Annotated in this window: 85 protein-coding genes and 3 pseudogenes; 40 read left to right on the top strand and 48 right to left on the bottom strand. The window is 43.9% G+C overall.

The features are described from left to right. Positions 1 to 296 precede the first annotated feature (296 nt). Positions 297 to 1,391: a hypothetical protein gene (locus tag PY364_RS12040; protein ID WP_275522782.1), complete on the bottom strand. Its 1,095-nt coding sequence runs from the start codon at positions 1,389 to 1,391 to the stop codon at positions 297 to 299. A 675-nt stretch (positions 1,392 to 2,066) separates the two neighbouring features. Here PY364_RS12040 and PY364_RS12035 point away from each other — a divergent pair. Then, positions 2,067 to 3,506: a phosphoglucomutase/phosphomannomutase family protein gene (locus tag PY364_RS12035; RefSeq protein WP_275522781.1), complete on the top strand. Its 1,440-nt coding sequence runs from the start codon at positions 2,067 to 2,069 to the stop codon at positions 3,504 to 3,506. A 37-nt stretch (positions 3,507 to 3,543) separates the two neighbouring features. Beyond that, positions 3,544 to 3,804, top strand: coding sequence for a LapA family protein (locus PY364_RS12030; RefSeq protein WP_275522780.1), 261 nt, complete (start codon positions 3,544 to 3,546; stop codon positions 3,802 to 3,804). A 59-nt stretch (positions 3,805 to 3,863) separates the two neighbouring features. Here the strand turns inward: PY364_RS12030 and PY364_RS12025 are convergent, their stop codons facing one another. The 3 genes from PY364_RS12025 to PY364_RS12015 all read right to left on the bottom strand — a co-directional run bounded on the left by PY364_RS12025 (position 3,864) and on the right by PY364_RS12015 (position 6,009). After that, a complete protein-coding gene (locus tag PY364_RS12025) occupies positions 3,864 to 4,178 on the bottom strand; it encodes a hypothetical protein (protein ID WP_007358007.1) in 315 nt (104 codons plus the stop codon). A gap of 232 nt (positions 4,179 to 4,410) precedes the next feature. After that, the gene (locus PY364_RS12020; RefSeq protein WP_275522778.1) at positions 4,411 to 5,007 is read right to left on the bottom strand and encodes a carbonic anhydrase; all 597 of its coding nucleotides are present in this window, start codon (positions 5,005 to 5,007) and stop codon (positions 4,411 to 4,413) included. Positions 5,008 to 5,121: 114 nt separating this feature from the next. Next, entirely contained in the window at positions 5,122 to 6,009 is an 888-nt protein-coding gene (locus PY364_RS12015) for a sugar ABC transporter permease (protein WP_275522776.1), read from the bottom strand. A gap of 235 nt (positions 6,010 to 6,244) precedes the next feature. Between PY364_RS12015 and PY364_RS12010 the strand changes: the two genes are divergently transcribed. Beyond that, positions 6,245 to 9,826, top strand: a complete 3,582-nt coding sequence (locus tag PY364_RS12010; protein ID WP_275522775.1) for an EAL domain-containing protein — start codon at positions 6,245 to 6,247, stop codon at positions 9,824 to 9,826. On the opposite strand, the gene PY364_RS12005 is transcribed toward PY364_RS12010, so the two are convergent. The 3 genes from PY364_RS12005 to typA all read right to left on the bottom strand — a co-directional run bounded on the left by PY364_RS12005 (position 9,827) and on the right by typA (position 13,169). Next, positions 9,827 to 10,279 (bottom strand): hypothetical protein, encoded by a 453-nt coding sequence (locus tag PY364_RS12005; RefSeq protein ID WP_275522774.1) that lies wholly within the window; start codon positions 10,277 to 10,279, stop codon positions 9,827 to 9,829. Further along, entirely contained in the window at positions 10,276 to 11,148 is an 873-nt protein-coding gene (locus PY364_RS12000; RefSeq protein ID WP_275522773.1) for a ParA family protein, read from the bottom strand. Before PY364_RS12000 ends, PY364_RS12005 begins: the two co-directional genes overlap by 4 nt. Positions 11,149 to 11,378: 230 nt before the next feature. Further along, positions 11,379 to 13,169: a translational GTPase TypA gene (gene typA, locus PY364_RS11995; protein WP_275522772.1), complete on the bottom strand. Its 1,791-nt coding sequence runs from the start codon at positions 13,167 to 13,169 to the stop codon at positions 11,379 to 11,381. Positions 13,170 to 13,301: 132 nt separating this feature from the next. On the opposite strand from typA, the gene PY364_RS11990 reads away from it, so the two are divergent. The 3 genes from PY364_RS11990 (at position 13,302) to chlP (ending at position 15,294) form a co-directional block, all read left to right on the top strand. Beyond that, positions 13,302 to 13,451 (top strand): hypothetical protein, encoded by a 150-nt coding sequence (locus PY364_RS11990; protein ID WP_275522771.1) that lies wholly within the window; start codon positions 13,302 to 13,304, stop codon positions 13,449 to 13,451. Positions 13,452 to 13,455: 4 nt separating this feature from the next. Then, the gene (locus tag PY364_RS11985) at positions 13,456 to 13,884 is read left to right on the top strand and encodes a nuclear transport factor 2 family protein (protein WP_275522769.1); all 429 of its coding nucleotides are present in this window, start codon (positions 13,456 to 13,458) and stop codon (positions 13,882 to 13,884) included. A gap of 189 nt (positions 13,885 to 14,073) precedes the next feature. Beyond that, positions 14,074 to 15,294: a geranylgeranyl reductase gene (gene chlP, locus PY364_RS11980; RefSeq protein WP_275522767.1), complete on the top strand. Its 1,221-nt coding sequence runs from the start codon at positions 14,074 to 14,076 to the stop codon at positions 15,292 to 15,294. Between the two features lie 204 nt (positions 15,295 to 15,498). Here chlP and PY364_RS11975 read toward each other — a convergent pair whose 3' ends face one another. Both PY364_RS11975 and PY364_RS11970 read right to left on the bottom strand, forming a co-directional pair. Further along, positions 15,499 to 17,151, bottom strand: a complete 1,653-nt coding sequence (locus tag PY364_RS11975; RefSeq protein ID WP_275522765.1) for a trypsin-like peptidase domain-containing protein — start codon at positions 17,149 to 17,151, stop codon at positions 15,499 to 15,501. Between the two features lie 265 nt (positions 17,152 to 17,416). Further along, the gene (locus tag PY364_RS11970) at positions 17,417 to 19,483 is read right to left on the bottom strand and encodes a cation:proton antiporter (protein ID WP_275522764.1); all 2,067 of its coding nucleotides are present in this window, start codon (positions 19,481 to 19,483) and stop codon (positions 17,417 to 17,419) included. A 212-nt stretch (positions 19,484 to 19,695) separates the two neighbouring features. Between PY364_RS11970 and PY364_RS11965 the strand changes: the two genes are divergently transcribed. Then, on the top strand, positions 19,696 to 20,820 hold the full coding sequence (locus PY364_RS11965) for a THUMP domain-containing protein (protein ID WP_275522763.1): 1,125 nt from the start codon (positions 19,696 to 19,698) through the stop codon (positions 20,818 to 20,820). Positions 20,821 to 20,858: 38 nt separating this feature from the next. Continuing rightward, positions 20,859 to 21,416, top strand: coding sequence for a Uma2 family endonuclease (locus PY364_RS11960; RefSeq protein WP_275522761.1), 558 nt, complete (start codon positions 20,859 to 20,861; stop codon positions 21,414 to 21,416). Positions 21,417 to 21,425: 9 nt separating this feature from the next. Here PY364_RS11960 and hpxZ read toward each other — a convergent pair whose 3' ends face one another. The 3 genes from hpxZ to PY364_RS11945 all read right to left on the bottom strand — a co-directional run bounded on the left by hpxZ (position 21,426) and on the right by PY364_RS11945 (position 23,011). After that, complete coding sequence (gene hpxZ, locus PY364_RS11955) at positions 21,426 to 21,812, bottom strand: oxalurate catabolism protein HpxZ (RefSeq protein WP_275522759.1); 387 nt, start codon at positions 21,810 to 21,812, stop codon at positions 21,426 to 21,428. Positions 21,813 to 21,998: 186 nt separating this feature from the next. Next, the gene (locus PY364_RS11950) at positions 21,999 to 22,418 is read right to left on the bottom strand and encodes a peptidylprolyl isomerase (RefSeq protein ID WP_007353635.1); all 420 of its coding nucleotides are present in this window, start codon (positions 22,416 to 22,418) and stop codon (positions 21,999 to 22,001) included. Between the two features lie 383 nt (positions 22,419 to 22,801). Further along, positions 22,802 to 23,011, bottom strand: coding sequence for an acetyltransferase (locus tag PY364_RS11945; RefSeq protein ID WP_275522757.1), 210 nt, complete (start codon positions 23,009 to 23,011; stop codon positions 22,802 to 22,804). A gap of 388 nt (positions 23,012 to 23,399) precedes the next feature. On the opposite strand from PY364_RS11945, the gene PY364_RS11940 reads away from it, so the two are divergent. From PY364_RS11940 to PY364_RS11930, 3 genes are all read left to right on the top strand, one after another. Further along, entirely contained in the window at positions 23,400 to 24,278 is an 879-nt protein-coding gene (locus PY364_RS11940; RefSeq protein WP_275522756.1) for a substrate-binding domain-containing protein, read from the top strand. A 233-nt stretch (positions 24,279 to 24,511) separates the two neighbouring features. Continuing rightward, positions 24,512 to 26,632, top strand: a complete 2,121-nt coding sequence (locus PY364_RS11935) for an ATP-binding protein (RefSeq protein ID WP_275522754.1) — start codon at positions 24,512 to 24,514, stop codon at positions 26,630 to 26,632. 307 nt (positions 26,633 to 26,939) lie between these two features. Then, positions 26,940 to 28,130, top strand: coding sequence for a DUF3747 domain-containing protein (locus tag PY364_RS11930; RefSeq protein ID WP_275522753.1), 1,191 nt, complete (start codon positions 26,940 to 26,942; stop codon positions 28,128 to 28,130). A gap of 230 nt (positions 28,131 to 28,360) precedes the next feature. Here the strand turns inward: PY364_RS11930 and PY364_RS11925 are convergent, their stop codons facing one another. Beyond that, a complete protein-coding gene (locus tag PY364_RS11925; RefSeq protein WP_275522752.1) occupies positions 28,361 to 28,609 on the bottom strand; it encodes a hypothetical protein in 249 nt (82 codons plus the stop codon). A 350-nt stretch (positions 28,610 to 28,959) separates the two neighbouring features. On the opposite strand from PY364_RS11925, the gene PY364_RS11920 reads away from it, so the two are divergent. The 3 genes from PY364_RS11920 to PY364_RS11910 all read left to right on the top strand — a co-directional run bounded on the left by PY364_RS11920 (position 28,960) and on the right by PY364_RS11910 (position 30,972). Next, positions 28,960 to 29,589 (top strand): PEP-CTERM sorting domain-containing protein, encoded by a 630-nt coding sequence (locus tag PY364_RS11920; RefSeq protein WP_275522751.1) that lies wholly within the window; start codon positions 28,960 to 28,962, stop codon positions 29,587 to 29,589. 121 nt (positions 29,590 to 29,710) lie between these two features. Beyond that, entirely contained in the window at positions 29,711 to 30,133 is a 423-nt protein-coding gene (locus PY364_RS11915; protein ID WP_275522750.1) for a BlaI/MecI/CopY family transcriptional regulator, read from the top strand. After that, the gene (locus PY364_RS11910; RefSeq protein ID WP_275522748.1) at positions 30,133 to 30,972 is read left to right on the top strand and encodes a M56 family metallopeptidase; all 840 of its coding nucleotides are present in this window, start codon (positions 30,133 to 30,135) and stop codon (positions 30,970 to 30,972) included. The genes PY364_RS11915 and PY364_RS11910 overlap by 1 nt, the downstream gene beginning before the upstream one ends. 52 nt (positions 30,973 to 31,024) lie before the next feature. On the opposite strand, the gene PY364_RS11905 is transcribed toward PY364_RS11910, so the two are convergent. The 4 genes from PY364_RS11905 to PY364_RS11890 all read right to left on the bottom strand — a co-directional run bounded on the left by PY364_RS11905 (position 31,025) and on the right by PY364_RS11890 (position 36,342). Beyond that, positions 31,025 to 32,242, bottom strand: a complete 1,218-nt coding sequence (locus PY364_RS11905; protein WP_275522746.1) for an ABC transporter permease — start codon at positions 32,240 to 32,242, stop codon at positions 31,025 to 31,027. Between the two features lie 215 nt (positions 32,243 to 32,457). After that, entirely contained in the window at positions 32,458 to 34,128 is a 1,671-nt protein-coding gene (locus PY364_RS11900; RefSeq protein ID WP_275522745.1) for an efflux RND transporter periplasmic adaptor subunit, read from the bottom strand. 320 nt (positions 34,129 to 34,448) lie between these two features. After that, a complete protein-coding gene (locus PY364_RS11895) occupies positions 34,449 to 36,023 on the bottom strand; it encodes an NAD(P)H-quinone oxidoreductase subunit N (protein WP_275522743.1) in 1,575 nt (524 codons plus the stop codon). Positions 36,024 to 36,132: 109 nt separating this feature from the next. After that, on the bottom strand, positions 36,133 to 36,342 hold the full coding sequence (locus PY364_RS11890; RefSeq protein ID WP_272031814.1) for a CsbD family protein: 210 nt from the start codon (positions 36,340 to 36,342) through the stop codon (positions 36,133 to 36,135). Between the two features lie 151 nt (positions 36,343 to 36,493). Here PY364_RS11890 and PY364_RS11885 point away from each other — a divergent pair, with 151 nt between their 5' ends. After that, positions 36,494 to 36,757 carry a DUF4926 domain-containing protein gene (locus PY364_RS11885; RefSeq protein ID WP_275522741.1) on the top strand — a complete coding sequence of 88 codons (264 nt, stop codon included), beginning with the start codon at positions 36,494 to 36,496 and terminating at the stop codon, positions 36,755 to 36,757. Between the two features lie 152 nt (positions 36,758 to 36,909). Here the strand turns inward: PY364_RS11885 and PY364_RS11880 are convergent. The 5 genes and pseudogenes from PY364_RS11880 to PY364_RS11860 all read right to left on the bottom strand — a co-directional run. Beyond that, positions 36,910 to 37,422, bottom strand: a pseudogene (locus PY364_RS11880) (DUF6745 domain-containing protein); the annotation flags it as partial. A 40-nt stretch (positions 37,423 to 37,462) separates the two neighbouring features. After that, complete coding sequence (locus PY364_RS11875; protein WP_275522739.1) at positions 37,463 to 37,798, bottom strand: XisI protein; 336 nt, start codon at positions 37,796 to 37,798, stop codon at positions 37,463 to 37,465. Next, positions 37,786 to 38,205, bottom strand: a pseudogene (locus PY364_RS11870) (element excision factor XisH family protein). The gene PY364_RS11875 and the pseudogene PY364_RS11870 overlap by 13 nt, the downstream one beginning before the upstream one ends. Before the next feature lie 387 nt (positions 38,206 to 38,592). Then, positions 38,593 to 38,961 (bottom strand): DUF5615 family PIN-like protein, encoded by a 369-nt coding sequence (locus tag PY364_RS11865; protein ID WP_275522738.1) that lies wholly within the window; start codon positions 38,959 to 38,961, stop codon positions 38,593 to 38,595. Continuing rightward, positions 38,961 to 39,185, bottom strand: a complete 225-nt coding sequence (locus PY364_RS11860) for a DUF433 domain-containing protein (protein ID WP_272031824.1) — start codon at positions 39,183 to 39,185, stop codon at positions 38,961 to 38,963. The genes PY364_RS11865 and PY364_RS11860 overlap by 1 nt, the downstream gene beginning before the upstream one ends. Positions 39,186 to 39,408: 223 nt before the next feature. Here PY364_RS11860 and PY364_RS11855 point away from each other — a divergent pair, with 223 nt between their 5' ends. Both PY364_RS11855 and PY364_RS11850 read left to right on the top strand, forming a co-directional pair. Next, positions 39,409 to 39,699, top strand: a complete 291-nt coding sequence (locus tag PY364_RS11855; RefSeq protein WP_275522737.1) for a hypothetical protein — start codon at positions 39,409 to 39,411, stop codon at positions 39,697 to 39,699. After that, on the top strand, positions 39,689 to 39,916 hold the full coding sequence (locus PY364_RS11850; RefSeq protein ID WP_275522736.1) for a hypothetical protein: 228 nt from the start codon (positions 39,689 to 39,691) through the stop codon (positions 39,914 to 39,916). Before PY364_RS11855 ends, PY364_RS11850 begins: the two co-directional genes overlap by 11 nt. Before the next feature lie 138 nt (positions 39,917 to 40,054). Here the strand turns inward: PY364_RS11850 and PY364_RS11845 are convergent, their stop codons facing one another. Next, positions 40,055 to 41,524 carry a lecithin retinol acyltransferase family protein gene (locus PY364_RS11845; RefSeq protein ID WP_275522734.1) on the bottom strand — a complete coding sequence of 490 codons (1,470 nt, stop codon included), beginning with the start codon at positions 41,522 to 41,524 and terminating at the stop codon, positions 40,055 to 40,057. 309 nt (positions 41,525 to 41,833) lie between these two features. Between PY364_RS11845 and topA the strand changes: the two genes are divergently transcribed. Then, positions 41,834 to 44,542, top strand: coding sequence for a type I DNA topoisomerase (gene topA / locus PY364_RS11840; RefSeq protein ID WP_275522732.1), 2,709 nt, complete (start codon positions 41,834 to 41,836; stop codon positions 44,540 to 44,542). Between the two features lie 199 nt (positions 44,543 to 44,741). Here topA and PY364_RS11835 read toward each other — a convergent pair whose 3' ends face one another. Both PY364_RS11835 and PY364_RS11830 read right to left on the bottom strand, forming a co-directional pair. Next, positions 44,742 to 45,182, bottom strand: a complete 441-nt coding sequence (locus tag PY364_RS11835) for a DUF29 family protein (protein WP_275522730.1) — start codon at positions 45,180 to 45,182, stop codon at positions 44,742 to 44,744. Positions 45,183 to 45,328: 146 nt separating this feature from the next. Further along, complete coding sequence (locus PY364_RS11830) at positions 45,329 to 45,760, bottom strand: hypothetical protein (RefSeq protein ID WP_275522728.1); 432 nt, start codon at positions 45,758 to 45,760, stop codon at positions 45,329 to 45,331. Between the two features lie 625 nt (positions 45,761 to 46,385). Here PY364_RS11830 and PY364_RS11825 point away from each other — a divergent pair. Continuing rightward, positions 46,386 to 46,802 carry a hypothetical protein gene (locus PY364_RS11825; protein WP_275522726.1) on the top strand — a complete coding sequence of 139 codons (417 nt, stop codon included), beginning with the start codon at positions 46,386 to 46,388 and terminating at the stop codon, positions 46,800 to 46,802. A gap of 70 nt (positions 46,803 to 46,872) precedes the next feature. Here PY364_RS11825 and PY364_RS11820 read toward each other — a convergent pair whose 3' ends face one another. Next, entirely contained in the window at positions 46,873 to 48,219 is a 1,347-nt protein-coding gene (locus tag PY364_RS11820) for an N-acetylmuramoyl-L-alanine amidase (RefSeq protein WP_275522725.1), read from the bottom strand. A 204-nt stretch (positions 48,220 to 48,423) separates the two neighbouring features. Here PY364_RS11820 and PY364_RS11815 point away from each other — a divergent pair, with 204 nt between their 5' ends. Beyond that, positions 48,424 to 48,795, top strand: coding sequence for a VOC family protein (locus PY364_RS11815; RefSeq protein WP_275522723.1), 372 nt, complete (start codon positions 48,424 to 48,426; stop codon positions 48,793 to 48,795). 25 nt (positions 48,796 to 48,820) lie between these two features. On the opposite strand, the gene PY364_RS11810 is transcribed toward PY364_RS11815, so the two are convergent. Together PY364_RS11810 and PY364_RS11805 are read right to left on the bottom strand one after the other, a co-directional pair. Continuing rightward, positions 48,821 to 49,111 carry a hypothetical protein gene (locus PY364_RS11810; RefSeq protein ID WP_275522722.1) on the bottom strand — a complete coding sequence of 97 codons (291 nt, stop codon included), beginning with the start codon at positions 49,109 to 49,111 and terminating at the stop codon, positions 48,821 to 48,823. A 38-nt stretch (positions 49,112 to 49,149) separates the two neighbouring features. After that, positions 49,150 to 49,827, bottom strand: coding sequence for a phosphoribosyltransferase family protein (locus PY364_RS11805; protein WP_275522721.1), 678 nt, complete (start codon positions 49,825 to 49,827; stop codon positions 49,150 to 49,152). Between the two features lie 130 nt (positions 49,828 to 49,957). Between PY364_RS11805 and PY364_RS11800 the strand changes: the two genes are divergently transcribed. Next, entirely contained in the window at positions 49,958 to 50,653 is a 696-nt protein-coding gene (locus tag PY364_RS11800) for a uracil-DNA glycosylase (protein WP_275522720.1), read from the top strand. Positions 50,654 to 50,846: 193 nt separating this feature from the next. After that, complete coding sequence (locus tag PY364_RS11795; RefSeq protein ID WP_275522719.1) at positions 50,847 to 52,664, top strand: bifunctional serine/threonine-protein kinase/formylglycine-generating enzyme family protein; 1,818 nt, start codon at positions 50,847 to 50,849, stop codon at positions 52,662 to 52,664. A gap of 185 nt (positions 52,665 to 52,849) precedes the next feature. Here the strand turns inward: PY364_RS11795 and pyrF are convergent, their stop codons facing one another. Beyond that, positions 52,850 to 53,569: an orotidine-5'-phosphate decarboxylase gene (pyrF, locus tag PY364_RS11790; protein ID WP_275522718.1), complete on the bottom strand. Its 720-nt coding sequence runs from the start codon at positions 53,567 to 53,569 to the stop codon at positions 52,850 to 52,852. 182 nt (positions 53,570 to 53,751) lie between these two features. Next, on the bottom strand, positions 53,752 to 54,984 hold the full coding sequence (tyrS, locus tag PY364_RS11785; protein ID WP_275522717.1) for a tyrosine--tRNA ligase: 1,233 nt from the start codon (positions 54,982 to 54,984) through the stop codon (positions 53,752 to 53,754). A 143-nt stretch (positions 54,985 to 55,127) separates the two neighbouring features. On the opposite strand from tyrS, the gene PY364_RS11780 reads away from it, so the two are divergent. Further along, positions 55,128 to 57,053 (top strand): penicillin-binding protein 1A, encoded by a 1,926-nt coding sequence (locus PY364_RS11780; protein WP_275522716.1) that lies wholly within the window; start codon positions 55,128 to 55,130, stop codon positions 57,051 to 57,053. Here PY364_RS11780 and PY364_RS11775 read toward each other — a convergent pair. Continuing rightward, positions 57,050 to 57,373 (bottom strand): DUF1825 family protein, encoded by a 324-nt coding sequence (locus PY364_RS11775; protein ID WP_275522715.1) that lies wholly within the window; start codon positions 57,371 to 57,373, stop codon positions 57,050 to 57,052. The genes PY364_RS11780 and PY364_RS11775 overlap by 4 nt on opposite strands. 314 nt (positions 57,374 to 57,687) lie before the next feature. Beyond that, positions 57,688 to 58,281, bottom strand: coding sequence for a signal peptidase I (gene lepB / locus PY364_RS11770; RefSeq protein ID WP_275522714.1), 594 nt, complete (start codon positions 58,279 to 58,281; stop codon positions 57,688 to 57,690). Positions 58,282 to 58,471: 190 nt separating this feature from the next. Between lepB and PY364_RS11765 the strand changes: the two genes are divergently transcribed. Then, a complete protein-coding gene (locus PY364_RS11765) occupies positions 58,472 to 59,452 on the top strand; it encodes an XDD3 family exosortase-dependent surface protein (protein WP_275522713.1) in 981 nt (326 codons plus the stop codon). 172 nt (positions 59,453 to 59,624) lie between these two features. On the opposite strand, the gene PY364_RS11760 is transcribed toward PY364_RS11765, so the two are convergent. The 4 genes from PY364_RS11760 to lysA form a co-directional block, all read right to left on the bottom strand. Continuing rightward, positions 59,625 to 59,804, bottom strand: coding sequence for a hypothetical protein (locus tag PY364_RS11760; protein WP_275522712.1), 180 nt, complete (start codon positions 59,802 to 59,804; stop codon positions 59,625 to 59,627). Further along, complete coding sequence (locus PY364_RS11755; RefSeq protein WP_275522710.1) at positions 59,791 to 60,537, bottom strand: isoprenyl transferase; 747 nt, start codon at positions 60,535 to 60,537, stop codon at positions 59,791 to 59,793. Before PY364_RS11755 ends, PY364_RS11760 begins: the two co-directional genes overlap by 14 nt. Before the next feature lie 67 nt (positions 60,538 to 60,604). Beyond that, positions 60,605 to 61,546 (bottom strand): diadenylate cyclase CdaA, encoded by a 942-nt coding sequence (gene cdaA / locus PY364_RS11750; protein ID WP_275522709.1) that lies wholly within the window; start codon positions 61,544 to 61,546, stop codon positions 60,605 to 60,607. A 69-nt stretch (positions 61,547 to 61,615) separates the two neighbouring features. Further along, a complete protein-coding gene (gene lysA / locus PY364_RS11745) occupies positions 61,616 to 63,028 on the bottom strand; it encodes a diaminopimelate decarboxylase (protein WP_275522708.1) in 1,413 nt (470 codons plus the stop codon). Between the two features lie 132 nt (positions 63,029 to 63,160). Between lysA and rimI the strand changes: the two genes are divergently transcribed. Next, the gene (gene rimI, locus PY364_RS11740; protein WP_275522707.1) at positions 63,161 to 63,790 is read left to right on the top strand and encodes a ribosomal protein S18-alanine N-acetyltransferase; all 630 of its coding nucleotides are present in this window, start codon (positions 63,161 to 63,163) and stop codon (positions 63,788 to 63,790) included. 352 nt (positions 63,791 to 64,142) lie between these two features. Next, positions 64,143 to 66,614, top strand: coding sequence for an ATP-dependent Clp protease ATP-binding subunit (locus tag PY364_RS11735; protein ID WP_275522706.1), 2,472 nt, complete (start codon positions 64,143 to 64,145; stop codon positions 66,612 to 66,614). Positions 66,615 to 66,913: 299 nt separating this feature from the next. Here PY364_RS11735 and PY364_RS11730 read toward each other — a convergent pair whose 3' ends face one another. The 4 genes from PY364_RS11730 to PY364_RS11715 all read right to left on the bottom strand — a co-directional run bounded on the left by PY364_RS11730 (position 66,914) and on the right by PY364_RS11715 (position 76,848). Then, positions 66,914 to 70,462 (bottom strand): PAS domain S-box protein, encoded by a 3,549-nt coding sequence (locus tag PY364_RS11730; RefSeq protein WP_275522705.1) that lies wholly within the window; start codon positions 70,460 to 70,462, stop codon positions 66,914 to 66,916. A gap of 354 nt (positions 70,463 to 70,816) precedes the next feature. Beyond that, a complete protein-coding gene (rimM, locus tag PY364_RS11725) occupies positions 70,817 to 71,449 on the bottom strand; it encodes a ribosome maturation factor RimM (RefSeq protein ID WP_275522704.1) in 633 nt (210 codons plus the stop codon). A gap of 315 nt (positions 71,450 to 71,764) precedes the next feature. Beyond that, positions 71,765 to 71,953, bottom strand: coding sequence for a hypothetical protein (locus PY364_RS11720; RefSeq protein WP_275522703.1), 189 nt, complete (start codon positions 71,951 to 71,953; stop codon positions 71,765 to 71,767). A 416-nt stretch (positions 71,954 to 72,369) separates the two neighbouring features. Then, positions 72,370 to 76,848 (bottom strand): PAS domain S-box protein, encoded by a 4,479-nt coding sequence (locus tag PY364_RS11715; protein WP_275522702.1) that lies wholly within the window; start codon positions 76,846 to 76,848, stop codon positions 72,370 to 72,372. A gap of 460 nt (positions 76,849 to 77,308) precedes the next feature. Here PY364_RS11715 and acnB point away from each other — a divergent pair, with 460 nt between their 5' ends. The 6 genes from acnB (at position 77,309) to mutT (ending at position 84,294) form a co-directional block, all read left to right on the top strand. Then, positions 77,309 to 79,915: a bifunctional aconitate hydratase 2/2-methylisocitrate dehydratase gene (gene acnB / locus PY364_RS11710; RefSeq protein WP_275522701.1), complete on the top strand. Its 2,607-nt coding sequence runs from the start codon at positions 77,309 to 77,311 to the stop codon at positions 79,913 to 79,915. Between the two features lie 381 nt (positions 79,916 to 80,296). Further along, a complete protein-coding gene (locus PY364_RS11705; protein ID WP_275522700.1) occupies positions 80,297 to 80,752 on the top strand; it encodes a DUF29 domain-containing protein in 456 nt (151 codons plus the stop codon). A gap of 209 nt (positions 80,753 to 80,961) precedes the next feature. Beyond that, entirely contained in the window at positions 80,962 to 81,897 is a 936-nt protein-coding gene (locus tag PY364_RS11700) for a polysaccharide deacetylase family protein (RefSeq protein ID WP_275522699.1), read from the top strand. A gap of 418 nt (positions 81,898 to 82,315) precedes the next feature. Next, positions 82,316 to 83,275: an RNA polymerase sigma factor, RpoD/SigA family gene (locus PY364_RS11695; RefSeq protein WP_275522697.1), complete on the top strand. Its 960-nt coding sequence runs from the start codon at positions 82,316 to 82,318 to the stop codon at positions 83,273 to 83,275. 188 nt (positions 83,276 to 83,463) lie between these two features. Next, entirely contained in the window at positions 83,464 to 83,808 is a 345-nt protein-coding gene (locus PY364_RS11690) for a DUF760 domain-containing protein (protein ID WP_275522695.1), read from the top strand. Positions 83,809 to 83,880: 72 nt separating this feature from the next. Continuing rightward, the gene (gene mutT / locus PY364_RS11685) at positions 83,881 to 84,294 is read left to right on the top strand and encodes an 8-oxo-dGTP diphosphatase MutT (RefSeq protein ID WP_275522694.1); all 414 of its coding nucleotides are present in this window, start codon (positions 83,881 to 83,883) and stop codon (positions 84,292 to 84,294) included. 89 nt (positions 84,295 to 84,383) lie between these two features. On the opposite strand, the gene PY364_RS11680 is transcribed toward mutT, so the two are convergent. Next, positions 84,384 to 85,622, bottom strand: a complete 1,239-nt coding sequence (locus PY364_RS11680; protein WP_275522785.1) for a histidine kinase — start codon at positions 85,620 to 85,622, stop codon at positions 84,384 to 84,386. Between the two features lie 91 nt (positions 85,623 to 85,713). Between PY364_RS11680 and PY364_RS11675 the strand changes: the two genes are divergently transcribed. The 4 genes from PY364_RS11675 (at position 85,714) to PY364_RS11660 (ending at position 92,240) form a co-directional block, all read left to right on the top strand. After that, positions 85,714 to 87,468 carry a DUF2079 domain-containing protein gene (locus PY364_RS11675; RefSeq protein ID WP_275522693.1) on the top strand — a complete coding sequence of 585 codons (1,755 nt, stop codon included), beginning with the start codon at positions 85,714 to 85,716 and terminating at the stop codon, positions 87,466 to 87,468. Positions 87,469 to 87,934: 466 nt separating this feature from the next. Further along, on the top strand, positions 87,935 to 88,801 hold the full coding sequence (locus tag PY364_RS11670) for a hypothetical protein (protein WP_275522692.1): 867 nt from the start codon (positions 87,935 to 87,937) through the stop codon (positions 88,799 to 88,801). Positions 88,802 to 88,907: 106 nt separating this feature from the next. After that, positions 88,908 to 89,879 carry a glutaminase A gene (gene glsA, locus PY364_RS11665; RefSeq protein ID WP_275522690.1) on the top strand — a complete coding sequence of 324 codons (972 nt, stop codon included), beginning with the start codon at positions 88,908 to 88,910 and terminating at the stop codon, positions 89,877 to 89,879. A gap of 258 nt (positions 89,880 to 90,137) precedes the next feature. Then, the gene (locus PY364_RS11660) at positions 90,138 to 92,240 is read left to right on the top strand and encodes a M3 family metallopeptidase (protein ID WP_275522688.1); all 2,103 of its coding nucleotides are present in this window, start codon (positions 90,138 to 90,140) and stop codon (positions 92,238 to 92,240) included. A 148-nt stretch (positions 92,241 to 92,388) separates the two neighbouring features. On the opposite strand, the gene PY364_RS11655 is transcribed toward PY364_RS11660, so the two are convergent. Further along, complete coding sequence (locus tag PY364_RS11655; protein WP_275522686.1) at positions 92,389 to 93,426, bottom strand: S-layer homology domain-containing protein; 1,038 nt, start codon at positions 93,424 to 93,426, stop codon at positions 92,389 to 92,391. Between the two features lie 59 nt (positions 93,427 to 93,485). Further along, positions 93,486 to 94,922: a DUF3370 domain-containing protein gene (locus PY364_RS11650; protein WP_275522684.1), complete on the bottom strand. Its 1,437-nt coding sequence runs from the start codon at positions 94,920 to 94,922 to the stop codon at positions 93,486 to 93,488. Positions 94,923 to 95,164: 242 nt separating this feature from the next. Between PY364_RS11650 and PY364_RS11645 the strand changes: the two genes are divergently transcribed. After that, positions 95,165 to 96,487 carry a hypothetical protein gene (locus tag PY364_RS11645; RefSeq protein ID WP_275522682.1) on the top strand — a complete coding sequence of 441 codons (1,323 nt, stop codon included), beginning with the start codon at positions 95,165 to 95,167 and terminating at the stop codon, positions 96,485 to 96,487. A gap of 123 nt (positions 96,488 to 96,610) precedes the next feature. Here the strand turns inward: PY364_RS11645 and PY364_RS11640 are convergent. Together PY364_RS11640 and PY364_RS11635 are read right to left on the bottom strand one after the other, a co-directional pair. Beyond that, a pseudogene (locus PY364_RS11640) lies at positions 96,611 to 97,150 on the bottom strand (phytanoyl-CoA dioxygenase family protein); the annotation flags it as partial. Positions 97,151 to 97,811: 661 nt separating this feature from the next. Continuing rightward, positions 97,812 to 100,061: a cation:proton antiporter gene (locus PY364_RS11635; RefSeq protein WP_275522680.1), complete on the bottom strand. Its 2,250-nt coding sequence runs from the start codon at positions 100,059 to 100,061 to the stop codon at positions 97,812 to 97,814. 336 nt (positions 100,062 to 100,397) lie between these two features. Here PY364_RS11635 and PY364_RS11630 point away from each other — a divergent pair, with 336 nt between their 5' ends. Further along, complete coding sequence (locus PY364_RS11630) at positions 100,398 to 101,864, top strand: AMIN domain-containing protein (RefSeq protein WP_275522678.1); 1,467 nt, start codon at positions 100,398 to 100,400, stop codon at positions 101,862 to 101,864. Between the two features lie 7 nt (positions 101,865 to 101,871). Here PY364_RS11630 and PY364_RS11625 read toward each other — a convergent pair whose 3' ends face one another. After that, positions 101,872 to 102,294 (bottom strand): DUF202 domain-containing protein, encoded by a 423-nt coding sequence (locus tag PY364_RS11625; protein WP_275522677.1) that lies wholly within the window; start codon positions 102,292 to 102,294, stop codon positions 101,872 to 101,874. A 167-nt stretch (positions 102,295 to 102,461) separates the two neighbouring features. Between PY364_RS11625 and PY364_RS11620 the strand changes: the two genes are divergently transcribed. Further along, entirely contained in the window at positions 102,462 to 102,683 is a 222-nt protein-coding gene (locus PY364_RS11620; RefSeq protein WP_275522676.1) for a hypothetical protein, read from the top strand. A 42-nt stretch (positions 102,684 to 102,725) separates the two neighbouring features. Here the strand turns inward: PY364_RS11620 and PY364_RS11615 are convergent, their stop codons facing one another. After that, the gene (locus PY364_RS11615) at positions 102,726 to 102,896 is read right to left on the bottom strand and encodes a hypothetical protein (protein ID WP_275522675.1); all 171 of its coding nucleotides are present in this window, start codon (positions 102,894 to 102,896) and stop codon (positions 102,726 to 102,728) included. Between the two features lie 2 nt (positions 102,897 to 102,898). Continuing rightward, complete coding sequence (locus PY364_RS11610; RefSeq protein ID WP_275522674.1) at positions 102,899 to 103,627, bottom strand: DUF4079 domain-containing protein; 729 nt, start codon at positions 103,625 to 103,627, stop codon at positions 102,899 to 102,901. 90 nt (positions 103,628 to 103,717) lie between these two features. Between PY364_RS11610 and PY364_RS11605 the strand changes: the two genes are divergently transcribed. Continuing rightward, the gene (locus PY364_RS11605; RefSeq protein ID WP_275522673.1) at positions 103,718 to 105,094 is read left to right on the top strand and encodes an FAD-binding oxidoreductase; all 1,377 of its coding nucleotides are present in this window, start codon (positions 103,718 to 103,720) and stop codon (positions 105,092 to 105,094) included. Positions 105,095 to 105,189: the final 95 nt, after the last annotated feature.

The raw sequence follows: 105,189 nt of genomic DNA, 5'->3' as shown, positions 1-105,189 counted from the left end.
AGGAATGATAATTAAATAATTTATATGACTTACGTACATTGTTTGTAACGCCGCCCTCTGGGCGGTTTATTTACCGCCCAGAGGGCGGCGTTACGTAAAATGTGCGTAAGTCTTATAATTAGTAAAATAGCTTTTATAGCAACTGTTAAGGTAATTATATAGCTAAAATATTTGTGAATTTGTAAGGAAGGTTTAGGAAATAAATCTCACCCTAAACCAACCCTTACATAGTATCGACTCATATTCACAACACCCAAAACACCCAGAGTCATAACACCGAAAATTGTAACTTCCATTTAATTTTGAAACACCTCATCGGAAAACATTTCAGTCAGCGTTCGTAGATATGGTAAAAATACCATCACATCTTCAGGAGCTAGACGGTCATGGATTTCCCATAACAAAACTAACAGCATATCTTGCACTAATTTCCAACTTACGTGCAGTCTGGGATATAACATCACGCAGAGGGGAAATAGTTCCTGTTGTACTGGCCGAATACTGCCTTCTAGGGCGCACAAGCATAAGTAGCTTTGAAAAATCTCTACATCCCGGATGCTGGAAAGTTTTACCATTGTATCGGTCAGATAGCCGCTACTGCTGCGGTAGCCCTGATGTTGAGAACTGACGCGATCGTAGACTATACTAGCAATTTGAGTAGTATTCTGCAACAAATGCTGCACTGCTATTAGAGCTTTTGAGTTGCGATCGTGATTGCCTGCGACGGCTTGGATTTCTCCAAAAGGTATGTGCAAGTAATCATCTATAATTTTGAAGTAAGGTACTAACTGCAATTGCTCGGTCTGGGAAAGACTCTCTAATAAAAATTGACTGAGATAATGAAACTCCATTGTCACAAATCCCAGAACTAGGGGATCTGCTTGGGAGTATTTGCTTCGCAGTTCAATGATATCTCTACCCACTACTACCGATAAGCGAGAAGGAGATTCTTCCTCTGCATAGGCATCAATTGCTTTTGCGTATAATTTACGAGCATCGGCAGTAATTTGCGACGGATTAATTAAGTCGGGACTGATGGCGTGACGTTCTATATCTTGCCCTAAAAGAGTTTGCACTTTGCCCCAAGCTATGTCGCTGGCTACTTTGAGGGTATCCGTCAGTTTATCAACGGTTCTAGCCCGATTTCCCTCAAATTCCTGTAATTGCTGATTTCCACGAGTTTTAAGCTGCCGCTGCTCGTGAGCCCCAACTGTAGTGTAATACTTCTTCGCCCAGTTAACTGCCATAGAAGAAACGTTCGACTCGGAAAATTTACCGTTCGTAGTTAATTCTGGACTGTTGAGGAGTTGAGAATGTGGCACTAGACTTGCTACTAGCTCCCTATTTACCTCTTTAGGCAGAGGTACTTTAGATTGTGAGATGTTGCTCATTAAAACCCTCGATTTTGTGTGTAAAGAAAACCATCGTTCGATCGACTAGCTCACCCTTTAAGCTTCTTAACTTCAATAGTTTCACATTTCTTTAAGAATCTTCACCCGCCATTATGCTACAAGTCATCAGCCATTTGGCTTAACTGCGAATGTGTTTTAAAATACAAAAGTTTCTTGTCTGTGCACCCTTGTGAATGTATTTACGAATCAGAACTTTAATCAAGAAACTTTATCTCACTTACTTTAAGTGACAATCTCTGTTTCCAGCAATATCTTAAGCAAGATATCAGGATCGCTATTTTTTTGGGTATTTTTACCTTGTTGGCTGAATATTGAAAGCCAAATTAGCAGGATTTGCTGGAGTTTTTCGTAGGTGATTAACTTTATCGCTGCGTTTACTTAATAAAAGTTAACACATCTACGGCTAAATTGTAAATAAAAAATTAAATATTAGCATTCAAGCAAATCTTATATAAAAGATACCTCTTAAGATAGATGCAATCTTTAAGTAAATAATAGCTAGAGTTAAGAACGCATTACTCAAGCTAATGTCCTCAAGGTCTCCTCGCTACAACGGTAATTTGCTCTGATTGAGGATAAAAATCTCGGCGGTCACGTCTCTAATTGCTAAGCTGCTTGTACCATTAACAAAGTGAGGGAAAGGGAGTGGTAAAGATGAGTGCTAGTAATACTAAAATTAAGATCGGATTCGGGACTGACGGGTGGCGGGGGATTATTGCGGATGATTTTACTTTTGCCAACGTGCGGAAGGTAACGCGGGCGATCGCCAGCTATCTAGAAACTGCTTATACTAAAGATCGTCCAGTTTTAATCGGCTACGATACCCGCTTTCTGGCTGACCAGTTTGCTTGCAGTGCCGCTGAAGTTCTAGCAGATTTAGGATGGAATGTCAAGATGGCGGAGCGAGATTGTCCTACGCCAGTCATTGCTTACAGTGCCAAGTGTTTAAACTCGGCTGGTGCCTTAATGTTCACGGCAAGTCATAACCCTGCACCCTACTGTGGTATTAAGTATATTCCTGACTACGCAGGCCCCGCCACCCCAGAAATTACAGATCCGATTTCGGTGCATATTGCGGAGGCTGCTGATGGAGAGCCGTTAGGCAAAATTAGGGATAAAATCTCTACATTTGACCCGAAACCAGATTATCTAAAATTTCTTTACACGCTGATAGATGTAGAGCAAATTCGTGCTGCTAAATTGAAGGTAAAGTATGACGCTCTCTACTCGACTTCTCGCGGTTATTTGGATACAGTTTTGGAACACTGCGGGTGTGAAATCGAGACTTTCCATTGCTGGCGGGATGTGCTGTTTGGCGGTGGGATGCCAGAAGCAAAGGGAGAGCAATTAGAATGCTTAGTAGAGGCTGTAAAGAAAGATGCAGCGGATTTGGGTTTGGCGACGGATGGAGATAGCGATCGCTTTGGTATAGTTGATGAGAAGGGAAATGTCCTAGCTCCGAATTCAGTATTATTGCTACTAGCACGGCATTTAATTAAGAATAAGGGCAAAACGGGTGCGATCGTTCGCACAGTAGCGACTACACACCTGTTAGACAATTTTGCCGCTAAGTACGGTTTAGAAATTTACGAAACGCCAGTAGGTTTTAAATATATCGGTGCCAAAATGCGGGAAACGGCGGTACTCATTGGCGGTGAGGAATCTGGAGGTTTGAGCGTATTGGGTCACATTCCTGAAAAAGACGGTATCTTAGCTGGTATGCTGGTAGCAGAAGCGATCGCGCTCGAAGGCAAACCCTTATCTCAGTTAGTAGAAGAAGCCGTAACAGAAGCAGGTGGCCCTTTATATGAAAAGCGGATCGATTTTCACCTAAATGACACTTACAAGGCAGCAATTATAGAATATTTCACGCGCACCCCCCCGACAGACATCGCTGGAGTTAAAGTTAAAAAAGTAGGATATAAAGACGGGATTAAACTATATTTGGAAGATGGCGGCTGGGTGCTGATGCGGCCTTCCGGGACTGAACCTCTCTGGCGGGTTTATCTAGAAACTAACTCTGTGGAAAAACAATCCCAAATTCTGCAAGAGATGGAAAATATTATCAACCAGTTGAAACCCACAGGAGTTTAATCTCAACCTTAATTCCCACCCCCAATTCTCTTTTTTTATGAAAACTATTCCCCATCTCTTTATTAGTTTAATTGTAGCTGCCTGGGTAAGCGCGATCGCAATTTTCTCAGTACAAAATGCCACCCCAGTATCCTTAAACTTTCTCTTTTTTCAATCAATTAAAATTCCCGTAGGATTAGTATTAGCTTTGAGCGCTACAGCAGGAATAATCGGCGGTGCAATCATCAAATCCTTGTGGAGTGTCCCCCATACTACAGTTGTGAGTCCCTTATCTGAAGCAAGCAGAGAAAACCGTTAATTGTTAATGGTTAACGGTTAACGGTTAACGGTATACTCCATCCCAAATCTAAAATTCGATCAGCCAATTGCTTCGGCTGGCTTATGATTGGGCATAGTTCCCGTAATAGTGGCCTGGGGTTCGGTGGCCGGGTCTATAGCCGTTACTTCAATGTGATTGAGGAGGGTGGTGACAAAGGCAAACAGCAAAAAGGGCAGAGACAGCACTAAAACTATACCTACAGTGGCTAGGGCGTAGATTTGGCGGGCGCTGCTCCACAAAGCTAGTGAGGATGCTAGGCTCAGGAAGATGACAATTAGCCAAGCAATGATTTGACCGTAGATGTCACCGAAAGTGAGCGTGCATTTGAGGCGATAGTTATGGAGGTTATTCATAAATTCGGGGGTGTTAGTTACTATAAATCTCTAGGTTAAGGGTCTATTTGAGTTTTGGTTTGATTTTACACATTTTGTTAAAACTCTTAACGAGACTTTACAAGCTGAGAATTTCTATACTGATAGGAAATATCCTGACTGCATTTGCGATCGTCATATATAGCCTTTATCAAAAAGGTGAGGTACAAATTTTTACCTGGAAAGCTTGACAATACAGGGTTTCTGTCTACCTTTAGGTCTCGCTAGTAGTTGTTGAAGTCTGAGCGATCGGCAAAATAGGTTTAACTTCAGCATTAGAATTAACAAAATAAAGCTCTATATTTAAGTCAGGATAGCGCTCCCGAATTGCCCAAAAAGCTTGATTCAAGTAATCCGTGTGCATTTGTAACTCTCGTTCAGGATCTTTGCTCAACTCCGGGTCAATTTTAACGGCATAAGCTCCACAGTCTTGATGGTCTATAATGATTACTTTTTTAATGTGGTGGTGTGTGTAGGAAAATTTTAACTGATCCCAAAAGGCTTGATTATCTGCACCACTAGGAAAACCAGCCAAAGCAAGAGATGCTCCAGCTAAAGCAGTCCAGTCATAATTATTACCTAAATTTTGCAAAGATAAAAAATATTTTTCCGCTGCTAGAAAGCGAAAATCTATGCAACTGAGAACTAGCGCTTTAGCTTCCAGTTCTTGAGCTCTAGCAGGTTGAGCTGCTTGAAGTACAGTAAATGCGATCGCACCTGACAATAGAGATTTCAGAAAATAGCGCCGCCCTTTACCACAACATGGACATTCCTTAATACTAGACCTTGATAAATTTAACAATTGTTTCATCTGCCAAACCTTACAAATACATTTTATACTATTTTTTGCTGAAAGAAGAAGATTATTATCCGTTACCGAGAAATTAGTCGTCTAATTCAAGTTGTTTAATTAGCATATCGTAGCTTAATTATCTACTTTTCCTAGCGCTGATTTCTGAATAGTAAATTGCAGAATTGACAGCCCTAAAATTATCAAAAATAACACCAGACCAATTGTGCAAGCATAGCTAATTTCTAAATCCTGAAAAGCCCTTTCATAAAGATAATAAACAATAGTCTTAGAACTATTACGTGGCCCTCCTTGGGTCATAATATATACCTCTTCAAAGACTTTTGTAGCAGAGATAGCAGAAATTACTGCTACTAGCACCAGATAGGGTTTCATCAATGGTAAAGTAATATCCCAGTGCTTGCGGAAGCCATCTGAACCGTCAATAGCAGCGGCCTCGTAGAGTTCCAGTGGAATTGCTTGCAGGCCTGCCAAATAAATTACCATGTAATAGCCCAAGCCCTTCCAGATGGTAACAGCCATAACGCTAAAAAGCGCTAAATTAGGACTGGAGAGCCAAGGAATAGGAGGAAAGGAAAATAATTGCCCCAATTGATTGAGCAATCCATTTTCCGCATACAGCCACTTCCAGGCAAGTCCAGCCACAACCATTGAAATTACCACAGGAGTATAAAATGCGGCTCGAAACCAGTGCATTCCGCGCAGTTTTTGGTTGACTAAAATTGCCAGTCCTAAAGGAGCGATCGCCATGACAGGAACTACGGAGATCAGGTATAGTAGCGTGTTTCGCAAAGTCTGCCAAAAAACCGGATCGGCGTAGAGCTTTCGGAAGTTTTTTAACCCAACCCACTGTGGCGACTGGGTTAAGTCATATTCATAGCCGGTGAAACTGAGGTAAAAAGCTTGCATAGCTGGCCATAAGACAGTTAAACCCAAGGCAAGTAGAGCTGGGATCAAGAATAGGTAAGGGATTAAGTACCTTCTGAATAAAGCAAAAGACATTTTAGTTATGCTAAGTGACATTCGATGTTAGGCGAAACTGGGCAAATATTACTTTTTTTTAAGATTTCCTGCTACAAGTCGCAGCAATCTCACGATTTCTCGGCCACAATGTGATTAGTGTACCTGTGTCAAGCTAGAAACCACAGTTTTATAGTAGGAGGCAGGAGGTAGGAGGCAGAGGTAATCCAAGATAGCTAATGGTGGCGGGCGTATTTATAGGATTGACAACAGGGTTATGAATTTTAGAGCTTTGCCTTACTTAGCAGCGGTATCGGCAATGGTAACGATTCTTGCTGGGGTTTGGGTATTGGATCGCTCAGAACAGCAGCGTTTCCGCGAACAAAGACGTATTGATGCTCTCAATCAAGTCAGTACGGCACGTGCTCGGCTTGAAGGTGCTCTGAACTCGCGGTTGTTTCTCACAGAAGGATTGGTGGCTCATGTCTCAACTCATCCTGATATTGGCTCGAAGGAATTTGAATCTCTGGCTAGGGTGCTGGCGGCAAAACAAACAGGCATCCGTATTATCGAATTGGCTAAAGATACGGCGATCAGTCATATCTATCCGCCAGAGAAGAAAATGGCACTGGGGATCAACCTTTTAGAGAAATCGCAGGAACGAGAGGCGATCGCGCGGGCTATTAATACTAGAAGCACTGTAGTTGCTGGGCCAGTTCACTGGAGCGATGGTACTGGGGTATTCATCAGCCACACTCCGATTTTTATCACGCCAAAGGAGGGTATACCTAAAGGCGGCCCCTACTGGGGTTTGGCAACGATCATTATTAACAAGCATACTCTCCTGGCAGAGGCAGGTTTGGATCTTTTGAGCGGGGGAGCTCTTGAGCGGGGGAGCAGGGGAGCGCGGGGAGATAAATCTTCACCATCCTCCCTACATTATGCTCTCCGAGGCCAGGACGGCCTAGGGGCTAGTGGGGCAGTATTTTACGGGGATGCGTCGGTTTTCGAGCAAAATCCAGTTGCCTTAGAGGTATCGTTACCCAATGGTTCTTGGCAATTGGCAGCAATTCCGGTAGGGGGATGGCCGAGGGAATCTCCTACCTCTCGATGGCTGAGGCTGGGCGGGGGATCTTTGGCGATACTGACTGGGATTTTGGTGTTCGTGCTGGTACAAGCTCCCGCGCGATCGCGGGAAGCAGTGGAACGGGCAACAGCAGCTCTGCTATTGGCAAACGAGCAACTACAAGCGATTTTGGAAGCGGTGCCAGGAATGGTTTCTTGGATTAGCTCAGATTTAAACTATCTGGGGGTAAACCGACATTTGGCTGCTGCGTGCAAATTATCCCCAGAGGATTTTCAGGGTAAAGAAATCGGCTTTCTCAATGGCAACAATGAGTTTACTGAGTTAGTGCGCCAGTTTTTTGCTAGGAGCGATCGCGAAGCTGTTTCCGAAGTCAGGTTAGAAGCTAATGGTATCACTCGCACTTACTTAGTTGTTGCTCAAAAGTACGACCGAGATCGAGCAGCGTTTACCGTTGGGATTGATATCACTGAGCGCAAAATGGCTGAAGAACATTTGCGTGCTTCTGAAGCCGAACTCAAGGCCTTGTTCGCCGCGATGACTGACATAATTACTGTGCGCGATCGCTTAGGTCGTTGCCTCAAAATTGCCTCGACAAATCCCTCTCTACTCGATCGACCAGCTTCCGAACTTCTCGGCAAAACTCTACATGAAGTCTTAGACAAAAAAACAGCGGACACATTTCTTGGCTACATCCATCATGCCCTAGAAGTTCAGCAAACTGTCCAATTTGAATATACTTTGCTGGTTGACAATACGGATATATGGTTTGCAGTCACAGTTTCGCCAATATTAAACGATTCGGTACTCTTAGTAGCGCGAGATGTAACTAAGTACAAGCGAACAGAGGAAGCTTTACGCCAAGCAGAAGAGAAATATCGAAGCATCTTTGAAAATGCTGTTGAGGGCATTTTCCAAACTCTCCCTAACGGGCGCTACCTCAGTGCTAATCCTGCTTTAGCAAGGATCTACGGCTACAGTAACGCTGCTGAATTGATCGAAAAACTCACCGCCAACGCTAAACTTTACCTCGATCCGTATCGGCGTGCTGAGTTTACGAGTCAGATGCAATTGGATGACCAAGTTTCTAAGTTTGAGTCTCAAGTTTACCGCTCTGATGGTCAACCGATTTGGGTTTCTGAAAGTGTCCGTGCTGTGCGGGGGAACAACGGCGAACTACTCTATTACGAAGGCATTATCGAAGATATCACCGAACGCAAGCGAGTAGAAGACGAACTCCTGCACAATGCGTTTCACGATGCTTTAACTGGTTTGCCCAATCGGTTGATGTTTATGGAGCGCCTAAATCTTGCGATTAAACGATCTAAAGAAAATTCAGACTATTGGTTTGCAGTGCTGTTTTTAGATCTCGATCGCTTTAAGGTGATCAATGATAGTCTGGGTCACATGATGGGCGACCAATTACTAATAGCTTTCGCTCAGCGATTGCAGAGTGTGCTGGGGGAAAGTCAACAACCGGAAAATGACGAGCAAGTAGCAGAAATTAATGCTTCTAGTGCGATCGATGCAGCCTCTTTCACTATTGCGCGGCTGGGAGGAGACGAGTTTACCATCTTGCTTGAAGGTATTCAAGATGCTAATAGTGCGATCGAGGTAGCCGATCGCATTCACAAACAATTGACTTTGCCTTTTAATATTGATGGACTAGAAATCTTTACCACCACTAGCATTGGTATTGTGCTGAATTGGGATTTGGGGGATACCAAGGCGGGGACGCAGACTCTACAACTCTGGACGGGTGGAGGGAAGCAGACTCTAAAATTTAAAACAGATCGAAATTGCGACGATCTTTGTAATTTCTCCTCAATTCGCCATTCTCAATTGCCAATCCGCGATTCTGCTGAGGATTTGCTGCGGGATGCTGATATTGCTATGTACCAGGCTAAAGCCAGGGGTAAGGCTCGTTCTGCTGTGTTCGATGGGGCTATGTATGCTGGTGCTGTGGCGCGGTTGCAGTTGGAAAATGATTTGCGGCGGGCAATTTCGGCTCAAGAATTTCAAGTTTATTACCAGCCGATTGTGTGCTTGGCAAACGGTAGGATTAGCGGTTTTGAAGCACTGCTGCGTTGGCAACACCCCTATCGGGGGCTGGTTTCGCCTTCGTCGTTTATACCGCTTGCGGAAGAAACGGGTTTAATTCTTCCTTTGGGAACTTGGGTTCTATGGGAAGCGACGCGCCAAATGCGGGATTGGCAGTTACAGTTCCAGTGTAATCCGCCAATGGCTATTAGTGTGAATTTGTCTGGTCAACAGTTTTCGCAGCCTGATTTGATTGATAAATTTAAGCAAATTTTGCAGGAAACTGGTTTGGATGGAAGTAGTTTGAAGTTGGAGATTACTGAAACTGTGATTACGGAGGGGGCGGGCAATGCTAGAACAATCCTCAAGCGGTTGAGGGATTTGAATATTCAGTTGTGCATTGATGATTTTGGTACTGGTTATTCGTCTTTGAGCCGCTTGCATCATTTTCCGATTAATACTTTGAAGATCGATCGCTCTTTTGTCAGTAGGATGGGGAAGAATGGGCGTGCTCGCCCTAGCAGTGGTATTGGGGAGATTGTGCAGACGATTGTGATGCTGGCTCACAATTTGGGGATGGATGCGATCGCCGAAGGTGTCGAAACTGCTGAACAATTAGCTCAGTTAAAATTACATAATTGCGAATACGGTCAAGGATACTTTTTCTCTAAGCCATTGACAAGTGTGGCGGCAACGGCACTGCTGGCTGCCCAGGAAACTATAGCTAGGGACTAGCTACAGCATCTTACGGTCAATATGTCGTGAAAGCATCAAACTCTGCTTAATTCTGCCAAGAATAGCATCAAGCATTTTTTTTCGTGAGTGGGTTTTCCCTCTGACAGATGCACCTAATTCCCAGCAGAGAAGGTTAAGATCGTTTAAGTTCATATCAGACAATTTTTGCTTAACTTCTTCCTCATTTCCGTCTTTAGCTTTTAAACGGAGTTCTTCATAAATCTCTAGCACTTTTTGAGGAGATAAATTTTCAGATTCGTTAGCATCTACAGAGAGTTGAGATACTTTTGATTCCGAGTTTTTGGGGGCAGAATTTAATCCGCGCTTCACCTTAGTTTCAATACGAGTCAATTTCCTAGAAACTTCCCGCATTATTAGTTTAAGTTCAGTAATTTCGTCAGTTAGCTCTACAATCTCTTCGTCATCATGCTGAAACAGTTCTTCTTTCTTCATTTGAGGTACTCCGCACATTCGCGCCACAATTCGTCAAAGTCTGTTACTATGTCTGCTGGCAATTCTCCTTCATTTATTGCCCGTTTAATTCCCACAGTTTCTCGAATAGTAGATTCTAAAAACTTAATTTGTATGTTATTCTCTACGGCTGCTTCCGCGCAAATTCTCTTATCTTCTCTCATATAAAATTGTACTTCATTTGTCAGCAGACCTCCGTAGGTTTTTGCTTTATTCATAAATACAGCAATTTTTGGAAAAGGAAAAGGTTCAATTCTCCTCTTGAGAGAATTGAGAAGTAAGCTCAATCCTCTAGAACCAAAATAATCAGGATTGACAGGAATTAATACCAAGTCACAGCAGGAAAGCACGCTGTAGGAAAGTAGATTAAATGAAGGAGAACAGTCAAAAAGTATAAAGTCATAATTTGGTAAATGGGAAGAATTTGTAATTTTGCCAACAAACCTACGGATGAAGTCTTTAACATTTTTTGCCTCAAATCCTTCAAGTTCTAACCAGTACAATTCTTCAACTGAAGGGATAAAATGTAACTGCTCATCAATTTCGTAGATCGTTTCAATGCCTATAGGAAATTTAAAATTTTGTCCAGCTTTTTTAAAGACTTCTAGAGCATCGTAAATTGTTTGGCGATACTTAATAGATCGTTCGTACCACTTACCAAATTTGTCATCTAAATGACCTGTATTTTCATTGAGTCCGATGGCTTCAGTTAATGACATTTGCGGGTCTAGGTCAAACATTAGAGTTTGCCAGTTTGTTTCTTCGGAAAGCACTTTTCCTAGACACCAACTGACTGTTGTTTTTCCTACACCACCTTTAAAATTGATGACTGCTATTGTTTTAGGGCTCATGGATGCTCTGGTTTAAGTTTTCTGTAATTATTTATTAAAACATATTGTTGGGATTAGGAGAGAGAGCAATCGCGCCTAGTCGTTAAGATTTACAAACTCAGCTAATTAGGTCACGTTTTAGTGTGATTATAATGCTATACTTAAAAAGTGTATTTATCTTTAAACTTTATAACTTCTGCCAGACTTTCCTACTAATAAAACCAAGGGTGGGAATTACCCACCCTTAAATTTTAACGCTTCACCAACTTTCTACTCACCTTCCGCAAGCGAATTGACTGAGGCGTTACCTCCACCAATTCATCGGGTCCAATATACTCCAAAGCACGCTCCAAACTCATATCTACAGGTGCTTGCAATTGTACTAATTCCTCACCGCCAGAGGCCCGGTGATTAGTTAACTGCTTCGACTTGCAAATATTGAGTTCCAAATCTTCACCGCGATTATTTTCACCAATAATCATCCCCCGATAAACCTTGGTTCCGGGAGTAATGAAAAAGACACCGCGATCTTCAGCATTTTGCAATGAATAATAAGTGGCAATTCCCTCTTCAAAAGAAATCAAAACCCCATTGCGACGAGCGGCAATTTCACCACCAAGGGGACGATAATCAAGGAAACTATGATTCATAATTCCAGCGCCGCGAGTTAAGCGCATAAACTCGCCTCGGAACCCAATCAAACCGCGTGCGGGAATTGAAAATTCTATTTGAGTGCGGCCATTTCCACCAACGTGCATATCCTGCATTTCTCCCTTGCGTTGGCCGAGACGTTCGATACAACCACCGACAGCTTCTTCGGGTACGTCTAAGACCAAACACTCAAAAGGTTCGCAGATTTTGCCAGCAACTTCACGATAGATAACTTGTGGTTGAGAAACTTGAAATTCGTAACCTTCCCGGCGCATATTTTCAATTAAAATACCCAGGTGCAATTCCCCGCGTCCCGATACTAAAAACTTATCAGGAGAGTCGGTTTCTTCTACGCGCAAAGCCACGTTAGTTTCTAATTCCCGTAACAAGCGATCGCGTACTTGTCGCGATGTCACCAACTTCCCTTCTTGACCCGCAAATGGTGAATCATTCACCGAAAACGTCATCTGTAAAGTTGGTTCGTCAACCTTAATCAAGGGTAAAGCTTGCGGATCGTTTGGACAAGTAATTGTCTCGCCAATATTCGCTTCAGCAAAACCGGCAACTGCAACAAGATTACCAGCAGAAGATTCCGGGATATCAATCCGCTTTAAACCATCAAATCCCATTAATTTTGTAATCTTGGATTTGATAATTGCGCCACTTTCTGTGATTAAAGCAGCTTGCTGACCCATTTTAATCGTACCATTATGAATGCGGCCGATCACAATTCGTCCTACATATTCGGAATAATCCAAAGTCGTAACTTGCAATTGTAGCGGCTTTTCTGGATCGCCAACCGGTGGCGGAACGTGGTCTAAGATTTCTTCAAATAGAGGTTTCATGTCCACCCCTTCATCTTCGAGGTGTTTTTTGGAATAACCCGCTAAACCCGAACCAAATAAGTAGGGAAATTCACACTGATCGTCATCAGCACCCAGTTCAAGAAACAAATCTAAAACTTTATCAACTGCTTTGTGAGGATCGGCACGTTCGCGGTCAATCTTGTTGACGAAAACAATCGGTCGCAGTCCTTTTTCTAAGGCTTTTTTGAGCACAAATCGAGTTTGTGGCATCGGCCCTTCGTTGGCATCGACAATCAATAAACAACCGTCAACCATACCGAGCACTCGCTCAACTTCGCCACCGAAGTCAGCGTGTCCGGGGGTATCAACGATATTGATCAGAGTTTCTTTGTAGGTAACGGCCGTATTTTTGGAAAGGATGGTGATACCACGCTCGCGCTCGATGTCATTGGAGTCCATGACGCAATCTGGAATTTCTTCCCCTTCACGGAAGATGCCGGATTGTCGGAGTAGAGCGTCTACAAGGGTAGTTTTGCCGTGATCTACGTGGGCGATGATAGCTATGTTGCGAATGGGAAGACTCATAAATTGCGTCTGGGACGTTCAGAGCGTTAACTAAAGATTTCTTAACAATTATAGCTTATGTGGTCAAGGGGTGTGTAGGGCGGCTGTATTATTTGGAGCGATCGGCGGCTACAATCAAGATGGAATCGACCATTGAGCGAGATCGAGCGCGATACCACCCCAAAGGGCAGAATTCCTTTCTTGAAGTGGTTGGACTCCCTCCGCGACTTTAACGGCAAAGCTAAGAAAGCTAAGATTGTCAAAAAGCTCGAACGGGTTAACAGCAGCAATCTGGGACATTAATTTTATGGAAACAAAACCACCTATACCACCCTTTACCTTAGAAACTGCTAAAGTAAAAGTCCAAGCCGCTGAAGATGCCTGGAATACTCGCGATCCTGAACGAGTAGCTTTAGCTTATACAGAAGATTCTCAGTGGCGAAATCGCGCCGAATTTTTCAGCGGACGGGAAGAAATTAAGGCTTTCTTAAGACGAAAATGGGCGAAAGAATTAGACTATCGTTTGCAAAAGGAACTGTGGAGTTTTACCGATAATCGTATTTCTGTGCGCTTTGAATATGAGTGGCATGATGATTCTGGTTATTGGTATCGCGCTTATGGTAATGAACAGTGGGAATTTGCAGAAAATGGATTGATGCAAAGACGTGAAGCAAGTATTAATGATGTGCAGATTCAAGAGTCTGAACGGAAGTTTCGATGGGAGCGTGCAATGTAGGGGCAATTCCCCCGCGATCGCCCTAATTGATTGTCCTAATTGATTGCCCTAATTAGGGGTAACTGTTACCAGATGTTAAGTTCTGTTTTATTTCATATACAAATAGCCGACTTCGTATCGAGCAAACCCTAAGTCTGTGATACCATACTCACCTTAGAAACCATATCAAAAGAGATTGGGAGAACAGCTTTGACACTACGGGTTGCTGTTGTTGGATCGGGCCCGGCCGGCTCCTGTGCCGCCGAGACGCTGGTGAAAGCGGGCATTGAAACTTATTTGATTGAGCGCAAGCTTGACAATGCTAAGCCCTGCGGCGGCGCAATTCCGCTGTGCATGGTGAGCGAGTTTGACTTGCCCCAAGAGATTATTGACCGTCAGGTAAGAAAGATGAAGATGATCTCTCCCTCAAATGTAGAGGTAGACATCAACATCGAAAAACCAGACGAATATATTGGGATGTGTCGTCGGGAAGTGCTCGACAGTTTCCTACGAAACCGGGCAGCTTCTCTGGGGGCTAAGCTGATTAATGGTACTGTTCACAAACTGGACATCCCCACTAACGGTACTGATGCCTACACTATCCACTATGCCGACCACTCTGATGGTAATGCGGTGGGAACGATGAAAAGTCTGAAGGTGGATTTGGTAATTGGGGCTGATGGTGCTAATTCTCGCGTAGCTAAGGCGATTGATGCTGGGGATTATAATTATGCGATCGCATTCCAAGAACGCATCCGCCTCCCAGAAGATAAGATGGGCTACTACGAAGACTTAGCCGAAATGTACGTCGGCGATGATGTTTCCACTGACTTCTACGCTTGGGTATTCCCGAAATACGACCACGTTGCCGTCGGCACGGGTACGATGAAGGTCAATCAAGCAGATATCAAAAAGCTACAAGCTGGGATCAGAGCCCGCGCCGCTAAAAAATTAGCAGGCGGTAAAATTATCAAGGTGGAAGCACACCCGATCCCCGAACATCCCCGCCCTCGTCGTGTAGTTGGTAGAGTTGCCCTCGTAGGCGATGCTGCTGGTTATGTGACTAAATCTTCTGGAGAAGGGATTTATTTCGCCGCTAAGTCTGGTCGGATGTGTGCGGAAACAATAGTTGAGGTTTCTGCTAATGGTACTCGCATTCCCACAGAAGAAGAACTCAAGCTCTATCTGAAGCGGTGGGATAAGAAATATGGCATTACTTACAAAGTGCTTGACATTTTGCAAAGAGTGTTCTACCGTTCCGATGCCACCCGCGAAGCTTTTGTGGAGATGTGTGCCGATCGCGACGTGCAGCGCCTCACTTTCGATAGCTATTTGTATAAAACAGTAGTGCCGGCAAATCCGTTTGTGCAAATGAAGATTACGGCCAAAACGATCGGTAGTCTGCTTAGGGGCAATGCTCTAGCACCTTAAATATCTCTTAGCAAATGCCTAAAGTATTGATGTAGGAGTAGTTATCAAACTACTTCTACATTAGTAATTAAAGTATAGCAACCGCCAAGGCGGTTAGGACGTTCTGAGTTCCACCAAACTCGCTGATTCTATTCCCTTCTTTCCCTTCTTTCCCTTCTTTCCCTAGCCCCTAGCCCCTAGCCCCTAGCCCCTTATATCATACCCTCACCCTCCCCTTTTCCAAATCTTAATTTGCCCATCCCAACCCCCACTAACAATCATCTGCCCATCCCCACTAATTGCAATAGAGTTAACATATCCAGAATGCCCGCTCAAAGTCCCTTTTAACTCCCCAGAACGCAGATCCCAAAGCTTGACAGTTTTATCCCAACTACCGCTAACCAAAGTATTCCCATCCCTAGTAATTGCGACAGACCAAACCCCATCCGTATGACCGCTCAAACGCCGAATTAATTGCCCAGTTCCTACGTTCCAAAGCCCTATTGTTCCATCACCGCTACCACTAGCTAAAGTCTTCATATCAGGACTAAAAGCTACGGATAAAACCGACAAAGCGTTACCTTTTAAAGTGCGGATTAATTCACCAGTTTGTAGATTCCATAACTTAATAGAACCGTCCTTACTACCACTAGCTAAAGTCTTCCCATCTGCTGCGATCGCCACTGAATTTACTAGCGCAGAATGTCCTAATAAAGTATAAAGTAATGCCCCAGTTTTTACGTTCCAAATTTTAACAGTTTTATCCCAACTACCACTCGCTAAAAATAGACCATCAGCACTAAGCGCAACTGCAACCACCACGTCAGAATGCCCGCTCAAAGTGCGAATATTCTCACCTGTCTCTAGATTCCAAATCTTAATAGTTTTGTCATCGCTACCGCTGGCTAAAATCTTGCCATCAGAGGCGATCGCCACTGCATTTACTGCGTCCCCGTGCCCCCGCAAGGTACTTTTCAACTCGCCACTGGGCAAATTCCACACAGAAATACTACCGTCAGTATTTCCAGATACAAAGTGAGAGCCAGCGGTAGCCACCGAACTCACTACCCCCGCAGGCACTTTGAGCGCACTGGCGAGAGTAAAAGCAGCGTTAGCAGGTAGACGCGGCGAGTTATTAACAGGAGTAGCTGTTGGCGGTTTTCCTGCCCTTGGGGAATCTTGGGGGACTGTTGGCAGCGCCACTGTTGTCCGCCACTTCAAAAAAGTATCGATCTCAATCCCCGCCGCCACAATTTTATCGGATTTGTCCTCTAATTGTATAATGCCATTAATGGCTACAACTCTCCCCCCATCGTCCAAAACTGGGCCGCCGCTCATACCTCCTCTCACTAAATTACTATAAACCAAAGTATAACCATTCCAGGGAGCTTGACGGCGTGTCATCAGTCCCTCAGTAACAATCAAAATCGGCTGTTGCAGAGTTCCACCTGATCGCGGCCAACCAGCCACATAAAGCTTTTTGCCCTCACTTGGGTCATTATTCGCCAACACAGCGAGGCGGTAGTTTTCGGCACTGCTGAAGGGAACCACAGCCAAATCTGCCCCAGGCATTCGTTTAATCAGGCTGTAATAGACTGGATGACGCTTGCCATCGGGGGTAACAATGTGATAATCCCCGGTTTGGCTCACTACGTGCCAATTGGTGACTATATAGTAAGTGCTACCTTTTTTTTCAAAGATGACCCCAGAACCGTGACCGGTCGGCCCATCAACGCGAACTGTAATCTCCTTCGCGATCGCATTCACTTCAGTGGGTGCTAATGCTGCGGCGAGTTGAGGCGTGACAAGTGGAAGAATCGGCGCGATCGCGCTCATTCCGATACTCAAAATAGCTGAAATACTTTTGTTACAATTCATCTTCGAGCCAAAATGCCAATATGTCAACAGTTAAACAGACGGAAAACATTTCTCCTTTGTGTCATATTTTTACACAAATTTAAGATTAATAAAAAGATTCAGACTCATCTTCGGGATCGATTGCACCCCACTTCGCTTACCTACTTACAAAGGATTACAATACTTAAGCAGTTAACAGTTAACAGTTAACAGTTAGCAGTTAGCAGTTAACAGTTAACAGTTAACAGTTAACAGTTAACTGCTATATTATTACCGTTCGCTACAACTATATATTAGTCTGTCGGTGCGGCTCTCCCAACATCACGATCGAACAGGTCAACTGTCCTAGCAACTGAGTTGTCACATCGCTGACAGCTAATCCCGCAGCCGTGCGGTTTCTAGTCGATCGCAAAACTACTAAATCAGCATCACCCGACGCACTGACAATTTGCTTTACCACATCTACACCTCGCCTCACCTGAACCTGAACTTCAGCCTTACCTTCAACCCCAGATTTAGCAACCAAAAGCAATAATTGGGAGTGAATCCAAGCAATTCCAGAATCCTTAATTCCTCTGTTGCACAAATGCAGCACAGTGATTTGCAGTTGAGAATCTCCTAGAGCTTGTGCAAATTGTATGAGCCGCACTGCTTCAGAGCTCAAGTTTTCCACTGGTACTAAAACACGCTGAATTTTATTTGGCTCAAGCAGCAAGCGCGTCACCGCAACTGGACAGTGAGCGGCCCATAACACGCCATCAATTACATTGCCAAACAAGCGAGCTCTAAGTCCCGTTCGTTTCCCCCATCCCATAACAATTAAATGCGCTTTTTGTTCGCGAGCAACCCTAGCTATTGCTTGGGAAATATCGTTATCAATTCTGAGAGTTGGCTGAGATTTTACGCCCAGTTTTCCTGCCATTTGTTGAGCTTTTTCGAGCAATGTTTCGCTCCGCTGCAAAGCCATTTCTAACTGTGGTGCATCCATATTTTGAGCATGAGGTGCGGTAATTGCTAGCGGTACAATTTGACCGCTATTGCCATGAGCTAACAGCGCTGCCATCTCAATTAAATACCTTTCTGTCTCGGGATTGTAAACTGGCACAACTACCGTTAATGGAGAGTTATTTGCCGTCGTTTCCAAATTTTTCGGGAAAGTTTCGGTTTCCAAATTTTTCGATGTAGTTGTTAGTCCCACAGCAACTCTACTGGTAACTATCGGCCCCAATGTTGCCGTTACCAGCATCAGAACAATTACACTATTTAAAATGTCCTCAGTGAGCATTCCAGCTCGATAGCCCACCAGCGTCGCTGCCAAAGTTGCACCAACTTGAGGCAAGGATAGCGACCACATTGTTAGAAATTCTTGGGTGTTGTAGCGATAAATGAGTTTGGCTAAGTATGCTGCCATAGCTTTGCTACTAATTAAAGCCACAACAATTGTTATAGAAATTGTCACGGAAGCAAGACTTTTGATGAAATTTTGCACATCAATTAACAGCCCCAAATCTACAAAAAATATCGGGACAAATAAGACGCTACCTACGAAAACTACCTTATCTTTGACAGCACCTTCTCCTACAGCCTCGTTAACAGCTAAGCCAGCCAGAAATGCACCAATAATTTTTTCTACACCAATAAGTTGAGCGCCTAATGATGCTAGAAAAACAGCTAGCAATACAAATAAAAATTGGTTGCCTTCTTGATCTCCCGTGCGGCGAAAAAATTCTCTACCGGCCCAGTCAAATCCAAATATAACTACGGCTGTATAAATAGCTAAACTTCCTAAGAGAGTAACAAAACTAATTGCCGAAAATTCTCCTGCATGAATAGCAACACAAACTGCTAATACCAACAATGCACCAATGTCAGTAAAAATCGTAGCGCCGATCGTTACCATAACGGCTTCATTGCTAGCAACTCCCAAGCGACTGACAAGAGGATAGGCAAGTAAAGTGTGAGAAGCTAACAGCGAACCTATTAAAATTGAAGCATTCCAATCAAAGCCAAAAATTCGACCGACAAAGGTTCCAGCAATCAGCGGTACGGCGAAAGTTAAACTGCCAAAACCCATAGAACGATTTTTCTTTTTGCGGAATTGCTCAATGTCTACTTCTAAACCTGCTACAAACATCAGGTAAAGTAAGCCAATATCTGATAGCAGCTTCATTGTGGGCATTTCTTTGTCAAGTAATTGTAGCCCGTTGGGGCCCAGAAGCACCCCCGCAGCTAGCAAACCTACTAATCCGGGAATTTTGAAGCGCTCAAAGATGATGGGCACACTCAAAATGACTAAAAGCAAAACGGCGAAAGGAACAATAGGCTCTGAAAGAACTTCTGCAAAATGTCCCATAATTAACTAAATTTGGGGTGAAGGTGGGATTTGTACAATTGTCAACGATCTTGAAATTTTTGACTACCCTCCCCTGGATATAGAGTTATAGTTTACTGTATAATAACGTAAATGGAGTCAAGTTCCCAATTACCAATTACCAATTACCAATTACCAATTACCAATTACCAATTACCAATTACCAATTACCAATTACCAATTACTAATTACTAATGAATCAATATTTTGCTACAGTTGCTCGTGGTTTAGAACCAATTGCTGCTCAAGAATTAGAACGGCTTGGAGCTCAAGATGTTCGTCCTGATTTTACTGGCGTATATTTTGCTGGCGATCGCGCTTTACTTTACCGAGTAAATCTTTGGGCGAGGACGATTTTTCGGGTACTGGTTCCTATTGCTGAGTTCCAGTGTTATGACTCTGATATGCTCTACCGGGAAGTGCAAAAAATTGATTGGCAGGAATATCTAGACGCTGACAATACTCTAGCAGTTGACTGTACGGGGGGCAATGAAAAACTTAACCACACTCATTATACTGCTCTACAGGTTAAAAATTCAATTGCAGATCAACAACGAGGTAATTTTGGGAAGCGTTCTAATGTTGACAAAAAAAATCCCGATTTACTCATTAATGTTCACATTCATAAAGACCGCTGTATTTTAAGTTTAGACAGTTCTGGTGGTAGTTTGCATCGCCGAGGATATCGTCCGGCAGTGGGTGCGGCTCCTCTGAAAGAAACTCTGGCAGCGGCTTTATTAGAGATGGCAGAATGGAACCCTAATTTACCTTTTTTAGACCCGATGTGCGGTTCTGGAACTTTGCCTTTAGAAGCGGGCTTAAAGGCTTTGAATATTGCACCAGGATTGTTTCGAGAAAAGTTTGGGTTTATGAGTTGGCGCGATTTTGATGAAGCTCTTTGGGATCGGTTATGGGAAGAAGCAGAAAATAGCGAATTATCTGAGCTGAAGGCAGTAATTGCTGGCAGCGATCGCGATTCTGAAATCTTAACCCAAGCTCGTACAAATGCACAGCAAGCTGGCCTGAAAGATAAAATCAAGTTTGCTCTAACAGAGTTATCAGAGTTGGAAGCACCAGCGGATAGCGGCATTCTTATTTGTAATCCTCCCTACGGCGAACGTCTGGGAGATGCTAGCGAATTAGGGGAACTTTATAAGCTGTTGGGCGATGTTTTTAAACAGCGTTTTAAGGGTTGGAATGCGTTTATTTTAACAGGAAATAAGGAATTAGGCAAAAAAGTAGGACTCAAGACAGCACGGCGCATTCACGTTTATAATGGAACGTTAGAATGTACTTTGCTCAAGTATGAACTGTATTAAAATCAAAAATAGAGCTAAATTTTACCCGGAGGTAACTCATGGTTAACGCAGGAACAAAACTCACATTAGAGGATTTTCTAGCTTTACCACAAGGAGATGTACACTATGAGTTTGTAGATGGTCAGGCAGTACCGAAAGTGTCTCCAAAATATTTTCATTCAAGTCTGCAATTAGCTTTGATGCTTCTCATCCGTGCCTGGTCTAGAGCGCGTGGGCGAGTCCTTCCTGAATGGGCGCTTATCCTTAAGCGCAATGGTCAGGACTGGGCACCCGTTCCTGATTTGACATACATTTCTTATGAAGGTCTACCCGCAAGTTGGAAGCGCAATCAAGCTTGTCCAGTACCTCCTGAATTGGTAATTGAGATTATTTCGCCAGACCAAACATTGAAAGAATTTGAAGATAAGGCAAAAGATTACTTTGCTGCTGGCGTATTGCGAGTCTGGGTTGTCGATCCTGAAGCTATGACTATCAGAATTTTTTACCCTGATGGGTTGATTGAAATCTATACAGATAGAACGCCTATTGTTGATTTACTGCTACCTGGTTTAGAATTATCTACAAGACAAATTTTTGAGGAAGCTGAACTAATTTGAGTTAAATTTCTAGAGTGGTAACAAAGAAACGTGAGCAGAAACTATTTTCCAGCCTTGAGGAAATTTACGCCACATCTGACTCTGCCGGCCTTCGCGCACAATGCCATCAATGACTCGGCGAAATTCGAGAGTTACAGCGGCCATATCTGCGTCGAAAGTAACAACTTTAAGGTTAAACATTTCACGTTCGAGATTTAGGGGAGATCGCCCTTTGCGAAAAGCTCTAATCTCATCACTACCATAAAGGTTTTCAGTCACTCCAAAACGCACAACATCTGATGAATCCCAAAACAGTTCACTGAGAGTTTCAACATCATTAGTACAAAGGGCTTTTTCGTATTTGAGATAAAGTTCTGTTAACTCATACACTAAAACAGAATCGTTAATTTTAGTCATAAGTAGAAGGAAGAAGGAAGAAGGAAGAAGGTAGAAGGTAGAAGGTAGAAGGTAGAAGGAAGAAGGAAGGGGGAGAAATTTTCCCCAATTACCAATTACCAATTACCTGTTAACAATTACCTGTTAACAATTAACAATTAACAGTTAACAGTTAACAGTTAACAGTTAACAGTTAACAATTAACAATTAGCGCTCAATTTTGACAGAAATAATCTTGTCACCTTGGCGGATAGCATTGACTACATCCATATCTTCAGTTTTGCCAAAAGTCGTGTGGACTCCATCTAAATGAGATTGAGGAGAGTGACAAATAAAGAATTGACTACCGCCAGTATCGCGACCTGCATGGGCCATTGATAAAGTCCCAGCCAGATGTTTGTTGCTGTTAATTTCACACTTGATTTTGTAGCCAGGCCCCCCCGTTCCAGTACCTTGAGGACAACCGCCTTGAATCATAAAATTAGGGATGACTCGGTGGAACTTGAGGCCGTCATAAAAACCTTTTTCAGCCAAGTCTACAAAATTTTTCACCGTATTAGGTGCATCCTGGTCAAACATATCCAAATGGATAGTACCTTTTTCCGTTTCCATAATAGCGCGAGTCATGATTTTTCTTGCTCCTGAGAATGATATTCCGCAATTATAAGCCTGAGTGAATCTAGAGAGATTCAAAAAAGATTGTTCTAATTGCGGCTTCAAAATTTTAACATACAGTGGATTTCAACTCAGTTGAGTAAAAAAAACAACCGCCGCCTCCCTAGGGCGTGTATTCAAACTATAAATTTGATATCGGTGCAAAGCCTTCGGGCGATAAATTATCGCCATAGACCGAGGTTTTGTGTCCGAATGCGAGAACCCTCAAGCGGGCTTGAAAACACGCCCTAGCTCTCCCCAAGGTATCGGGGAGGGCTGAGGAGGCTGTATTCAATTCACTTGGAAACTGCTATAATTTAGATAGAGGTAATCTTCTTCTCTTTCAAAATTAGAACTCAGTTGGTTGTATAATTGGCATCAAACCAACAGCGAGGCAGCTTTTCACCGGAAGGAAAAATTAATTTTTCCTTAGCAAAAGTATCCGGTTGTTGCTCCTCTTCACCAGCTTGGCTTTGCCCAGAAACTTCGTTTTTCATAGGGCTTAACAATGCCTCTACATCTAAGATTTCTACCAGGGTTCCAGATTCTTTTTCTTTTAAAAGCATAGATTTTCCTTAATTAAGCGAATGTGAGTGAGGGTTGAATACGAATTCACTAGATAAACAATTTAAGCTTATGTCTTATCTAAGAATTAGCATTTTTTTCTCACTATTTGCGATTTTAAAACTTTATAAGTGTTCGCGTATCTCTCTATAGTGTAATTTATTAGTAGACTTGAGGCTGCTAATTTCCAAGTCATTCAGAACTTACGCAAGCTGCTAAATATGACGAACGCAATTCTCAATAAGCTTGAATACCAGGGTTAATCGATAGGACTTAGGCACGAAGTACCAATTTTCAAATCCACATAATTTTTATCTCTTAAGGAGGATGTTATTGAGCTAATATTAATCATTAGGTAGAAAATGTTGGCAATATGGAGGAGTAAACTCAATGAAACGCTTATTATCGATCGCAACTTTGATCTTAGCACAGCTAACAGCAGGAACCGCCTTGCTGAGCTTGACTAGCTGTGCGCCAGTAACTACCGCTCAGAAAAACGTAGAGACGCAATCGCAGCAAACACTTAAAATTAGCGGTTCCGGTTCAGTTTATCCAGCCTTAAAGGTACTCACCAAAGCCTACGAAAAAAAAGTAAAAAACACGGAAATTATCTTTTTGCCTGAAAATCAAAGTGCTGGGGGAATTGCTGGAGTAAAAAACAGTTTGGTTGACATTGGTGCTCTCAGCAGTCAGTTAAAAGCTGAGGAAAATAACGGTCAACTAACCTATCACGAGATTGCCAAAGATGCCCTGATGGTAGCCACTCACCAGAGTGTTAAAGGGGTGAAAAATTTACAAACAAAAGATTTGCAAGGGATTTATAGCGGTGCGATCGCAAATTGGCAAGATTTAGGTGGCCCAGATGCTAAAATTGTTGTACTCGATCGCCCTGAAGACGAATCAGCCAAAAAGCTGTTGCGGAAGTATTACCTGGGAAAAGATTTAAAAATAACTTCATCCGCAGTGCTGATGTCGCAAGAAGCGGAATTAATTAAAGCAGTGCAAGACACGCCCAATTCTATCGGCTATTTCTCCCTCGCTTATGCCACTGCAAACAATCTGTCAGTCAACCGCCTAAGTCTTGATAACATAGCCCCCACAGTGGAAAATGTCAAAGCTGGAAAATATCAGATGGTGAGGACTATCGGCATTGTCTTCAAAACTACTCCCAGTCAAACTGCCCAAGGATTTATCGATTTTGTTTCTAGCCAAGAAGCAGGTACAGACTTGCTACAATCTGGATTTGTGCCATCTACTGCGAAGAAGTAAACAAAGTGTTGCTGATTCACCGTGTAAGCATGGTTAGCTGGTAAGGGTGCATCTTTTTTTTACAAATATATCCCTGGGGCGAAGCATGAACGTAGTGAATCTCTGCTGTTAATAACGAATAACTTATCTGCCAGAATACTCTTGACTGTGCCGCAGGCTTCGCCAAGGCTCCTACAAAATTAGGATGCTCTCGCTGGTAATGCCTCTATAGTTGTTTCTCAAGCTCATAAAAAATGCAGATTCGCTACTTATTTAACAAAAATTTACTAACAGCTAGCACTAAAAATGCTCAAAGATTGTGGCAGAATCTCCGCTTAAAAAGTATGTACTCAAAACTGGCTTTAAACCAGAAAATTGTTGTCCCGTTCCTGTTGGTAATCCTCACCCAGGCGGTGGTATTAATGATTAGCTTCGGCTACTGGTTTTCTAGCAGCTTGGAACAGCAGATGATCGGCGAAGTAGAGGCTCTTTCATCACTGGTTTTGCGAGACTTTCACCGGGAAGAACAGCACTTGCAGTTGCAAACTAAGCTAGTAGGAAATACAGCGGCAGTGCGCTCGGCAGTAAACCAGCACGACACTACCGCACTCCTCCAGATTTTACTGCCTTTAAAAACAACTTTGCTACTCGATTTGATTAAGGTAGTAGACAAAGATGGTATCGTACTAGCGAACCTACAGGATCAGGCATTAGCTGATTCAATACTTGACGATAAAACAGCATTCGACCAAGCACTCAAAGGCGTATATCTATCTGATTTGGTAAGTATTAAAAAAGTAGATGGACATTTGCAGTCTATTTTAGTTGGATTTGCACCTGTAAAGTCTAAAGATGGTATTATCGGCGCGATTATTATTGGCACTTTAATCAGGGATGATTTACTCAAAAAGCTGACTATTGGTACGCGGGAACACCTGATAGCATTTAATCAAGAAAAACTTGCGATCGCTTCTACTTTGCCAATAGTTAAGAGCAATTCTTATTGGGTAAGATCGCTCCAAGAAGCTCGTCCACAACGAGTCAGCATCGCGGGTGGAGAATATTTTGCCAAAAGTGTAGTGCTTTCTGGGCTAAATAATTCTTCTATGACTGTGGTGCTGCTCAATTCTGTTGTGCCACTAGACGAAGCTAAACAAGCACTGTGGAGGAATTTATGGATTTTTTTCTTGCTAGCTGGGACCCTCACTACTTTTGTTGGCATCAAGATAGCGCGAGCGATCGCAAGCCCGATAGAAGCTATAACTAAAGTAGCTCAAAAAGCAACGCGGGAAGCTAATTTTACTGTGCAAGCTCCCGTTACTACTAGCGATGAAGTAGGATTGTTAGCAATATCTTTAAATAATCTAATTGGTCGGGTAGCAGAACACACTCAAGAGCTAGAAATAGCCCGCGATAATTTGGAAAACCGGGTAGAAGAAAGGACGAAAGAACTTTCTCAAAAGCACGAACAACTTTTGCAAACCCACCACCAACTCCGTCAAGCATTGCAAAATCTTCGGGACACTCAAAGCCAATTAATTCAGGCAGAAAAAATGTCTAGTTTGGGCCAGATGGTGGCGGGAGTTGCCCACGAAATTAATAACCCTCTCGGTTTCATCAGCGGCAATCTTCAATATGTCAATACTTATGTTGAAGACTTAATGAAATTGTGTAGTATTTACGAGCAAGAATATACGATACCAACAACTGCAATACAGAATATTACTGAAGACATAGACTTTGAATTTATCAAGAAGGATTTGACAAAAATTTTGTCTTCGATGAAGATGGGTACTGAGCGTATAAGTCAGATTGTACTGTCTTTACGCAATTTTTCCCGCCTTGACGAAGCGGAACTTAAACGGGTCAATATCCACGAGGGAATTGATAGCACTTTATTGATTATAAATCACAAAATTAAAGAGGGAATTGAACTGATTAAACGATATGAACCTTTGCCGCCTGTGGAGTGCTATCCTGCACAACTGAATCAAGTTTTTATGAATATAATTGGCAATGCGATTGATGCTTTGAATTCACAGGGAAAGCCGGGGCTTAAGCAAATTATCATTGAGACGGAACTAGATCCGCCTCATACGGAGCAAATAAATAGAGCGTTTGTGCGGGTGCGAATTCGAGATAATGGCCCTGGGATTCCCACAGAAATCACAACAAAGATATTTGACCCATTTTTTACAACGAAGCCTATAGGTCAAGGTACAGGGTTGGGGCTTTCAATTTGCTATCAAATTATTGAAAAGCATCACGGTAAAATTGAGGTAATTTCAGAGATTGGAAAAGGTACGGAGTTTGCGATCGCGCTTCCGGTTAGTCAGTCTCCCACAGGTTTTATCCCAGATAGCGACAAATTTTAAGCTGGGAGCCCAGAAACTGGGTTTCGACTTCCCTCAACCAGCAGTTTTTTTACGAGAATACTTCGTTACAGCCCACTGATTCGATAAAAAACCCGGTTATGACAGTTGAAGGGGTGGACGGCCAGAGCATTCCTCACGTAAAATCTAATATCGCCTGAGAACAAGCCCCATCTAGGGTAGACTGCGATCTATAGGTGGCGATCGCAACTTAAGATCCTGAGACACTTGAGGAAGTACAACAAAAACCCCTAAAATTCAAAGGCGCTTCGGCTTCAATAAATATAAGTTAAACAACTCGGTAGGTATTATGAGAATTTCGTTTAAGAAAACAATTGCAACTTTGGCCACTTCAGCACTTCTGACAATCGGCGCAGTCAGTTCTGCGATCGCATTCACTTTTGACCAAGCAGAAATCGAGCAAGCTAATGTCACTGCCATTGCTCAACCCCGCCAAGATGGCAGTTACCAATTGCTGATTATAGAACAGATACCCAACAAGCGGCAATGCTGGAGCGAAAGTGGCAGTCGCCCCATCATCGTCAATCCGTTGTTAATGAACTTTGATTTTACCAATGATTGCCGGCGGGCTACTGATAGCAACGGCTTTTCTATCCGCATGGGCGGTACTGATTTAGCATTGAAATATAGCTTGAGTTTGCAGAATGTTAACGGAGATGTTGTACTGGTTGGTAGTCCGAGCGATCGCAACGCTCAGCCAATAGTTATTGGCAGAACTCAGGGCACTATTAATGGCTTTATGAAAGTTATTTTAGAACCGGGCTGGCGCTTTACCAAAAGATCCTATCAAGGTAAAGTATTAGGACATTTTTATTTAACCAGCAATCAGCTTGCACCGGGAAGTACAGACACCGGAGGCGGTACTGTCGATCCTTCACCAACAACATTCACAGACATTGCTAACGATATCTACGCTGCTGAAATTAAAGAAGCTGTAGCTCTTGGATTTGTGGCCGGTTTCTCTGAGGACAATACTTTCCGACCTCAACTTGCTTTAACTAGAGAGCAATTGGTATCTTTAGTATTAGAATCCTTGAAAGGAATACAAGGTGCAAATATTGTGATTCCCACTCAAGCATCTTCTCGACCTTATAGCGATGTTGAAACTACCCGCTGGAGTGCAGCTAAAATTCAATTTGCGCGAGATAAGAACATCGTTAGTGGTTATAAAGATGGCACTTTCAAACCAACTCAACCAGTCACTCGCGCTGAATTGATGGCTGTGATGCGTCGCGCGGCAGAATTTGGTTTATCTGCACGGGGAATGAGTCCGGTATTAACTCCTAAGCAATCGCCAACTAATTTCTCTGATATTCAGGCTCACTGGGCTGCTGCTACTATTAGCCAAATGTCTTCTTATTGTAAGGTAGCTTCTCCACTTAATGAAGTTGGGAGCCAGTTTTATCCTGATAGTTCTGCGAAGCGGAATTATGCGGCGGCGGCTACTTTGCGGATGCTCAAATGTGTGAAAGGTCAGTAATTAAGTGGATGTAATTAAAGGTGGTGGTGAGTCTTCCCCCAGGAGCTATGGCGTGTTTTCAAACTATAGATTTGATGTAGGGGCGAAGCATTCGGCTGATAAATTATCGCTATAAACCGAGGTTTTATGTCGGAATGATTCGCCCTTCCAAGGTTTGAAAACACGCCCTAGAAACTAGGGACTACGATGCTCCGATGCTCAGGGAAAAAGGGAATATAATCAGCTAAAAATTAATTAGGATCGCTGAATGCTGGGTTATTAATAAACTCTTCATCAGTTAAACTTCGCAGGAAAGCTAGCAAATCTTTCTTGTCTTGTGCTGTCAACTTAAAACCATTAATAAAATTACTTTTCAATGGATTTTCACTCCCTACTCCGGCAAATTCTCCTTGCTTAATAGTTCTCCCTCCAGCTTGATAGTGAGCGATAACTTCTTCAAGAGTCTTAATACTACCATCGTGCATATAGGGTGCAGTCAAAGCAATACAGCGGATTCCAGGTTTATAAAGTACACCCTAGAAACCGGGTTTCTTCGCTTATTTCTCGCCAGAAATCAGTTTTATTCAAGAAACCCGGTTTCTCTGTACTTCACTTACCTGGAAAGTGCTGTATATCCACCTACTTATAATTTTATTAACGATCTATAGATATTACTTTTCTAGAGGAATTAATAACCGCTATAGTCAAATTCATACAATATTTATATTAACAGCTAAAAATATAATGATTTAGTAAAGTTTAGCTTCAACACTATTCACCCCAGAAAAACTGTGGCACGATGGAATTATAGAAGAAAGCACCACTAATCATCCAAAACGAGGCAAGACTTATGAAAACTACCATCAAAGCAGCGATCGCACTACCCTTCTCCTTAGCTTTAACAGCCTTAGTTGCCGCTCCCTCTCTTGCTGGCTCTCTCACCTTTGCCACTAACGTCGAACAATTCAATGAAGGCGTTGGTATTAAAGAAGCCTTTAGAAGAAACACTGCTAATGCTCTAGGCGCTCCTCAACTCAACGCTTACAGCAGCACTAAGGACTTTTTGAGCTTAGGCGTAGGCGGATCGGCTATATTCAGCTTCGGTACCCAATTTACAAACAAATTAACTCTCTGGGAAACTACTTGGGGAGACAAGAATGGCAAACAGTCAGCTTATGATGAGCAAGTAGAAATTTTTGCCAGCAATAGCTTAGATGGCACTTGGACTCGTCTGGGTTTGATCAAGAATATTGCAGATGGTGCTTATAATACAGCGGAAGGAGCTTCCCTGAGTTTTGATGGTGTTTTTCAATATCTGAAGCTAGTAGATAAATCCGCCGCTGGTAGCGATCGCGATGGTTTTGATGTTAATGGTATCGGTGTACAAGCCGTACCTGAACCTTTCACAATTGCTGGTATGGCACTAGGTGCTAGCGGAATGATCGCCGCTCGCCGTCGTCGCGCTAAGCAAAATGCCTAGAAACAGAGTGTATAATAAGCGGCTGATGGCATCCGAATCAATAAATAATTAGTAGGTTGGGTGGATCTGGGATCTACCCAACCTACTAGCCTATAATACTGATGCCACTGGATTTGATATTATGACACCGCTGCCCAATTACCGCCCTAAACAACTATCCCTCGGCCCTTTAGAGGCAGAGATTTTGAATATTGTTTGGGAGCTAGGCTCTGCTACAGTTAAAGAAGTACACGACTGGATTTTAGCAGATCCCGATCGCGAATTAGCTTATGCTTCAGTCACAACAGTGCTGCGTCGCCTCACAGAAAAAGGTTGGCTTGTTTGCGATAAAACAGAGCGAACATTCAGTTGGAAACCATTAGTTTCTAGTCAGGAAGCCCAAGCAATATTTGCCTACAATCGTTTGCAGCAATTCCTAGCAGTAGGAAACCCCGATATAGTAGCCGCTTTTGCAGACAGTCTCGATGAAGCTAGCTTAGAACAAATAGAAGCAATTGCTCAACGAATACAGGCTGTCCGCCGAGCGAGGGAGGAGCAAAAATAATGCACGCAATCCTGATTTTAGTAGTTCTGGGAATCGCTTGGTCGCTCCGGCTAAAATGGTCTTCTCCAATCGGAAATTGGTCAGAACGCTGGCAGCAATCGCTGTTATTCTTTCTATTTCCTCCACTGCTTTTAATTGTGACATCCCTAGCCGTTTTATTTATGGGGCCAGGCGGAGAAATGGTAGGAATTTGGGATGGATGGTTGAGCTATTTTTTATCAGTTTCTTTTTTAGTAATTGCAGCAGCTTTTTGTATAAAGCTAGCTATAGATAGTAATTTATTTTTACAACAAATTCGTAGCTATCCTCTCAAAAAAATTGCCGGAAAACCATTAAGAATCCTGAACACGCCAGCTCTTTTTTCTGCTGTAATTGGTTTTTGGCAGCCTGAATTTACCGTGAGTACAGGATTGCTAAATACCCTCGATCGAGATCATCTCGAAGCAGTTATTGCCCACGAACAAGCACATTGTTATTATCGGGATACATTCTGGTTTTTCTGGCTAGGTTGGCTACGTCAAGTTACAGCTTGGCTACCCCAGACTAAAGCGTTGTGGGAAGAGTTATTAGTATTACGAGAAATGCGTGCGGATGCTTATGCTGCTGCTGAAGTTGATTCTCTGTTATTAGCTGAAGCTTTGCTCTTAGTAGCCAGCTATCCGCACCGACATTCAGATATTATCTGCATTATTGGCGCTGTGGGGCCGCAACATCGGTTAGAAGAAAGAATAGAAGCGCTTTTAGGACAGCAAAAAAAACTGCCAAGGCTGAATCCTTGGTTTTGGAGTTGGTTACTGTTAACGCTTTTGCCCTTAGTAACTGTGCCTTTTCACAATTAGTAAAATTCTAAATAAAACTTTCGCTAATTCTATCAGTCACCCCCAGGAAATTCTAAGCAGTTCTTAAAGCCACAATTGGGTCTAATTTAGCAGCTTGCCGCGCGGGAACAATACCGAAAAATAAACCGATACCACCAGAAACACCGACGGCTAATGCGATCGCAACTGGTGAAACTCCTGCTTGCAGAGGACTAATAGTACCAACTATCATCACACCACCAATACCAATCATTGTACCAATTGCACCTCCAGCCGCCGATAAAATTACTGCTTCAATCATAAATTGAATCAAAATATCTTGCCTAGATGCACCAATTGCTTTCCGCAAACCTATTTCTTGAGTGCGTTCAGTAACGGAAACTAGCATGATATTCATAATCCCAATTCCGCCAACAAATAGGGAAATACTAGCAACGGCAGCTAACATTAATTTGAGAGCTCCCGTTATTCCTCCCAAAGTATTTTGTAAATCCTGTTGGTTGCGAACGGTAAAATCATCGTCTTTAGTAATTTTATGCCGCAGCCGCAGCAGATTTTCAATTTGAAACTGGGCCGCTTTCATCTGACTTTCATCTTTAACTGAAACTGAAATAAATGTTACTCTAATACCGTAGGGAGATGAACGTCCGACTATTCTATTTGCCATTGTTGTCAAAGGCACAAATACGTTCATGTCTTGGTTATCGCCAAAACTTGAACCTTTCGGCTGCATGACTCCTATTACTTGAAAAGTATTATTTTTGATGCGAATATATTTACCAATTGGTTCAACATCACCAAATAATCTTTGGGCTATTTCTGAACCCAAAGCTACTACATTTTCTTGCCGTTTTAAGTCTATATCTGTTATGAATCTACCTCTAGCAACGTCAAAACTTCTTACTGAAAGAAATTCCGGTGTTGTCCCGATGATGGAACTGGAAGCGTTGTTACTGCGGTAGGTTACAAGTTGGCTATCGTTGAGGGTGGGGGCGACTTCTTCGACAGAGGGAACTTGCTGTGCGATCGCCTGTGCATCTGCGAGCACTAATGTCAGTGGTGGTACAACGGGGCGACGCTGGGCATCTGGGCTCCCTGGAATCACAAATAGCAGGTTTGGCCCTAGAGAGTTAACTTGTTCGGTGACATATTTCTGAGCTCCTTCGCCGATACCAATCATAGCAATTACGGAAGCATTGCCGATGATAATTCCTAACATTGTCAGGCTACTACGAAGTTTGTTAGCCATTAATGTTGTTGTCGCCATTTTTACGCTTTCAATAATGTCCATGTTTGGTTAGTTGTTAGTTGTTAATTGTTAGTTGTTGGTTGTTGGTTGTTAGTTGTTGGTTGTTAAATAGGCACACATAAAATAAACTATTATGCTCGTACTACATAAGCACAATCAGAGGGCTAAAGCCCAACTACGTACCTAACTTACTTGAGAACCGCTATAATAGTTGAATACTAACAAGCAACAACTAACAACCAACAACTAACTATTACCTATTTACGATTTTTAATGATGTCATCTAACTTTTGCCCTTCTGGAAGTTCGACAAAAATGCGATCGCCTGCTTTTACTCCTTCAAGAATTTGAATTTTGTTGCCAATAGTAGAGCCGATAGTAACGGGTTGAAACTTAGGCTTGCTTTTCTCATCAGGAATTAAAACCCCTGTTTTACCTTTGCTAGTGACGATCGCTACTGTTGGTACAACTAAAGCATTGTTCAGTTTTTGACCGACAAACCTGAGATCGACATTCATTCCCGACTGCAACAAGTCTTTGCCTTTATCAATAGCTACTCTGACTTGAAATAATGTCACATCTCGTTCTTTGACGGCTTCGGGAGCGATTAATTTAACTTTCCCTGTGAATACTTTATCGGGATAAGAATCTGCTACAATCTCAACTATTTGACCCGGTTTAATTTGACCGATATCTGACTCTGGTACTTTGGCTAAAACTTCCAAGTCTCGTGCTAGAGCAACAACGGAGGTGGAAGTTGCAGAGTCAGTAGCCGAGGCTGAAGTAGTGGGCGTTACAAATGCTCCTTGAATAGCGTATCTTTGGGTAATAATTCCTCCAAAAGGTGCGCGAATTCTGCTATCTTCTAACTGGACTTGGTAGTAGCTCACCTGTGCATTTACTTCTGCTACATTTGCTTTAGCGGCGGCAATTTCTTCTGGGCGAGTACCATTAACAAGCTGGGCTAATTTGCTCCTAGCTTCTGTGACTTCGGCTTCGGCTTTAGTAATTTCTTCTGGGCGAGTGCCGTTTTGTTTTTGGTTTAATGCTTGCTGCTGTTGTTCGACGGCGGCTTTTAATTGTTGGATCTGGGATTGCCGATTTTCTTGTAATTGTTGCAAGCGCCTTTGTGCTTCCTGTACATTGGCTTTAGCAGTGCGATCTTCTTTTTTATATCCCTCAAATTGATCTTGAGAAATTGCACCTTGTTCCACTAAATCTCGATTTCGTGTTAACCGCTGAGCTGTTAGTTCGGCTGCGGCTTTATTGGCTTCAATTTGAGATTTTGCTTGGGCTATTTCTTGTAATAAACTCCCTGATTGAGCATTTGCTAAACGGGCTTTGGCTTCGTTTAAACTAGCTTGACTTTGGGCGACTTCTTCGGAACGGCTACCCGATCGCAGTTGTGCTAGATTGGCTTCAATTTGGTCTAAGCGAGCTTGAGCTTGGACGATTTCTTCTGGGCGATTCCCGGCTTGAAGTTGGTCTAGTTTGGCGATCGCACTAGCTAGCCGTGCTTGAGCTTGCATCAGTTGGGCTTCGATGTCGCGACTTTCCATCCTGGCGATCAGTTGTCCCTGCTGTACGCGATCGCCTTGTTCGACGTACAATTCTGCTATCCGTCCAGAAGTTTTCGGACTCAGGTTTACTCTCTGTACTGGCTGAACTGTACCTGAGCTCGTAATTCGCACAGTCAGGTTTTGCGCCTCCACTGGGACAGTCAGAGATTGAATGATATCTGCTTTTGGTTTCCCTTGACTGTTAACTATATATATGGTACTCGGTACAGCCAGCAAACCTACTGCAAGCAGTGCGATCGCCCACCGATTAAATTTGCGAGTGGGTTTCTTGGGAGGCTGCGGTTCAAAGGGTTTAGAATCAGTCACTTTGACCTGAGCAGCAGTTTGCTTGTCACGGCTAATTATCATCCGACTCACCAGTTAAACTCAGGATTACTTTCAGCATAAGGTTAGTTGTGGCGATCGCGCATCCTCTCTCAGACTCACCCAGATGGGTGATTTTGGGCGATATCCTCAGCTAGTCTATATAAATAATTATAGCTCTTTATTTCAAAATATTACAGATTTTTTTGCTAACTGGTATAACTCTGCGCCTAGTCAACCCGTTGTGTAGCAAACATTTGGGTAATCCATCGATCTCAGAGGGCGATCGCACCCCCAGAATTCGTCCACAAAAAAACGCCCAACTCTCAACAGTCAGGCGTTTTAACAATTTCCCAAAAAACAAATTAATCCTGTTGAGATTGCGAAAGATTTGATTGTACAGAAACCATCGCCACAGGTTTTACCTGACTCACAACAGTGTGCAACATCGGAGTGCGATTAACAGAACTATTCGCTAAAGTCAATATCGGATTAGCCAAAATTCCCGCTAAGGATGTAGCAATTAATGTCAAAATCATACTGACCTGTAAAGGTCGCATTCCCGGAAGATTCCAGTTAGCTTCTGGATAATTCTTGACCGAACTTGACATTTCTTGAGGTTCCTTAACTACCATCATTTTCACTACCCGAATATAGTAGTAAATTGAGACTACAGTAGTGATTAACCCCAACAATACTAAGAGGTAAAGACCTGCTTGCCAACCTGCCCAAAATAGATAAATTTTGCCGAAGAAACCGGCTAGGGGCGGAATGCCACCTAAAGATAGTAGGCAAATGCTTAAACACAAGGTTAAAAGCGGATCTTTTTGATACAAACCAGCGTATTCACTAATTTGATCTGTACCAGTTCGTAAGGAGAATAAAATCACGCAGGCGAAACCGCCTAAGTTCATAAATAGGTAAACCAACAGATAAAATATCATGCTGGAATAGCCTGCTTCCGTACCTGCAATCAAACCGATCATTACGAATCCAGCTTGTCCGATCGAGGAGTAAGCTAGTAGCCGCTTCATGCTAGTCTGGGCGAGGGCGACGACGTTACCCAAAACCATGCTGAGTATGGCGAGGGCGGTGAAAACGAAGTGCCATTGTTCGGTAACGAGGGGGAAAGCAGTAGTGAGGAGGCGGATGGCGAGGGCGACACCGGCCGCTTTGGAACCGACGGAAAGGAAGGCGACAACGGGTGTTGGTGAACCTTCGTAAACGTCAGGAGTCCACTGGTGGAAGGGGACGGCGGAGATTTTGAAGGAAATACCTGCGATCGCGAATACCAATGCGATCGCTAAACCAAGGGAGTTACCGCTATCAGCAGCAGCAAGGCCTTGGGCGATCGCGGTTAATGTAGTTTCCCCTCCCGATAACCCGTATAGCAAGGAAAGAGAGTATAGAAATACCGCTGAAGAAGCAGAACCAATTAGCAGGTATTTCAACGCTGCTTCGTTGGAACGGGGGTCGCGCTTGGTGTAGCCTGTTAGCAGGTATGAGGAGATACTGAGAGTTTCCAGCGAGACGAAAATCATCACCAATTCGTCGGCCCCACAGAGGAACATCCCCCCCAGGGTAGCGGTAAGCAAAATGCTGATGAATTCCGCCAAGGATGTGCCGGTTTGCTGGATGTAGCGTACCGACATCAAAATAGTGCCCGCAGCAGAAAGGGCAACAATGCCGCGAAATGCAATACTTAGCGCATCGCTGTTGAAACCGCCGAAGAAGGAAATCGTGTTAGTGCTCTCCCACTGGTAGCAGAGGGCCGCGATCGCAGCGAGTAAACCAGCAACAGCAGCGTAGGGAGTCCACGCTGAGGAACTACGGCCTACGATCAAGTCGCCGCAGAGCACTACCAGGAGGGTGACGATGACTATTCCTTCTGGCAAGATGGTTCCAGCATTTAGCTGGGCAACAAGAGTAGCAAAATCCATATTTTCAGCCAGGTTATACAGTAGTACAGGCTGAAAAGCCTGCAATGGCAGCGAACTTGTTAAAAATTCTTAACCAAACTGGATTGTAACCTGATTTGGATTTTAGTCTCTACAACTTATCGATCGCCTTTTTTGCCTTGTCTGCGATCTCTTTTGCAGTTTGCTTGGCATCTTCTACCACATGGCGGGCGGCGGATTCAGCTTGTTTAGCCTTACCTGCTGCTTGGTCTTTTTTGCTGCCTGTGATATTTCCCCAAACTTCTTGGAGTTTACCTTCAACGTTTTTGCCAACGGCCTTTGCTCTATCTTCTGTGCTCATGTTGGACTCCTTATAGCGATTAATTATCGTATCACTAAGTTGAGCTTACCATAACTTAGGCACTCTCATCTTAAGGTATTGAGCTTCGGACAATCTGGGAAATTACTTCAACTAATTCTAATCCTCGTTTAATTTCAGCTTTTCTTAAACCATGATAAACCAGTTTAAACTTTTGGATTCTGTTGCTATTCTCAAGCCTGTTTTAAATACGAGATTAACGCTAGTGGAACCAGAATACGCATCTATCTCTAGTTTGCCAGTAGGACTTGTGGGAACTATTGTTGAAGTGTATGATACAGGAAATGACTATCAGTATTTAGTGGAGTTTGCTGATAATCAAGGCATTGAATATGCTATGGCTATTTTGAAAGAAGATGAAATTTTAGTTCTGCAATATGAACTCGCAGTTGCTTAGAAAGCAGTGGTTCTACAGACATATCTCGAATTGCCGCTATTTTTTTAATTTATTCTAAAGTATCTGTTGGGATTTCAATCGAGACTATTTCGGTGATACGTGACCGCAATTGCATTTTTATTTCTGTTTCAGGATTGTTCATATAATTTCCTTTAAGTTTGTACAACAAATTCCTCTGGATCGATTCCCCAATTCACCCACCGAATAGCCTCCCTAGCTGATTCTACATCAGGCGGTACGCGCAAAACGTGAATGTGTCCGGTACTAGGGCAAGTCATCTTTAACAAATAAATTGCCTCAACATCGATATTATTATCTATTTTTAACAGCGTGTATTCTTGCCAAGAATCTAACTCTACTGCTGCCAATTCTTGGCAAATTCTGTCATAACCTATTCCTTCAATTAGCACTCGCCTAACTTCGGCGTTATCCTCCGATAATAGCCATTCTGAACGCCACTGTTGAGGGTGAAATTTTCCGTATTTTTTAGGTAATCTCACGCCGTGATAGGCATACACGCTGAAACCATCAGAAAATTGAATTGCGGGCGATCCTTCGGCGTGGAGTCGCTGTTGAGAGTCGAAGGAAAGGATACGGGGGCGATCGCACACATAGCAAATTTCTTTAAAAGGATAAATCCAGCCACAATTCTCGACTAGCGATTTTTTAGAGAATTGCAAACTCGATTAAGTCACATTCTTCTGTCTAAGCCACACCATAGCTGGTAAACTGTCTTGCATAGGGAGGCTGAAGCCCCAAAACAATATCCTCCCGTGCCACACCCATTAGCACTAAACTTTCAGCAATCAGTTCATCAGTTTGATTGCGCTGAATCCAGACTTTTCCATTTCGGATATCTAAATGAATCAGACAGCTATAAATCCGATGGTGGCCTTCCCAACCTAAGTCCACTAATTGATAATGATCGTGTTCAGTGTCACATAAAACCTGTACTTCAATATCGCCATTTATGGGTTTAGTCTTGCTATATTCCATCAGGAAAGTACGCACAATTTGCCGATATTCAGTTAGTTTATCCATTGCACAATCACCTCATTCGTAGGGTCATATATCAACAACTTCAATTGATACTCAGTTATCGCTGCTTGGGGTAAAGCACGATAGAAAAATTAATCATAAGCAGCGATCGGAATTGCCAAATAAAGCGATCGCGACGGCTCTAGTCTCCTAAGCGCTAAGCGATAATTCAGAAATTGACCGAGGGCTAAGTGGAAATCAAACATCGCTGATTCACTCAGAAAGCTTTTAACCTCCACCGCAATCTGCTGCAAACCACGCTCTGCGGCCAAAAGCTGTTCTGCTCCCAAGTCAATACTAAGCCGATCGTCTTCGCCAAACTTTAGCCTTAGTGGATCGTGGGTAATTACCCAATTATCCTTCTGGAGAGCAGATATCACAGATTGATGGAAGACATCCCTAGCAGACATAAATTTTACTGAAAGACTTAGCTCCCATACAATTTTGACTATAATTTAGCGCAATTTCCCGCAATCAAGGTAAGCTGAGGCAGCTTTTGCCAAAAAACTAGCCCCCCATTACCTCCAACACGATCGCTCACCATTAAGTTAAAAATTGAGATAGCGTGAAATGAGGTAGCCTCCGCCTTGGCAAAAAGCGATCGCTTCGAGCCGACCCCTTGACATCATGCTGACACTGGATAGCGAGAAAAAAGCGGCACTTTCTGCGATATTTACCGACTACAAAGAGGAAACTGTACAAGTTATTCGCGTTCTTCATGCTTCCAGAAAATATCCAAAATGAGAGCGATCGCACTTTGAGATTGGGGGATGGCAGAGGCGCGATCGCGACAATTATTACTCTCGAATGCGAATTCTGTAGACTTCTACGAGCAGTAATTTACCTCGGTAATGTTCAGGGCTATTATACAACGAGAAATATTCTGTTAGCCTTGTCATCAATTGAGGTATAATTTCCGGGTGATTTCTCAGTTGAATAGAGATAATTCCCTGATATGCGCTTGGTGGATAAGTCACAATATCAGCGAAATCTCCATTGAGAGAAACAAGTATGGCATTTAATTCCTGAGCTTGGGCAATGACAATAATATCTGGAGATTCAATAGGGATGTAGTCTCTCAAAACAAAAACTTCATGTTCAGCATCACGAAGAATTTGAATAATAGAGTTAGGAACACATTGATCGATAAACAATCTTAAACTCATTAGGCAACTGTTTCAAAATCTGACAAATCGCGGGCATAATCCAGGCAAGCATCTATCTGTTCTTTAACTAGATCGGGAAACTCAGAAATAATGTGTTCGACAGTATTACTTGATGCTAAATAACCTAAAATGAGACTAACGGGAATTCTAGTTCCTCTGATTCTTGGTTTACCTCGCAATACATCGGGGGTACTGACGATATGTTCTCTCCAGTTTACGGGCATAATTCTTCCTTTCTGACTCTGATGACTTATATCTTAACATTGTAGCTGTAAATATTTGAGTCCGATATTGATAAGGATTTGAAATGGCGATCGCGCTTTGAGATTGGGGATGGGAGAGGGGCGTAGGCGTAATCAGTCGCAGGCATCGCAACCAAATAGTAAAATAAGCTTAACACTTGAAAAATGAAGATTAGGTTACGTTAAAGTGTAATCAACAAGACCGATGAATGCACCGTACCGCACAGGAATTAGTGCCATGTCTATTTCCAAACCTGAAAAGCCGCAGTCTTTAAAACCGATTAATTCCGCCGATCGGCAAATGCGAGCGATCGCCTACAGTTTAGATACTTTAATTCCAGGGTTATATATTTGGCTAGGTGCAATCAAAATTCGGATTGGAGGTAGTTTACCGGAAGAAAGCTATCCGGGGACAATTCACAGTCCAATTGGCATTGCTTTAGTGCTCCCTGGCTACCATATTTACAGCAGTTATCAAGGTAGTTATGACCCTTGATAAGCATAAGCTTGATGGTATCCCTCAAATTACCGTAAAAACTTTGCCATCTACAGAATTTGAGTTAATTTTATTGACAGCAGGTTACGCTAAATTTGGTACGGCTCCGGCTCAAGGAAATCGCTTAAAAGTGTGGTGGAATCATTCTACTTTTAGACGCATTGAAGCTATTTACAGTCCTGATGGAACAGTTGCTATTACTGCTTATCACGTTTAGACTTGTAGTTAAACAAACCCAGAAGTTTTTATTGATTGATGAAGGGCGATCGCGCTTTGAGATTGGGGAATTGTAAGGCGATCTCGCTTTCAATCTTAGCACAGTTAAGCTTAGTGAAGTGCGATCGCCTTCTTTATTTCAACTGGCAAATACTATATCCAATGGCTTATCTGGGATAATGTACATTAACTCTGCATCCTCCGGTTTATTCTCAGCAGGAGCTAATTTAATCCAATCTTGGAAACTAATTCCTAGTTTATCAATAGCTTCTACTTCTACCTTATACGCTTCAAAACGCTGATAAGTTTCAATCATATTTTCGATGACTTCAAGCACTTGAGGTAGACGTTTGATCGCCTCTCGCTTTAAATCGTCCTCACTTGGCCCAAATATCCATCCTTTCACTTCAACCCGATCTAAAATTGCTGGTGGTAGAGAAGCTACCCATTTGTTAGGATCTTGTACTAGCTTAACCAAATTCTCACGATGAAGATCGAATACTGCATTTTCATCTAAATTCGGATCGCTCCATTGGTAAATCCGAGTTAGCCTACGCAAATCAATCTCACCTTTATACTCAGGTTGTAAGTATGCTGCTGGGTTAGAGGTGAGTAACAAATCAACGTATTTCTGCATACGCGGACGCACTTTTGCCGCTCCGTCTCGCAAGAGTTCAAGTGCGGTATCTGGTGCTTCTAACTCCAAATAACAACGCGCCTCAGCAACATAGGCTAGTAATAAGGTTAACAGATATTCATCAACTATCTGGCTACCTTGTTCAAGTTCTTTGTCTGTGTAATCAGTATAGATAAAATCAGCTTTTCGCAAATCACCGATCGCATTAATTGCCATAGATTTGCGAGTTTCAGGATTTTTCATCGTGATGGCTTTAGCTGCCAAGTCTAGTGCAGCTCGAAAATTCGCATAGTATCCAAGGTCAATTTTGCGGTTAATCTTGTTTAAAACTTCCTGTGCTTGTTTTAGGCGTTGCTCTAATTCATTTAGGCGATGGTTTATTATGGCAAAACCCATCATTGTTACCCCTAAGTTAAGGATACTTGCAGATGCACCAATCTGAAGCAGCTTTGAAACAGGGGAAATATTAGGGGTTGTTTCACGTACACAAGCAACTATTTGTGTTGTATTAGTCTTACGAATAACGCCACCAATCCGCGTTAAAGAACCATTGCTAAGTCCGGCAGAAATATCTTCAGAAACTTGATAAGTTGCACTAACGGCTTGCATACTCTTTATTCCTCCAATTGATGCTCCAATTACTGCTACTGTCGCCGCACGATTTACTTGTTCGCTTTCATGTTTACCAGTTTTACACCATGTAGCGAAGTGTTCACAGTTGTTGAAAAGTAGATCGTATTTATTTTCACCTAAACGACTTTTTGCCCTCAAAAGAATGATATCTGATAAATCAGAAACTTCATACTTTTTCACAAAGAGTTGCTTGCCAGATGTGAATTCAGCTAGAGACGTGCGAGTAATCACACCTTTTAGTGCTTCTCCTATGTAATGAATGGCAGTACCATCACCACAATCAATTCCATGATGTGTGTAAGCACCGCAGTCCACATAGATGTGATCTCCTTTTCCCATAATGAGTCTTCTCCTTTCCGATCAAAGTCAGCAGGGCGATCGCGCCTTTACCAGAACCGTCTTAACTCCATATTTTCAGGATAAGGTAAGCTGAGGCAGCCTTAGCCAAAAAACCAGGCCAAAATCCCGATCGCCCGATCGCCTCCCACACGATCGCTCGGCATTAAGTTAAAAATTGAGATAGCGTGAAATGAGGTAGCCTCCGCCTTGGCAAAAAAGCGATCGCTTCGAGCCCACCCCTTGACATCCGGCTTAAACTATCACTCACTAGAAATTACTAGCCTCGCCGCTATCCTTAAAAGATGTGCTATGTCAACCCTCGTCATCGTCGAATCTCCTACTAAAGCCCGCACCATTCGCAACTTCCTGCCCTCCACCTACCGCGTAGAGGCATCAATGGGTCATGTGCGCGACCTCCCATCCTCCGCCGAAGAAATTCCCGAAGCCGTCAAAGGAGAAAAATGGGCGCAATTGGGCGTAAACGTGGAAGCTGACTTTGAACCGCTTTACGTTATCCCCAAAGATAAAAAGAAAATAGTCAAGGAACTCAAAGACGCACTCAAAGAAGCCGACGAACTGATTCTGGCTACCGACGAAGACCGGGAAGGTGAAAGCATCTCCTGGCACTTGTTGCAAGTCCTCCAGCCCAAAGTCCCCATCAAACGGATGGTCTTTCACGAAATCACTCGTGAAGCCATCCGCAGCGCCTTAACTCACTGTCGCAGCATCGACGAGCACGTAGTTCGGGCTCAGGAAACGCGGCGAATTTTGGATCGGCTGGTGGGTTACACTGTTTCTCCTCTGTTGTGGAAAAAAATCGCCAGAGGGCTATCAGCGGGGCGGGTACAGTCAGTAGCAGTGCGGCTTTTAGTCCGCCGAGAACGCGATCGCCGCGCCTTCCGCCAAGGGAGTTACTGGGATTTAAAAGCAACTTTGACTCCGCCTAATGCCAAGAAAGGGCAAAAGGGCAGTGAATTTGATGCCAAACTCGTTACCGTCCGCAATGTGAAAGTTGCCACAGGTAGCGATTTTGATGAAAGTACGGGGCGCATTGCTGCCGGCCGCAATGTGTTATTGCTGAATGAGGAAGAGGCTAATGCGTTGCGCGATCGCCTCCTAGATAAACCCTGGAATGTCGCCAACATCGAGGAACGGCCCGTCACCCGCAAACCCTCGCCACCCTTTACCACCTCGACTTTGCAGCAGGAAGCTAACCGCAAATTGCGACTGGGTGCGCGGGAAACCATGCGAGTTGCCCAAGGCCTCTACGAACGGGGTTTTATTACCTATATGCGGACTGACTCGGTGCATTTATCCGAACAGGCGATCGAGGCCGCCCGCAGTTGCGTTCAAGCCCTGTACGGTAACGAATACCTCAGCCCCCAACCCCGTAAATACACTACCAAAAGCAAAGGCGCACAAGAAGCCCACGAAGCCATCAGGCCCGCTGGTAGCACTTTCCGCACACCCCAGGAAACAGGCTTAGAAGGTCAAGATTTCCGAGTTTATGACTTAATTTGGAAGCGGACAGTCGCCTCTCAAATGGCTGACTCGCGCCAAACTCACATTACCGTACAGTTGCAGGTAGAAGATGCAGGGTTTAGATCCTCTGGGAAACGCATCGACTTCCCCGGTTTCTTGCGGGCCTACGTGGAAGGTTCCGACGATCCAGATGCAGCTTTAGAAGACCAAGAGGTAATTTTGCCACCTTTGAAAGTAGGCGATCGCCCTAATTGTACCGAATTAGAAGCGATCGGTCACGAAACACAGCCGCCTGCCAGATTTACCGAAGCTTCTTTAGTTAAAACTTTAGAAAGTGAAGGCGTTGGTCGTCCCAGTACCTACGCCAGCATCATCGGCACAATTATCGATCGCGGCTATGCCAAGTTAGTAGCAAATGCCTTAATTCCTACTTTTACCGCCTTTGCAGTCACAGCATTGTTGGAAAAACATTTTCCCGATTTGGTAGACACTAGCTTTACTTCTAAAATGGAAGCAACACTAGATGAAATTGCTACCGGCGAAGCTCAATGGTTGCCTTACCTGCGAAAATTCTATCTAGGTGAAACTGGTCTGCAAACATTAGTTAAAAGTGGCGACACTGAAATTGATGCTAAACTTGCCCGGACTGTAGAATTAGAAAATTTACCAGCCAAAGTCTGTATCGGCAAATTCGGCCCTTACATCGAGGCAGAAAGTCCCGAAGGCATGGTGACAGCTTCTATTCCGCCAGATTTAACACCAGCAGATTTAGATCCAGCACAAATTGAATTAATCCTACGGCAAAAAACCGAAGGCCCAGAAAAATTAGGAATGCACCCGGAGTTAGGGGAACCTATTTACATTCTTGTCGGAAATTACGGCCCTTACGTGCAGTTAGGTTTATCTACTGAGGAGAATAAGAAACCTAAACGGACTTCTTTACCAAAAGGGGTAGCTAAGGAAAGCGTTACCGTAGAAATGGCCGTTGGTTTGCTATCTTTGCCGCGCAATTTGGGCTTACACCCAGAGACGGGGGCTAAAATTCAGGCAAGTTTAGGGATGTATGGGCCCTATGTAGTTAGCGATCGCGGTAAGGAAGGCAAGGAATATCGCTCGTTAAAAGCTGGTGATGATGTAATCACAATTACCTTTGAACGTGCTTTAGAGTTGTTAGCACAACCCAAAGCTGCTCGCGGTAAAAGTAGCAAAACTGTCGAACCTTTGCGGGTTTTAGGTAATCATCCCGCCGATGACGAACCGATCAATGTTTATGATGGACGTTACGGCCCTTATGTGAAACATGGCAAGATAAATGCTTCTTTGCCGAAGGATGAAGCTGTGGAGAATTTTACCTTAGAAAAGGCACTCGACCTTTTAGCCGCTAAGGAAAGTTCGGGGACAAAATCTACTAGCAAGTCGAAGAAGTCAACTAAGACAACTACGGCGGCGAAGTCTTCAAAGTCGTCAACGGCTACTAAGACAACTACTAAGAAAGCTACAACTACGACGGCGGCGAAGAAGAAAGCTAAGTCATAAAACACTTGTCATTGCGAGTGAAACGAAGCAATCCCAAAACCTTGCGATTGCTTCGTTTCACTCGCGATGACATAATTCCTTTGCAATAAGTAGAAGAAAGAATGTTTCTACAGTTAGCTTTTTAGCAATCCCGATCTTATGTTTAATTAGGTGGATTTACTTAACAAATTGCAAGTAATTAACTAGCTTTTTTTCTGGATTAAGACTGCGAGGATTCAGATGGTAAAATTAATGCCATTGCCCGATCTAAGATTTCTTCTCTATTAACCATAGTTTCTAATTCTTCTGATTCATAACGCCCTGACTCTACCTCCAATGCAGCCCCATCGATTGCATCTGGATAAGCTTCTTCTAAGGCAAGGCGTAACTCTTGAGGTATTAAGTAATAACCACCTGCTTTACGTCGCTTATTCTTGCTCTGAATTTGGCGTGATGAATTGCGAATTGAAATATCCCAAGAGCGAGTTGTACGATTTTCTACCTGCTGTTTGATTAAATGCAGCAGCATAATTATAGCATAGCTGCGAATATTACTAATTTTATCGTCGCGGCTCATTTCTTCTAGTTCATCGACTATAATTAATGCCCCTGAAATATCTCCCTTGAGCAGTAAGTCTTTGAGGGTGAATAGTTCTTCCATCAGGCTTGACTTATTTAATTAATGCTTTATTATTAGCAGTATATCACACTATTAGTATTAATTCAAAAGCAGAAAGCGAAAGAGAATAATTTATCTTTCTCTTCCGCTTTTTGAGTCAATTAAAGAATCATTACAGACTGTCCGTTCTATTTAGACTGACCTTGCTGATTTCTCGGATGCGAAGCTCGCATTTCCTGACGCTTTTGCTTTTGCTCAGGAGTTAGAATCGCATCCATCTGACTCTTAGAACTTTCGCGAATCGCTTTGAGTTTTGCTTTTTGATCTTCACTCAAATTCAGGTTAGGCTTTTGTCGTTGTTGCCGAGCTGTGCGGAGTTGTTCTTTTTGCTCTGGGGTGAAAATAGCATCCATTTGTTGGCGGCTAGATTCTCGAATTTGCTTCATTTGTGCCTTTTGAGCATCAGTCAAATTCAGTTGATTAGATTTCGCTCTCGCTCCACCGGCTCTACCTGGTTGAGCATCAGCAGCAACGGCAGTATTAGTAAATGCGGGAATTACCGGGGCGGCAGCAATAATTAAGGCAATTACTCCGGGCAGAAATAACAATTGTTTCTTCATTTTGATCGCTGTGATAAAATTTAAGTGGTTGGTGTAAACTAGCCTGTTTGCTTGTTGTATTCTTTTAGACTGGGTGAGGTTCGGGAAAGGTTCACTGTTGGAAAAATTTCTTTTTTCTCTGAGTTGAAATATAGATCCCCATTGACATTGACGGCTAAACGAGGTTAATAATGGCAAGCTTGATTAAGCCTACTGAGCGTATGCCAACTTTTCAGGAAGATTCCCAGGAACGCTGCTATTCAATCGATCCTATGCAAACTCTAGGCTTCTAGGGTAAAGATGAGCTATATGCTTAATTGACAAAATTTAACCGCGCTATTATTAGTTTTAGAATTTCTTAGGAAAAAATTGGTTCCTTGTTAGGGTGCGATCGCATAGCTAATATCTATAGCTAACTCTCGTCAGGTTTCGCTTAATAAGTCGCAGTTTCCAATCGTGAAATATTCTTAAATGCACACAATTAAATTAATGCAATCAATCTAAAGGCAGATATTTAAAGTGTCTTATCACTCTAAAGTATAACACCATAAAGTACAACTAAGGATAGTTTCTTCCTAATTTAGTTTAAGGCTACTGTTGAAATATAAAGCAAAGATTTTGTGAATAAATACTCAGGAGTAACCTCATGTCTATTAGCAAACAAACACCTACAGACGAACGCATCGAAGAAAACATGGAAGCTCCTCACTACGATCGGGGTATTACTCCGGCTGAGACAGCAGCGCGTCAAGAACGTGAGGGAGAGGGTTTTATGCACATTACCACAGAAGCAGACGTAGAAAGTGCAAATAATGATGAGTTAGCGCATCCCGATCGCATTCGTACTACAGATGGGTACACTGTAGATAAAGAGGGTTTAGCTAACAACTATGCGATCGAACCTGAAATGTATATTAATGAACCTGGAGACTTACGGGCAAAAGAGGAAGCAAAAGCTCGCGATCGCGCTGAAGCACTCAAAGAACTCAAGGAAGACAACAACGAAACTGGAAAGCTAACAACGGAAGGCGACACGCGCGGTAAAGGGCCGGGAGTTATCTAATACAGTTAACCGTTAACAGTTAACAGTTAACAGTTAGCAGTTAACCGTTAACTGTTAACTGTGTTGAAGCTTACATTAAACCTGCGATTTCGTAGAGCTTTTTAACGAGAGTCAAAATTTTAGAGCCGTACTGCACATCAGCCGCCCAGCGTCCGCTAAGTTGATCTACTAAAGGAGCAATTCCTCGTGTCACAAAGCGAAATCTGGGATCTACAAGATCCTGCACTAACGGCTCCGTACTGGCGTAAGCTTTTAAATGTTGAATGTGAGCTCTTACGCCAACTCTGGCACTGGGGAAAGATGCACTTTCGACAGATCCACCTATAGATCCTAAAGCTGCAAAATTATTTTGAGTTGTGCGGATTTCTCCGCCAAATCGCAGGAAATTGGTTTCTAAACACATTTGAGAAAAAGCAAGATCGTAGTTAACTCCCTCAATAGTTCCTTCCTCTCGATAGAGCTTAGCTATATCGGGAAAATCATTTAAAACGCTCTCATTATTTGTCTTTAAAAACATCATTAACTGCACCTCAGTAGCGCTTCCAGGTGTCATAATTTTGTCTATATTACCCGGATCGATCTTGAAGTTAGAGCGCAAAACTACAGCGCGGTTAGGATTGTCCCAAGTCACGGCGATATTGAAATCTCGCAGTTCTATTGCTTTGACGTAGACAATATTTTTATAGGTGACGCGGTTAACTCTAGTAATCTTAGATAAGTCAACTTTCAATCTGTCTACTAAATCAATGGGAATGTAGGAATTGCCATTAATTAAAACTCCCTGCTCTCCATAAATTTGACCGTTGATATTGATGTTGATCGGAAAATAGGTATTGGGCGGCGGAGTGGGGATTGAGCCGCCTCTGCTCCACATTAACAAACCATCAGCAATTCCTAGGGCGATGTCACGGCGGCGAGTTTGAATCAAAGCGCGATCGTCGGGGTTAGTAAGATAGCCAATTTCTAGTAGTAAAGAAGGAATCAGAATCCATCGGCAAAATATCAATCGCCCCAAACCAGTAGCGCTGTCTGGTTTTGCTCCGCGATTGGGTAATTGGGGAACCCGCCGCAGCAAGGCCATGATTAGCATTTCTGCATCAGCTTTGCGTTCATTATTGGCTGAGATGTAAAAAATTGTTGCGCCACGCACAGAAGGGTTAGAAGCACCGCTAGCTTGGATTTCTAGGGCTAAATCGTCTTTGCGAGAGCGGGCGTTGATCCAGTCAATAGTCTGTTCTTGAGAGAGTTCGTCGGGTACTGCAATAATTTCGACAGCTCGCGATCGCAATTCAGCTACCACCAAGTCGCGAATCAGGATCATTTCCTTCGCTTCTGTTGTACCACCTGCGATCGTTCCAGGATCTCTTGCTCCATTTTCAAAGCCGCCGTGAGCCGCTGATAAAAAAATTCTGCCCATATCTTTTGGATTTTAGATTTTAGATTCAACCAAGTAGTAGTAGGTTGAGGCGCGATCGCAGCGGAGCCCAACTCTTTGTTAACTGTTAAATAAACTTTGGTGGTGGGTGACGCTACGCTCCACCCAATTTAGTAATTCTTTATTGATTCAGATGCCAATGGAATCGATATGAGATGATGTTCATAACTGATTTAAGGTTGATATATGGTTTTTGATTGGACTTCGATCTTAGTTACTTTAGCAGACTTTAATAGCGAAAATCTAGTAAAATTTTACGCTGAATTGCTTGGTCAAGAACCAAGATTTTACACTAAAAACGTCTATGCTGAATTTGACCTGCACGGATTGAGGCTCGGTATATTCAAGCCTAAAGATTCTAACTCATCAGAGTTTGTTAATCAAGGGCGGACAAGTATTAGCCTGTGTTTGGAGGTGAGGGACTTAGAATCTGCGATCGCGCATCTTACCACTTTGGGCTACCCACCCCCTGGAGAAATTTTAACCGCTGCTCACGGTCGAGAAATCTACGCCTACGACCCTGCTGGTAATCGTCTAATTTTGCATCAGTCCCATTAAATCAAAGTTCAAAACTCAGAACTCTTTAACGAAGCAGCTCAGCAAAACTGTAGAAACTGATAATTAGTAATAATACCGCTGTCACTTGAGTTGGCTGGATATATGAGGATGGGCTGAGAGCTTCCCGCACTAAAATTGAAATAGACGAGCCAATTACATAGCTTAGAGATAGCACTACATAAGGCCATTCTGCTGTCAGACTCCACAACAAGAGTAGGATCATCGCCAACGTTAACATTACTAGCTCAATAAACCGAGGCGGATTATGCTGAGTAGATAAAATTAATGTTTGCCACCAAAATTGCCAAATTCTCATGGGAAGAAGGAAGAAGGATTTACTTAATCAAGAATAATTCATGGTTCGGACAACCACTCCGTTTGTTGTTGCAAACAGGCGATCGCGATTTCTGTTTCTACTTGTGGGAATTCGCGGTAAAAGTTGCTGACGCTATAGAATGGATCGGGGGTTTCCAAAACGATCGCGCGATCGGCTTCCTGCTGCAAAGATGCTATCACTTCTAGGGGCGCGAGGGGTACACAAATCCAAACCGCTGCTGGTTGCTGCAACCGCAAAGCTTGAGCCGCCGCCATCATTGTCATCCCCGTAGCAATACCATCATCAACTAAAATTGCTAAAGCACCTACAGGGTTAACTATGGGGCGTTTAGGAGAAAATTCAATCAATTGAGCTTGAGCTTTTTCTAGAGCTTTCTCAAGTGCAGTATTTTGGACTCGGACGTTGCGTGGTTTTTGGGTAGACCACAGAACATGACCATCCGCTGTCACTGCCCCGATCGCTAATTCTGGATTATCTGGGCGGGTGATTTTTTTCGCTACGACGACATCTAAAGGACAACAAAGCCGACGGGCGATCGGTAGTGCGATCGGCAACCCGCCTCGTGGTAAACCGTAAACAATGGGTTTAGCAGTCTCCTGTGCGCTTTCATTAAATTTAGCTACCTCAGAAAAAATAGCTTCGGCTAGTTTCTCGCCTGCGTCGGCGCGATCGTCAAACAACGGATTAAATAACATAGCGCTGCCTGCTTAGCATCACCCACCTGTATAATGACTGATTTTCAGCCAAGAGTAGGCTGTCACATTTCACCCCAGAACTATAAACTATAAACTCTAGACTAAAAAAACTCTTCATTCCCTCAATTTTATGTCCAGCGATCAACAACTCAGCCTTTTTGACGAACCGAATTTTGGAGCCTCATTACAGCGAGACTCAATCCCCAATGATGTCAAAATTTCCATTCCTCCCGGCACTTATAAAACTATGGAGCAAATAGCAGAACATTGCAACCGCTGCCACAGATGCGAATTAGGCAAAAACCGTCAGAATGCCGTCATCGGGCGTGGCAATTTGCAAGCACCAATTATGATTATAGGAGAAGCACCCGGTCAAAATGAAGACGAAACCGGATTGCCCTTTGTTGGCAGGTCTGGGCAACTTTTAGATAAAATTTTAGAATCTGTTGGTTTGAGTACAGAAAATGACATATTTATTTGTAATATCAATAAGTGCAGACCTCCAGATAACCGCACTCCCACACCTAAAGAAAGAGATGCTTGTAAACCATATTTGCTCGAACAAATTCGCATCGTCAACCCGAAAATTATTTTATTGACCGGCGCAACAGCACTCAAAGGTTTGACGGGTGAAAAGCAACCTATTAGCAAAGTTCGCGGTCAGTGGATTCAGTGGGAAGGTCGGCAATGTATGCCAATTTTTCACCCTTCTTATTTGTTACGCAATCCCTCCCGCGAACAAGGCAGTCCTAAATGGTTAATGTGGCAAGATATTCAGATTGTGAAGGCAAAATTTGATGAATTAAAATCTTCAAATTCATTGTAGATCCGTGTAAGGACACGGCATTACCCATTGGTGTCAACTTAACGTCAAACCCTGTCCGCCAGGGGTTAAAACCCCTGTAATAAATCGTACAATTATTGTAGGGGCAATCCCCTGTGGTTGCCCCGTCAGCATCAATCAGTATCAGGGCGGGCACGGGGGCACCGCCCCTACATATTTACATAAAGGAGTAATTATGAGTAAATGCCTTAATCCTGACTGTCTAAATCAAAATCCCACCACCAAATTCTGCCAAAAATGCGGCAATAAACTACTACTCGGAGATAGATACCGTGCAGTTAAATACATTTCAGAAGGTGGTTTTGGCCGGACATTCAAGGCCTTAGATGAACATCGACTTGATACAGTCTGTGTAATTAAACAATTCCTCCCGCAACAACAAGGGAGTGCAGCTATTCAGAAAGCAACTGAATTATTTAAACAAGAAGCGGTACGACTGCGAGACTTAGGTAAACATCCTCAAATCCCGGATTTATTAGCATTCTTTGAACAAGATAATCGCTTCTATTTAGTCCAAGAATTTATTGACGGTGAGGATTTGTTAAAAGACTTACAACAGCAGGGAAAGTTTAGCGAAAAACAGATTAAGCAATTACTAAATGAACTGCTAGAAATCTTAGATTTTGTGCATAAGCAAAAAGTAATTCACCGAGATATTAAGCCAGATAATATCATTAGAAATTCTCACGGTTCTCTAGTGTTAATTGACTTTGGCGTTGCCAAGGGATTGAGCGGTAGTGTTTTGACTAGAGTGGGAACTGTTACTGGTAGTCCTGGTTATGCAGCACCAGAACAAATGCAAGGTCATGTTTTTCCGGCGAGTGACCTCTACAGTCTTGGTGTAACTTGCATTCGGTTATTAACTGGGTGTTTGCCGGAAGAAAAAAATGGAACTTGGGTTGACGAAATTTTTGAGCCAATGCAAATGGAATGGGTATGGAGGAATAAATCAGTTTCTATTAGCAATGACTTGGCGGAAATATTAGATAAAATGATCCAGTTTCCAGTGGGTGCGCGTTATCAATCAGCAGCAGAAGTATTACAAGCTCTTAATTCTGGCTCAGTAGTATCTACTCCAATATCAGCTAAATCTCAACCAAAACCTGTTCAGCCTTCACCAGCAGCACCTACTCCAACATCAGCCAAATCTCAACTCAATCTTTCTCAGTTGCAGTCTTTTACTGAAGACTTGGGTAATGGTATTACTTTGGAAATGATTGCTATTTCCGGTGGAAGTTTCACTATGGGTTCACCGCCAAATGAAGCAGAAAGCTGTGATAATGAAAAACCCCAACATTTGGTGACAATTCAAGCTTTCCTAATGGGAAAATATGCGATCACTCAAGCACAGTGGAAAGCTATAGCTAAATTGCCGAAGATTCAATTTGACCTCAACCCAGACCCCTCTTCTTTCAAAGGTAATAACCGACCAGTAGAAAAAGTCTCTTGGTATGATGCTGTTGAATTTTGTGCTCGGCTATCTAAAAAAACAGGACGTAATTATCGCTTACCCAGTGAGGCAGAATGGGAATATGCCTGTCGTGCTGGTACGACTACACCGTTCTATTTTGGTCAAACAATTACTACTGATCTGGTTAACTATAACGGCGAATATTCTTACGATAATTCACCAACAGGTCAGTATCGAGGACAAACTACAGATGTAGGCAGTTTTCCACCCAATGCCTTTGGTTTATATGATATGCACGGTAATGTTTCGGAATGGTGCGCTGACCCCTGGCACAAGAGCTATCATGGAGCACCTACTGATGGCAGCGTTTGGGATAAAAATAATGATAATCGTTATCAGAATAATATTGATTTATTAGTCAAGTCAATACATGATAAGCGAACCCGGCTGCTGCGCGGTGGTTCGTGGCTCAACTATCCCGTCTATTGCCGCGCGGCGTTTCGCTTCAACTACGATGCGCCGGACATTCGCAGCAGCCTCCTCGGTTTTCGTGTTGTTTCTGCGGTTGTGTGGACTTCTTAGCCCTTTATACTTTTGTCCTTTTGCTCTTTACACTGCTTAAATTTCATCTCTTTCTGTTACCTTTTGTCGCCGATTTTTGTTTAAAAAAACGCACACCGGGCCAAGAAACCGGGTTTCTTTGTAGATGTCTCGTCACCAACCAAATATTTCACAGAAACCCGGTTTCTTTAGTTACATTTATTTAGTTACAATGGTACGGCAATCTCATCACAAATACGTGCAAAAGCCGCTACTGGATCGTCCGCAGTAGTGATTGGCCGACCAATCACCAAGTAATTAGCACCAGCTTTTAAAGCCGCCGCTGGAGAAAGCGATCGCTTTTGATCGCCCCCTTGGGCCCATTGCGGACGCACCCCTGGACAAACTAATAAAAAATCTTTACCACAAGAATGCCTTAACTGTGCTACCTCAACAGGAGAGCAAACCGCCCCAGCCAAACCCATTTCTTGAGCTAATAATGCCATACTCAAAGCATATTCAGGCAACTCCAAAGGTATTTTAAGTTCAAAGGCTAGTTGTCGGGAATTTAAACTCGTTAGTAGCGTAATCGCAATTAAATTTGGCGTAGGTTGTCCCGATGCGATCGCACCTTCCTCTACCGCCTCCTGTGCAGCTTTCAAGGCATCTTTCCCAGCCGTAGCATGAATCGTAATTAAATCCACCCCATACCTAGCAGCAGCCCGACAAGCACCCGCCATAGTATTTGGGATATCATGGAACTTCAAATCCAGAAAAATTCGCTTTTCCCGTTCCTTTAAAATCGTCAAAATAGCTGGGCCGGAACTAACAAATAACTCTAAACCCACTTTCCAGAAAGACACATCTGGTAATTTGTCAAGGAGTGCGATCGCATCTTCTTGACTTGAGACATCTAAAGGCACAATAATCTGTTTTGCAATGGTCATAAGAAGGAAGAAGGAAGAAGGAATAAGGAAGAAGGAAGAAGCTAAATGTATGGTGGGCAAAGCCGCGAAAAATTGCAACTAATATTCATAGAAAATTGTCGGCTTTGCCCACCATTGCCTTAGCCATTTAACTTTTATGATAGAGATTCTTAATGGGTAAAGCCACTACTACGAAGATACAATTAAGGAACTAAGCGGACAAACTTATTTTTCCCAACCTGTAAAACCTTACCCTGTAAATCAGTACGCGACTCAAAAGAAAGATTAACATCAGAAACGCGATCTCCATCCAACTTTACACCATTTTCTTGAATCTTCCGCCGAGCTTCATTACTACTCCCACACAAACCGCTAGCACTAAGAATATAAAACAACTTCGCGGGAAACTTCACCTCTCCCACAGAAAATTCCGGCACAGCATCAGCTTGTGCAGCATCACCTTGACCAATAGTAATCGCCGCCTGCCGCGCTTGAGTAGCAGCTTCCTCATCGTAATATTGTTTGACAACATCAAAGGCTAACAATTGCTGTCTTTGTCGCGGATCTTGTGGTAATTCATTCAATGGCAAATCTGTCAATAGCTCAAAATACTGCTCTAACAAACGATCGGGAACCCGTTGCAATTTTTGGTACATCAAACTCGGATGTTCCGACAAACCCACATAATTGTTCAGAGACTTCGACATCTTCTGAACCCCATCAGTCCCGATCAAAATCGGCGTTAGCATCCCAAACTGAGGCCTAATCCGAAAATGCCGCTGCAAATCTCGTCCTACCGCCAAATTAAACTTTTGGTCAGTCCCTCCCAACTCTACATCAGCCTCCACCGCCACAGAATCATAACCTTGCATTAGCGGGTAAAGGAACTCATGCAAATAAATCGGAGTCCCCTGTTCCAGCCGCGTGTCAAAACCCTCCTTGGCGAGCATCTGCCCTACCGTCATCGTCGCCAAAAGTTCCAAGATTTTTGTCAAGTCAAGCTTAGACAACCACTCCGAGTTATAGCGAATTTCCAGTCGTCCAGGGGTATCAAAATCTAGAATCGGACGCACTTGGTCTATGTAAGTTTGGGCATTTTGAGCCACATCCTCCGGTGTTAGCTGGCGGCGGGCCTCAGATTTCCCTGTCGGATCGCCAATTCTTGCGGTAAAATCACCGATGATTAAGACTGCTGTATGACCGGCATCCTGAAAAGCACGAAGTTTGCGAACAGGAATGCTGTGTCCCAAGTGAATGTCTGCTCCAGTGGGATCGATGCCTAATTTAATCCGCAAAGGTCGGTCTGTAGTTGCCAATCGTTGGGCTAAATTCTCATCAGGGTTCTCAGAATCCGGCTGATGGGGGAAAATCTCGCTGATGCCCCGCAGCAGTCGCGAAAAATGGGGACTTAGAGTTGGAGTTTGATTAGAAGACATATTTTGCAAAGGCGGGGTGGAATTGGTTACACTCACAGTTAACTATTAACAGTTAACAGTTAACACACCCCACATCAAATCTCAAATCTCAAATCTCAAATCTCAAATCTTAAATCTCAAATCGAGTGAGGAAGTGAACTGAAGTGTCAACCAACGCGATCGAAAATAACCAGCGGGAAAACTCGGCTCCTGTTTTTGAGTTCGTTCAGTCAGTCAGTAAGGTGACAGCAGGAACTATACTCGGCATTACGATGCTTGCCAGCTCAGTTGTCGCTGGCGGACTGGTTGGTTTAGCGATCAGTTTCCGCAACCTCCCAGACGTTCGTATCCTGCAAAGCTACTCTCCGACAGAAACGAGCCACATTTACGACATCACCGGCAAACCGATAGCTAGTATCCACGATGAGGCTAACCGAGATGTCGTACCGCTCAACAAAATTTCGCCCCACTTGAAAAGAGCAGTCTTAGCGATCGAAGACAGTAATTTTTACAACCACAAAGGTATCAACCCTGGTGGCATTGCTCGTGCGTTTTTGGTCAACTTGGAGCGAGGCAAAACTGTTGAAGGCGGCTCGACGATGACGATGCAGCTAGTGAAAAATCTGTTTTTATCTCCCAGACGCGAATTTAGCCGCAAAATAGCTGAGGCGGTCATGGCAATCCGCTTAGAGCAGATTCTTAAGAAAGATCAGATTTTAGATTTGTATCTGAATCAGGTTTATTGGGGTCACAATTTGTACGGGGTGGAAACTGCTGCTCAAAGTTATTTTGCCAAGTCCTCTGCGGACTTAACCTTGGCAGAAGGGGCGATGATGGCAGGTTTAATTTCAGCTCCAGAAGAGTACAGCCCTTTTGTTAAATATCAAAGAGCTAAAGAGCGGCAAATCATTGTTTTAAATCGGATGAAGGAGCTCAAGTGGATTACGCCCGAAGAAGCTGCTGCTGCTCGCAAGCAACCGATTAGATTGGGAAAGATTACTTCATTTAGTAAGAGTAAAGTTCCTTACGTAACAGAGGCGGTTGTAGATGAGTTAACTAAGCGATTCGGCCGAGATGCCGTCCTCAAGGGGGGGATGCGGGTTCAAACAACGATCGATTTGAAACTTCAGCGTCTAGCTGAATCTACGGTAAAGGAATCTCACGAGCGTCTTTATAATTACGGAATTTATCGCGATTACGATCAAGGTCAAATTGCTCTGGTAGCTGTCGATCCCCGTACTCACTTCGTTAAGGCAATGGCGGGTGGCGTAGATTACAAGAAAAGTCAGTACAACCGCGCCATTCAAGCTCGACGACAACCTGGTTCTTCCTTTAAGCCTTTTGTTTACTACACTGCTTTTGCCTCGGGCAAATATAGCCCTGATTCTGTTGTCTACGACAGTCCAGTTAGCTATCGCGACGGCGACGGTTATTACTCTCCCCAAAACTACGGCGGCGGCGGATTTTCTGGTGCTGTCACGATTCGTAAAGCTTTGGAGGTATCGTTAAATGTGCCTGCGATCAAGATTGGTCAGGCAGTAGGACTTAATAAAGTAATTGAAGTCTGCCGGATTCTGGGTATTAAAAGTCCGATGGAACCTGTGATTTCTTTGCCTTTGGGCGCTGTTGACCTGACTCCTTTGGAAATGGCAGGGGCTTTTGCTACCTTTGCAAATAATGGTTGGCAGTCGGATACTACCTTTATCGCCCAAGTAACTGACAGCAGTGGCAATGTCTTGCTGGACAACACACCGAAACCTAAGCTAGTCCTCGATCCTTGGGCAGCAGCTTCTCTTAATAATGTATTGCAAGGAGTAATTAATCAGGGAACGGCAACGGCAGCCCGGATCGGCCGGCCAGCAGCCGGGAAAACTGGTACTACATCTTCTGAGCGGGATATCTGGTTTGTCGGTTACGTACCACAATTGGCAGTTGCGGTTTGGGTGGGCAATGACGATTATCGGCCCTTAAGCTACGGCGCTACTGGCGGTACGATGGTAGCTCCAGTTTGGCGTGACTTTATGAGCCAAGCTTTGCAGAATGTACCTGTGGAAAATTTCCGACCCGCTTCGGACTTTGAGCGGCCCTAGACTTGTTTTTCTAGTTCTGACTTCATCCGCTCCAGGGTTGAGTTCATTTGCTCAAACATTTGCTGGGGCGTTACGCCAAATTGACCCAACTGTGTCTTTAACTGTTCTACTGTCATCTGAGCCATGAAGTCTTCTGAGAGCTCAAACCGTTTCATAAAGATACGGTAGCGATCCATCATGGCTTCCATCTGGGAGATGAACATCTTTTTGCCTTCACGGTCAAATTTGCCATAGTTGCCGCCTAGTTTGATTAGGGATTGATAATCCTCAAACAACTGTTTGGCTTCTTGCTGAACTATTTCTGAATCAAAAAATCCCATTGTCGTCCTATTTTTTGATATTTAACTGATTTTGTTTATAGCGGTTTTCAATTGCATGAGAACAGTAATTGCTAATTGCTAATTGCTAATTGCTAATTGCTAATTAAAAATATTACCTACCCAATTGAAAACTGCTATGAGTGGGGCTTCCCACAGGGCTTGGTACTATTTTACCAGTCAGCGACAAAACTCCCTACCTCATTAGAGGTAGGGATTCAGTAGCAATATCCGTACACGGAAAGCGGGAGAGTGGGAGACTTCGAGAGTGGGTTCGATTTAAGTTCCCCCATCTCCCAGTCTCCCAGTCTCCCCACTTATAGGAACCCACCACGATCGAGGGGCCAAAAGCGAAACACGGCACGGCCTATGATGTTTCTTTTAGGTAAAAATCCCCACTTGCTAGAGTCGTTGCTATCGTTGCGGTTGTCTCCCATGACAAAGTATTTGTTTTCAGGTACAATCTGTGGCCCCCACTCATACTCCGGCGGTTCGGCAATATAGTTTTCCTGAAGCGGCTTGTTGTCGAGGTAGACTTTACCATTGTGGACGGCAACTGTTTGACCTGGTTCGCCGATCAGTCGTTTGATAAAGGCTTGATCTTTAGTAAAACCCTTCTTTTGTAACTGTTGAGGAGGGCTAAACACGATAATGTCACCTGTTACTGGCTGTTTAAATTGGTAACTGACTTTTTCCACTACGAGCCGATCGCCTATTTGTAAAGTTGGCACCATTGAATCGGACGGTATGTAGCGGGGCTCAGCGACAAAAGCCCGAATAAACAGGGCTAACAACAGTGCGATCGCCACGATCTGGATATTTTCCTTCTGCGATCGCCACAGTCTCGACCACCAAGCACCAGAAACATTGCCTAAAACTTCTTTCTCTAAACTCTTTTCCTTAAATGTCATTTCTCCGATGCCTTCTCCACCTAGTTTACCTTTAACCTTTCAGTATTATTACGTAGAATACTCGATAAAAACCTCTATCAATCTTCACTGTATATTTATCAAAAAAGATGCTCTCTCCTCTAGAACCTTTATCAAGGGTCATATAGGATTGTCACTATAGACCAAGAAAGGAAGCAAGAGGTTAAACGCTATGAAAATTCGCAATCTTTCCACATTAATCGGTGTCACTGCTGCTGCTGTCTGCGTCAGCTTAATAACTGGACAAGCCGCTGAAGCTCAGGTGCTCGGCTCCAACTGGACTTATACGATGGATTCCTTCGCAGACGGCAATGATGGCAATGTCGGCGTTGGTAAAAATAGCAATTATGAAATGTACGGTATGGCAATGAAGGCAAATGACGGCATCATTTCCATAGCCTTCAATGCTAACCTCGCTCTGGCTGGACAAGCTTATAGCGGAGCCGCAGACGGAAACATTGGCTGGGGCGACATACTCTTCAACTTCACAGGCAAGAGTTTAAAAGACGCTAGCGCTACGGGATCGTTGTTTGGTATCCGCTTTGCCGGTACCAATGACTCTGGCGTTGCCAGCACTGGTGTTTTCAGTGGTGTCACGGCACAGAGCGTAACTCAACAAAATTCTGGATTCACTACCTTCAGTGAATACCAGAGTTGGGTTAACAACAATGCTCCCAATACAAATACTGGCACCACAGGAGGAGCAATAGGCTATGGCGGTGCTACTGTCGCCGAAGCTAAGAGCTACTTAACTAATGCAAATGGTGTCAGCCAAGACACAAGCTACGGTCAGCTAAACTCTATTAAAACCGGAACTAAAGTAGGTGATATTAACTTCTTAGGAGCCAGTGAGATTGCTTCTTTGGTTAGTGGTTTTGCTGGCTTAGGCGGTGTTGGTAAATACACAGTAGGATTTAGCTTCAGCCAAAGCTTGCTCGGTCAATTTATGAACCCAGCCAATGCAGTTATCACTTTGTTGGAAGAATGCACTAACGATGGAATGATGCTGACTGCAACATTACCCTCCACAGAAGCTCCTGTCACCCCTGGTCAACCCGTACCTGAACCTGCTACTATGCTCGGTTTAGCTTTGGGTGGTTTGGGTTTAGTGAAAGCTAAAATGAAGCAGCGCCGCGCTGATGCAAACGCATAGAAAGTTAACAGTTAACAGTTAACAGCTAACTGTTAACTGTTAACTGTTAATTAGGGCTTGCTGAATCAGTGGTTCAAGTAAACACTGTATGGAGTTTCCGAGCAAAATCCCCAAAATCACCAAGAGTAATATCAACCAGAAAGGATATCTCTTTCCTAACTTCTTGCGTGGGTCATTGACTTTTTTCAGAAATCTGATTAAAGTTAGAATATATAATATATTTTGTTTTTTTGGCGATCGCTTCAGCTTTTATCAGATAGCGATCGCTTTTATTCGATCGCGATCGTACCTGCTGACAACCCGATAATGAAACCGCCCCGCCCGCTCCCCAGATCCCTTCAAACTTTCCCAAACCTGCGATTCCTTTGTTGGTAAGCACACAGAGCTCGGTGAAACTCCTTGCGGTCAAAATCCGGCCATAGAGTATCAGTAATATAAATTTCCGCATAAGCCATCTGCCAAAGCATAAAATTTGACAACCGCATTTCCCCACTGGTGCGGATCAACAAATCAGGATCGCAAACATCAGCCGTATAGAGATAGCGTTTAAATAAAGCCTCATCAATTTCCTCCGGTTGCACCTGTCCCAACTTTACCTGAGATGCGATCGCACGAGCCGCCTGCACAATCTCCTCACGCCCCCCATAATTCGTCGCCACAGTGAACCGAATCCCCTGATTTTGCTCAGTTTCAGCCACAGAACGCTCAATTTCTGCCTGTAAAGACTTCGGCAAAGCCTGTAAATTTCCCATAAACTTAATTTTTACCCCCTCCTTTACCATCTCCCGCAATTCTTGGCGCAACTTACCCTCAAATAAACTCATCAAAAAGTCTACCTCTTCCAAAGGCCGGCCCCAATTCTCCGTCGAAAAAGCATAGGTAGTTAACGCTTCAATGCCCCAATCCTTGCAGCACCGTAGCAGTTCCTTCAGCGTACTCGCTCCCCGACTGTGGCCCGCAATTCGAGGCAACCCCTGACGCTTAGCCCAACGGCCATTACCATCCATAATCACTGCTACGTGCTTAGGCAATCTTTCCCGGTCGAGGTCAGCCGGCAACTCTTGTAAAATTAACTTTGGACTCATATATAATTCCGAGGTGGAAACCTATTCTGGTTAACAGTTAACTGTTAACTGTTAACTCTTAACTGCCTCAATTTTTATCGCGATTGCTTGGTGGCGGACGGCGTAATATCCGCGAAATCACAGCCGATGCCCTATAGCCTATCTGCCGTCCCAGATTGCCTATAGGGAGTGGCGGCGCTACTCTCTCTCCCTCAGAGGGGTTAAGCTTTGCCTCTAACAACTCCTTGAGTTTACTACTCGTCAAAGGTCGGTTTAAGTTTCCCATCTGAGCCAAAGAAATAGAACCCGTTTCCTCAGAAACAACCACACAGATACAAGCTTGCACTCGCTCTGTAATTCCCATCGCCGCTCGGTGACGAGTTCCCAACTGCCGCGATGCAGTACGCTCCGAAAGTGGCAAGATTACCCCCGCCGCTACAATCCGAGAACCTCGAATCAGCGTCGCCCCGTCGTGGAGGAGAGTTTTTGGCTGAAAGATAGTCTGCAAAAGTTCTTTAGAAACTTCAGCATTCAGCTTTACACCTGGTACTGAAAAATCCCGCTCGTCAATCGGGGAGTCAGTTTCAAGAATGAGTAAAGCCCCAGTACGATTTTGTGAAAGTTCTTTAACTGCGTCCACAATTTCATCAATTACACTATCAGGCTCAGGAATAGACCTGCGACCTGGCCCAAACAATTGCAGAATTTCACCCCGACCTAATTGTTCCAGCAATCGGCGAAATTCCGACTGCAAGATCACTGCCATTGCCACAGCGGAACCAGTCACTAAACTATTGAGGGCAATGTGCAGCAACCTCAATCCAGCCCAGTTACTAATCGCTGTAGCTAACATCAGAACAATAAACCCCCTTACCATCCACAGCGTCCGGCGTTCTCCAATAATGACAAGCACCATGTACGCTAGGGCAAAGACCAATCCGAGATCCAGCCCGTGAATTAAAAAGGATACAGGGGGATATTGCAAAAAGCCCGCACTGTTAATGTCAAAACTAGATTGTTGATTGTTCATGGTTCATAGTTCGCTGCTAGCCATGAACCTTGAACCATGAAGCATGAACCATGAAACATGAACCGTCTTTTATTCCACTTGTTTGACGAGTCTTTCGGGCAAGCGGTCTTGCCTTAGTAAGTCTTGGTAAGTTTCACGCTGTATGATAACGTTTGCTTCCCCATCTCTGACTAAAACGGCTGTTGGTCGAGACAACCGATTGTAGTTAGAGGCCATGCTGTAATTGTAAGCACCTGTCGCCATAACTACCAGGACATCTCCCGGTTTTGATTTTGGCAACTGAGCATTTTTAATCACGATATCGCCTGATTCGCAGTGTTTGCCAGCAATTGTCACTGTCTCTGTTAAAGGAGCGGACATTTGGTTGGCTGCGACTACTCGATATACTGATTGGTAGGTAATCGGACGCGGATTGTCTGACATCCCGCCATCTACAGCTAGATAAGTCCGCATTCCGGGAATGACTTTTTTGGAACCAACTGTGTAAGCGGTGACGCAAGCTGAGCCAATTAGCGATCGCCCTGGTTCGCAAAGCAATTTCGGTAAAGGTATTTCCAGCTTTTGGCAAGCTGCTGCTACCGATTCGCCAATTACTTTTACCCAAGCTTCGATCGTGGGAGGATCGTCCGCTTCAGTATAGCTGATGCCTAAGCCACCGCCAACGTTGATTTCCCCCACAGGTAGACCGTAGTGACTTGCTTTGACGAATGCTTCGGCGATAACTCCTGCTAAATCTGCGTGGGGTTGCAGTTCAAAAATCTGCGATCCGATGTGAGCGTGTAAGCCAATGCAGGATAATGAGGGTTGTTTGCTTAGAAAGGCAAAGACTCGATCGAGATCGTTGGGATCGAACCCAAATTTACTATCAAGGTGGCCTGTCCGAATGTACTCGTGTGTGTGACACTCAATCCCTGGAGTAAATCGCAACATCACCCGCACTGGTTGGGTTGCTCTATTTTCCAGAATGTCAACCAAAGTTGATAATTCTAGCCAGTTGTCGGCAACAATTGTACAGCCGCTTTCGATCGCTAGTTCTAGTTCGGTTCGAGATTTGTTGTTACCGTGAAAGTAGAGTTTGTTAGGACTAACGCCAGCTTGGAGAGCAGTATAGATTTCGCCCCCAGATACCACGTCGATGCCTAAACCTTCGGAAGATGCGATCGCACAAACTGCCATACAACTCCACGCTTTTGAAGCGTAGAGAACTTGAGACTCCCCTGGATAGTAGCGTTTTAAGGCTTCCCGATACTGGCGACAAGCCGTTCGCAATGTCACCTCGTCTAAAATATAGATCGGCGAACCAAATTGCTCAACCAGGTCAACTACATCGCAACCCCCAATTTCCAAGCGATCTTGACTGTTAACCCTAGCTGTGAGCGGTAAAAGTTCCTGGTTCGGCGATCGCGTCTGCGGGGTATTTTTAGAGTCAGATAGATACTGAAGTCCAGAATTTTGAACTTCAACAGATTGAATTGATACCATCGTGATAATTAAGTGTTTTTGGTTATTAGTCGTTAGTCGTTAGTCATTAGTCATTAATCATCTAGACTAGGAAGGATTTGTTACTTAAGATGGTCAATCCCTAGTTTATTTTCTAGTGTACAATTGACGGCTGTGCCTTTGATAGAAATTAAACATCTTGCACTGGAACACCTACCAGCAGTCGTCGAACTCGACCAGCTTTGTTTTGGTGGAATTTGGACTTTGGAAGGCTATAGCCGAGAGCTAGACAGTTCTAGCAGCGATTTATTGGGTCTGTGGGAGAGGGGGAGCGGGGGAGCGGGGGAGCAGGCGAGCAGGGGAGCAGGGGAGCAGGGGAGAGGGGGAGCGGGGGAGATTAAGGAAGATTTAACTTCGGTATCTTCCCCATCTCTAATCGGAATCGGCTGTCTCTGGTCAATTTTAGAGGAGGCTCATATTACGATTTTGGCTATTCATCCTGACTATCAAGGTCAGGGTTTTGGGCAAGCTCTGCTTTATGCTTTGCTAAAGTCAGCCGATCGGCGAAAACTGGAGTGGGCTACTTTAGAAGTGCGATCGTCTAATTTGGCCGCAATATCTCTCTATCAAAAGTTCGGTTTTCAGGAGGCTGGACGTAGACGCGGCTATTATCAAGATAGTGGGGAAGATGCTTTAATCCTATGGCGAGGTGGTCTTCAAAAGCCAGAATTTGAGCAGGATTTAGCTAAGTGGGAGGGGGAAATTCGCGATCGCCTACTTTCGGCAAACTGCGAATGGATTTAAAAAATATTTAATTTTTAATTCCTCTAACGATCCCCTGTTTGGCCACAAGCAGATGACAGCGGGTAAGGTTGTGCTACAATCCATCAATACGTAGTAGTAGGCTGGGCACAGGTCGAGAAGATAAATCTTCTTGCAGTCTAGGGGAGGTTGTAGGTCAGCCACCATCTGGGCCTTCCCAGTTGAAAGCCACCCTGTAACGGTAGCCTAGAAGCTCAACCGTAGCCTCAACGGCAGAGCGGTTGAAAGTGTCACGCCCCATAACTCAGCGTCGAGTTCACTCTCGAATGTGCGTTTTATCGCGCAGGCTGGCGTGACCTCAAAATGGGCATATAGCAGGTGATGGGAGATAGCAATGTTTGAACGCTTCACAGAAAAAGCCATAAAAGTGATCATGCTCGCCCAGGAGGAAGCTCGCCGCCTGGGGCATAATTTTGTGGGTACTGAACAGATTCTCTTGGGCCTAATTGGCGAAGGCACAGGGGTTGCGGCGAAGGTGCTCAAATCGATGGGTGTCAACCTCAAAGACGCTCGGATCGAAGTTGAAAAGATTATTGGTCGGGGTTCTGGCTTCGTAGCGGTGGAAATTCCTTTCACCCCTCGTGCGAAGCGGGTTCTAGAATTATCTCTAGAAGAAGCTCGCCAACTCGGACACAACTATATCGGCACCGAACACCTGCTTTTAGGTCTAATCCGGGAAGGCGAGGGAGTAGCTGCGAGAGTGCTGGAAAATCTGGGGGTAGACCTCTCGAAAGTCCGCACCCAAGTGATCCGAATGCTGGGTGAAACCGCTGAGGTGACAGCCGGTAGTTCAACGGGTCGCACCAAGACACCCACCTTGGACGAATTTGGAGCCAACCTTACCCAAATGGCCGTTGATGGCAAACTCGACCCAGTGGTGGGAAGACAGAAAGAAATCGAACGGGTAATCCAAATTTTAGGACGGCGGACTAAAAATAACCCCGTGCTGATTGGGGAACCGGGGGTAGGTAAAACTGCGATCGCAGAAGGTTTAGCCCAACGCATCGCCAATAATGATATCCCAGATATCCTCGAAGACAAGCGCGTAGTCACTCTGGACATTGGCTTGCTGGTAGCGGGTACTAAGTACCGAGGCGAATTTGAAGAACGCCTCAAAAAAATCATGGACGAAATTCGCTCAGCGGGTAACGTCATCTTAGTCATAGACGAAGTACACACCCTGATTGGTGCTGGTGCTGCCGAAGGTGCGATCGATGCTGCTAATATTCTTAAACCAGCTTTAGCTAGAGGAGAATTGCAGTGCATCGGAGCTACAACCCTCGATGAATACCGCAAACATATCGAGCGCGATGCTGCCTTAGAGCGACGTTTTCAGCCAGTAATGGTAGGGGAACCGACAGTTGAAGAAACAATCGAAATATTGTTCGGGTTGCGGGAACGTTACGAACAGCACCACAAACTCAAAATCTTGGATTCTGCCTTAGAAGCAGCAGCCAAACTTTCAGATCGATATATTAGCGATCGCTACTTACCTGACAAAGCCATCGATCTAGTAGACGAAGCAGGTTCCCGCGTCCGTTTGCTCAGCTCTCAACTGCCCCCCGCCGCCAAAGAACTAGACAAAGAATTGCGTCAAGTTCTTAAGGAAAAAGACGAAGCAGTACGCTCTCAAGATTTTGACAAAGCTGGGGAACTGCGCGATCGCGAAATGGAAATCAAAGCCGAAATTCGCGCCATCTCCCAGACCAAAAAAACCGAAGGCAAGAGCGACACTGACGTTTCTCCTAACGTCACCGAAGAAGACATTGCCCAAATCGTGGCAAGTTGGACAGGCGTACCCGTCAATAAACTCACCGAATCCGAATCCGAGAAACTGCTGCACATGGAAGACACCCTCCATCAGCGGCTCATCGGTCAAGAAGAAGCAGTCAAAGCCGTCTCTCGCGCCATTCGTAGGGCACGGGTAGGCTTGAAAAACCCCAACCGCCCGATCGCCAGCTTCATCTTCTCCGGCCCCACCGGCGTTGGTAAAACCGAACTTACCAAAGCTCTCGCCTCCTACTTCTTCGGTTCCGAAGAAGCCATGATTCGACTCGATATGTCAGAATACATGGAACGTCATACTGTTTCTAAATTAATCGGTTCGCCTCCCGGATACGTCGGCTACAACGAAGGCGGTCAATTAACAGAAGCAGTCCGCCGTCGCCCCTACACAGTGGTACTCTTCGATGAAATCGAAAAAGCCCACCCCGATGTCTTCAATATGCTCCTGCAAATATTAGAAGACGGGCGCTTAACAGATGCCAAAGGTCGCACCGTAGACTTCAAGAATACGCTGCTGATTATGACCTCAAACATCGGTTCGACGGTAATTGAGAAAGGCGGTACAGGCATTGGTTTCGAGTTTGCAGATAACCAAGCAGATGCCCAGTACAACCGCATTCGCTCCTTAGTGAACGAAGAACTCAAGCGCTATTTCCGCCCAGAATTCCTCAATCGTCTCGATGAGATTATCGTCTTCCGTCAATTGATCATGGACGAAATCAAAGAAATCGCGGTGATTATGCTCAACGAGGTATTTGGTCGCTTGACAGAAAAGGGTATTACCCTCGATGTTACTGAGGCTTTTAAAGAGCGCCTTGTCAAAGAAGGTTATAACCAAAGTTACGGTGCAAGACCTTTACGCCGCGCAATTATGCGCTTGTTAGAGGATGTACTAGCTGAGGAAATCCTTTCTGGCCGGATTAAAGATGGTGATAGCGCCGTTGTTGATGTTGACGATGATGGTCAGGTGAAAGTCATCCAAGGTAAAAAACGGGAACTTTTACCTCAAGTTGCTGAATAGTAAATCTGCTGTTTTTTCCTGCTTGAAATTGCGGGAAGAAATCAGAGAATAAAAACGGTAGAGAATGGTAATTCTCTACCGTTTTTTTTGTTACAGCGGTTCCCGCTGTATTGTGCTAAAATAATAAATATAGCAACCGCTTTCGTCATGTATAGCAACCGCCAAGGCGATTAAGACTGATTGCATAACGCCGCCCTCTGGGCGGTTAGAGCACCGCCTAGAAGGCGGCGTTACGTAAGTTCTCAAACAAATAAAGTTGTCCTAACCGTCTTGGCGGTTGCTATATAAACGCGATCGCACTAACTCCTTTTGACAGGAATTTCCACCACAAACTCCGTCCCTTCACCCCGCACAGAATGACACCGCAAACTCCCCAAATGTTTCTCCACCACAATTTGATAACTAATAGCTAATCCCAATCCCGTCCCTTTCCCCACAGGCTTAGTTGTAAAAAATGGATCGAAAATTCGAGCTCGCACCGACTCCAGTATTCCCGGCCCATTATCAGTAATAAATACCCCAATCCGCTGAGAATCAACAACATAACTCCCAATTTTAATTATACTAGGATTAGCCTTAACTTCCTCAGCGCATCGCCTCCGATCGCGCTCCTCCAAAGCATCGATCGCATTACTCAGTAAATTCATAAACACCTGATTTAACTGACCAGCATAACACTCCACCAACGGCAACTTTCCATACTCTTTAACCACCACAATCTCTGGATGATCCGGTTGAGCCTTCAGCCGATTTTGCAACAATCTCAGCGTGCTATCAATCCCCTCATGGATATTCACATCTTTAATTTGAGCTTCATCCATCCGCGAGAAATTGCGAAGGGAAAGCACAATTTCTCCAATTCGCTCAGCTCCCACCTTCATCGATTCTAAAAGTTTTGGCAAGTCTTCTACCATAAACTCCAAATCCATAGCTTCCATCTCCGAAACTATAGTCTTCGTCGGTTCTGGATATTCCAATTGATAAAGATCCAATAAACCCAGCAAATCAGAAATATACTCCCTAGCAGGGTCAATATTCCCGTAAATAAAACTCACAGGATTATTAATTTCGTGAGCAATACCCGCTACTAATTGACCCAGAGAAGACATTTTTTCTGACTGAATTAGCTGAGTTTGAGTGCGCTGGAGTTGCTGTAAAGCTTCCTCCAATTGTAGCGCCCTTTCTTGGGCAATCTGAGCAGAAATCTGACTTTGCTTATAAAGTTCTGCTTGAGAAATTGCGATCGCCAAATTATCTGCCACTCCTTTCACCAATTCTACTTCACTCTCGCTCCAAGGCCGCGCATCGCTAAACTGATTACAGGTTAATGCCCCAATTTCACCTCCCGGAGTCCGAATTGGCACAGATAAAAACGAATAAAAACCTAGCGATAATAACGCTTCTCGCATCTCTATATCGCTATGATTGACGGCATCATCCACACAAATTATTTCGAGGTTTAACAGTTTTTCTGACAGGGGTAAAATAGTAGAAGCTGGGTAAATACCCATCATACTGAGGTCGCTAAACTTGTTAGCTTCCTTCACCGCTTCCCAGACAGGTTCCTCAAAGTCTGTCTTGTACCAAAAAAAGCTGCAAATATCAACATCTAAGAGATCGCGAATACTCACCGCAACGGTTTCTAAAATAGTATCTATCTCCAAAGAAGCACGAACCTGACTGGCAATTCTGTTCAGAAGTTCGAGGCGATTGGCAAATTCTTGTAAAGACTCTTCTACTTTAATGCGATCGCTAATATCCGTAATCGTCCCCACATACCCTTTCACCTCCCCCGTTTCTTCAATTTCCGGGGATGATTGACCCAAAACCCACATCACTGTCCCGTCAGGACGCACAAATCGATACTCAGAGCGAAACGCTACGCCTTGTATTGTAGACTGATGCCATTCGCTGAGAATACGATCGCGGTCATCAGGATGTAATACACTCGACCAACCGATTTCTAGCACTTCCACTTCAGCTAGCCCGATGATCTCGCAAGCTCGATCGTTAACATACCAAAACTGCCCATTAACGTCGGTTCTGAATATGCCCACAGGCGATAATCTTGCTAAAGTCTGATATCTTTTCTCACTCTCCTGCAAAGCAGCTTCCGCCCGTTTCCGCTCAGTAATATCTTCAGCAATAGCTAACAAATAAGCTGGGGAACCATTAGCATCTAAAATCGCAGTTTTTTTCGTGTGTACTATCCTTTGTTCGCCTTGCTTATTCTGAATCAATTCTTCGGGAATATCTACAACTTGACCGCTAGTTAATACTTCCCGATCTTTGAGCGTAGAAAAGTCAGCTTGCTCTTTAGGTAAAAAGTCATAGTCGTTTTTACCAATGACTTCTTCTTGCCCAAATCCGAGCAAACTTTTAGACGCTGGATTCCACAATACAAACCGCAAATCTGAAGATTCTTTAACGACAACAGAAACAGGCAAATTATTTAGCACTGATTCTAAAAATTTTTGAGTTTGTTGTAGTTCTGCCTCTGCCTGTCTGCGCTCAGTAATATCACGAATTGAACCAATAAATCGTAGAACTCGACCTTGGGAGTCCCACTGAGACTGCCCTCTAGCACTAACCCAACGATAAAATCCGCTCTTAGTTAAAATTCGGTATTCGATATCTTGGTAGGGAAGTCCACTGCTCATATGAGCATTAAGAGCATTACCAACGCGATCGCGGTCTTCAGGATGAATACGGGAAGTATAACTCTCCGATCTGTTGTATAAATCCTGCTCTTTTAAGCCAATTAACTCCCTTAATCGCGGCGAAAAATAAACTTCTTCGCGCGAATTCCCGCTCTCATCCCAAACAAATCGCCCATCCCAAATTCCATCAAAAGAAACTTGGCTGACTAATTCAAACCGCTCTAAGCTTTCCTGTAACGCTTTCTCTGCCAATTGGCGCGAGGCAATTTCATTTTGCAACTGCGCGTTAGCCAAACTCAAGGAAGTTATTGTTTTGCTTAATTCGACAGTCCGCTGTGCAACTCTGTTTTCTAGTTCCTCATTTGCTTGTTGCAGTGCAATTTCTGCTAGCTTCCGAGCGGTAATATCCATAACAGTGCCGAATAATCGCACCACTTTTCCGTTGACAATCTCTGGCTGTCCGCGATCTGAAATATAGTGAACTTCACCTCCTGGTGGAACGATCCGAAAGTCGATCTCATAAGCTTCGCCCCGACTGATTGCAGCATTGATGTGGGTTTTCCAGTATTCTAAATCATCGGGATGGATAGAAAGGCAGTCTTCTAAAGCATTAGGGAGCGGTTGATCTGGATCTCGTCCAAAAATGCGAAAAAGTTCATCTGACCAAGTAAAATAACCTGTGGCAATATCGAATTCCCAATTACCAACGTGAGCTAATTTTTCGGCAGCTTTTAGTTTGGCTTCGCTTTTGTGTAAAGAATCGATTAATTCTTCCTGTACAGCCTGAGCAAGTTTTTGAGCAGTTGTTTCTACTACGATTGTACCGATACCGACGCTGATGCCTAAGTTGTCGGAAAGCGGAAAAAAAGAGGCTGTCCAATGCCTTTGTACCCCTGGCTGAGCCGGAGTTTCTCCCTTGAGTTCGTAATTGAGGACAGGAATACCAGTATCGATCACTTGCTGGTTGATTGGCTCTAAAATTGTTGCAAGACCTGGCACAATTTCACTTAGAGTCTTGCCAATGTGATCGGCGACTGACAGTCCATCTATTTGAGCAAGGGTTTCATTAATATCTACAAATCGCAGTTGTTCGTCAAAAATGCACATTCCCACTGCGGCGGAGCTGAAAAAGGCATCTAATAGAGTAAGTCTCTTGGTTAATTCTGTTTCTAAGGGATGGTTAGCCATTGCCAAAAACCTCTTTGAGGGATTGTGTTGGAACTGCCGAGCCAATTTTTGTTAGGATAATTATTACAGTTAACTGTGGTCTTCCATCCTGTCACGTTCGGTTTTCGCTTCTGTTTCATAAAATTGAACTTCTCCTTTGATTAATTGCTGCTAAAAACTCAATTAAGCAACTCTCTATCAAGAATTAAAAGGAACTTCTGTGCTATGACTAAGTTTAGTATATTTTTTTAAATTTGTGTATCAACAGCTTCAGAATTTTATGCAAGCCAAATTTATACAATAACTCTGTTAATTAAATCATAGAAATTCCTCTTTTTTTAATAATAAGGCAAGACTAAAAATATAAGTTTATCGTTAATCAAGTAAACCAGGTGGAGGCGTAATTTCAATCCGGCGCTGCTCTATTTCAACAATGGGGACGATTTCTGTAACGAAGGGAATTAAAACAGTTTTTGATTTTGGCTTGAGAGGGCGTTGCTTTTGTTTTTTACTGCGGCGTTGACTGGGGTGCGTCGCTACTTCCCCGACAGCAGACTCTTCCTCTACAATGCTTCTTGGTTCAGGTTTCTGCTGCAATTCTACTTCTAAAATGTCATTACCCGCTGGAATTATATCAACCACAGTACCTAACAGTGCACCAGTCTGTTGGTAAAATACTTCCAAGCCGATTAAATCTCGGACATAAAATTCACCTTCCTCTAAATGAGGGCGATCGCTTGCAGAAACGAAAAGTTGGCAACCCCGCAGCGCTTCTGCCTCGTCTATGTTCTCCACTCCTGCTAACTGCACCGCATAAATTCCTTTTCCAGGAATGTAACGCCCTCCCAAAAACTCTATTGGTTCGGGCTCTGTTTTGCCGGGGCGCTGCATCCAACGCTGTCCCGGTTCTAAAAAACGTTCTGGGAAGTCGGAGTTGGGATAGACCCGCACTTCGCCATCTAAACCTTGAGGCGCGACAATTGTACCGATTGCTATCCAGTCAGACATATCAGTTTATACGTAATTCTAGTAGTTTCAGCCTACAGTATAAGCTTTTCTAGTACAATTCCGGTAAACCGTTAGGGGCGCTTAGGCTACGATGCTCAAGAAAGAAGGGGAAGAAGGGAACAGAGTTAATGGTTTGGGCCATGAGCGAGTGTCCTAACTGACGAAAGCGGTTGCTATACTTTATATTTTAAATTATTCTTTGGGAATTTTAATCCGCGATCGCACAGCTCACAAACACGAAAATACTCAGCGGTTAACCCTATCCGCTGATTCAATGTTATTTCTTGTAATTATTATAAGTGAGGTTTTGCAGTCTTAGTCGATAATCCTCACCCATCCACGCCGCACATTGTATAGCAATCTATTGATAATCGCGTGTTCGTCTTCGTTAAGTCCACCACCTAAAAGTGCCGATCTGATTTGCTGGCGGTCATTGCGAGTAACGACGCTGGAAAACATGACCTGACCAAATAGTTCTTCTAATGTAAGTTGCGAGATAGACATGACATTTGGATTCCTTTTCGTAAAATGGGTAGTTCTTAAATAAGGAATGCTAGTAAATATACTGTGCCTTTTTTTTAAATCAAGTCTTGTGATTCAAAACATTGCTTAAATGTGATTATAGTCACAGTATTTTGTGATTAATACCTTACTCAAGTGCGATCCTAGTATTTTTTTTGTGTGACATTAATCACTTAAGCAGCAAATTCACATGAGGGATCAAGGGTTTGACAGAGATAATTACTTGAAATTGAATCACATCAGGCACTTGTACGTGGATACACGAATAATTGCCGAAAATCTAAGTAGAGTTAAAATTTGTACGTAGATATACGGATAATCTCTTAAAATTTTAACTTTTGAGTAGGATGGGGCAGTGAGTAATTAGCAATTACCAATTACCCATTACCCATTACCAATTACCCATTACCAGTTAACATTTTTTGTAGAAACTCAGTTGCCGCCACACTGTCGAGAGGTCTCGATAACAAATATCCCTGAGCGTGTTCGCATTCAAGTTGCTGAAGTTCCGCCAACTGCTCTTTTGTTTCCACACCTTCTGCAATCACATCGAGCCCCAAATTGTGAGCCAGAGTCACGATCGCGCGTACAATTTGTAGAGGGCGACCGCTAGCTGCACCACCTCCACCCAAGCGACTGACAAAAGAACGGTCAATTTTCAGAGTATCAAGCGGGAAGCGGTGCAGATAACTCAAAGAGGAATAACCCGTACCAAAATCATCAATAGAAAGCCGAATATTTCTCGCTTTCAATTGTCCGAGCATAGTGCTAGCTTTAGCCACATTTTCCACAATTACGCTTTCGGTAATTTCCAACTTTAAACTGCTTGGATCGCAGTTAGTTTCTTGCAGAATCTCATCAATCTCCTCAAACAAATTTATTTGTCCCAACTGTTTACCCGAAAGATTGACACTCATAGTCAGTGGGTAATTGGTAATTGGTAATTGGTAATTGGTAATTGGTAATTGGTAATTAGATAAATTTGGAACATCGCATCTTCCTTCTTCCTTCTTCCTTCTTCCTTCTTCCTTCACCAATAGTTCTTGCCAAATACGCAACTGGTGGCAAGCTTCCCTCAAAACCCAAGCGCCCAAAGGAATAATCAAACCAGTTTCTTCTGCTACCGGAATGAACTCAGCAGGCGAAACTAAACCTCTTGTTGGGTGTTGCCAGCGTACAAGCGCCTCAAAACCGCTAATTCTGCCAGTAGAAAGTGAAATAATCGGCTGATAATGCAGCAATAATTTAGTATTGGCAGAATTGCCATTGCTAAGAGTTTTCGACCCATTTCGTGAGGGTTGATTGTACAGCAAAAGGGGTTTAGAATCGAGAATTGCCGAATTCCCCTTTAAGTGTTGATTATGTTCCGATAACTGAGAACTTTCTAAAGCCAGATTTTGCATCAAACTTGCCTGCTTTGGCGAAAAATCGGCCCTCCCAAAGGCCGCTGAAATGTGACAACTTTCCTGAATTGCTCGCCGCAAATCAATTTCCAATTGCAACAGGGAAATAGTTTGGTCGTGCATGGCCAAGTTAAACACCTCATGGCGGGCTTTACCAAGAGCCTTAGCGCGATACATGGCAATATCAGCGTCCCGCAGCAAGTCTTCAGGATGGTTGTACATAGGGCAGTGTTGGTACTTCCAATCTTCCTCACTTGTTGCAGTCACTTCACTTTGACTGAAAACAATGCCGATGCTAACGGTGGTAAATACCTCGTGTCCTTGGAGGTTGAAGGGGTGAGCAAACTCTTGGTTGATATTGTTGGCAATGATAGTAGCATCACCCAGACTCTGAATGCCTTCTAGTAGGACTGTAAACTCGTCTCCCCCTAGTCTGGCGGCGGTATCAGAAGGGTGGAGACAGGAGGTAAGGCGGTGTGCGATCGCAATTAACAGTTGATCTCCCACAGTATGCCCCAGACTGTCATTAACAACCTTAAAACGATCTAAATCTAAGAATAGGACAGCAAATTTATAATCTGGCTGTTGTTTGGAACGACGGATAGCTTGACCAACGCGCTCAATAAATAGGGCACGGTTTGGCAGTTGAGTGAGAACATCGTGAAAGGCATCATGGAGGAGTTGCTGTTGGGCGCGTTTGCGTTCCGTTATATCTCTGATGATAATCTGAGTTGCTACTTTACCTTGATAGGTAGCGGGGATACCTGCTATTTCCACATCAATTACTTTTCCATCTAGCCGAATCATCTTTTGTTCAATCAGATTCGTTTTTTTGTTTTCTTCTTCTACTTGCTGAATGCGGACTCTGACTACCTCCATATAGTCGCGGTGGACGAGGTTAAATATCGGAAATCCGATCAGTTCTTGGGCAGATTTAGCACCGACAAGTCTAGCTCCAGCAGCATTGATATAGACTATTTTCTCTTCGCTATGGACGGCGATCGCTTCGGGAGAAAGTTCTACTAAACGGCGATAGCGTTCTTCGCTTTCTTGCAGAGATGCGATTAGTTCTATCCGTTCTTTTTCTGCTTGCTGGCGTTCTATTTCTGTGTCATGGGCGGCGAGAAACCTACCGATGCTTTGCGCCATCAGCTCGATGATTTCTGTTTCGCGGGCTTCAAAATTTTTGCTTCTTATTTGTGTTGAAGAGAAACTTAACACACCGTAAATACTTCCACTCACAAATATAGGCGTGCCTATATAAGATTCCAGCTTAAATTTTTGATAAGCAGGGTGCGTTTGCATTTCCACTATTTTACCTACATGGGCATAGGTAACGGTTTTCTTGAGTTTGATCGGTACCGAACAATAAGTATTTTTTAATTCTGATTCGACTCCGGGTAGCAAACATTCAATGTCTGATTTAACAGAACGGATAATGCAGTATTCACCTTCAACTTGATTGATAATACCTGTAGACAGACCAAAGATTTCGCATCCGGCTAGCAGGTAATCGGTAAATAGTTCTTCAAAGTTTTGATAGTTGTAAGTTGTAATCCGGTGGAGCTGCTTGAGATTGGCGCTGAAAGTTGCTAAAGTTTGGGACTTTAAAAACAATTCTTCTTCTGAGCGTTTGCGTTCGGTGATGTCGGTTTGAATGCCGACAAAATGGGTGAGATGTCGCCGCGTGTTGTACACGGGTGAAATGGAAAGTTCGTTCCAGAAAGGAGTGCCATCTTTACGGTAGTTTTGTAAGACGACTTGGCATTCTTTGCCTTCGTTAAGGGCTGTTCGCACTTCCTTAAGAGCTGGTTGATTTCTATCAGCACGTTGTAAAATTCGGCAATTTTTACCGATAATTTCGTCCCGCTGATAGCCGGTCATCCGCTCGAAACTGGGGTTGACATAAATCGTCGGATTGTCTGACTGTGTAGCGTCGGTAATGATAATACCGTTGCTGCTGGAAGCGATCGCACGTTCCATCAGTTGCAGGCGTTCTTCCGATCGCGATCGCTCGATAGCGGCCGCTAGCACGTTCGCGATCGCTTCCAGGAAATGAACGTCATCTTGACTAAACTCCCTTCGCCCTTTGGTGTGAGCGCTCAGTACGCCCCAAGCGCGGGATGGGGAGAATGGGAGACTCGGAGACTGCGATACCGGGAGACTGGGAGACTGGGTTCGATTTATCTCCCTGATTTCCCCCGCTCCCCCGCTCCCCTGCTCAAGAGATCCTCTGCTCCAATTACCGGGGATAATCACAGAAACACCGCTGACTACGCGGTGGTTGTGCAATAGGGGTGCACCGCTGAAGCGGGTTTCTAGGCGCACATCTTCGACTGTCACCGGCTCACCCACAAGCAAGGTATAGCCCGCTTGAGACTTAGTAGAGGCACTGACTGTAGCATTCCCCACCAGTCCTGTTTGCCATCCCACACCTGCTCGTAACAGAAAAGCGTGTCCGCCAGGGAGCAGTTCTAGAAGTTTGCAATATTCCACATTCAGGGTTTGAGCAACTAGAATTACAGCTTTGTCCATGAGTGCGGACAAATCGCTTTCCACAAGGGCCTGTTGTCCCAAGTAAGCTACGGCTGCTTGCTGGCGGGCTCGCGAGTGTATGGATGCGAGTAATTCTTGCTCTACTGTTTCCGAACGTTTGACTAGGGTAATGTCGCGGCTGATTGCCATTGCGCCCACCGCCTTGCCAAATTCATCGGCTACTATCACTACAGTGGTTTCGCATACGCCGTGACTGCCATCTTTGCGGGTGAAGTTAATTGTTCCCGACCAGCGATCTGAATTTCTTAGACCGTATAAGATATCATGGGTCAGCGCTGTCGCCTGTTCTGAGGAGGAGTGAAAAATCTCTGTACTTTTGCCGATTACTTCGGCTTTGGTATAGCCAAAAATGCTTTCGGCTGCGGGGTTCCAGTCGATAATTCGGCCAAGAGTGTCGGCGATCGCTACTGCATCGTAGATATTCTCGAAGGTGAGGGCTTGCCGCCGGAGTGCTTCTTGAGCTCGTTTGCGGTCGGTGATATCGGAGAATATAGATAAGATTGCGGCTTCTCCATGCAATGTCAGCGATCGCATTGATACGGATGCCCAAAATACCGTCCCATCATTCTTTTTAAGCCGCACTTCTGCCTCGCGGACATAGCCTTGGCTTTCGAGCAGTGCCAGTAAGGGTTGCCGATCGGCTGGATCGCAGTAAAATTCAGGTAATTTGCGACCGATTAGCTCTGGGGATAGTTCTCCGAAGGTGAGGGCGAATAAGTCGTTGCAGTATAGAATAGCTGCATCACTAGCGCGACTAACTGCCAAGGGCAATGGAGCAGTTGGGGCGATCGCTCCCAACATTTCTTTGCTTTCTTGCAACGCCATTTCTACTTCCTGCCTTAAAGCACAACCAAAGCATTGTTCCATATTGGAGTGATTTGGTTTTTGATTGAGAAATTCTACTTTTCTGTTGTACACATTTGGGCTCCTGCACCCTTTTCCAAATTATTTTAGGTCTAACAATTCAACGATCCCTGATGCTGACGAGGTGAAATTGTTTGATCCCTGTATTTTATATTACATTTTTTGGCTTGAGTAATAAAGATTTTGTTACTAAAATTTAAGGGAGGATATTATTCCGTGAGGTTGGCAGGGCTAAACTCAGGCTCCTCTTAGCCTATTCCCAGACTACATAAAGGTAGGAGAGTTAGCATTTTCTGTTTGCCAGCTTTGATTCACCGATCGCCTATGGCCCTCTTTCCCCCATCTTGGTAGTTTGGGGCAAATTCCACATCAGTATTGAAATCCACAGTTTGTTTAGTTGCGTTAAGTTTTTATAAGGGTGAGGCTTTTTTCTAAGTTGGGAAGGTAAGCTCCCGATCTACAAGGGAAAATCGCCCGTTTAAAGTCCAAAACTGCCATCTGAGGAGACAAAATCATGCTAGAATCTTACCGCAAACATACGGCTGAGCGGGCAGCAATGGGAATTCCACCGCTACCGCTGAATGCAGCACAAACTTCTGAACTTTGCGAACTTCTAAAAAATCCGCCGGCGGGGGAAGAAGAGGCGTTACTAGAGATGTTACGCGATCGCGTGCCGCCGGGGGTAGACGGGGCCGCTTATGTCAAAGCTGGCTTTTTAACTGCGATCGCGCAAGGCGAAATTCATAGCCCGTTAATTGCGCCGCAGTGGGCCGTTTACCTGCTAGGAACGATGCTAGGCGGCTATAACGTGCAATCTTTAATCAGCTTGCTATCCTCTAGTCAGCCACCGATGGCTGCGTCAGCAGCAGCCGCACTCAGCAAAACCCTGTTAGTCTTTGACGCATTCCACGATGTTCTTAACTTATCAGAAATCAATCCCTACGCCAAGCAGGTAATCGACTCTTGGGCAAATGCTGAGTGGTTTACCTCTAAGCCAATTTTGCCAGAAACCATTACTGTTAGTGTTTTCAAGGTTCCGGGAGAAACGAACACTGATGACCTTTCCCCTGCTACCCATGCTACCACGCGGCCGGATATTCCGTTACACGCTTTGGCAATGCTAGAAACACGGCTACCGGGATCTTTGAGTGCGATCGCAGAATTGAAGCAAAAAGGTCATCCCGTCGCCTATGTGGGCGATGTCGTGGGTACTGGTTCCTCCCGGAAATCTGCAATCAATTCAGTGCTTTGGCAGATTGGTAATGATATCCCTTTTGTGCCGAATAAACGGAATGGAGGATATATTCTAGGTACTGCGATCGCGCCGATTTTCTTCAATACCGCTGAAGATTCGGGCGCATTACCTATCGAATGCGATGTTAGTAAAATGGAAACAGGAATGGTAATCACCATTCATCCCTACAAAGGCGAAATTACTAACGAAAACGGCGAAGTTATCTCTACTTTTACCCTAAAACCTGACACAATTTTAGACGAAGTTCGCGCCGGCGGCCGCATTCCCTTATTAATTGGTCGCACTCTTACCGATAAAACCCGCGAAGCTTTAGGATTAGCACCAACCACAATCTTTACCCGTTCCCAGTCACCCACAGATACGGGCAAAGGTTACACCTTAGCGCAAAAAATGGTAGGAAAAGCCTGTGGTTTACCAGGTGTTCGTCCCGGTACTTCCTGCGAACCAATTATGACAACAGTTGGTTCCCAAGATACCACCGGGCCAATGACCAGAGACGAGTTAAAAGAACTCGCTTGTTTAGGATTTAGTGCCGATTTAGTGATGCAAAGTTTCTGTCACACAGCGGCCTATCCCAAGCCAGTAGATATCAAAACTCACCAAGAATTACCTGATTTCATGGCCCAACGCGGCGGAGTTTCTTTGCGGCCAGGAGATGGGATTATTCACTCCTGGTTAAACCGGATGTTATTACCAGATACAGTAGGAACTGGTGGTGATTCTCACACTCGTTTTCCCCTGGGAATTTCCTTTCCTGCCGGTTCCGGTTTAGTTGCCTTTGCTGCTGCTTTAGGCGCGATGCCTTTGGATATGCCGGAATCAGTTTTAGTCCGGTTTAAAGGTGAATTGCAACCTGGTGTTACCCTGCGAGATGTGGTAAATGCGATTCCCTATATTGCCATCCAAAAAGGTTTGCTAACAGTCGATAAACAGAACAAGAAAAATGTCTTTTCTGGGCGAATCATGGAAATTGAAGGTTTGCCAGACTTAAAAGTTGAGCAAGCTTTTGAATTAACAGACGCATCAGCAGAACGTTCCTGTGCTGGTTGCACAATTAAGTTAAGCGTCGAGACGGTTTCCGAGTATTTACGTTCTAATATTGCCCTGTTGAAAAACATGGTAGCGCGGGGCTATGTAGATGCCCGAACAATGATGCGGCGGGTGGCAAAAATGGAACAATGGTTAGCAAATCCGGTGTTAATGGAAGCTGATGCTGATGCCGAGTATGTAGAGATCGTTGACATTGATTTGAATGAGCTTAAAGAACCCATTGTCGCGGCTCCCAATGACCCGGATAACGTTAAGTTATTAAGTGAAGTAGTAGGCGACAAAGTTGATGAAGTATTTGTCGGTTCTTGCATGACAAATATCGGTCATTATCGGGCAACTGCGAAGGTGTTAGAAGGGGAAACCTCAGTGAAAACCCGGTTATGGATTTGTCCCCCAACTCGGATGGATGAATATCAGTTAAAACAGGAGGGAATTTACACAACTTTTGAAGCGGCTGGAGCACGCACAGAGATGCCGGGATGCAGTCTTTGTATGGGTAATCAGGCGCGGGTTGAAGATGGGGCAACAGTGTTTTCTACCTCAACTCGTAACTTTAATAACCGCATGGGTAAGGATGCGCGAGTTTATCTCGGTTCTGCGGAATTAGCTGCTGTTTGTGCCATGTTAGGGAGGATGCCAAGTGTGCAAGAATACATGGACATTGTGAGTAAGAAGATTGAACCTTTTGCTGATAATTTGTATCAGTATTTGAACTTCGATCGGATTGCTGGTTTTGAGGATGAAGGGCGGGTGATTGCTTTAGAAGATATGCCTCGGATTGAGGACCTTTTGGGTATGCCTGCGGCCGTGAAGTAATATTTATAGGTACGTAGTTGGGCTTTAGCCCTCTTACTCTTAATGCAGGTACGTAGTCGATAGCATACGAAAGAGCGCTGAAGCGCAACTACGTACCTTTTTTTAACGATACCTCGGATTGGTGCAGAATTTGTTGAGTTGTTGCAGGAGATTCAGGAGACTCCGAGAGAATATTGGCCGAATTTACTTTTGATGATAAGGTTGTTTAAAGAAACTGTATTTTAGATTCTGGCCCATTAACCAAAGTTATGATAGGACTTACGCTCATGGTTCCAGAAACCGGGTTTTTGAGAGAATCTGTGGGTAACAACGAAGTATTTTCGTCAAAAAACCCGGTTTCTTTGGTTTGCGTAAGTCCTGTCTGAGTGAAGGAAATTAGTTATGATTAGTCAATCTATCACAACACAAAGTAATCTTTACAAAGAAGACTTTTATCTGTGGATACAAGCTACTGCTCAACATTTAAAAGAAGGAAATTTTAATCAGATAGATATTCCGAATTTAGTTGAAGAAATCGAAAGTATGGGGAGAAGTGAAAAACGAGAAGTGAAAAGTCGTTTAATTGTGCTTTTAATGCACTTACTCAAATGGGAATATCAGCCAGATAAACGTAGTCAAAGTTGGCGTAGTACCATCACCGAGCAGCGAATTTGTATTGAAGGATTGCTAGAAGATAGTCCAAGCTTACAACCTTTGATTTTAGAAGTGTTTGATGATTGTTATGGAAAAGCTCGTCAGAAAGCTGCGGAGGAAACGGGGATTAAGTTAAACTTTTTGCCGAAGGAATCGCCTTTTACTCTGGAAGAAGTTTTGAAAGTAAGTTTGCTTGATGAATAAGTTAAAAGGGATAAGCGAAACGCACTTATCTAAAAGCACTTGATAAATACCCTATTTCTAATCGGCCATTCCATGAATGGATTAATATTTTTGGAATCTGGCCCCTTAGTTACATAAGTTAAACTAATTAGTAAAAATTTTGCGATTATTGCTGAATCTGTCCCCAACAATGGTAAAGATTAAAAGGAAACAGACAGCGGAGAATATAGATGAATCAGCGAAAGAAAAAGCTCAGAGGTAGAAAATTTGTAGGGACATTAAAATTTTATCTGATCCACAAAGCCAAATTACTCTATATTTTATTGATATTTTTACTGAGTTTAACTATATCTGGCTGGAGTGTAGGGACTGATTCAGTTAGGATTCCTATTTTAGGCTTCCACGACATTATAGATACTCAAAACCCTGCGGAAAATCCACCTCACCGACTGGCATTTACCAATGACTACACTAAGCAAAATTTAGCCAAAATTTTAGAATACCTAGTTCAAGAAAAGTTTTGGTTTCTATCCTCTCAGGATCTTTTTGTATATTTTATCAACAAATCTAAGCCGATACCAATTCAACATATCGGTCACAAGCCAATTATGCTTACTTTTGATGACGGTTATAAAGGCGTTCATACAAATGGCTTACCTATCTTAGAAAATCTGGAAAAAATATATCAAGAAAAGGTCAAATTTGTTTTATTTATTAATCCTCGATTTATGGGTGTTGATAATGGTGGAGATTATTTGTCCCATACTACTTGTAGCGATCTACGAGAAGGATATCAAAAGGGATTTTATGATATTCAATCTCATGGATTCAATCACAAAGATTTAGCAAAAATATCGCCTAAAGATTTAGATTTTGAACTTGCAGCCGCTAAATTAGCTTTAAGAAAATGTACGCGGGATTTAGATAAGAATAAAATTGTGAGTGCCCACGTAGCTTATCCCTTTGGTTCAACAAATAGAAAGGTTGAAAAGCTTTTGCCTAAATACTACTTAAGTGGCTTCTTATATGACAATAATATAATGAGGATCAACTGGTTTACAAATCAATACCGAATATCTCGGATAACGGTTAACAAGACAATATCAACTAAAAGGTTGATTGCGATCGCCCATCAAGCTTCTACTTTAAAAGGAAAGAAGTGGTAGTTTGACAGAATCACCTATATGTGGTAAGTGTTCACCGGAAATAACGGAAGTGATCGCACTTCGTTTTTTGCACCTGCCCGTTACATCTTTCTTTAGGAATGGCAGTTGGAAATCGATCTACGGGTACAATTTCCCTAGATTCACTACCGATCCCACCCTCAAGCTTATTCTTGGCGAGGTATATACAGTAGCTCTCAGAAATGTTAATATTTTTAACATAATATTTAGCGGTGTTAAGACCCCAACCAGAACCTAACCTGGGACGGGGCTACTCTTAGTAGCACCTAGCTACTATAAAAACCAGGCGTGTGTAAACGCAAGGAAAGCGTAAGTCCCCCGCCCGCTTTCCTTCCCAGCTAAGACTAGGGGTTTGCTTGCTCAACCCTCTAGCGGCTGAGGTATCCAGCGGGAAATCCTTATGAAACCTCCTAAGTCCTCAGACACAGATTCAGTACGCGCTTACTTACGAGAAATCGGCCGCGTTCCCCTGCTAACCCATGAGCAAGAAATTCTCTATGGGAAGCAGGTACAGCGAACGACAGCCTTGCACGAGGCGAAAAATGCTCTAGCTTTGGAGTTAGGTCGAGATCCAACTAGGACAGAATGGGCCGAAACTGCGGGGCTGTCTGAGACTGAATTGCAGCGGACAATTCACGCCGGAGAAAGGGCGAAGCGGATGATGGTGGAAGCCAATCTGCGGCTAGTTGTGTCTGTTGCCAAGAAGTATATCAAGCGCAACGTAGACCTTTTAGATTTAATTCAGGAAGGTACGATTGGGATGCAGCGGGGAGTAGAAAAATTTGACCCAACGAAGGGCTACCGATTTTCTACCTATGCTTACTGGTGGATTCGCCAAGCCATCACCCGCGCGATCGCCGAAAAAGGACGTACTATCCGCCTCCCCATACACATTACAGAGAAACTAAACAAAATTAAAAAAGCCCAACGCTACCTAGCCCAAACACTAGGGCGGGCGGCCACAGCGAACGAATTAGCAGCAGAATTGGAGTTGACCCCCAAACAGATTCGGGAATATTTGGAACGGGCTCGCCTACCCTTATCCCTAGATTTGCGAGTAGGAGACAACCAAGATACAGAATTAGGGGACTTGTTGGAAGATACTGGTGCATCTCCAGAAGATTTTGCCCTTCAGGCCTCCCTGCGGGCAGACCTAGAACTGCTGATGGCCGATCTGACACAGCAGCAAAGGGACGTTCTGGCCCTGCGATTTGGTTTAGAAGACGGTCAAACCTTAACACTGTCAAAAATAGGCGATCGCCTCAATATTAGCCGCGAACGAGTACGGCAGATCGAACGCGAAGCCTTAACCAAACTCCGCAAGCGCAAACAAGACATGGACGATTATTTAGCTAGCTAAGGCATTAAGTTCAAATCGTAACACCCGCCGTCCTTAGTTCGGTTTCGCCCACTTATATATTGCTGCCATCCTGCTAGATTAGTAAGTAGCTCGTAAACAGAGAAGATCAGCAGCAATCTGATTGAAGTTATTGACATCAATCATCTGAGATTTAACAAAGAACGCTGTCCCTGAAACGGAGGTACAAGGTGAGTAATACATCTAATCGAACACCAGACTTATTTGACGAAAACGGAGAAGGAGCAAATTTACTCTGGCAATACGTACAGTCTATGGCTCCAGATACAGTCTCCCAACTGTCTAAGCCTACCTCTACTGAAGTTTTTCAGGTGATGGAGCGGAACATTGTCGGGCTGTTGGGCAATCTTCCCTCGGAACACTTCGGCGTAACTGTCACCACAAACCGCGAGCATTTAGGCAGATTGCTAGCCTCAGCGATGATTAGTGGCTACTTTCTCAGAAACGCTGAACAGCGGATGGCTTTTGAAAAGTCTTTGCAATCTAGCGATAGACATACCTCTGATAACGGCTAACGGTTAACTGTTAACTGTTAACCGTTATCAGTTAACAGTTAACACTGAACAGTTCAGTGTTTTTAGTTACCTATGACCAAAACTTCAACTGATTTACCTCACAAGTTTATTGGCGTTGCCGTCATCTGGAATCAAGAGAGAAAAATTTTAATTGATAAACGTCGTCAAGGGGGACTCCTAGGAGGTCTCTGGGAGTTTCCTGGTGGTAAATTAGAGGCTGGCGAAACCCTGGAAGCTTGCATTAAAAGAGAAATCATGGAGGAATTGGGGATCGTTATCGAAGTCGGCGATCGCTTAATCGCAATCGATCACACCTACGCTCATTTTCATGTTACTCTCAATGCCTATCATTGTCGCCACATCAGCGGTGAACCTCAGCCAATCGAATGCGACGAGATTCGGTGGGTAACGCTGGATGAAATAGACCAGTTTCCCTTTCCCAAAGCTAACGAACAAATTATTGCTGCTCTCCGTATTAACAATTAAAACACAGGACTTATAGTCGTTTTTAGTTGCATGAGAACAGTTAACTGTTAACAGTTAACAGTTAACAGTTAACAAATTTAATTTTGAATTCATTTGTAGACTGGCAAAGTGAAGTGAAAACAACTCCCGGTTTGTTCTGTGGAATCTACCCAAATTTGCCCATAGTGAGCGCGGACAATGCGTTGGCAAAGGGCAAGGCCAATGCCATAACCGTCCTTTAATTCGTCTCGCTGGAGTCGGAAGCGGTCTTCAAAAATACTCCGGCAATTTTCCTGTGGAATTCCAGGCCCATTATCGCAAATACTAAATTGAACTTTGTAAGCTGTTCGGTGCAGAATTGAGATATTAATAGTCCCCTGTTCTGGCGTATACTTAGCAGCATTATCCAACAAATTCATCATTACTTGCCGCAAGCGTTCGGGGTCGGCATAAACGCAGGGTAAATCACTGGGAATGTCAGTTTCTACGTATAGGAATTTAGCCTCAAATCGGTCTTGTAATTGAGCAATAACATCCTCGCACAGAGGTCTTATTTCTAACTTTTGAGGTTTAACGTGGAATTCCGCATTCGTACCCCTAGCAGCTTGAAGGATGTCCGAGATCATCCGGTCAATAATTAGGATTTGGCGGCGGGCTTGTTTGATTAAATGAGCCGTGAGAGTAGGCGTTACCGCAGGTAAATTATTTTCCTTTTGTTTCTGAGTTGATTCTAAAGTTTCCAGGGCCAAGGAAGCCGCCGTTAAGGGATTGCGAAGGTCATGGGCAAGCATGGCAATAATGCGGTCTTTCAACTGCAATTGCTCAAGCAGGTGTTCTTTATCCTGCTTGAGGCGAAAAACTTCGTCGGTGAGTTGCATCAGTTCCGCAGCAGAGGCGATGGAACGGATAGAGCTTTGAGGCTCCTTAGTTTCCTTGTTACTGAGTTCCGACTGTTCCTCACTCCAGTGCTCTTGGACTGAACGCTGCCAACGAGGCCACCAGTGTTCTAGTTGGGCAATTAAATCGCTACCAGCAAGGGTCTGTCGGGGTTCGGGATGAATTTTCAGCAAACAGGGAGTTGCCATCAGTTTAAAGTGTTCAGCCAAATAAGGCTGTTCCCCGACATCGATGACTTGCAGTTCAAAGGCAAAATCTGTCTTCAAGTTTTCTAGGGACTTGCGGAGGAGGCGAATCTGTTCGCGGGAACCGGGACGTTTGTCCACAAATAGTAGAAGTTGTAGAAAGGCCTCAGAGCAGGTAGGCTTTCCGGTAGATACCAGATTGCCGTCTCCTGAGACTGCGGAATGTTCCGCGTTGAAGCTTGGTCTCGGATGAAAATATTTAACCATTGCCGAGGGTAGTGATTTCACTTCTACTCTAATTTAATATCTTCTTTAGATTTATGATATTGTGCCGAAGGTTTTAAATAAGGGTGGGCGAGTGAATTTTTTGATCTGGCAGAAAAATAAACCGTTGAAGGTGGTAGTTTGGGCTGCGATCGCTTTTTTTGCTGCCTGTTTGCTTCTGACTCTCCATCGCTACTATAGTTTTTACGCCGATTACGACCAAGGTATTTTTAATCAGGTTTTCTGGAACGGCACTCACGGCCGGATGTTTGAGAGTTCTCTTTCTTCGGCTCTCTCTACTAATGTCGTTCATAATGACCAACTGCCAGAAGTATTTTACTATCGGCTGGGGCAACACTTCACTCCGGCTTTGATGCTCTGGCTGCCTATTTATGCTCTATTTCCTTCGCCTGTGACGCTGACGGTTTTGCAGGTAACGCTAGTGACGGCGGCGGGTTTGGTGCTCTACGCTCTGGCTAGACATTATCTCGAACCTCAATTATCTGCGGCGATCGCGATTAGTTTTTATGGTGCTAATGCTGTAATTGGCCCGACTTTGGGAAATTTTCACGATATTTGTCAAATTCCGCTTTATGTCTTTAGCTTGCTACTGGCAATGGAGAAGCGTAAGTGGTCGATATTTGGCATTTTAGCGGTCTTGATTTTAGCCGTGCGGGAGGATTCAGGAATTATCCTGTTTGGTGTTGGGTTTTACATGATTTTAAGCCGCCGCTACCCTCGAACTGGCTTAGTTGTCTGTGCTTTGAGTTTTGGTTATATCGTTGTCCTGACTAACCTGATCATGCCTCTGTTTTCTGCTGATATTTCCCAGCGGTTTATGATTGAGCGTTTTGGCCAGTATGCCGAAGGTGATGAAGCTTCTACTCTACAAATTCTCTGGGGAATGGTCAGTAACCCTTTTCGGTTGCTGGGGGAACTGTTTACGCCTTTTGGGGGAACGCTGAAGTATTTACTCGGCCAGTGGTTGCCCTTGGCGTTTGTGCCTGCGGTAGCGCCTGCTTCTTGGGCGATCGCAGGATTTCCCCTGCTCAAGTTATTTTTAGGTAAGGGAGTATCCGTACTGGCGATCAATATTCGCTATGCGATGACAGTCGTTCCAGGCCTATTTTACGGGGCAATTTTGTGGTGGGCGGAGAGGGGGAGCGGGGGAGCTCTTGAGCGGGGGAGTGGGGGAGCGGGGGAGCGGGGGAGATGGGGAGATGAAAATCTCCCCTCTAATCCTCAGCCCCCCCTCTCCTCGGCCCCTCAGCTCCCCGGCCCCTCAGCTCCCTCTCTCAAGAGCTCCCCATCCTTAAGATTTCAGCGCTTTTGGGCATTTTGTATCTGTTTATCGCTGTTTTTTACCTTCACTTCTAATCCCAATCGAACGTTTTCTTTTATTTTGCCAGATGCCCTCGATCCCTTGGTATACGTATCTTTGACTCGCCAATGGCAGCACGTAAGTCAGATGCGATCGCTCTTAAATCGGATTCCATCAGATGCGAGCGTCGCTGCGACTAATTATATCGTGCCGCATTTGTCTAGCCGCCGGGAAATTCTCAGGTTTCCAATGTTGGAATTGCGGAATGATGCGCGAGAATTGGTCAAGATGGAATATCTAATTGCTGACCTCTGGCAGTTGCAGCAGTATCAAGTAGCGTTTAAACGCGAAAGAGGACAATTGCGTGCGATCGCGCCTCTAATTGAGCAGCTTTCTAGTTCTGGGGAGTATGGAATTATTGGTTTTCAAGATGGCGTAATTTTAATGCAAAAAGGTGCTGTTTCTGAACCGAATTTCGTGACTCAATGGAAAGCTTTTCATCAACAAATAGAACCCATCTTAAAATGATATCGGTAACGCCCCAGGGAATAAATTTCCTGTCTTTCATTAAGAAAAGTCATGCACTATAGTTTGGTCAGGGTATCTACGAGTTAGATTATTGGCAGTGTCCAGTCAGTCGCTACACTTAAGAGATAGTGGCGCGGGACAGTGTGCTAGTCTGAATCTCGTACCTAGATGCGGTAATATAGCAACCGCTTTCAGCGGCTAGGGGCGCTTAGGCTAGGGGCGCTTAGGCTAGGGGAAGCGTGAAAGAAGGGGAAGAAGGGAATAGAATCAGCGAGTTTGGTGGAAGTCAGAACGTCTTAACTGCCAAGAAGGTTGCTATAAATGCGATCGCAGAAATGGTAAAATCCTCCTAAGCCCCAAACCAAGCTATAACGAGCTGTACTCAAGCCTCATGCCAAAATTAAAATAATCAGACAACTCTTGGGCTAAACCCTAGCGAGTATATGAGTTAAAAGGATAGAACCCGATGATCCCCCAAGTCTCGCAACAAGTATATCAAAGACGGGAAGACACTATGACTCCTAAAGCCGTGCGGAAGCTCGACTCCTCACTTCCCAAAGTGAAACAAACTTCTCACAAAAGGCACTGGCTGGAGTTAGCCGAGTATGCTTCCCTCGGTGCATCTGCTCTCGGTTCCCTAGCTGTGGCGCTTTCGGGTCAAGCTTTCTATGGGGTGGCCCCTCTGACTTTGGCGCTTTCCCTCTCAGTTGCTAACCGCTATCGTTTTGAGCAGCAGAAGGTGGTTTCGCAAGATCCAGAGATTGCTGAAGTGCGACGATCGCTGGAGAAAATGGAAAGAACAACCGTCGCGATCGTAGTCAAACTCCGCCAGCAATTGTCAGCAGATATTGAATCTCTCCGCCAGCAAATTGTGGCGATCCCCCGTTCAGAAAACTTTGACTCCATAGATTTTGAGCAACAGATACTCAGCCTGGGTCAATCTGTGTCTTCTCTGCAAGAAATTGTAGCATCAGCTTTGATTGAAAGCCGACAGCAAGTAAGTGAACAAGTGCAAGCTCGATCGATCCCAGAAGCAGGAGACATAGAACCGATCCGGGAAGCGATTGCGCAACTGCAAAGTATGACTAAACACTTAACAGAAAATGCGCTCACCCAAGAAGACTGGAAGGTTTTAAATACTAGGTTTTTATTAATTCAAGAAACGATTGAAGCTCTCCAGAATGATTTGCAAACTATTTCTCCTCAACCGGGAGAAGATTTATCGCTGATTGCAGCCAAAATTAACCGTTTAGAACAGGAGCAGCAAGCAGTTGTCAAACCTCATCTCAAGCGGTTAATTTATGTTGTGAAACAGTTGCAGCAAACAGAATAGAAGGAAGAAGGAAGAAGGAAGAGGGAAGAAGGAAGAAGAAAAATAGAATAAAATCAATTTTTTCCTACTTCATGCGTAAGTCCTATGATTAATATGGAGCGCCACCTTGCTAAATTCTCCGATTCAAACCTTTCTTGACGAATTGCACCTTAAATTCCAACCACTAAAAGAGGGTGTACTGGCTAACTACATTCCCGAACTAGCAAAGGCAAATCCTGACTGGTTTGGTATTTGCGTTGTCACCGCCGACGGTCAAATTTATCAAGCGGGTGACTGCGACCAACTATTCACAATTCAGTCAATTTCTAAAGCTTTTGTTTATGGAATGGCCTTAGAAGAGCGCGGTCGCGATTACGTTTTAAGCAGAGTTGGTGTTGAACCTACGGGAGATGCTTTTAACTCTATTCAAGTAGACGAAGTTTCAAAGCGGCCTTACAATCCAATGGTAAATGCAGGCGCGATCGCTACTACCAGTTTAATCAAAGGCACAGATCCCACCGAACGCCTCAACCGAATGTTAGATATGTTTCAGCGTTACGTTGGTCGCGATTTGTTCGTTGATATGTCCGTTTTCACCTCAGAACGCAGCACCGGACATCGCAACCGCGCAATGGCTCATCTCATGCTCAATTTTGGCATGATTGAACCCAATATCGACGAAGCTCTAGACCTCTATTTTCAGCAGTGTTCCGTTATGGTCAACTGCCAAGATTTAGCAGTTATGGCCGCCACCCTCGCTAATTGTGGCATCAATCCGATCTCCAAAGTACGGGCCGTTGAATCTCGCTATGTGAGAAATATTTTAACAATTATGTACACTTGCGGTATGTATAACTTTGCTGGTGAGTGGGCTTATACAGTTGGACTTCCCGCCAAAAGCGGCGTTTCTGGCGGCATTATCGCCGTTGCTCCTCATAAAATGGGCATTGCCGTCTTCTCACCTTTGCTGGATTCTCATGGTAGTAGTGTGAGAGGGCTAAAGGTATGTGAGGAAATTTCCGAACAATTTGGGCTGCATTTATTTGATTTACGAGCGGACAATTCTCAATTTTTGGAGGTAAATTGCGAGTCAACTTAAGCTGGCGAATAGAATTCGCAGCTATACAAACGAAGTCAACTTAAGCCTTGGCGAATAGAATTCGCGGCTATACAAACAAAGTCCGCCTGCGCGGACTGTAGAATTTCAACCCAACTCATGCAGGTTTCATCTGATTCTTATAGTCCGCGTAGGCGGACTTTGTTAGTGTAGTAGCGGTTTCAACCGCCAAGTAATTAAACAGGTAACTGTGCTACAAGATTAAAAGTCAACCCTTGTCAATATCTTACTGAAAATCCTATGACTGCAACTGCGATCGTTACTGAAAACCCCTTACTAATTGGTAAAGGACTACCCCCCTTCGATGTCATCAAAGCAGAGCACGTAGTCCCTGCAATCACACAAATACTGGCAGAATTAGAGAAAGAGCTTAGCAGCTTAGAAGCAACCGTTAAACCGACTTGGAGTGGCTTAGTCGAACCCCTACAGCGCATTGTAGAGCGTTTAAACTGGAGTTGGGGTACAATTGGACACTTAACTGGTGTTAAGAATAGCCCAGAATTGCGAACTGCTCACGAAACTATGCAGCCTCAAGTTGTCCAGTTTTGGAATAAATTTAGCCAAAGTAAACCGTTATATGATGCTTTTAAAGCATTGCATAGCGGTAGCGAATGGGAAAGTTTAGACCTAGCTCAAAAGCGAATTGTAGAATCCTCTATCCGAGATTCAGAGCTTTCTGGTGTAGGATTAGAAGGCGATCAAAAAGAACGTTTCAATGCTATTCAAATGGAATTAGCAGAAATTGGTACTAAATTTTCTAACCACGTTCTTGACTCTACAAAAGCTTTTAGCCTCACTCTGACAAATAAGGATGAAGTTGATGGTTTACCTCCTAGTTTACTCAGTTTAGCCGCTCAATCTGCTCGTACCGAAGGTGCAGAAGATGCTACTACTGAAAATGGCCCTTGGCGCATCACTTTAGATTTCCCCAGTTATGGCCCTTTCATGCAGCACAGCACCCGCCGCGACTTGCGAGAAAAGCTTTACAAAGCTTTTATGAGCCGTGCTTCTAGCGGCGAGTTGAATAATTGGCCGCTAATCGATCGCATTTTAGAATTGCGAAAAGAGAAAGCTGCTTTGCTGGGATTTAGCAGTTATGCTGAATTAAGTTTAGCTAGTAAAATGGCTCCTAATGTGGAAGCTGTAGAGGCTTTGCTGGAAGAATTGCGCGGCGCTAGTTATGATGCTGCTATCAAAGATTTAGAGAATTTAAAGGCTTTTGCCGCTACGAAAGGCTCCCCGGAAGCTCAAGATTTGAAGCACTGGGATATCAGTTTTTGGGCAGAACGTCAGCGGGAAGAAAAGTTTGCTTTTAGTGCTGAAGAATTGCGACCTTATTTTCCTTTACCGCAGGTACTTGATGGCTTATTTACTTTAGTAAATCGGCTGTTTGGGGTGACTGTTACTGCTGCTGATGGTGAGGCGGCAGTATGGCATGAGGATGTGCGCTATTTCCAGATTGCTGATGAGCAAGGAAATGCGATCGCGTATTTCTATTTAGACCCTTACAGTCGTCCCACAGAAAAGCGCGGTGGTGCTTGGATGGATGAGTGTATTGTGCGGGCTAAAATCATCGATGTAGACGGACAAAAAACACGCTTACCTGTGGCTTATTTGGTCTGCAATCAATCTCCTCCTGTGGATGGAAAGCCGAGTTTAATGAACTTTATAGAAGTCGAAACTTTGTTCCATGAATTTGGTCATGGCTTGCAGCATATGTTGACAAAAGTAGACCATCCGGGGGCGGCTGGAATCAATAATATTGAGTGGGATGCAGTGGAATTGCCCAGTCAATTTATGGAGAATTGGTGTTACGATCGCGCTACTCTTTTTGGCATGGCTAAGCATTACGAAACAGGGGAAACTTTGCCAGAACATTATTATCAAAAGTTACTGGCTGCACGTAATTATATGAGTGGTAGCGGGATGTTAAGGCAGTTACATTTTAGCTTGGTTGATATTGAATTGCATCACCGCTATCAACCAGGAGGTGAGGAAAGTGTAACGGATATTCGCAACCGCATTGCTAAGACTACAACTGTTTTGCCACCATTGCCTGAAGATTCATTTTTGTGCGCCTTCGGACATATTTTTGCTGGCGGTTATGCGGCGGGATATTACAGTTATAAATGGGCTGAGGTTTTGAGTGCTGATGCTTTTTCGGCTTTTGAGGAGGCTGGTTTGGAAAATGAAGATGCGATCGCGTCTACGGGTGCTCGTTTCCGCGATACTGTCTTAGGATTAGGGGGAAGTTTGCATCCGATGGAAGTGTTTAAGGCTTTCCGGGGACGGGAACCGAGCACTAAACCTTTATTGGTACATACTGGTTTAGCTGTTGCTTAAAAGTAAGGTGGTGCTGCTATTTAAATCTCAATTTTTTTGCAGATATTATTAGCAGCAACGCCTACCTTAAGACTAACAGGAGTTATGCAAAAATATCCGTAACGCCGCCATCTTGGCGGTAATGCTAATGTTAACCAAATCAGACGATTCAAGGACGAACAATATACTCAGACGATTGGGGTTCTGCTTTTCCCAACTTAACTAAGGTTTGATAAACCATAGCAGCTACATCGGCACGAGTTGCTGGTTGATTTGGGTTAAGAAAATCCCGCTTTGGATAGTTAACAACTATGTTACCTTGTGTGGCTGCTGCTACTCGTTCAATTGCCCAACTTGGTACTTGTTTACTATCTTTATAAATCTCTAAAGCTTGGGCTGATTTTGTGGGCGGCTTCAGGTTAAGACCGCTAGCTAAAGCTGCCACAACTTGCACTTTTGGCACATTTTCATCAGGACGGAAGGAATTTCCGGGATATCCTTTCATAAATCCAGCTTGCACAGATTTTGCTATGGCAGGAACAGCCCAGTTATTAGCTTTTACATCCTTAAAGTTAACAGGTTTCGGATCGAGTTTTTGGTCGGTAACTATGCCTTCAATTATTGCTGCTAACTCTGCTCGCGTTACTGGCTGTTCTGGTCGAAAAGTGCCATCATTAAAACCAGTAATAATTTTGCGTTCTGAAAGTTTGTCAATAAAGGGACGCGCCCAATATTTGTCAGAAACATCTGAGAATTTAATCGGAGTAGTTTGGGTAGAATTCGCTTGAGGTACAGGAATTATTTTAGCAGGAATTATGGCTGTTTTAACGGGAGCAGATTGAGGTTTGGGACTTGCGGGAAAGGGAACGGAGCGAATAATTGCTGCTTGAGGAATGATATTTGGTGCAGGAGAAGCGAAGGGGATTGATTGCGATTGGGGTTTAGCAGGAGATGAAGAGGGAGTGACAGTTACAGTACCCAAAGGTTGACTAGGATTTTGCTCGACTGGCTGTGATGGATTCAGATTTTCTGGTATGGTAGAGGATGGACTTGGAGATGGGGAATTTGAGATTTCCAGTTGATTGCCATTTTGACCTGTTGACCAAAAGAAAATTGCTGCGATCGCGCTGAAGGCAACTGCGATCGCGATCCATTCATCGAAGCCTAGAGGTTTGTTTTCTGGTGATGGGGGTTGTGGAGATGCCATAGTTTTGCTTGGATAGCGATGTGTCAATTAAACCACAGCGATCGCTATTACAAACAATATTACTCCAAAGTTTTCACGGTCAATACTTGCGGCGGCGTAGAATCAGGAGGATAGATGAAATCTACTTGCACGGATCGCTTTTCTCCGGTTGCTAATTTCAACTTGACCATTGGTTCTACAACTTGACCAACTCGATGCCACAAATGCACGTAGCGCGTGACCTTTTGACCGCTATCATTTTGATAACGCAACCGCACTGTACCTCGGAAATAGGGGAAATCTAAGGGAGGTTTGCGGAAGCGTAACCCGCCTTTTACTAACTTATCTTCTTTTAAAGGTGTTTCCAGTGCGATCGCGACTTCCTGCGGTCGATCGGTGGTGTTGTGCAGGGGAAAAGTAAGATCGTAGTGAACGCCATAGTTACCGTGTGCTTCGTAGGCCGTATCTGGATAGCGTACTAGCAGTTTTGCTGTTTGCACTTGGTCTGTACCGAGTTTACCGCCTCGGAGGGTAGCGATCGCATAGGAATAAGCTTTACCGCGTTGGGGAATTGTGAGATTAGTGCTATTTTTGTCTACTAATTGTGCTTGCCATCGCGAACCTTGTTGCACGCCTGCAACGCGACTGTAAATCAGATTACCAGGGGCTCCGGGTGGTGTTGGAGTTTTATCGCGGGGTAGAGCTAAGCTACCATTGTATAACAAATCTTGCCATTCTTTGAGAGTAGGGGCGCGATCGCTACCGTCAGGATTTTTCTTGGCATACAGCGCCAAAGTCGCAGCGTAAACTTTACCGCTACTTTTCAATGCCATAAAGGTAGAACGACCATTTATAGGCTTTGGCAACTCCCGCACCGGAATTGAACCATTGAGTAGCATCTTGCTTTCCCCAGGGGCAAGTACCAGTTTTGCAGGAAAATTGGGTTGTCGTACTCCCCGCAAAATATTATCTACAGCGCGAATGCCGTGACCAGAATATACTTCTCCTTGAGGATTCTCACTTATTGGCGGCTTTTGTTTGAAAGGTGCGTCTGGTTCCATCAGATAACTCGCTGCCTGTAAGACTTCCACGGTTACGGGTTGTTTGCCGGGATTGTATAAAATTGCCCCAATGTATAAGGTTTGCAAGTTGGGGGGAGTGTGGGTGAAGTGGTGGGCAAATAAGTTAAATTGTCCCTGAAATGGGAAGTTAAGATGAGCTGCGGGTACTTTTTTCCCTTCTGGTGGAAAGGTGGAGAGCAAAATTCCCTCTTTTTTTACCCATTCTGGACTGTCACTGTTGAGCATGGGTACATTATCCAACGAGCCGGGCAGCGATCGCACTTCATTATTGACTAGGATTTCCTGGGGAGTAGGCTTGGCGGGGGTTGGTGATGGCGATGGAGTCTGTGCTTGTACGAATGGGGCAGGTTTTTTGAGTAAAAATAATCCGCCGCTGGCGATCGCGATCGCCAGGATTAAGGCAATTCGAGTCAGTTTACTTGTTTTGGGAATCATCAGATTTGGCTGTAGGCGAATTGAGAACTATTTAGGATTTACGCTAGTCTAAATTTTCCTACAGCATAAATCCTTGAGAGCATCGCATTTTTGAAAAAGACCCACCTTGCGCCCTCTCCTTTACCTTCTTTCCCTAGCCCCTAGCCCCTAACCGCCGAAAGCGGTTGCTATATCTTCCTTTAGATCGATCTCAAATTAAGCTAATTAGTATTACAATCCAGCTCAAATTAAGAGATTAAATTGTGGAAGCTATTCTGGAAAGAGCTTGGAAACTCAAGCAAAATTTAATAGACTTTGTACTGGATGCAGAGGGAGAGTTAGCGGTAGCTTTAGAGGCTTATATAGCGGCGGGTTCTTCGCGCGATCGCTATGACATCGCCCAGCAAAATCAACTCGTTGACAGTTTTATTATCGAAGGTAAAGTCGGAGAGCGATCGCCTCTGGATCTATTTATCGCTCAGACAGACTTAGAAGATGGCGATCGCCTGTTATTAGACAACTGGCGGCGCAGCTTTACAGGGTTATTTGAAATTAGCCAAATTCTACCTGATGGCTTCGAGCTAATTAACTGGCTAACCGCCAAACACTACAGGGTTAAAATCAATAATTCTGACCCGCTCAAAGATACAGCAAAACTCAAACCTGGGGAAATTTTACTGGTTCGCATTGCCCCCCTAACCGATAGTTACTGGATGTTTTCTGGGCATCACATATTAATGGGAAAATTGGGTAAACCCAAATTAGCAGTCGCCATTGGTAACTTCAAGCAGAATCACAAAAATGCCCTTTATAGCGATGCTCCCGAATTGTTAGAACAGGCCTGGCAATCAGTCGAGCAGTATCACCAAGATTTTACTGATTTTTTTGGTAGCGATGAAATCACACTTTCAGGATATCATCTTAACAAAAAGATTGCAGAATTTCAAGAAGTAATTACTAAAAAACGCCTAGCTGAAGCTGGCATTGACAGTTCAAAATCTCTTGATGAAATAGCAGCAGAATCAGGAGTTGATGCTACTAAAATCAGAGCCGAAGCAACAGAAATGGGTGCTGATGCTGATACAGTCGATCGAATGTTCGGCAAGGCAAATTCCCAAATGGTGATGCCGAAAATTGACTTGCCAGATTCTATTAAAAAAGTCGAACAGGTAACGGCTATTTCTAATCCTCGTTGGGGTCAGATGTTTTTACCTACCTACGCTCAAATCAAAGCTCTGTTAGAAACAGAAGACGGGGAAAGCTTACCTAATGCTAACAAATTAGTTCGCAATTACCTGGAAGATCCTACGATTAATGCTTTCATCTGGCAACGTTTAGCCCAAACTTACCCAACCCAACTAGAAAAAGTTTTGCAAACAGTATTAGAGCGACCAGATTTTAATTTAGAGCGCGATTTAGATACACTTTTGCAAGAATACAATAAACCTTTAGAGCCGCAACTGCCAGAAATTGCCAGCGTTCCCCTGCACTTGCACAATTTATTTCAGGAAGCTATGACTGAAGTTAATAAATCTAAGTCTAAGCCGCAGGATAAAAAGAAAGGTTCTAAAGGTTTTAAATCGTAGCGGCGAAGTATTCAGGCAGAAAGATATCCCTTTTATCATTCGGCGATTGAAATCGCTACTACACAAATGAAGTCCGCCTACGCGGACTGAAGAATAAAAGGGGTATTTAAGCGGGATTTGCTATTAACCGTAATTTGATTCTGGGTGTTTACCTAAAAGTCGCAACTGCCGTTCAGTGGCAACAGCAAGAATTTCTGGGTTGAATTGCCAAGGCCAAGGCGAGAACTTTTGGGCGATGTTACGGTGCGAGTAATGTACTTGTAGCAGATAGCGGGTGCGATCTTGAGTAGTATTCTTACTGCCTGAGTGCCAAATTTCACTACGAAAAAATAGCACATCTCCAGCTTGACATAGAACTGGTTCAGGTGCGCGATCGTTCCAAGTTTCTTCGCCTTTATTGGGTTCTCTGCCTGATTTATGGCTGCCAGGAATTATATAGGTAGGACAGAGGTCTTCTGTCATGTCGCTCAGATAAAAATGGGCAGTGCAAATCCACACTGGTAGTTTAAAATTGGGATCGAAAAAGACAGTTTCAGGAACTGGAACTAAGAGCTGATCTGTGTGGATGCGCCAACCATCATAGCCGGGAAAACTCTTCCAAGCAGTCATACCAATGATGTGGCATCGATCGCCCATTAACGCCTCTGCTAAGTCTACGATCCCCGGTCGATCGAGATAGGAAAGCCAGAGGCGATCGCGATTGAAAACGCACTTAAAATCGAGCGGTCAAGTCGATTTTTTAAGCGTCATGCCAAAACGCGCTTGACTTTAAGGGAAATTATGACAATTATCATCGGATTTCATGGTTCACGCTACCGAACATTTAAAGACTTTTACCGATTACAAGTAATGCCATACTGGTTGAAAGCCATGCCTAATTTGGTGAGCTATAATCGTTTTGTCGAATTAATGTCTTATGCTTTATTAGCATTATGCTATTACTTTGAGTATAGCTGAAGAAAAACATGAAAAACAAGCTATTGTATGATATTGAACAACCAGTTTATCACTTTGAATAAACTCAAATTTCAATTGAAACTAAATGCCAAAATTGTAACAAACTGTGATACAAAATATCCAGTAACAATTTCACTAAATCCCTATTAGGGATTGAAACTGACAATTTATTAGGTAACTTTTAGGTAAAACTAGGGAGTGGAGGACGAGAACAGCTCCCGGCACTGCCGAGCTATTGCCGACAATTTACTACACCGTGCCGGAAGTTGTTCTCGTTTGGAATGACCGGGTGTTCTTGGGGTTAACTTACTGGGGATTCTTCTTACAGACATTCTTAAACTGCTACTCAATCTAACCCCTCTAAATGCTATAGTGAACTGAGAATGGCAACGGGACATTCAGCCAAGCTTAAAATTGTATCAACTCGGTGTCCAAAGAAAGCTCGTCCCGTGATCATGCGGATATTGCTACCTAAAATAATTAAATCCACCTGCTCTTGACGAGCAAACTTGAGAATTTCCTGCTCCGGGCTAACTCCTTCAAGAATCTGAAACTGTACATTAGCTCCCAAGCTTTTTCCTATTTCAACTTGATTCTCTACAATTTGCTGGGCAATTTCTCTGACTGAATCCAGCTTTTGCTGCTCATAAAGAAGATACTCAATCTGAGGTAAATTGATCGCGTGAACCAAAGTAACCAGTGCTTGAGTCTGAGTAGCAATAGTGCTGGCAACTTCCACAGCATTTTTGCTGTATTCCGAACCTACTGTAGGTACCAAGATATGGCGTAGCGATCGCAGCGGAATGTGGCAAACTTCTCCTTTAGGCACAGGTAAATGAGACTTGACTACGAGCGTAGCACAGGGAGCTTCCTGCACCACTCGATCGACTAACAAGTTAAAAAGACTGCTACTAGAATGTTTTCCTTCGCTAGCACCCAATACAACTAAGTCATAGCCTTTCTTTGCTTCTTTGAGAATTAAATCTGCTTTATTACGCCCTGAAACTACCTTCGTTTGCATTGTTGAGCCAACAGGCAGTTGCATTGTATCTGCAATAGCCGCCAAAGCATTAACAGCCCCCGTATCTTTAATAGCATTCTTGCTTGCGGCAAGATGTTGTGGTTTCTTGTCGCTTAAAGCATACAGCGCTGTCACTTCTACTGGGTTTTGGTGCGCCAGATAGCTGACTAGCTGAGCAGCTAACTGTACATTTGCTCCCCCACTGGTAGGGATTAACACTCGACGAATATTTTTAACAAAGCTACGGATTGAGAGTTCTTCTTGCTTTAAACGGTGGGCTTCTTCTTCGCCGATAGTGACTTTGCTCAGCGTCCAACGCAATAAGGGCGGTGCCATCATGGAAGTAACGATCGCAACCATGACGATAATCGAATACATCTGTTGATTCAACACGCCTAGCGATAGTCCGATAGTGGCTACAATGATTTCCATCGCACCACGTGCGTTCATCCCCGCCCCCATTGCCAAACCTTCCCAGTGAGTCAGTCCTCCTATGCGCGATCCTAAATAAGCACCCAAAAATTTACCCACACAGGCGACAGCCAAAACTAATAATCCCATTAACAGCGTTGAAGGTATCAGCAGTTCGAGCAAATTAACCTTCAAACCAGCGGCGGCGAAAAAGATAGGTGCCAGAAAACCTGCTGTAATCATTTCCAAGGTATGACCTGCCTCCCGGCTAAATCGTCGCGATTCTCCTGCTAAAATGCCAAAAGTAAATGCTCCCAGTGCTGCTTCTATCCCCAGAGAGTGAGTCAGGGCTGCTGCGAACAGACAGAGAACCAGAATTATTGATAAACTCGCTGTAGCTCCACCGATAGTGTTATCTATCCACCGCAGAACTCGGTCAACTACGATTCGCCCTAGTGTAAAGGCAATACCTAAGAATAGGACAGCGCCACTTACGGCAGCGATGACGGTATTGATGTCAAACTTGCCGCTACTCGCTAAACCAGATACTACGGACAGTAAAATCCAACCGATGGTATCGTCAGTCATGCCCGCTGCTAGCGTGATTTGACCGATGTCGCGACGAATCAGTTGCAAATCCATCAGCACCTTGGCAATTACGGGTACAGCCGAGATACTCATGGCGGTGGCAATGAATAGAGTAAATACTAGCCGATTGTGAGGATTAGCAAGGAAACTATCGGGTAAAAGCCATCCTAATGCCATTCCAGTTATGAAGGGGATGATAATCCCGCCCAAGGAGATGAAGAATGCAGTCTTCCCCTTGCGGAGAATCAATTGGAGGTCAGTTTCTAGACCAGTAACAATTAATAGAAACAGTACGCCTAACCAAGACACAACTGATAGCAGGTCAGCTTGAGTCTGGCTATGGGGAAAGATTTGTGCGTATAACCCAGGCCATATCCAGCCAAATAATGATGGGCCGAGTAAGACTCCCGCAAGCAACTCGCCGACGACTGGAGGCAGATTAATTTGACGCATCAATTCGCCCAGTCCTCGCGACACCAACAGCAGTAGCGCTAGTTGCACCAGGAATAAGAGTAATTCGTGCTGTCCCAGTGGTTTAATGATGCCATTGGCGGTCTGGCTACCAAGCAATAATTCCAATGAAGACAAATTATTCATCAAACTATACATCGGAATGCAATGGTTACAGGCTCAACTTTAATTCTAGCGCTGGCTAATTACAGGCTCAACTTTAATTCTAGCGCTGGCTAAAATTCATCTAAACTCAACCAGGAATTAAGATTTGCTTTTAAAGTTCAACTGAAACCAATGCACTGATATAGCAACCGCCAAGACCATTAGGATATTCTGAATTGATCTAACGGTTCGGTATTTTTATTCTCTTTCCCTTCTTTCCCTAGTCCCTAACCCCTAACCGCCTTGGCGGTTGCTATAATCGCCGCGCCTTACCCAACCTACAATAGATTCACTATCGCAACTTTCTCTTTGATGGCCATGCAACACAAAAAATCAGTACAGGGATTTTTGCCAAGTTTACACAGCCTGACTCTCCGCAATGCAACAGCCACACTGTTTACTTGCCAGTCGCTTAGCCTGAGTCTGACAGTCGCCGCCGTAGTTGTCACTTTACCAATAGGACAACGACAAGCTGCTGCTGCATTGCTGACAAATTGGTTGTTCGATCCGGGGACAAATCAGCTAGAAGTCATGCTGCCAGAGGGAATAACGCCTAAGTTTTCTCTTTTAGACCAACCAACGCGGATAGTTGTCGATTTGCCGGATACGGAGGTGGGAACTGATACTACCCAATTGTACCCAGAAGGTACGGTGCGTTCTGTCAGTCTGAGCCAATTTCAGCCGGGGATGGCGAGAATTGTGATTGATTTTGCTCCGGGAGTGGTGTTAACTCCAGAACAAGTACAGTTACAACGCATAGGTTTAGAGAATCGTTGGGTATTGCGTCCTTTGTTTTCAGGGACGAATAATCAGTTAAGTCAAGGAAATTCAATGACGGGGGCTACAGCAGGGCCAATGCAACGCGGCTTAACTACTCCGCCACCGCCTACGTCGCCGCCTAGTAACAGTAGAGCTCTGGCTAATTCTACTACTGCTAGACCTCAAAGTAGCACTCAAACTGCATCGTTGGCGCGATCGCCCCAAAATCTACCAAATCCTAATCCTGTAATACTAGAAACTCCAAATCCGCCGATCCAACCGCTGACAGTGCCGATCGCAACTTTCCCAATTAACCAGACAAGGCAACAAGCCGCTTTACCCCCTAGTTATACACCCACCTATACGCCGCCGCGATCGGTTCCATCGGTGACAATTCCCGGCTATGCGACCCCAGCAAGACCCTTAAATTGGAATGAAGAGCTTCCCAGACAGCCGATCGCTCCTTTACCTGCTAGCAATTATGATAATTTTGTCCCACCTTCAGTTTATCCTTTACCAAATGCGATCGCGCCAACGGCATACGCGCCCAATGTCTTACTACCAGCAGGAACTAGACTCAGCTTGCTTTATCCGGGTGTAGAGCCTTTAGCGCTAGATCCCAAACCCTCAAGACAGGAAGTGTTGCTATTACAAGGAGGGATTCTTGATAGCTATGGCAATACGATCGTACCACCTAATACGCCAATAATCGGACGCTTTGAAAGCAATAGCGAAGGGACGCGATTTATTGCTCAATCGATGTATCTTAATGGTCGTAGCATTCCTTTAGAGGCGCGATCGGATCGATTTGGTAGTGGCGATCGCAAACCCTCACAAAGGAGTTTTCTGCGTAATTCTGGGATTGGAGGAGTAGCATTATTTGTACTTAGTGGTTTTACTGGTATTGGTTTACTTGCCGGTGCTGCTGCGGGTGCTGCAACAACTTACGCCACTGCTCCCCAACCTGCTACTATTCAACCCGGACAAATTGTGCAAGTTCGTTTGAATGAGGATTTGAGATATTAGTTGAAAATCAGTCAGTGACAACAGGAATGAAGGGAAAAAAGGGAGCTGAGAACACAAAATAGACAACTCCAGCTCCTAAAAGCATCACCGCAAAACTAAAGAGCATTACGCAACCTTCTGCTGGTTCATAAGTATCCTCATCAATGTCGCGCCGGACATTAAAATAGTGATTAGTTGAAAGTAATACTGTTACTAAACCAACTAAAGAAAATACTAAACCTAACTTCCAACCAATGCCGGGACGTGCAATCAGAGGCGGTTGTAAGATGCGGAGGCGAACGATCACAACGCCAAAACCCATGAGCGCGATCGCGGTTCGCATCCATGCCAAATATGTGCGCTCGTTCGCTAAATGATCTCGCACCCGCGAGGGATTTTGTAATTTTGCCTTCTCTGTATCTATTTTTGTATTTCTAAACTTTAATAACATTGGTAATTGGTAATTGGTAATTGCTATACATATCAATCGGAAAGTTTTTTCTGTCTTCTGGCATAGTTTGACGCTGATGAGAATCCCTACTTCAGACAGAGGTTACGTAATCTCAAGTTTCGTAAATTAAAACTAATCAGGAAGTTTATTTCAGGGTCAAAACAACTATGTTTCAACTACTAGAAAAACAAATTCAGCCTTTGTCGTTAAATTTTAAAGTGTTGGAAGTTGCTTATGAGTTGTATCTACAAGCTCCCCAATCTGACTCTCCACTAATTAACTTGAAAGAGTTAGCCCAGAAAACTAATGCCAGCGTATTCGACTGCCGAAATACAATTGTTACCGCTAACAAAATTGGTAAGTTTCCTAATTGTTCCCTTTCTTGTTAAGATGTAATTCGCGCAGAACCTACTATCACTATCCTACTATTATTATTGGGGAATACTGCTGTTGCTGCCATTGATGAATTTAGTCAAATCTAATAAATTTGTACTGCTGTCACCAATAACTAAGGGTAAAGTTCCATTCCATTTTTCTATAGCTTCCTTTTCCCAGATTTGCGCTGTTAAATTTTCACAGAGTAATTTTTGTGCTTCCCCCATTTTTAATTTCTCATCCCTACGGATGACGAGGGTTTAGGGCAAGTTTTATTATTCCAGTCACACTGATAAAGGTGTTCTTGCTGCCAACTCAAAGGAATTTCTAGCAAATCTCTAGAACCGGTCATTCCTTGACCAATAAATAGCAACAAAGCTATGCAATTTAGAATGGTATGAATCTTGCGCCACTTGTTAGTTCTATCCTTGTAGATTTCGGGAACAATTGCCAGGGAAACAATCATTAGTATGGCGGCAAGCAAACCGTAATAAAAATGAGAAAACATCCATTGATCGTCCCTGCGAAAAATACCATCTTGGAAGCCAATAATTATTAAACCAGCGCTGCTTAAACTGGCAAATACAGCCCGCCATTTTGGTAGTCTTGCCTTGTAAAGAAACACCAGCGAAGCGATGGTGGCGACAAACATTAGCACGATAAAAACTACCTGGAAAGGTGCTTTACTCCATAGTTGATTTTTCAAGATACTCTTGAAAAAGATAACATAGGCAAAAGCTACTAAGCTAATTCCGACAACTGAACCAGTTAACCAGCGACCTAATTTAACGTGCTCAGAACCGACGGAGGGCGGAATTTTGCTTTTGCCATCACCCGCGCTTTGGAGGCGGCGCGATCGCGTTTGCCATGCCATATTGACAACCATGCCAATAATTGGGAAAACCACCGCTACTGCTAAGGCGGGATGGAGGAGGGCCATTACATCTACGAGTTCCATAAATTAAAGTTACTAGGATGATGTTTAGAAATATAATAGCTTTAAGTATTTTTTTTTGTTATTTTTTTGAGTGAGTGTCTCCTAACTTTAATGAAATCGACTGTAACGGATAACTGGGCATTGGCACAAGAACTAGAAAGCATTGTCGGCGCTGATGCTGTCTGTTCCTGGCAGGATACAGACTCTTTTTGGCAAAAACGGATAGAAAGTGCGATCGCCCCAGGTACGGAAATTGACTGCATTGTTTATCCTCCTACTCAAGAAAAACTCGCGGGTGCGATCGCTTGCATTTCCCGAAATCGACGGGGAGTTTTGCCAATTGGTAGCGGTAGCAAACTTGACTGGGGGGGATTGGTAAAAACAGAGCCCTCCAACCCCCGCGATCGAAGTCAGGTTTCAGAACCGCCCTTTTTAGGGAATGCAGAGGGGCTCGTAGTTGTCAGTTGCGATCGCATCAACCGCCTGATCGATCGCGCCGTTGGCGATTTAACCGTTACTGTCGAAGCAGGAATGAAGTTTGCCGAATTGCAGCAAATTTTAGCCACCTCTGGTCAATTTTTACCCCTAGATCCAGCATATCCAGAACAGGCAACCATCGGCGGCATTATCGCAACTGCTGACGCGGGTTCCCTCCGACAGCGATATCGGGGCGTTCGCGATTTATTATTAGGAATAACTTTCGTGCGATCCGATGGCAAAATTGCCAAAGCAGGAGGGCGCGTTGTTAAAAATGTCGCTGGTTATGATTTGATGAAGTTGTTAACAGGTTCCTATGGCACGCTGGGCATAATTAGTCAAGTTACAATGCGAGTTTATCCACTGCCAAACGCATCTGTAACTGTAATTTTAACTGGCGAAGCTGAAGCCTTAGCAAACACAACTCAAACCTTATTATCCTCAGCTTTAACACCGACAGCCATTGATTTGCTATCAAAGCAGTTGGTAGCAAAGTTAGGTTTAGGTAAAAGTTTGGGTTTGGCAGTAAGATTTCAAAGTATACTAGAAAGTGTTGAAGAACAATCTAGCCGCTTGCTAGAAGTCGGCGAGAAGTTAGGATTAAAAGGAATAACCTATATTGGAAATGATGAATCCGACTTATGGCAGAGATTAAAATCAACCATCTGGTCAACTGCCCCAGATTCAACAATTATTTGTAAAATCGGAACACTTCCCTCTGAATCTGTGAATATTTTAGCACAGTTGAATCTGGCTGATGGTTTGATTTATGGCGGTAGCGGGTTGGGGATTTTGCGGTTTGATAGTACGACAGTGGAAACGCTTTTGCAAGTACGTCAGCAATGCGAATCTCATGGTGGATTTCTCAGCATTTTGAAAGCTCCCGCTGACATTAAGCAACATTTAGATGTTTGGGGTTATAATGGAAATGGTCTCAGTTTAATGCAGAAAATTAAACAGCAATTTGACCCAGAGAATATTTTCAGTCCCCATCGTTTTCTATTTCCTTGAAAACTTACGTAACGCCGCCCTCTGGGCGGTATCTTTACCGCTTCTATTTCCTCGAAAACTTACGTAACGCCGCCCTCTGGGCGGTATTCTTACCG

It is taken from the genome of Kamptonema sp. UHCC 0994 (genome assembly GCF_029167235.1).
Taxonomy (GTDB): domain Bacteria; phylum Cyanobacteriota; class Cyanobacteriia; order Cyanobacteriales; family Microcoleaceae; genus Kamptonema.
This window is presented reverse-complemented; position numbering and strand designations above follow the sequence as displayed.

What these genes read in the sequence shown, in the direction of transcription:
- PY364_RS12040 (WP_275522782.1), bottom strand. Translation starts at nt 1,391, where the DNA reads ATGAGCAACATCTCACAATCTAAAGTACCTCTGCCTAAAGAGGTAAAT.
- PY364_RS12035 (WP_275522781.1), top strand. Translation starts at nt 2,067, where the DNA reads ATGAGTGCTAGTAATACTAAAATTAAGATCGGATTCGGGACTGACGGG.
- PY364_RS12030 (WP_275522780.1), top strand. Translation starts at nt 3,544, where the DNA reads ATGAAAACTATTCCCCATCTCTTTATTAGTTTAATTGTAGCTGCCTGG.
- PY364_RS12025 (WP_007358007.1), bottom strand. Translation starts at nt 4,178, where the DNA reads ATGAATAACCTCCATAACTATCGCCTCAAATGCACGCTCACTTTCGGT.
- PY364_RS12020 (WP_275522778.1), bottom strand. Translation starts at nt 5,007, where the DNA reads ATGAAACAATTGTTAAATTTATCAAGGTCTAGTATTAAGGAATGTCCA.
- PY364_RS12015 (WP_275522776.1), bottom strand. Translation starts at nt 6,009, where the DNA reads ATGTCTTTTGCTTTATTCAGAAGGTACTTAATCCCTTACCTATTCTTG.
- PY364_RS12010 (WP_275522775.1), top strand. Translation starts at nt 6,245, where the DNA reads ATGAATTTTAGAGCTTTGCCTTACTTAGCAGCGGTATCGGCAATGGTA.
- PY364_RS12005 (WP_275522774.1), bottom strand. Translation starts at nt 10,279, where the DNA reads ATGAAGAAAGAAGAACTGTTTCAGCATGATGACGAAGAGATTGTAGAG.
- PY364_RS12000 (WP_275522773.1), bottom strand. Translation starts at nt 11,148, where the DNA reads ATGAGCCCTAAAACAATAGCAGTCATCAATTTTAAAGGTGGTGTAGGA.
- typA (WP_275522772.1), bottom strand. Translation starts at nt 13,169, where the DNA reads ATGAGTCTTCCCATTCGCAACATAGCTATCATCGCCCACGTAGATCAC.
- PY364_RS11985 (WP_275522769.1), top strand. Translation starts at nt 13,456, where the DNA reads ATGGAAACAAAACCACCTATACCACCCTTTACCTTAGAAACTGCTAAA.
- PY364_RS11975 (WP_275522765.1), bottom strand. Translation starts at nt 17,151, where the DNA reads ATGAATTGTAACAAAAGTATTTCAGCTATTTTGAGTATCGGAATGAGC.
- PY364_RS11970 (WP_275522764.1), bottom strand. Translation starts at nt 19,483, where the DNA reads ATGGGACATTTTGCAGAAGTTCTTTCAGAGCCTATTGTTCCTTTCGCC.
- PY364_RS11965 (WP_275522763.1), top strand. Translation starts at nt 19,696, where the DNA reads ATGAATCAATATTTTGCTACAGTTGCTCGTGGTTTAGAACCAATTGCT.
- PY364_RS11960 (WP_275522761.1), top strand. Translation starts at nt 20,859, where the DNA reads ATGGTTAACGCAGGAACAAAACTCACATTAGAGGATTTTCTAGCTTTA.
- hpxZ (WP_275522759.1), bottom strand. Translation starts at nt 21,812, where the DNA reads ATGACTAAAATTAACGATTCTGTTTTAGTGTATGAGTTAACAGAACTT.
- PY364_RS11950 (WP_007353635.1), bottom strand. Translation starts at nt 22,418, where the DNA reads ATGACTCGCGCTATTATGGAAACGGAAAAAGGTACTATCCATTTGGAT.
- PY364_RS11945 (WP_275522757.1), bottom strand. Translation starts at nt 23,011, where the DNA reads ATGCTTTTAAAAGAAAAAGAATCTGGAACCCTGGTAGAAATCTTAGAT.
- PY364_RS11940 (WP_275522756.1), top strand. Translation starts at nt 23,400, where the DNA reads ATGAAACGCTTATTATCGATCGCAACTTTGATCTTAGCACAGCTAACA.
- PY364_RS11935 (WP_275522754.1), top strand. Translation starts at nt 24,512, where the DNA reads ATGCAGATTCGCTACTTATTTAACAAAAATTTACTAACAGCTAGCACT.
- PY364_RS11930 (WP_275522753.1), top strand. Translation starts at nt 26,940, where the DNA reads ATGAGAATTTCGTTTAAGAAAACAATTGCAACTTTGGCCACTTCAGCA.
- PY364_RS11920 (WP_275522751.1), top strand. Translation starts at nt 28,960, where the DNA reads ATGAAAACTACCATCAAAGCAGCGATCGCACTACCCTTCTCCTTAGCT.
- PY364_RS11915 (WP_275522750.1), top strand. Translation starts at nt 29,711, where the DNA reads ATGACACCGCTGCCCAATTACCGCCCTAAACAACTATCCCTCGGCCCT.
- PY364_RS11910 (WP_275522748.1), top strand. Translation starts at nt 30,133, where the DNA reads ATGCACGCAATCCTGATTTTAGTAGTTCTGGGAATCGCTTGGTCGCTC.
- PY364_RS11905 (WP_275522746.1), bottom strand. Translation starts at nt 32,242, where the DNA reads ATGGACATTATTGAAAGCGTAAAAATGGCGACAACAACATTAATGGCT.
- PY364_RS11900 (WP_275522745.1), bottom strand. Translation starts at nt 34,128, where the DNA reads ATGATAATTAGCCGTGACAAGCAAACTGCTGCTCAGGTCAAAGTGACT.
- PY364_RS11895 (WP_275522743.1), bottom strand. Translation starts at nt 36,023, where the DNA reads ATGGATTTTGCTACTCTTGTTGCCCAGCTAAATGCTGGAACCATCTTG.
- PY364_RS11890 (WP_272031814.1), bottom strand. Translation starts at nt 36,342, where the DNA reads ATGAGCACAGAAGATAGAGCAAAGGCCGTTGGCAAAAACGTTGAAGGT.
- PY364_RS11885 (WP_275522741.1), top strand. Translation starts at nt 36,494, where the DNA reads ATGATAAACCAGTTTAAACTTTTGGATTCTGTTGCTATTCTCAAGCCT.
- PY364_RS11875 (WP_275522739.1), bottom strand. Translation starts at nt 37,798, where the DNA reads ATGGATAAACTAACTGAATATCGGCAAATTGTGCGTACTTTCCTGATG.
- PY364_RS11865 (WP_275522738.1), bottom strand. Translation starts at nt 38,961, where the DNA reads ATGAGTTTAAGATTGTTTATCGATCAATGTGTTCCTAACTCTATTATT.
- PY364_RS11860 (WP_272031824.1), bottom strand. Translation starts at nt 39,185, where the DNA reads ATGCCCGTAAACTGGAGAGAACATATCGTCAGTACCCCCGATGTATTG.
- PY364_RS11855 (WP_275522737.1), top strand. Translation starts at nt 39,409, where the DNA reads ATGAATGCACCGTACCGCACAGGAATTAGTGCCATGTCTATTTCCAAA.
- PY364_RS11850 (WP_275522736.1), top strand. Translation starts at nt 39,689, where the DNA reads ATGACCCTTGATAAGCATAAGCTTGATGGTATCCCTCAAATTACCGTA.
- PY364_RS11845 (WP_275522734.1), bottom strand. Translation starts at nt 41,524, where the DNA reads ATGGGAAAAGGAGATCACATCTATGTGGACTGCGGTGCTTACACACAT.
- topA (WP_275522732.1), top strand. Translation starts at nt 41,834, where the DNA reads ATGTCAACCCTCGTCATCGTCGAATCTCCTACTAAAGCCCGCACCATT.
- PY364_RS11835 (WP_275522730.1), bottom strand. Translation starts at nt 45,182, where the DNA reads ATGGAAGAACTATTCACCCTCAAAGACTTACTGCTCAAGGGAGATATT.
- PY364_RS11830 (WP_275522728.1), bottom strand. Translation starts at nt 45,760, where the DNA reads ATGAAGAAACAATTGTTATTTCTGCCCGGAGTAATTGCCTTAATTATT.
- PY364_RS11825 (WP_275522726.1), top strand. Translation starts at nt 46,386, where the DNA reads ATGTCTATTAGCAAACAAACACCTACAGACGAACGCATCGAAGAAAAC.
- PY364_RS11820 (WP_275522725.1), bottom strand. Translation starts at nt 48,219, where the DNA reads ATGGGCAGAATTTTTTTATCAGCGGCTCACGGCGGCTTTGAAAATGGA.
- PY364_RS11815 (WP_275522723.1), top strand. Translation starts at nt 48,424, where the DNA reads ATGGTTTTTGATTGGACTTCGATCTTAGTTACTTTAGCAGACTTTAAT.
- PY364_RS11810 (WP_275522722.1), bottom strand. Translation starts at nt 49,111, where the DNA reads ATGAGAATTTGGCAATTTTGGTGGCAAACATTAATTTTATCTACTCAG.
- PY364_RS11805 (WP_275522721.1), bottom strand. Translation starts at nt 49,827, where the DNA reads ATGTTATTTAATCCGTTGTTTGACGATCGCGCCGACGCAGGCGAGAAA.
- PY364_RS11800 (WP_275522720.1), top strand. Translation starts at nt 49,958, where the DNA reads ATGTCCAGCGATCAACAACTCAGCCTTTTTGACGAACCGAATTTTGGA.
- PY364_RS11795 (WP_275522719.1), top strand. Translation starts at nt 50,847, where the DNA reads ATGAGTAAATGCCTTAATCCTGACTGTCTAAATCAAAATCCCACCACC.
- pyrF (WP_275522718.1), bottom strand. Translation starts at nt 53,569, where the DNA reads ATGACCATTGCAAAACAGATTATTGTGCCTTTAGATGTCTCAAGTCAA.
- tyrS (WP_275522717.1), bottom strand. Translation starts at nt 54,984, where the DNA reads ATGTCTTCTAATCAAACTCCAACTCTAAGTCCCCATTTTTCGCGACTG.
- PY364_RS11775 (WP_275522715.1), bottom strand. Translation starts at nt 57,373, where the DNA reads ATGGGATTTTTTGATTCAGAAATAGTTCAGCAAGAAGCCAAACAGTTG.
- lepB (WP_275522714.1), bottom strand. Translation starts at nt 58,281, where the DNA reads ATGACATTTAAGGAAAAGAGTTTAGAGAAAGAAGTTTTAGGCAATGTT.
- PY364_RS11765 (WP_275522713.1), top strand. Translation starts at nt 58,472, where the DNA reads ATGAAAATTCGCAATCTTTCCACATTAATCGGTGTCACTGCTGCTGCT.
- PY364_RS11755 (WP_275522710.1), bottom strand. Translation starts at nt 60,537, where the DNA reads ATGAGTCCAAAGTTAATTTTACAAGAGTTGCCGGCTGACCTCGACCGG.
- cdaA (WP_275522709.1), bottom strand. Translation starts at nt 61,546, where the DNA reads ATGAACAATCAACAATCTAGTTTTGACATTAACAGTGCGGGCTTTTTG.
- lysA (WP_275522708.1), bottom strand. Translation starts at nt 63,028, where the DNA reads ATGGTATCAATTCAATCTGTTGAAGTTCAAAATTCTGGACTTCAGTAT.
- PY364_RS11735 (WP_275522706.1), top strand. Translation starts at nt 64,143, where the DNA reads ATGTTTGAACGCTTCACAGAAAAAGCCATAAAAGTGATCATGCTCGCC.
- PY364_RS11730 (WP_275522705.1), bottom strand. Translation starts at nt 70,462, where the DNA reads ATGGCTAACCATCCCTTAGAAACAGAATTAACCAAGAGACTTACTCTA.
- rimM (WP_275522704.1), bottom strand. Translation starts at nt 71,449, where the DNA reads ATGTCTGACTGGATAGCAATCGGTACAATTGTCGCGCCTCAAGGTTTA.
- PY364_RS11720 (WP_275522703.1), bottom strand. Translation starts at nt 71,953, where the DNA reads ATGTCTATCTCGCAACTTACATTAGAAGAACTATTTGGTCAGGTCATG.
- acnB (WP_275522701.1), top strand. Translation starts at nt 77,309, where the DNA reads ATGCTAGAATCTTACCGCAAACATACGGCTGAGCGGGCAGCAATGGGA.
- PY364_RS11705 (WP_275522700.1), top strand. Translation starts at nt 80,297, where the DNA reads ATGATTAGTCAATCTATCACAACACAAAGTAATCTTTACAAAGAAGAC.
- PY364_RS11700 (WP_275522699.1), top strand. Translation starts at nt 80,962, where the DNA reads ATGAATCAGCGAAAGAAAAAGCTCAGAGGTAGAAAATTTGTAGGGACA.
- PY364_RS11695 (WP_275522697.1), top strand. Translation starts at nt 82,316, where the DNA reads ATGAAACCTCCTAAGTCCTCAGACACAGATTCAGTACGCGCTTACTTA.
- mutT (WP_275522694.1), top strand. Translation starts at nt 83,881, where the DNA reads ATGACCAAAACTTCAACTGATTTACCTCACAAGTTTATTGGCGTTGCC.
- PY364_RS11680 (WP_275522785.1), bottom strand. Translation starts at nt 85,622, where the DNA reads ATGGTTAAATATTTTCATCCGAGACCAAGCTTCAACGCGGAACATTCC.
- PY364_RS11670 (WP_275522692.1), top strand. Translation starts at nt 87,935, where the DNA reads ATGATCCCCCAAGTCTCGCAACAAGTATATCAAAGACGGGAAGACACT.
- PY364_RS11660 (WP_275522688.1), top strand. Translation starts at nt 90,138, where the DNA reads ATGACTGCAACTGCGATCGTTACTGAAAACCCCTTACTAATTGGTAAA.
- PY364_RS11655 (WP_275522686.1), bottom strand. Translation starts at nt 93,426, where the DNA reads ATGGCATCTCCACAACCCCCATCACCAGAAAACAAACCTCTAGGCTTC.
- PY364_RS11650 (WP_275522684.1), bottom strand. Translation starts at nt 94,922, where the DNA reads ATGATTCCCAAAACAAGTAAACTGACTCGAATTGCCTTAATCCTGGCG.
- PY364_RS11635 (WP_275522680.1), bottom strand. Translation starts at nt 100,061, where the DNA reads ATGAATAATTTGTCTTCATTGGAATTATTGCTTGGTAGCCAGACCGCC.
- PY364_RS11630 (WP_275522678.1), top strand. Translation starts at nt 100,398, where the DNA reads ATGCAACACAAAAAATCAGTACAGGGATTTTTGCCAAGTTTACACAGC.
- PY364_RS11625 (WP_275522677.1), bottom strand. Translation starts at nt 102,294, where the DNA reads ATGTTATTAAAGTTTAGAAATACAAAAATAGATACAGAGAAGGCAAAA.
- PY364_RS11620 (WP_275522676.1), top strand. Translation starts at nt 102,462, where the DNA reads ATGTTTCAACTACTAGAAAAACAAATTCAGCCTTTGTCGTTAAATTTT.
- PY364_RS11615 (WP_275522675.1), bottom strand. Translation starts at nt 102,896, where the DNA reads ATGGGGGAAGCACAAAAATTACTCTGTGAAAATTTAACAGCGCAAATC.
- PY364_RS11610 (WP_275522674.1), bottom strand. Translation starts at nt 103,627, where the DNA reads ATGGAACTCGTAGATGTAATGGCCCTCCTCCATCCCGCCTTAGCAGTA.
- PY364_RS11605 (WP_275522673.1), top strand. Translation starts at nt 103,718, where the DNA reads ATGAAATCGACTGTAACGGATAACTGGGCATTGGCACAAGAACTAGAA.